General features: G+C 61.0%; 104 protein-coding genes and 1 riboswitch (2 of these 105 running past the window's edge). Of the genes, 48 read left to right on the top strand and 56 right to left on the bottom strand.

The features are described 5' to 3' along the window. A protein-coding gene (locus GLS_RS11140; RefSeq protein ID WP_041112269.1) for an MIP/aquaporin family protein crosses the window boundary here: on the top strand, nt 1–276 show its final stretch. Its footprint begins 621 nt before the window's first position; 276 of the gene's 897 nt are visible here — the last part of the coding sequence; the start codon falls outside the window, past its left edge; it ends in the stop codon at nt 274–276. A gap of 52 nt (nt 277–328) precedes the next feature. Beyond that, nucleotides 329–1867 carry a glycerol kinase GlpK gene (glpK, locus tag GLS_RS11145; RefSeq protein ID WP_041112270.1) on the top strand — a complete coding sequence of 513 codons (1539 nt, stop codon included), beginning with the start codon at nt 329–331 and terminating at the stop codon, nt 1865–1867. Nucleotides 1868–1945: 78 nt separating this feature from the next. Here the strand turns inward: glpK and GLS_RS11150 are convergent, their stop codons facing one another. Then, nucleotides 1946–2983 (bottom strand): Rieske 2Fe-2S domain-containing protein, encoded by a 1038-nt coding sequence (locus tag GLS_RS11150; protein ID WP_041112271.1) that lies wholly within the window; start codon nt 2981–2983, stop codon nt 1946–1948. Nucleotides 2984–3221: 238 nt separating this feature from the next. Between GLS_RS11150 and GLS_RS11155 the strand changes: the two genes are divergently transcribed. After that, the gene (locus tag GLS_RS11155) at nt 3222–3476 is read left to right on the top strand and encodes a hypothetical protein (RefSeq protein ID WP_041112272.1); all 255 of its coding nucleotides are present in this window, start codon (nt 3222–3224) and stop codon (nt 3474–3476) included. Between the two features lie 75 nt (nt 3477–3551). Here the strand turns inward: GLS_RS11155 and GLS_RS11160 are convergent, their stop codons facing one another. The 5 genes from GLS_RS11160 to GLS_RS13300 form a co-directional block, all read right to left on the bottom strand. After that, nucleotides 3552–4868 (bottom strand): c-type cytochrome, encoded by a 1317-nt coding sequence (locus tag GLS_RS11160; protein WP_041112273.1) that lies wholly within the window; start codon nt 4866–4868, stop codon nt 3552–3554. After that, nucleotides 4861–6498 (bottom strand): GMC family oxidoreductase, encoded by a 1638-nt coding sequence (locus GLS_RS11165; RefSeq protein ID WP_041112274.1) that lies wholly within the window; start codon nt 6496–6498, stop codon nt 4861–4863. The genes GLS_RS11160 and GLS_RS11165 overlap by 8 nt, the downstream gene beginning before the upstream one ends. A 20-nt stretch (nt 6499–6518) precedes the next feature. Continuing rightward, complete coding sequence (locus GLS_RS11170) at nt 6519–7136, bottom strand: sorbitol dehydrogenase family protein (protein WP_041112275.1); 618 nt, start codon at nt 7134–7136, stop codon at nt 6519–6521. A 424-nt stretch (nt 7137–7560) separates the two neighbouring features. Then, complete coding sequence (locus GLS_RS11175; RefSeq protein ID WP_041112276.1) at nt 7561–9207, bottom strand: lactate permease LctP family transporter; 1647 nt, start codon at nt 9205–9207, stop codon at nt 7561–7563. A 158-nt stretch (nt 9208–9365) separates the two neighbouring features. Further along, entirely contained in the window at nt 9366–9692 is a 327-nt protein-coding gene (locus tag GLS_RS13300; protein ID WP_148295929.1) for a hypothetical protein, read from the bottom strand. A 96-nt stretch (nt 9693–9788) separates the two neighbouring features. Here GLS_RS13300 and GLS_RS11180 point away from each other — a divergent pair, with 96 nt between their 5' ends. Next, on the top strand, nt 9789–10691 hold the full coding sequence (locus GLS_RS11180) for a S1/P1 nuclease (protein WP_193363819.1): 903 nt from the start codon (nt 9789–9791) through the stop codon (nt 10689–10691). Nucleotides 10692–10715: 24 nt separating this feature from the next. Here the strand turns inward: GLS_RS11180 and GLS_RS11185 are convergent, their stop codons facing one another. From GLS_RS11185 to GLS_RS11195, 3 genes are read right to left on the bottom strand one after another with little or no spacing between them, the layout of a single operon-like run. Beyond that, complete coding sequence (locus GLS_RS11185) at nt 10716–12227, bottom strand: efflux transporter outer membrane subunit (RefSeq protein WP_052327566.1); 1512 nt, start codon at nt 12225–12227, stop codon at nt 10716–10718. Beyond that, entirely contained in the window at nt 12224–13300 is a 1077-nt protein-coding gene (locus GLS_RS11190; protein ID WP_041112277.1) for an HlyD family secretion protein, read from the bottom strand. Before GLS_RS11190 ends, GLS_RS11185 begins: the two co-directional genes overlap by 4 nt. A gap of 16 nt (nt 13301–13316) precedes the next feature. Then, a complete protein-coding gene (locus GLS_RS11195) occupies nt 13317–14993 on the bottom strand; it encodes an MFS transporter (RefSeq protein WP_052327567.1) in 1677 nt (558 codons plus the stop codon). 166 nt (nt 14994–15159) lie between these two features. Here GLS_RS11195 and GLS_RS11200 point away from each other — a divergent pair, with 166 nt between their 5' ends. Next, nucleotides 15160–16131, top strand: a complete 972-nt coding sequence (locus GLS_RS11200) for a LysR family transcriptional regulator (protein WP_041112278.1) — start codon at nt 15160–15162, stop codon at nt 16129–16131. A 21-nt stretch (nt 16132–16152) separates the two neighbouring features. Here GLS_RS11200 and GLS_RS11205 read toward each other — a convergent pair whose 3' ends face one another. Continuing rightward, nucleotides 16153–17070, bottom strand: a complete 918-nt coding sequence (locus GLS_RS11205; protein ID WP_041112279.1) for a LysR family transcriptional regulator — start codon at nt 17068–17070, stop codon at nt 16153–16155. Nucleotides 17071–17201: 131 nt separating this feature from the next. Here GLS_RS11205 and GLS_RS11210 point away from each other — a divergent pair, with 131 nt between their 5' ends. Continuing rightward, on the top strand, nt 17202–17792 hold the full coding sequence (locus GLS_RS11210) for an NAD(P)H-dependent oxidoreductase (protein ID WP_041112280.1): 591 nt from the start codon (nt 17202–17204) through the stop codon (nt 17790–17792). Between the two features lie 37 nt (nt 17793–17829). Here the strand turns inward: GLS_RS11210 and GLS_RS11215 are convergent, their stop codons facing one another. Next, on the bottom strand, nt 17830–18987 hold the full coding sequence (locus GLS_RS11215; protein WP_041112281.1) for an iron-containing alcohol dehydrogenase: 1158 nt from the start codon (nt 18985–18987) through the stop codon (nt 17830–17832). A gap of 287 nt (nt 18988–19274) precedes the next feature. Between GLS_RS11215 and GLS_RS11220 the strand changes: the two genes are divergently transcribed. Both GLS_RS11220 and amaB read left to right on the top strand, forming a co-directional pair. After that, nucleotides 19275–19589, top strand: a complete 315-nt coding sequence (locus GLS_RS11220) for an antibiotic biosynthesis monooxygenase family protein (protein ID WP_041112282.1) — start codon at nt 19275–19277, stop codon at nt 19587–19589. A gap of 179 nt (nt 19590–19768) precedes the next feature. Further along, on the top strand, nt 19769–21307 hold the full coding sequence (amaB, locus tag GLS_RS11225) for an L-piperidine-6-carboxylate dehydrogenase (protein WP_041112283.1): 1539 nt from the start codon (nt 19769–19771) through the stop codon (nt 21305–21307). Here the strand turns inward: amaB and GLS_RS11230 are convergent, their stop codons facing one another. From GLS_RS11230 to GLS_RS11245, 4 genes are all read right to left on the bottom strand, one after another. Continuing rightward, nucleotides 21308–22372: a retroviral-like aspartic protease family protein gene (locus GLS_RS11230; protein ID WP_041112284.1), complete on the bottom strand. Its 1065-nt coding sequence runs from the start codon at nt 22370–22372 to the stop codon at nt 21308–21310. A gap of 96 nt (nt 22373–22468) precedes the next feature. After that, on the bottom strand, nt 22469–24025 hold the full coding sequence (locus tag GLS_RS11235; protein WP_052327568.1) for an efflux transporter outer membrane subunit: 1557 nt from the start codon (nt 24023–24025) through the stop codon (nt 22469–22471). 1 nt (nt 24026) lies between these two features. Next, a complete protein-coding gene (locus GLS_RS11240; protein WP_011253626.1) occupies nt 24027–24938 on the bottom strand; it encodes a biotin/lipoyl-binding protein in 912 nt (303 codons plus the stop codon). 12 nt (nt 24939–24950) lie between these two features. Continuing rightward, nucleotides 24951–25145 carry a DUF1656 domain-containing protein gene (locus tag GLS_RS11245; protein ID WP_041111784.1) on the bottom strand — a complete coding sequence of 65 codons (195 nt, stop codon included), beginning with the start codon at nt 25143–25145 and terminating at the stop codon, nt 24951–24953. 232 nt (nt 25146–25377) lie between these two features. Here GLS_RS11245 and GLS_RS11250 point away from each other — a divergent pair, with 232 nt between their 5' ends. Both GLS_RS11250 and GLS_RS11255 read left to right on the top strand, forming a co-directional pair. Continuing rightward, entirely contained in the window at nt 25378–25860 is a 483-nt protein-coding gene (locus GLS_RS11250) for a MarR family winged helix-turn-helix transcriptional regulator (protein ID WP_062368189.1), read from the top strand. Nucleotides 25861–25875: 15 nt separating this feature from the next. Further along, entirely contained in the window at nt 25876–28047 is a 2172-nt protein-coding gene (locus GLS_RS11255; protein WP_041112285.1) for an FUSC family protein, read from the top strand. A 3-nt stretch (nt 28048–28050) separates the two neighbouring features. On the opposite strand, the gene GLS_RS11260 is transcribed toward GLS_RS11255, so the two are convergent. From GLS_RS11260 to GLS_RS11315, 12 genes are all read right to left on the bottom strand, one after another. After that, nucleotides 28051–28743, bottom strand: a complete 693-nt coding sequence (locus GLS_RS11260) for a GntR family transcriptional regulator (RefSeq protein ID WP_041112286.1) — start codon at nt 28741–28743, stop codon at nt 28051–28053. A 71-nt stretch (nt 28744–28814) separates the two neighbouring features. Beyond that, nucleotides 28815–32423 carry a bifunctional proline dehydrogenase/L-glutamate gamma-semialdehyde dehydrogenase PutA gene (gene putA / locus GLS_RS11265; protein ID WP_148295930.1) on the bottom strand — a complete coding sequence of 1203 codons (3609 nt, stop codon included), beginning with the start codon at nt 32421–32423 and terminating at the stop codon, nt 28815–28817. A gap of 83 nt (nt 32424–32506) precedes the next feature. Then, nucleotides 32507–33526 (bottom strand): P1 family peptidase, encoded by a 1020-nt coding sequence (locus GLS_RS11270; protein ID WP_041112288.1) that lies wholly within the window; start codon nt 33524–33526, stop codon nt 32507–32509. A gap of 13 nt (nt 33527–33539) precedes the next feature. After that, the gene (locus GLS_RS11275; RefSeq protein ID WP_041112289.1) at nt 33540–34304 is read right to left on the bottom strand and encodes an ABC transporter ATP-binding protein; all 765 of its coding nucleotides are present in this window, start codon (nt 34302–34304) and stop codon (nt 33540–33542) included. Next, nucleotides 34301–35119, bottom strand: a complete 819-nt coding sequence (locus GLS_RS11280; RefSeq protein WP_041112290.1) for an ATP-binding cassette domain-containing protein — start codon at nt 35117–35119, stop codon at nt 34301–34303. The genes GLS_RS11275 and GLS_RS11280 overlap by 4 nt, the downstream gene beginning before the upstream one ends. Then, a complete protein-coding gene (locus GLS_RS11285) occupies nt 35116–35931 on the bottom strand; it encodes an ABC transporter permease (RefSeq protein ID WP_041112291.1) in 816 nt (271 codons plus the stop codon). The genes GLS_RS11280 and GLS_RS11285 overlap by 4 nt, the downstream gene beginning before the upstream one ends. Next, nucleotides 35928–36881 (bottom strand): ABC transporter permease, encoded by a 954-nt coding sequence (locus GLS_RS11290; protein ID WP_041112292.1) that lies wholly within the window; start codon nt 36879–36881, stop codon nt 35928–35930. Before GLS_RS11290 ends, GLS_RS11285 begins: the two co-directional genes overlap by 4 nt. Next, a complete protein-coding gene (locus GLS_RS11295; RefSeq protein WP_226986678.1) occupies nt 36878–38365 on the bottom strand; it encodes an ABC transporter substrate-binding protein in 1488 nt (495 codons plus the stop codon). Before GLS_RS11295 ends, GLS_RS11290 begins: the two co-directional genes overlap by 4 nt. A gap of 93 nt (nt 38366–38458) precedes the next feature. Beyond that, on the bottom strand, nt 38459–39037 hold the full coding sequence (locus GLS_RS11300) for a PqiC family protein (RefSeq protein WP_226986579.1): 579 nt from the start codon (nt 39035–39037) through the stop codon (nt 38459–38461). Between the two features lie 44 nt (nt 39038–39081). Next, nucleotides 39082–40041, bottom strand: coding sequence for an MlaD family protein (locus GLS_RS11305; protein WP_041112294.1), 960 nt, complete (start codon nt 40039–40041; stop codon nt 39082–39084). Continuing rightward, entirely contained in the window at nt 40041–40808 is a 768-nt protein-coding gene (locus GLS_RS11310) for an ABC transporter ATP-binding protein (protein WP_011253639.1), read from the bottom strand. Before GLS_RS11310 ends, GLS_RS11305 begins: the two co-directional genes overlap by 1 nt. A 3-nt stretch (nt 40809–40811) precedes the next feature. Continuing rightward, nucleotides 40812–41975 carry an MlaE family ABC transporter permease gene (locus tag GLS_RS11315; protein ID WP_041112295.1) on the bottom strand — a complete coding sequence of 388 codons (1164 nt, stop codon included), beginning with the start codon at nt 41973–41975 and terminating at the stop codon, nt 40812–40814. 301 nt (nt 41976–42276) lie between these two features. Here GLS_RS11315 and GLS_RS11320 point away from each other — a divergent pair, with 301 nt between their 5' ends. Further along, a complete protein-coding gene (locus GLS_RS11320) occupies nt 42277–43203 on the top strand; it encodes a glycosyltransferase family 2 protein (RefSeq protein ID WP_041112296.1) in 927 nt (308 codons plus the stop codon). A 92-nt stretch (nt 43204–43295) separates the two neighbouring features. Continuing rightward, nucleotides 43296–44480 (top strand): serine hydrolase domain-containing protein, encoded by a 1185-nt coding sequence (locus tag GLS_RS11325; protein WP_052327570.1) that lies wholly within the window; start codon nt 43296–43298, stop codon nt 44478–44480. 20 nt (nt 44481–44500) lie between these two features. On the opposite strand, the gene GLS_RS11330 is transcribed toward GLS_RS11325, so the two are convergent. The 4 genes from GLS_RS11330 to GLS_RS11345 form a co-directional block, all read right to left on the bottom strand. After that, nucleotides 44501–45130 (bottom strand): hypothetical protein, encoded by a 630-nt coding sequence (locus tag GLS_RS11330; protein ID WP_041112297.1) that lies wholly within the window; start codon nt 45128–45130, stop codon nt 44501–44503. Then, nucleotides 45127–45876 carry a C1 family peptidase gene (locus tag GLS_RS11335; protein ID WP_041112889.1) on the bottom strand — a complete coding sequence of 250 codons (750 nt, stop codon included), beginning with the start codon at nt 45874–45876 and terminating at the stop codon, nt 45127–45129. The genes GLS_RS11330 and GLS_RS11335 overlap by 4 nt, the downstream gene beginning before the upstream one ends. Before the next feature lie 81 nt (nt 45877–45957). Beyond that, a complete protein-coding gene (locus tag GLS_RS11340; RefSeq protein ID WP_041112298.1) occupies nt 45958–46458 on the bottom strand; it encodes a hypothetical protein in 501 nt (166 codons plus the stop codon). A 114-nt stretch (nt 46459–46572) separates the two neighbouring features. Then, nucleotides 46573–46908 (bottom strand): hypothetical protein, encoded by a 336-nt coding sequence (locus tag GLS_RS11345; RefSeq protein WP_011253646.1) that lies wholly within the window; start codon nt 46906–46908, stop codon nt 46573–46575. A 214-nt stretch (nt 46909–47122) separates the two neighbouring features. Between GLS_RS11345 and GLS_RS11350 the strand changes: the two genes are divergently transcribed. The 3 genes from GLS_RS11350 (at nt 47123) to GLS_RS11370 (ending at nt 52585) form a co-directional block, all read left to right on the top strand. Then, entirely contained in the window at nt 47123–49249 is a 2127-nt protein-coding gene (locus GLS_RS11350; protein ID WP_041112299.1) for a M3 family metallopeptidase, read from the top strand. A 117-nt stretch (nt 49250–49366) separates the two neighbouring features. After that, nucleotides 49367–50881 carry a hypothetical protein gene (locus GLS_RS13540; RefSeq protein WP_226986580.1) on the top strand — a complete coding sequence of 505 codons (1515 nt, stop codon included), beginning with the start codon at nt 49367–49369 and terminating at the stop codon, nt 50879–50881. A gap of 15 nt (nt 50882–50896) precedes the next feature. Then, nucleotides 50897–52585, top strand: a complete 1689-nt coding sequence (locus GLS_RS11370) for a M28 family metallopeptidase (protein WP_041112300.1) — start codon at nt 50897–50899, stop codon at nt 52583–52585. Between the two features lie 20 nt (nt 52586–52605). On the opposite strand, the gene GLS_RS11375 is transcribed toward GLS_RS11370, so the two are convergent. Next, a complete protein-coding gene (locus GLS_RS11375) occupies nt 52606–53517 on the bottom strand; it encodes a LysR family transcriptional regulator (protein WP_041112301.1) in 912 nt (303 codons plus the stop codon). 105 nt (nt 53518–53622) lie between these two features. Between GLS_RS11375 and GLS_RS11380 the strand changes: the two genes are divergently transcribed. Together GLS_RS11380 and GLS_RS11385 are read left to right on the top strand one after the other, a co-directional pair. Further along, nucleotides 53623–54438 carry a DODA-type extradiol aromatic ring-opening family dioxygenase gene (locus GLS_RS11380; RefSeq protein ID WP_041112302.1) on the top strand — a complete coding sequence of 272 codons (816 nt, stop codon included), beginning with the start codon at nt 53623–53625 and terminating at the stop codon, nt 54436–54438. Between the two features lie 38 nt (nt 54439–54476). Then, the gene (locus GLS_RS11385; RefSeq protein ID WP_041112303.1) at nt 54477–55088 is read left to right on the top strand and encodes a YceI family protein; all 612 of its coding nucleotides are present in this window, start codon (nt 54477–54479) and stop codon (nt 55086–55088) included. A 61-nt stretch (nt 55089–55149) separates the two neighbouring features. On the opposite strand, the gene GLS_RS11390 is transcribed toward GLS_RS11385, so the two are convergent. From GLS_RS11390 to GLS_RS11405, 4 genes are all read right to left on the bottom strand, one after another. Continuing rightward, nucleotides 55150–56442 (bottom strand): MFS transporter, encoded by a 1293-nt coding sequence (locus tag GLS_RS11390; RefSeq protein WP_052327571.1) that lies wholly within the window; start codon nt 56440–56442, stop codon nt 55150–55152. A 130-nt stretch (nt 56443–56572) separates the two neighbouring features. Continuing rightward, complete coding sequence (locus GLS_RS11395) at nt 56573–58501, bottom strand: hypothetical protein (protein WP_041112304.1); 1929 nt, start codon at nt 58499–58501, stop codon at nt 56573–56575. A 303-nt stretch (nt 58502–58804) separates the two neighbouring features. Continuing rightward, nucleotides 58805–60445 carry an ABC-F family ATP-binding cassette domain-containing protein gene (locus GLS_RS11400; RefSeq protein ID WP_041112305.1) on the bottom strand — a complete coding sequence of 547 codons (1641 nt, stop codon included), beginning with the start codon at nt 60443–60445 and terminating at the stop codon, nt 58805–58807. 108 nt (nt 60446–60553) lie between these two features. Continuing rightward, nucleotides 60554–63190, bottom strand: coding sequence for a M1 family metallopeptidase (locus GLS_RS11405; RefSeq protein WP_041112306.1), 2637 nt, complete (start codon nt 63188–63190; stop codon nt 60554–60556). A gap of 156 nt (nt 63191–63346) precedes the next feature. Next, nucleotides 63347–63425: riboswitch (Fluoride riboswitch) on the top strand. Nucleotides 63426–63461: 36 nt separating this feature from the next. Between GLS_RS11405 and GLS_RS11410 the strand changes: the two genes are divergently transcribed. After that, nucleotides 63462–64802 (top strand): voltage-gated chloride channel family protein, encoded by a 1341-nt coding sequence (locus GLS_RS11410; protein ID WP_041112307.1) that lies wholly within the window; start codon nt 63462–63464, stop codon nt 64800–64802. A gap of 6 nt (nt 64803–64808) precedes the next feature. Here the strand turns inward: GLS_RS11410 and GLS_RS11420 are convergent, their stop codons facing one another. Then, complete coding sequence (locus GLS_RS11420) at nt 64809–66212, bottom strand: superinfection immunity protein (RefSeq protein ID WP_052327572.1); 1404 nt, start codon at nt 66210–66212, stop codon at nt 64809–64811. A 268-nt stretch (nt 66213–66480) separates the two neighbouring features. Between GLS_RS11420 and GLS_RS11425 the strand changes: the two genes are divergently transcribed. Together GLS_RS11425 and GLS_RS11430 are read left to right on the top strand one after the other, a co-directional pair. After that, nucleotides 66481–67272 carry a DNA/RNA non-specific endonuclease gene (locus GLS_RS11425; RefSeq protein WP_226986581.1) on the top strand — a complete coding sequence of 264 codons (792 nt, stop codon included), beginning with the start codon at nt 66481–66483 and terminating at the stop codon, nt 67270–67272. 156 nt (nt 67273–67428) lie between these two features. Then, nucleotides 67429–68781, top strand: coding sequence for an inorganic phosphate transporter (locus tag GLS_RS11430; protein ID WP_041112309.1), 1353 nt, complete (start codon nt 67429–67431; stop codon nt 68779–68781). An 86-nt stretch (nt 68782–68867) separates the two neighbouring features. On the opposite strand, the gene GLS_RS11435 is transcribed toward GLS_RS11430, so the two are convergent. From GLS_RS11435 to GLS_RS11445, 3 genes are all read right to left on the bottom strand, one after another. Next, nucleotides 68868–69878, bottom strand: a complete 1011-nt coding sequence (locus tag GLS_RS11435; protein ID WP_041112310.1) for an MYG1 family protein — start codon at nt 69876–69878, stop codon at nt 68868–68870. A gap of 104 nt (nt 69879–69982) precedes the next feature. Further along, nucleotides 69983–70363: a VOC family protein gene (locus tag GLS_RS11440; protein ID WP_041112311.1), complete on the bottom strand. Its 381-nt coding sequence runs from the start codon at nt 70361–70363 to the stop codon at nt 69983–69985. 53 nt (nt 70364–70416) lie between these two features. After that, nucleotides 70417–70749: a hypothetical protein gene (locus GLS_RS11445; protein WP_148295931.1), complete on the bottom strand. Its 333-nt coding sequence runs from the start codon at nt 70747–70749 to the stop codon at nt 70417–70419. Between the two features lie 173 nt (nt 70750–70922). Between GLS_RS11445 and hpxZ the strand changes: the two genes are divergently transcribed. Beyond that, nucleotides 70923–71324 carry an oxalurate catabolism protein HpxZ gene (gene hpxZ / locus GLS_RS11450; RefSeq protein WP_041112313.1) on the top strand — a complete coding sequence of 134 codons (402 nt, stop codon included), beginning with the start codon at nt 70923–70925 and terminating at the stop codon, nt 71322–71324. Nucleotides 71325–71334: 10 nt separating this feature from the next. On the opposite strand, the gene GLS_RS11455 is transcribed toward hpxZ, so the two are convergent. The 4 genes from GLS_RS11455 to GLS_RS11470 all read right to left on the bottom strand — a co-directional run bounded on the left by GLS_RS11455 (nt 71335) and on the right by GLS_RS11470 (nt 74497). Continuing rightward, complete coding sequence (locus GLS_RS11455) at nt 71335–72159, bottom strand: ABC transporter permease (protein ID WP_052327573.1); 825 nt, start codon at nt 72157–72159, stop codon at nt 71335–71337. A gap of 1 nt (nt 72160) precedes the next feature. Then, nucleotides 72161–72985, bottom strand: coding sequence for an ABC transporter permease (locus GLS_RS11460; protein ID WP_041112314.1), 825 nt, complete (start codon nt 72983–72985; stop codon nt 72161–72163). Continuing rightward, the gene (locus GLS_RS11465; RefSeq protein ID WP_041112315.1) at nt 72982–73962 is read right to left on the bottom strand and encodes an ABC transporter ATP-binding protein; all 981 of its coding nucleotides are present in this window, start codon (nt 73960–73962) and stop codon (nt 72982–72984) included. The genes GLS_RS11460 and GLS_RS11465 overlap by 4 nt, the downstream gene beginning before the upstream one ends. Before the next feature lie 106 nt (nt 73963–74068). Next, nucleotides 74069–74497, bottom strand: a complete 429-nt coding sequence (locus GLS_RS11470) for an Lrp/AsnC family transcriptional regulator (RefSeq protein ID WP_041112316.1) — start codon at nt 74495–74497, stop codon at nt 74069–74071. 121 nt (nt 74498–74618) lie between these two features. Here GLS_RS11470 and GLS_RS11475 point away from each other — a divergent pair, with 121 nt between their 5' ends. Beyond that, nucleotides 74619–75695, top strand: a complete 1077-nt coding sequence (locus GLS_RS11475; protein WP_041112897.1) for a saccharopine dehydrogenase C-terminal domain-containing protein — start codon at nt 74619–74621, stop codon at nt 75693–75695. Between the two features lie 6 nt (nt 75696–75701). Here the strand turns inward: GLS_RS11475 and GLS_RS11480 are convergent, their stop codons facing one another. Continuing rightward, complete coding sequence (locus tag GLS_RS11480) at nt 75702–76724, bottom strand: YeiH family protein (protein WP_226986582.1); 1023 nt, start codon at nt 76722–76724, stop codon at nt 75702–75704. 141 nt (nt 76725–76865) lie between these two features. Here GLS_RS11480 and GLS_RS11485 point away from each other — a divergent pair, with 141 nt between their 5' ends. Beyond that, entirely contained in the window at nt 76866–77780 is a 915-nt protein-coding gene (locus GLS_RS11485) for a LysR family transcriptional regulator (RefSeq protein ID WP_041112317.1), read from the top strand. 54 nt (nt 77781–77834) lie between these two features. Here GLS_RS11485 and GLS_RS11490 read toward each other — a convergent pair whose 3' ends face one another. Together GLS_RS11490 and GLS_RS11495 are read right to left on the bottom strand one after the other, a co-directional pair. Continuing rightward, entirely contained in the window at nt 77835–78041 is a 207-nt protein-coding gene (locus tag GLS_RS11490; RefSeq protein ID WP_024717199.1) for a cold-shock protein, read from the bottom strand. Between the two features lie 272 nt (nt 78042–78313). Next, the gene (locus GLS_RS11495) at nt 78314–78973 is read right to left on the bottom strand and encodes a TetR/AcrR family transcriptional regulator (RefSeq protein WP_041112318.1); all 660 of its coding nucleotides are present in this window, start codon (nt 78971–78973) and stop codon (nt 78314–78316) included. A 335-nt stretch (nt 78974–79308) separates the two neighbouring features. Here GLS_RS11495 and GLS_RS11500 point away from each other — a divergent pair, with 335 nt between their 5' ends. The 14 genes from GLS_RS11500 (at nt 79309) to GLS_RS11565 (ending at nt 96239) form a co-directional block, all read left to right on the top strand. Then, a complete protein-coding gene (locus GLS_RS11500; RefSeq protein ID WP_052327574.1) occupies nt 79309–80805 on the top strand; it encodes an aldehyde dehydrogenase family protein in 1497 nt (498 codons plus the stop codon). Beyond that, nucleotides 80805–82400, top strand: a complete 1596-nt coding sequence (locus tag GLS_RS11505; protein WP_041112320.1) for a GMC family oxidoreductase — start codon at nt 80805–80807, stop codon at nt 82398–82400. Before GLS_RS11500 ends, GLS_RS11505 begins: the two co-directional genes overlap by 1 nt. A 118-nt stretch (nt 82401–82518) precedes the next feature. Further along, nucleotides 82519–84090 carry an acyl CoA:acetate/3-ketoacid CoA transferase gene (locus tag GLS_RS11510; protein ID WP_041112321.1) on the top strand — a complete coding sequence of 524 codons (1572 nt, stop codon included), beginning with the start codon at nt 82519–82521 and terminating at the stop codon, nt 84088–84090. Nucleotides 84091–84130: 40 nt separating this feature from the next. Further along, entirely contained in the window at nt 84131–85393 is a 1263-nt protein-coding gene (locus GLS_RS11515) for a glycerate kinase type-2 family protein (RefSeq protein WP_041112322.1), read from the top strand. 110 nt (nt 85394–85503) lie between these two features. Beyond that, nucleotides 85504–86646 (top strand): acyl-CoA dehydrogenase family protein, encoded by a 1143-nt coding sequence (locus tag GLS_RS11520; RefSeq protein ID WP_041112323.1) that lies wholly within the window; start codon nt 85504–85506, stop codon nt 86644–86646. Next, on the top strand, nt 86643–87410 hold the full coding sequence (locus GLS_RS11525) for a 3-ketoacyl-ACP reductase (RefSeq protein WP_041112324.1): 768 nt from the start codon (nt 86643–86645) through the stop codon (nt 87408–87410). Before GLS_RS11520 ends, GLS_RS11525 begins: the two co-directional genes overlap by 4 nt. 8 nt (nt 87411–87418) lie before the next feature. Further along, nucleotides 87419–88570: a dihydrodipicolinate synthase family protein gene (locus tag GLS_RS11530; protein WP_041112325.1), complete on the top strand. Its 1152-nt coding sequence runs from the start codon at nt 87419–87421 to the stop codon at nt 88568–88570. Further along, entirely contained in the window at nt 88570–89427 is an 858-nt protein-coding gene (locus tag GLS_RS11535) for a sugar phosphate isomerase/epimerase family protein (protein WP_041112326.1), read from the top strand. The genes GLS_RS11530 and GLS_RS11535 overlap by 1 nt, the downstream gene beginning before the upstream one ends. Before the next feature lie 14 nt (nt 89428–89441). Further along, complete coding sequence (locus GLS_RS11540) at nt 89442–90203, top strand: electron transfer flavoprotein subunit beta/FixA family protein (protein ID WP_041112327.1); 762 nt, start codon at nt 89442–89444, stop codon at nt 90201–90203. Further along, nucleotides 90203–91129, top strand: coding sequence for an electron transfer flavoprotein subunit alpha/FixB family protein (locus GLS_RS11545; protein ID WP_041112328.1), 927 nt, complete (start codon nt 90203–90205; stop codon nt 91127–91129). Before GLS_RS11540 ends, GLS_RS11545 begins: the two co-directional genes overlap by 1 nt. Before the next feature lie 43 nt (nt 91130–91172). Further along, nucleotides 91173–92822, top strand: a complete 1650-nt coding sequence (locus tag GLS_RS11550; RefSeq protein ID WP_041112329.1) for an electron transfer flavoprotein-ubiquinone oxidoreductase — start codon at nt 91173–91175, stop codon at nt 92820–92822. Between the two features lie 108 nt (nt 92823–92930). Next, entirely contained in the window at nt 92931–94331 is a 1401-nt protein-coding gene (locus tag GLS_RS11555; protein WP_041112330.1) for a sugar porter family MFS transporter, read from the top strand. A 68-nt stretch (nt 94332–94399) separates the two neighbouring features. Then, entirely contained in the window at nt 94400–95419 is a 1020-nt protein-coding gene (gene gap / locus GLS_RS11560) for a type I glyceraldehyde-3-phosphate dehydrogenase (RefSeq protein WP_041112331.1), read from the top strand. Nucleotides 95420–95519: 100 nt separating this feature from the next. Further along, entirely contained in the window at nt 95520–96239 is a 720-nt protein-coding gene (locus tag GLS_RS11565; RefSeq protein WP_052327575.1) for an NUDIX domain-containing protein, read from the top strand. On the opposite strand, the gene GLS_RS11570 is transcribed toward GLS_RS11565, so the two are convergent. Further along, a complete protein-coding gene (locus GLS_RS11570; protein WP_041112332.1) occupies nt 96240–97865 on the bottom strand; it encodes an inorganic phosphate transporter in 1626 nt (541 codons plus the stop codon). 309 nt (nt 97866–98174) lie between these two features. On the opposite strand from GLS_RS11570, the gene atpD reads away from it, so the two are divergent. From atpD to GLS_RS11620, 11 genes are all read left to right on the top strand, one after another. After that, entirely contained in the window at nt 98175–99635 is a 1461-nt protein-coding gene (gene atpD / locus GLS_RS11575) for a F0F1 ATP synthase subunit beta (protein WP_041112333.1), read from the top strand. Further along, nucleotides 99632–100048: a F0F1 ATP synthase subunit epsilon gene (locus tag GLS_RS11580; protein WP_041112334.1), complete on the top strand. Its 417-nt coding sequence runs from the start codon at nt 99632–99634 to the stop codon at nt 100046–100048. The genes atpD and GLS_RS11580 overlap by 4 nt, the downstream gene beginning before the upstream one ends. Next, complete coding sequence (locus tag GLS_RS11585; protein ID WP_226986583.1) at nt 100045–100335, top strand: AtpZ/AtpI family protein; 291 nt, start codon at nt 100045–100047, stop codon at nt 100333–100335. Before GLS_RS11580 ends, GLS_RS11585 begins: the two co-directional genes overlap by 4 nt. Then, entirely contained in the window at nt 100328–100642 is a 315-nt protein-coding gene (locus GLS_RS11590; protein ID WP_041112335.1) for an N-ATPase subunit AtpR, read from the top strand. Before GLS_RS11585 ends, GLS_RS11590 begins: the two co-directional genes overlap by 8 nt. Further along, nucleotides 100639–101340, top strand: coding sequence for a F0F1 ATP synthase subunit A (locus tag GLS_RS11595; RefSeq protein WP_041112336.1), 702 nt, complete (start codon nt 100639–100641; stop codon nt 101338–101340). The genes GLS_RS11590 and GLS_RS11595 overlap by 4 nt, the downstream gene beginning before the upstream one ends. Then, entirely contained in the window at nt 101337–101582 is a 246-nt protein-coding gene (locus GLS_RS11600) for a F0F1 ATP synthase subunit C (RefSeq protein WP_011253684.1), read from the top strand. Before GLS_RS11595 ends, GLS_RS11600 begins: the two co-directional genes overlap by 4 nt. Nucleotides 101583–101586: 4 nt before the next feature. Beyond that, complete coding sequence (locus GLS_RS11605) at nt 101587–102321, top strand: ATP synthase F0 subunit B (RefSeq protein WP_041112337.1); 735 nt, start codon at nt 101587–101589, stop codon at nt 102319–102321. Beyond that, on the top strand, nt 102308–103831 hold the full coding sequence (locus tag GLS_RS11610) for a F0F1 ATP synthase subunit alpha (RefSeq protein ID WP_041112338.1): 1524 nt from the start codon (nt 102308–102310) through the stop codon (nt 103829–103831). Before GLS_RS11605 ends, GLS_RS11610 begins: the two co-directional genes overlap by 14 nt. Beyond that, a complete protein-coding gene (locus tag GLS_RS11615) occupies nt 103828–104703 on the top strand; it encodes a F0F1 ATP synthase subunit gamma (protein WP_041112339.1) in 876 nt (291 codons plus the stop codon). The genes GLS_RS11610 and GLS_RS11615 overlap by 4 nt, the downstream gene beginning before the upstream one ends. 71 nt (nt 104704–104774) lie before the next feature. Continuing rightward, a complete protein-coding gene (locus tag GLS_RS13450) occupies nt 104775–104942 on the top strand; it encodes a hypothetical protein (protein ID WP_165919968.1) in 168 nt (55 codons plus the stop codon). A 222-nt stretch (nt 104943–105164) separates the two neighbouring features. Beyond that, complete coding sequence (locus GLS_RS11620; protein WP_041112340.1) at nt 105165–107642, top strand: phosphocholine-specific phospholipase C; 2478 nt, start codon at nt 105165–105167, stop codon at nt 107640–107642. Nucleotides 107643–107654: 12 nt separating this feature from the next. On the opposite strand, the gene GLS_RS11625 is transcribed toward GLS_RS11620, so the two are convergent. The 8 genes from GLS_RS11625 to GLS_RS11660 all read right to left on the bottom strand — a co-directional run. Continuing rightward, nucleotides 107655–107936: a hypothetical protein gene (locus GLS_RS11625; protein WP_041112341.1), complete on the bottom strand. Its 282-nt coding sequence runs from the start codon at nt 107934–107936 to the stop codon at nt 107655–107657. Next, the gene (locus GLS_RS11630; protein ID WP_041112342.1) at nt 107933–109396 is read right to left on the bottom strand and encodes a PepSY-associated TM helix domain-containing protein; all 1464 of its coding nucleotides are present in this window, start codon (nt 109394–109396) and stop codon (nt 107933–107935) included. The genes GLS_RS11625 and GLS_RS11630 overlap by 4 nt, the downstream gene beginning before the upstream one ends. Next, nucleotides 109393–109695, bottom strand: a complete 303-nt coding sequence (locus GLS_RS11635) for a hypothetical protein (RefSeq protein WP_041112343.1) — start codon at nt 109693–109695, stop codon at nt 109393–109395. Before GLS_RS11635 ends, GLS_RS11630 begins: the two co-directional genes overlap by 4 nt. After that, entirely contained in the window at nt 109679–111868 is a 2190-nt protein-coding gene (locus GLS_RS11640; protein ID WP_041112344.1) for a TonB-dependent siderophore receptor, read from the bottom strand. The genes GLS_RS11635 and GLS_RS11640 overlap by 17 nt, the downstream gene beginning before the upstream one ends. Before the next feature lie 185 nt (nt 111869–112053). Next, the gene (locus tag GLS_RS11645; protein ID WP_041112345.1) at nt 112054–112827 is read right to left on the bottom strand and encodes an SDR family NAD(P)-dependent oxidoreductase; all 774 of its coding nucleotides are present in this window, start codon (nt 112825–112827) and stop codon (nt 112054–112056) included. Between the two features lie 18 nt (nt 112828–112845). After that, nucleotides 112846–113949, bottom strand: coding sequence for an ABC transporter ATP-binding protein (locus GLS_RS11650; RefSeq protein WP_011253693.1), 1104 nt, complete (start codon nt 113947–113949; stop codon nt 112846–112848). Between the two features lie 53 nt (nt 113950–114002). Continuing rightward, the gene (locus GLS_RS11655) at nt 114003–114830 is read right to left on the bottom strand and encodes a carbohydrate ABC transporter permease (RefSeq protein ID WP_041112346.1); all 828 of its coding nucleotides are present in this window, start codon (nt 114828–114830) and stop codon (nt 114003–114005) included. A gap of 1 nt (nt 114831) precedes the next feature. Beyond that, nucleotides 114832–115343, bottom strand: partial view of a carbohydrate ABC transporter permease gene (locus tag GLS_RS11660; RefSeq protein ID WP_052327577.1) — the 3' portion only. Its footprint extends 412 nt past the window's final position; the window shows 512 of its 924 coding nt (coding positions 413–924); its start codon lies beyond the right edge, outside the window — the gene reads right to left on this strand; the stop codon is at nt 114832–114834.

Genomic DNA, 115343 nt, shown 5'->3' on the forward strand with positions numbered 1-115343 from the left:
CGTGATTTCGGCCCGCGCCTGTTCTGCTTCTTCGCAGGCTGGGGACAGAGCGCACTGCCGGCTCCGGGCAATTACTTCTGGGTTCCTGTCGTGGCGCCGCTCGTCGGTGGTCCGATCGGGGCGGCCCTGTACCAGTTCGGCCTGCGACCCTTCATGCCGCGTTATCTGGAACAGACCATCACCGTAGCACCGGACGGGATCAATCCCGCCGAGCCGGTTCTGGTCGTGTCCAACCCGGACGACCCTGCGTTTCCCGTCGTCAACCGGGTCTCCTGAAATCCGTCTGAAACCCTTCGAACTTCCAAGACCTTTCGCCGGAGAACACATCATGAGCAAGAAAGACTGCATCCTCGCCATTGATCAGGGCACGACCTCGACCCGCAGCATTGTCTTCGGAAAAGATGCGCAGGCTCTGGCCATTTCCCGCCGCGAGTTCCCGCAGCATTATCCCGAGCTGGGCTGGGTTGAGCACGATGTCGAGGACATCTGGCGTGATGTGCTCGCCACCGCGCGCGAGACGATCGATGAGGTGGGAGGGCCGGAGCGCATTGCGGCTCTGGGCATCACCAACCAGCGCGAAACCATCGTGATCTGGGACCGTGAGACGGGCCGTGCCATCCATCGCGCTCTCGTCTGGCAGGACCGCCGCACGGCGCATGAATGCAACCTCCTGCGCCAGCAGGGCAAGGAAGCCATGGTCCGTGAAAAGACCGGCCTGCTGCTGGACCCGTATTTCTCGGCGAGCAAGATCGCCTGGCTGCTCGATCATGTCCCCGATGCCCGTCGCCGCGCGGAAGCGGGCGAACTGGCGGCTGGTACGATCGACAGCTTCCTGCTGTGGCGTCTGACCGGCGGCAAGCGCCATGCGACGGACATCACCAATGCCTGCCGCACCTCGTTGTTCAACATCCATACGCAGGAATGGGACGAGGAGCTGCTGAAGCTCTTCAATGTGCCGCGCGCCCTTCTGCCGGAAGTCTGCGACAACAGCAGCGATTTCGGTGAGACGGAAGCCAAGCTGTTCGGCGAGAAGATCGCCATCGGCGGCATGGCGGGCGACCAGCACGCCGCTGTCATCGGGCAGGCCTGCTTCCATGAGGGGATGGCCAAGGCGACTTACGGCACGGGCTGCTTCATGCTGCTCAACACCGGCGAGAAGCCGATCATGTCCAACAACCGGCTGCTGACCACAATTGCCTATCGCATCGGTGGCAAGACCTTCTACGCGCTGGAAGGTTCCATCTTCGTGGCGGGTGCCGGCATCAAGTGGCTGCGTGACGGGCTGAAGCTGATCACGCATGCTTCCCAGACCGACGATATGGCGACCCGCATCCCGGACAGCCATGGCGTCTACATGGTGCCGGCTTTCGTTGGTCTTGGCGCCCCTCACTGGGACCCGGATTCACGTGGTCTGATCTGTGGCCTGACGCTTGGTTCCACGCAGGCGCATATCGCGCGTGCCATGCTGGAATCCGTAGCTTACCAGACCTATGACCTGATCCGCGCCATGCGTGAGGACGGGGCCATGCGGACCAGCATCCTGCGCATCGACGGGGGCATGGCCGTCAATGACTGGTTCGCCCAGTTCCTGTCCTCCATGCTCAAGGCCGAGGTCGAGCGTCCGGTCAATATTGAGACCACGGCCCTTGGCGCCGCCTTCCTTGCCGGATTGCAAGTCGGACTGTGGAAGAGCCTAGATGAAGTGGCGGCTACCTGGAAGCAGGAGCGTGTTTTCGCACCGAAGATGGACCCGGCACAGCGCCGGATCATGATCGATGGCTGGCACGATGCCGTCCGCCGCACGCTGACGCCCAGCGCGCCGGTTGCGCATTCCAGCGTGGAAACGACAGCCAGTCAGGCGGCTTGAGCGTTAAACAGAAGCGTTAACTCCATGAAAAAAACCGGCACCAGAACAGGTGCCGGTTTTTTTTATCTGTCCCGCGCCTCAGGCCGTGAAGAACTGGCTGAAACCCATTCCGCGCAGGGCCCGGCGATAGGCGATCGAGCTGCGATCCGCCATGACATGCGCTTCCAGTGTCGGATCGAGCGGCAGGTTTTCAGGCTTCTGCGCCTCGACCAGGGCGCGGTCTTCCTCAAAGACCTTCCGGTTGAAATCATAGACCGCCTGAATCGGGATATGCTTGTCGAAGTTCTTACAGATCGGCGAGAACATGCGCGTCATCCGTGCGGAAACGGGTGAGGCGGCATTCATGATGACCAGTCGCCCGTTATCCGGAAAATGGATTTCCAGCGTGGCTACGAAAGGCACATGGACGCGGAAATGCCGCAGCCATTCAAACCCCGGCTTCTCCCAATCCTCATGCCCGACCGGAAAATTGCTGACCGTGCTGCGATATTCCGCCTCGAACCCGTCTTTCGTCATTCTGGGCATGTAGGAGGGAACGACGGGGTTATCGGGATCGGCGAAGGTCTCGGTATGGACGAAAGCGAAATGCGCCACGTCGATGAAGCCTTCAACCTGCCGTCCCGCAAAACCCGCGATGTCGATCCAGGGGCAGTTGATCTGCTGATACTCCGGCTCGTCCCAGTGGGGCATTGGCGGGATCGTCACGGTCCCGTCGGAATTCAGGCATGTCCAGATCAGCCCGTATCGCTCGACGGCCGGATAGGTGCGCAGGTTCAGCTTTGAGGGAATGGCGCTGTCAGGATGGGCGGGCACACGCACGCATTTTCCGCCATTGCCGAAGCGGAAGCCATGATAGGCGCAGGCAATCGTTTCCCCATTGCCCGTGCCCATGCTGAGCGGGACGCCACGATGCGGGCAAAGATCATCCGCGATCACGATCGTCCCGCCCGCGCGATAAAGCACGAGCGGCACGTCGAGAAGCGTCACGCCCAGCGGCTTTTCTTCCAGTTCGCGCGCCAGCGCCACCGGATGCCAGCAGCGGGAGAGAAGATCCCAGTCCGCCGCTTCGAACGTGCAGTTGCGGGGCAGGGGCGCGGCGGCGGTCTGTGAGATCATGGGAAGCTCCTGAACATGAGAAGCCATCATTCATGATCCGACTGTTCGCGGATATATCAAATTATATGATAAGCCGTTCGCGAAAAGAGATCGCTTGGGTGGAATCAGGCGCTTTTTATGGAGTTCCGGCTTTGATCTTGCGGGAGGTGGCAGTATCCTGCCCGTCAGTCCGGAAAATGAACGAACGCGACTGGCGTGTTTGTCCCATCCTCTGCCGGCAAACAGGAAGTATGTCCGCATGACCGTCCCGCAGCAGTCCAGCCCTTTTTTCCAGCAGCTGCGTCAGATCAACGGCGATCGGGGATTTCTTGCAAATCTGGGCGGTTTCTTCTGCGTCAGCTGCATGATGGGACTGGGCAACCTGTTCAGCCAGTCCCTGTTTCATGAAAACATGGCATGGCTTCTCGGGCCGCTCATGGTCATGATCGCGCTGTATTTCTTCCTGCCGTATTTCATCCTGCTGCTGACGAACAAACGCTCCAGCGAAGGCTGATCCCGGAGAGTTCCACAAAAAAGGGGAGATGGACCAGGTCCGTCTCCCCTTTCTGCTGCGCGGAACGGGCAGGCGTCAGTGCTGCGTATGCTCCTTGCGGACCTGGGCGACCTGATCCGCCGTCACCTGATAGGTGCCGCTGCCGAAGGTCTTGCTGACATAGTTCACGAGGCTCGCGACTTCCTCGTCATCCAGACGCTGCACATCCGACGTGCTGCCGAAAGCCGGCATGCTGGCATGGCCATCCGCCGTCTTGCGGTTCACACCGGTCAGGATCGTCATGATCAGATTGTCCGGACGACCGGCGCCCACGACGGAGTTTTTGTACAGGGACGGCGCATACTGATCGGCCGTACCTGCACCATTCTGCCCGTGACAGGCAGCGCAGTTGGCGTCGAACAGGTTTTCCGGGTTCTTGTGAGACAGGTTATCGATCCGGGTCAGCTCGCCTGAGCGCAGATCAGGGATATCGTTCGCCTTGCCGAAAGCATCACGCGGCTGATGATCGGCCGTGTCGTCAATCGGCTTGACCTGAAGCACGAAGGCCGCAAGCGCGTGCAGATCCGCATCCGTCAGATGGCTCGTGCTGTGTTCGACAGCTTCGCCCATCGGGCCGGCCGCCTGGCTTTTGCCCTTGACCCGTCCGGTGCGTAGATACTGGACGACGTCGTCTTCGTTCCAGTCTCCGATCCCGCCGGTCTTGCTCGGGGTGATGTTCGGAGCATACCAGCCGGCAACCGGACTTCCCGCCAAGAACTCGTCGGATTTCTCCATGAGCATCACGTTGCGGGGTGTGTGGCATGTCCCGCAATGCTCAAGTGCCGTGGCAAGATACTTGCCGCGCCGCAGCTTGTCATAGGTCGCGGAATCGCCGGTTTCCTGCTTCTCGCTGCCCGCCAGCATGTTCCAGCCCGACAGGGTCAGGCGGATATTGCTGGGAAAGCTGAGCTGGGTTGCGGGCGGCGTTTCGGCAACAGGTTTGACCCCGTTCATGAACCAGACATAGAGCGCGTGAATGTCCTGATCCGTCATGCCGGCATAGGAGACATAAGGCATCACGGGATACAGGTTCTCGCCATCGCGCCGCTTGCCGCGACGCAGGGCCTGCTCGAAGTCATGCTCCGAGTATTTCCCGATGCCATGATCGGCGTCAGGCGTGATGTTCGTCGAAATGATGTCGCCCATGGGGGTTGCGATCTTCAGACCGCCTGCGAATGGCGTCCCACCCTGTTTGGTGTGGCAGGCGATGCAGTCTGCTGCCGTGGCGAGATAGGCGCCCCGGTTCATGACATCCTGATCCACATCCGCCGCCCGTGCAGCATGACCGGACAGTCCGCCCAGAACCGTTCCACCAACAAGGAAAGACCAGAAAACGGTTTTGAAATCAGGCATGGAGCAGTTCTTTTTTCAGCGTATCGGCAACACGAAGCGCAAGGGCTGCGACGGTGAGGGTGATGTTCCCGGTTCCGACCGTGGAGAACACGGACGAACTCGCGATGAACAGGTTCTCGTGGTCATGCGTCCGGCAATGGCCGTCCACCACGGAATCCTTCGGGTCCACGCCCATTATGGTGCTGCCCGAGGGATGATCCTGCGGGAAATAGCCCGGTGTCCACTGCTCGTCCGTGCCGTGCATCAGGCCGATGAGGTTCTTGAACAGGCCGCGCGTGTGCTCGCAGCTGCGGACCGTATATTCCGGCAGCTTGTAATAGACATCCGGATGCGGAATCCCGAGCGCATCCTTGTGCGTCGTGCTCAGCGTCAGGCGGTTGTCCGGGTCGGGCAGGGCCTCGTTATGGCTGAACAGACGGACCGTATGGGAGGCCAGATAGCGGATCTGCTCTTCGAGGTCCCTGCCGACATAACCCTTTGAAATTGCAAGCTGCGTTGCGAAATCGACCTGGTTGTCATCGACCATGTGCACGAGATACGCCCCGCGGTCACCACGCCAGTCGCCATCACGGAAATTGTCGATCACGTTCGTCTCAAGCGGGCCACGTCCCGGCCAAAGGGCCTTGTCGCCGCTGATGAACGTCACCTGCACGCCGGTATGGTCCATCATGTTCCGGCCGACATGGCCCGAGCTGTTGGCAATACCATCGGGGCTCTGCTCGTCTGCCGAAACCAGCAGCAGCTTGGCCGTCTCGATGCAGTGGGCGGCGATCACGAAATACTTGCCGGTTACACGGTGCGAACCCTTGTCCGGGTCGTAGTAGTGAACGGCCGTCACCTTCTTGTTCGCGCTGTCCCGCTCGATCTTGTAGACGACCGCGTTTGGCACGAACTTCGCCCCGGCTGCCTCGGCGTGATAGACGGAATATCCGCCGTTATACATCGCTCCGATCGGGCAAATCGGCATGCAGTTGTTGTGCCCTTCGCAGGTCGGACGGCCGTCATAGGGCTTCGTGTTCCGGGCCTGCGGCTCATGCACGACGCGATAGGGCGTCTTTTCGCTGATGAGTTTGCGGAACTGCTGCGCCGCGTAGGAAATCGGCAGCGCTTCCATCGGGTAGGGCTGCTTGCGCGGGGAGCCCAGATCCTCGACCTTCGGGTCCGGACCGCACACGCCCATCATGACTTCGGCCTGATAATAGAACGGCTCGAGATCGTCGTATTTCAGTGCCCAGTCACGGCCCTGACCATAGCGGGTCTTGAGCTCGAAATCGGACGGAAGATAACGCCACGCACACCCGGCCCAGTGCCAGGTCGTGCCACCCATCATCCGCAGATAGACCTGCTGATAGGCTTCGGCGTTCGGACCGCTCGTATGCAGGTACTTGTTGGGAGTGATCTGGTTGGGCGGATGCTCGGCCCAGGGTGTGGACGGGAAAGGCCCCTGATAGGAGGGCTTGTTTTCCAGATTGCGGAAATTGTCCACGAAATGCTGCCGGTCCACGCGGGGGCCGGCTTCGAGGACGATGACGGAAATGCCCGCGCGCGCCAGTTCGTTCGCAATGGAACTGCCCGCAACGCCGGATCCGACGATGACGACATCGGCGGAAAGATTCTGATCTGAAGACATAGGAGATGCTGTTCCCGCTCTCAGGTAGGTTCCACGTCGAACTTCGATGGCGACAGCGCAGGCGCGCCGGTCGGCTTGTCGACTTCAGGCGGCTGCGTCGTCCAGTAGAACGGGCCGCCTGCGGCATAGGTCTTGGGGTAGATGGCGTCCTTGGTGATGTCGAACATCAGCGCCGAGCGATAGACCACGACCTTGCCGTCCGCGACGCCGCGATACCAGCCGGTCATGAGGTCGTGAATGACATCCTTGAACGCCGGGTCGGCCTGTTCGGCAGCTTTGGCGAAGGCGGAGGCGCTTTCGTAGGTTCCACCGTCCAGCAGGTCCGCCAGTTTTGAGAGCTGGGCCTTGCGCTCGGGTCCCGACTGGAGAATGCGCTCGTAAAGCGCCTTTCCGATCCGCGGGTCGAGAGAGGGGCGGTCCGTCAGGCGTGTCGAGACCTTCATGAAGCGTTCAAGTTCAGGATCGGCGCCGGTTGCAGGCTCTGCGGCCACGACATTTCCAGCCGCCAGAACACCCATGCCGGCCATGCCCGTCATCAACGTATCACGACGTGACATCCGCATCAGCCGGTTCAGGCGCATGGCATTGGGAGAGGAAACATGGAGGTCAACAAGAGGGCAGTGACGATCTTTCGTCATGTAAAATCACTCTTCGCATACACTCGAGACTGATGACAGGACCGTGATCCGCGTCACCTTCAGAGGTCCGCAGCCTACAGCGACAGCGTGATCATGCAACCGTGAACGGCCAATTATCCGGAAATAATCCCGCAAAAAGGCAAGTCAGAAAGAGATATCGGGGAAGGATAACTAACGGAAACGCCCGTTGTCTTATTGTGGTTTCCAAGGATTTCCGAAGATCTGCGGGAGGATTTATTACCTCTGTCCTTCGTGAATTAGGCAGAGTCGGCACTGGCTTCTCATCTGGGGCTTTTTCTACGTTGCGAATGTTTCGCAACTCGGCGCCTTGATGAAGAAATAGGGTACTTTTAAGGTCCTGTAAAAGAAAAGGGGCGCAGATGTGACCCTGCGCCCCTTCGATACTGCTGTCAGAAGGAGCGGGCTATGTGCCCACCCCCATGAAGACCAGCGCCGTTGTCATCAGCCCGACCAGAATGGCCAGAACGATGCTGCATTTGAGCGTGAACTGGAGCAGGGCGCCTTCCTGTCCCACCAGTCCCACTGCGGCCGAAGCCACGGCGATGGATTGCGGAGAGATCATCTTGCCCACGGCCCCTCCAACCGTATTGGCCGCGACCAGCAACTCGCCGCTGACCCCGATCTGACGGCCGGTTGCCGCCTGAAGGCCGCCAAACAGCGCATTGGAGGACGTATCGGAGCCTGTCAGGAAAACACCCAGCCAGCCGAGCAGGGGCGCGAAGAAGGTGAACGCGCCCTTGGTCATTGCCAGAACCAGGGCCAGTGTCGTGGAAAGGCCCGAATAGTTGGCCAAGAACGCGAAGGCCAGCACCATGCCGATGGCATAGATGGGCGTTTTCAGTTCCCGCAGCGTATCCGTGAAGGTCGCGACAGCGTCCTTCGGGCGCATTTTCAGGAACAGGACGGACATGACGCCTGCCAGCAGGATGGCCGTACCCACGGAAGATACGAAATCCACCTTGAAGATCGCGGCATAAGGCGTCGGGCTGGGAACGATCGGCGCCATTTTCAGGACGAGGTTGTGCAGCCCCGGGAAGCGGATGACGAGCACCGTCCAGTCCAGCGGTCCACCGGCTGCGAAGAGGGCCTTGAAGGGTTTGATGCTCCAGACCGCCACGAAAGCCGTCAGGATGATGAAGGGAGACCAGGCCCGCAGGATCTGCGGTGCCGTATAGGTTGCCTTCTCGACGATGGCGTCGGCAGGTGTCTCTCCGGTTTCGAAGCGAAAAATCCGGCTCGGCTTCCAGATCCGAAGGAAGACGGGGATCGCCACCATCGTGACGAGCGGGGCTATGATGTCGGGAAGCTCGGGACCGATCACGAGGGCCGTCAGGGTCTGCGTAATGGCGAAAGTGGCGCCTGTGACGAGAATGACGGGCCATGTCTCACGGATGCCCCGCAGCCCGTCAACCACGCCGACCAGCCAGAACGGGATGACGACGCCGATCACGATCAACTGCATCACGACCAGCCGGCCGACCATGTACGGCTCCGCTCCGATCACCTGGGCCCCCACGATTACGGGGATACCCATCGCGCCGAACGCACCCGGTGCCGCATTGGCGATCAGGCACAGTCCGGCGGCGTAGATTGGCGGAAAGCCGAGGCCGACGAGCAGGGCTGTCGTAATGGCCACTGGTGCGCCGAAACCGGCAGCGCCTTCCAGAAATGCCCCGAACGCGAAGGCGACGAGAAGAAGCTGGATGCGCTGGTCTTCCGATACCGTCGAAATCGAATGACGGATGATGTCGAACTGACCCGTCCGGACGGAGACTTTATAGAGAAAGACCGCTCCGATGATGATCCATGAAATGGGCCATAAGCCGTAGGCAAAACCGTAGAGACACGCTGCCAGGGCCATGAAAACGGGCATGCCGTAGAATGCGACAGCCAGTGCAAAGGTAATTCCGACAGTAATCGTACAGGCAATGTGCCCTTTCATATGCAGGTACAGCAGGGCGAAGAAGAAAAACAGGATCGGGATGAGAGCGACCGCACCGGAAATCCAGATATTTCCTATGGGATCGTAGACTTGTGCCCAGGGTGACATTCAGGAAGTCTCCAAAATAAAAATTAAGTGATAATTGGAAAATTGATCTCTTTTTCTCGTGTTATGTTGGGGAGCGTATTTTTTGAAAACAACAAGTGCAATAAGGACTGAATATAATCACCGGTAAACTTTATGACATACTGTTTTAATTAGTTAGTTTATTGCGTGACTTGCTTTGTAAAAATTTTATCCCTGATGTGCGCCGACTGGTAAAAACGCTTTTCTCTTGGGGTAATCTTTCTGAAAAGTTCAGGCGTTAAGCAGGAAGAAATGACAGGAAATGACGCCTGGACAGGGCCATTCCCTGAATACTTGTCGCGACAGGTGACAGGGGTTTCATGACTATTTGCCGCTGAAATGAAAAACGAAGGCAGACGGGGAAGATTTTCTGGACTGTCGGGCTTATGGGGCAGGTGGTTCTGTTTTTCGTAGCTCTGGCAAGCGGGGCGGGAGTGTTCCCGGAACACGGAAATATGTGCGGTCACGACCCCGTGGTCCGTGCCGCGGAATGCCTTGTGGTGCTCTCGAAACGGTGAGAAACTGGGGCAGCATCACTTTCAGAGTTGGACAGTCAGGTTTCCATGCATTTTCGTCTTCTTTGTGCGTCCCTGATCGGGGCCGGCTCTCTTGTCTTTTCTTCCAGCGCCTTTGCGTGGGGGCCTTACGGTCATGCGATCGTGGCGGATATCGCGCAGGAGCGTCTGACGCCGCAGGCCCAGAAGGCCGCCACGGCCCTGCTGGCCCTTGAGAACCATCAGACCCTCGATCAGGTCGCCTCCTGGCCGGATACGATCGGTCATGTTCTCAAAAAGAAGGGCGGCGCGCCGGAAACCCTGAAATGGCATTACGTCGATATCGACGTGTCCCATCCCGCTTACGATCAGGCGCGCGACTGCCCCGATCATGCCTGCGTCGTCGAGAAGCTGCCGGAGGAGATCAAAATCCTCGCCGACACGCATGCTTCGGCCCAGGACCGGCTGGTCGCCCTGAAATGGGTGGTGCATCTGGTGGGGGACATCCATCAGCCGCTGCATGCTGCCGAACGGAACAAGGATATGGGCGGAAACGCGATCCGCCTGACCTATTTCGGCGACAACGCCAACGGCCACATGAACCTGCATTCCTTGTGGGACGAAGGCGTGATCGACCATGAAGCGGATCTGCATGTCGGCCCGTTCTACAGCATCGACGCCTCCCGCGCGAAGAAGGAAGCCGACCGTCTTGGCGCCCTGATTACGCCGGATGAGACAAAGTACTGGGTGCAGGATCTGGACGGCGGAGATGTTTACAACGCGACCGTTGACTGGGCCGATGAGAGCCATTCGCTGGCTCGCAGCGTGGCCTATGGCGCGCTTCCAGCCAACAAGGGCGCGGATATCGGCAAGGACTACACCGCGCTGACCTGGCCGATCATGGAGCTGCGTCTGGAACAGGCCGGCGTGCGTCTGGCAGCCGTCCTCAACACCGCCCTGAACGGCGGCTGAGAACAGTGTCTGTGTGGATGGACGTCAGGATTTCTGCGTCCATCCACCACCCAGTGCCCGGTACAGATGGGCCACGGAAACAGATACGCCGGCGCTCGATTCAGCCAGCGCGCTCCGGCTCGCCAGAAGGGCGTTCTGCGTCGTCAGGACGTTGAGGAAGTCTCCCGCACCCTGACTGTACTGAAGCTGCGCGATATGCACGGCGGTTTCGTCTTCCGAAACCGTTTCTTCCAGCCGGTTCCGACGCTCCTGCGCGGCACTCAGATCCGCCATGGAATCATCAACTTCTTCCCAGGCTTTCAGAAGCGTGCGCTGCAAGGCAATCGCGGCTTCCTTCTGCTGTGCCCGGCGCAGATGAAGCTGTCCGGTCAGGCGTCCGCCCTCGAACAGGGGCAGCGTCATGGTCGGGCCGAACCCGTATTGCCGAGACGCCCATGAGCCCAAGCCGCTGAACTGCAATGCCTGAATATCCAGACTTCCCGAGAGCGTTACGCGCGGGAAGAAGTCTGCAACCGCCACGCCGATACTGGCTGTCGCAGCATGGAGATGATCTTCGGCAGCCCGTACATCCGGACGGCGCTCGGCTAGTTCGGAGGGCAGACCAACCGGAATGTCGGCAGGGACGGGCGGGATCGTCTGGGACGACTCAAGCCTGTCTTTCAGCGCGCCGGGCTCCCGCGCCGTCAGAAAGCTCAGCGCGTTCACGAGATGCACTTCCTGACTTTTCAGGACCGGGAGACGCGCCTCGAAGCCATGCATCTGCCCGCGGGAATAGGCGACATCGAGCTTCGTTGCCGTACCCTGTGCGAAACGCAGTTCCGTAAGCTTCACACTGTGCCGGGCGATATCGATGCTCTGCTGGGTGATGCCGATCTGCGTCTGGATATTGCGCAGGTTCAGATAATCCTGCGCGGTCTCGGCCATGAGCGAGACCAGCACATCGCGACGCAGTTCGTCCGTTTCATGCATGGCTGCCGTCGCTGCTTCGACCTGTCTGCGGACATGCCCCCAGAAATCAACTTCCCAGGATGCACTCAGCCCGTATTGCGGGAGATTGAACGACGGATTGCCTTTTGCGCCGTCTGCGGCTGCCGGGCCGAAACCCTGTTCACCGCTGGCAATTTCGCCCGGACCGGCCTGCTGCGTTGTTCCCAGAAGGCCAAGAATACCATTCGTGCTGGCGCGCTCTCGGGCATAGGACGCGGCACCTTCCATATGCGGCATCTGCGCGGCGCTTGCGATTTTCCGTTCAGCCTGACTTTCGGTGAAGTGCAGGGCTGCTTCACGCAGATCAAGGTTGTTGCGCGCCACGTCCTCTTCAAGCGCCGTCAGCGTCGGGTCGCGATAGATGCGCCACCACTGCACCTCAATGGCGGAGGTTTCCTGCGGATGGCTCGCAGCAGGGGCGAGGCTCTGGTGCCAGTGGGCCGGTGCATGCGGATCGGGACGATGATAATCCGGCCCCACCGTGCAGGCGGACAGCGCGGTCAGGGCCAGAAGAAGGCAGCGGGAAGGCTGGAACAGGGAAGGTCTCATTTCCAGAGATACCGCTCGTCATGGGAATGGATGCCCTCAGGCGTTGAGGACGTGTCAATCCGCGCTTCGACCGACATGCCGACGCGCACTTTTTCCGCCAGAGGCTGGCCGGGATCGAAGGTCAGCTTGACCGGCACGCGCTGCACGACTTTGGTAAAGTTACCCGTCGCATTGTCCGGCTGAATGGCGGCGAAGGCCACACCCGTCGCCGGAGCCAGACTGTCCACATGAGCCTTGAGCGGGTGGCCCGGGAACGTATCAACCCAGATCATCGCACTCTGGCCAGTTTGGACTTTCGTCAGCTGCGTTTCCTGAAAATTCGCCAGCACATAGGCTTTGCGGACCGGCACGACCGCCAGTAGCCCTGTGCCCGGATGGACATACGCGCCAACACGCACACCACGCTCGCCGACCACACCATCCACGGGGGCGGGGATGGTGCAGTAGGACAGGTTCAGTTCGGCCTGATGCTCCGCACTCTGGGCCTTCAGAAGCGCACCCTGAGCTTTCTCAAGCTGCGCCTTGAGCACAGCAACCTGCTGTTCGGCCGTGCTGGTTTGGGCTTTGTCACGGGCCAGGGCAGCAACGGCTTCAAGCTGCCGGGCTTCCGCACCCTGCTGCTGCTCGATCGTGCTGGCCCCACCGGCCGAGAGATTGCGATATCGCGCCGCGTTCTGCCGGGCAAAGACCAGCGCGGCCTCGTCGGACTGTACGGTATATTTCGCCGCATCGACGATGGAACCCTGACGGTCCAGCAGGGCCTGAAGGTTGTCCACATCGCCCTGCGCTGCAGCGGTATCACCATGGGCGGCACCTAAAGCCGCGCGGTAATCGTCGTCCTCGATATGGGCGAGTTCTTCGCCGGCATGGACGTACTCGTTGTCCTCCGCCAGCACACGGTCGATACGTCCGGAGACCTTTGGTGCCACAGTCGTGAAATCGGCCGTGACATAGGCGTCGTTGGTTTCCTGACGGATGCCGTCACCCACGAAGAAGCGGTCAGCCGTCCAGGCCAGACCCGTCAGGACAATGACCGCACATCCGGCCAGGAGAAGGGGTTTTCCGTAAATCATGTTCGAGGCAGGTCCGTCAGTGCGCGGTGGCGGGAATGGAGGAGGGGGTCGGTTCGGGATCCGGTTCGCGGGCCGCGGCAGGAATGGCGGGAGCAGGTCCCTTGCCGGGCGGATAGACCCGTTTCGGCAGCACGGCGGTCAGCGCGACATAGAAGATGCAGATGCACATCACGACGAAGTAGATGTCCACCAGCGCCAGCGTGATCGACTGCTCGTGCAGATAGGTGTGGAAGATCTGAAGCGTGTTGCGCGCCACATGATCGCTGTCGGGCGAGGTGTTGCTGATCGCCGCATGGATCGGATCGCCCATGCCCGAGAGCGACGTGGCGTTATTGCCCGCCCGGTCCAGAAGCATGGTGGAATGATACTGTTCCCGGCGCCGCAGCAGGATTTCGAAAATGGCGGTTGCGAACGCATTGGCCATGCCCTTGAGCATGTTCACCATGCCCGAAATGAACGGCCCGTCCGCCGGGCCAAGGGACATGGTCGCCAGCATCAGCACTGGGATCACGACCATCGGCTGGCCGAAGATCTGAAGCCCCTGCATGACGTAGAAATTGTCCCGCACCCAGTCCGGCGTCAGCCAGGTTCCGAGGAAGGCCGAGAGCGCCAGGCACGACATGCCGAAGGCCAGCACATAGCGGCAGTCCACCCGTGCGGAATTGCAGAGTGCTGCCGTCAGCGGAAGCATGATGAGCTGGGGCAGGGCCACCGTGAGCGCGACCGGGGCTGCCTGGATCGGCCGGTATCCGCGCACGGCTTCCAGATACGTCATCGGCACTTCGAGCATCAGCCCGCAGATGATGAGCACGGCCACCAGTGTGAGAAGCGCCATCGTGATGTTGCGGTTCTTCCAGTACTGAAGCCGGAAGAACGGGCTGTGATGATGCCACTCATGGAACAGGAACCCCAGGAACAGAGCGCCGCCCCAGAACGTCAGATGGGAAATGACGGGCGAGCGGAACCAGTCCAGCCGGTCCCCCTGATACAGCACCGTCACCACGCAGATGATGGACGGCACGCCAATGAAGAACCCGCGCCAGTTGAACTTTCTGAACCGTTCGAGGTGTACCGGGTCGCGCGGCAGGCCGTAGGCCATCATGGCGATGGCGATGATGCTGAGGGGAATGACTTCCCAGTACAACCAGCGCCAGCCCACATGCTCGAACCACATCGCTTCCAGCGGTCCACCCAGATTGGGTCCGAAGGTCGCGCTCATCGCATAGCCGCCGATGCCGAACACCTTGATGGGTGGCGGCAGGTATTTGAGCATGACCGTCATCAGAACGGGCGGCAGACACCCTGCGCTCAGCCCCTGCGCCGCGCGGAGGAAACACAGTGAGATCATGTCCGGCATGAAGGGCAGGGGGAGCGACAGCATGGCGAGGACAGCCGTCATGAAGATCGAAAAACGGTAGATCGAGAACGTCATGTAGAACCAGGGCGTGAACGCCATGGCCGCGATGTTGAAGGACTCATAAATCGAGGTGAACCAGGTTCCCTCGTCATGCCCGATATGCATTGCACCGCGGATATCGGCGAGGCCGATTTCCGTGATGTGTTCGTTGAAACCGGCCACATGCACGGCCAGCAGCATCCCCAGACAGCCGACAATGGTCCGCATGCCGAAAGGCGGAATATAGGAGGGTTGGGCGGGTGGTGCGGCAGATGGCGACGAGGCTGCTGGTTCCATGGATCTCTTCCGTTACCAGACAGCCCCTATCCGGAGTGTATGAGTCCGAAAACCCACGTTTGCAGCAAGTGACGTTTCCACTTTTCGCAAGGGTTGAAGAAATCCCTTCCATTTTTACACGAAGGCGTGAAAATGCGCGTGAGACCAGCGGAAAACGGAGTGTGCGATGGCGAAGCGGACCGACAGCCACAGACGCTACGATCTCGATCTTCTGCGCTATCTTCAGGTTCTCGTGGAAGAAGAGAGTGTCTCACAGGCTGCCCGACGCCTGAAGGTGAGCGACGCCGCCATGAGCCGCCATCTCGCCACGCTCCGAACCGTGTTCGGAGATCCGATCCTGGTCCTGTCGGGCCGGCGCATGGTGGCCACGACTTTCGCCAACCGGATCCGCGACCGCGTCCAGAGCATCGTACGCGACGCCGATGCGCTGGTGAATGACAGCGAAACGCTGAACCTGCGCCATCTCTCACCCCGCTTCACGATCCGGGCCAATGACCTGATCGTCGGTGCGTTCGGTCACGCGATCCTGATGGCCCTCAAGCAGGACTGCCCGGAATGCAGCATCGTGTTCTCGCCTGAAACGGAAGAACCGGCCAGCGAAGCCCTGCGCAACAGCCGGATTGACCTCTATGTGGGTGCCACAGATGATCTGCGTCCCGAAATCATGCGGCAGACCCTGTTCCTGACGTCATTCCGCGCCATGGTCCGCGAAGGGCACCCCATTTTCGCGCGGGGTATCACGCCCCAGACGCTCGTCGATTACGACCATATCAGCGTCTCCCGCAAAGGCCGGCCCTATGGCCCTATCGATGCCATTCTCAAGGAGCGTTATGGCCTGACCCGCCCTATCGCGATGGTCGTGCCGACGTACCATTCCATGATCGAGACCATGCGTGAGACGGACATGATCCTGCCGCTGCCTGATATCGTCATCGACCGCCTGCCGCTCTCCCAGATCCAGCTTGAGGCTTTCGATTTCCCGTTCGAACTGCCGCCTGTCACATCCTTTCAGGCCTGGCACCCCCGCGTGGATACGGACGGCGTTCACCGCTGGCTGCGCGATACGGTCTTTCAGGTCATCCGACGCGAACTTGTCCGCTTTCGTGGAGAAGGCGGACCCACCCTAAAGAGCCCCTGAGCATGGATCTGGGAATTGTGTTCATAGATTTTCCGCAAGCGGTCTGAGGCTGGCCTGAAGGCGCGGGACGACGAAATCCAGAAAGACCCGGATGCGCTGGGGCACCTGTTTTCCGCCCTGATAAAGCGCGTGGATCTCTTCCTCGTCCCGCGTGCCGCTTTCCGTCAGAACTTCCACCAGGCGTCCGGCTGCCAGATCCTCACGCACGTGATATTCCGCAAGCCGCGCCAGTCCTGCCCCGCGGATCGCGGCCCGGCGGACGGTCTCGCCATTATTGGCCAGCAAGGGCCCCTGGACGATCCGGTCCACGATCCTGCCCCGCTCATGCAGCGGCCAGACCGGAGCTGCCCGGCGGAAATTGAAGCCCAGACACCGATGATGCTCCAGATCGTCCACGGTTTCAGGTCGTCCGAACCGTTCCAGATAATCCGGTGCGCCGACGATCAGCCGCGGTACGCTTCCCAGATGCCGAGCCGTCAGGCTGGAATCCTGAAGTTTTCCGACCCGGAAGGCGATATCCGTTCGGTCCAGATACAGGTCCGTCATTTCATCCGACAGTGACAGATCAACCACGATATCCGGGTAGGCGTCCCAGAATGCGGGGAGCAGCGGCTCCAGCGCCAGCGTCCCGAATGCCACGGACGCATTGATCCGCACTGTCCCTGTGAGCTGGACAGTCTTCTTGGACAGGAACCCTTCCATGTCGTCCAGCTCCGCGATCAGGGCCTGTGCCCGGTCGTAATAGGCCAGACCTTCGGGCGTGACTGACAGTCTGCGGGTCGAGCGTTCCACGAGCCGGACCCCAAGGCGGTTCTCCACCCGCCCGATCAGCTTGCTGACGGTGGACGGCGTGGTCATGGAAAGGCGTGCGGCCTCGGAAAAGCTGCCGCTCTCCACGACGCGGAGAAAGATCTTCATCTCCCCGAAACGGTTATCCATCTGTCTTCCGATCTGTGAAACTGCTTCACAGGTTTTGTGGAGATCGCAACAATTATCAAGAGGGAGTTATCGGTTCATCATGGCCTCCGAACAGTCCCATCCCCGATGCCTGACAGAACGGATACGCGATCATGACGAAAATTCTTCTCCTTAACGGCGGCAAGGTCTTCGCCCATTCCCACGGACGGCTGAACGACACGCTTCAGGCGCTGGCGGCTGATATTCTGTCCAAGAACGGCCATGAGATCCGCCAGACGAAGATCGATGATGGCTATGACGTGGAACAGGAAGTCGAAAGCTTCATCTGGGCCGATCTGATCATCTATCAGTGCCCGGGCTGGTGGATGGGGCTGCCCTGGATCGTCAAGAAATACATCGACGAAGTCATGACGGCCGGTCACGGCAAGCTCTATGCCAATGACGGCCGCAGCCGGGCCCATCCGGAGCGCAAATATGGCTCGGGCGGTCTGGCGCAGGGCAAGCGCTATATGCTGTCAACGACCTGGAATGCGCCGGCAGAGGCCTTCACGGACCCGGCCCAGTTCTTTGAAGGGCGGGGTATCGACGGGGTGTATTTCCCGTTCCACAAGGCCCACGAGTTCCTGGGCATGTCCGCGCTCCCGACCTTCCTTGCGACGGACGTGATGAAGGCGCCGAATGTGGAGGCAACACTCGCAGCCTACCGCCAGCATCTGCAGGACGTCATCGGTACGGCGTCCTGACTGGAACGGGGGGTAGCCTGCGCCGCCCCCGTCTTTTTTAAAGGCTCATCTGCAGAACGCGGCGGCTGACGTCCGGTGTAATGTCGGCATGTTCACCCAGTGCGGTCATGCCGTGGGCCTCAAGCTGCCCGATCAGCGGCTCGATGGCGTCCTCGCCAATGTCGTAGGCTGACAGGCGCGTGGGGATGTCCAGACTTTCGAAAAACTCTTCGGTCCGGACGATGGCCGCTTCGATCCGCTCGTCTTCCGTGCCCTCGTGCAGGTTCCATACGCGGGCTGCGTACTGAAGCAGCTTGCCCCGCTTGGCCTCTTTCCGCGCGCGCAGCATGGAGGGCAGGACGATCGCGAGCGTCCGGGCATGGTCGATGTCATACCGGGCCGTCAGTTCATGGCCGATGCTGTGCGTGGACCAGTCTTCCGGCATGCCAACACCGATGATTCCGTTAAGCGCCAGCGTGGCGATCCACATGAAATTGGCGCGCAGGGAATAGTTTTCCGGCTCGCTCAGCACCTTCGGCCCGATCTCGATCAGGCTGAGCAGAAGCCCCTCGGCAAAGCGGTCCTGCGCCAGTCCGTCTGCGGGATAGGTGAGATACTGCTCTATGATGTGAACGAAGGAGTCCACGACACCATTGGCAACCTGTCGGACGGGCAGGGAATAGGTGCGGGTCGGGTCCAGCACCGAGAAGCGCGGGAAGACATGCGGGCTGCCGAAGGCCAGCTTTTCGTGTGTGGTCTGGCGGCTGATGACGCTGAAGCTGTTCATTTCCGAACCCGTCGCCGGCAGCGTCAGCACGGTACCCAGCGGCATCGCGGCTTTGACGTTTGCGCCGTGCGTCGTGAGGATGCTCCACGGATCGCCTTCGAAATCCACGGCTGCGGCCACGAACTTGGTCCCGTCAATGACGGACCCGCCGCCGACGGCCAGCAGGAAGTCCAGTTTTTCCTCCCGGATGAGTTCGACAGCCTTCATCAGGGTCTCGAATGTCGGGTTGGCTTCGATGCCGCCGAATTCCCGTGTGAAACGGCCTTCAAGCGCCTTGCGGACGGCCGGAAGCGTTCCGTTGCGTTCCGCGCTCGCCCCGCCGAACAGGATCAGGACGCGTGCTTCGGGGGGGATGTGATCGGCCAGTTTCGGGATCGTGTTCTCGCCGAAAATGATGCGTGTGGGATTGTAGAATTCAAAATTCTGCATGGGTCCTGCCTTCAGAGGAATCTTCTGATTGAGCCGCCATCGACGCGGGGTCTGTGCCTCACCAGATGCGGCTGTGTGGTCCTGCTTGCGGATATCCTACCGGTTTTCTGCCGTCCGGCACAGACGGGATGATGGTCTGGTTGCTGGTGGGAGCCTTGTGTGCGCTGCGTCGGGGTTCCATCTCAGGAAGGCGGGTGACCAACCCAGGCGAAACCGCAGGGGTAACCCGCCCGTTAAAATGCCCCGCAGGCCTAGGTCATGCAGGGTGAGAAAATGGGGATGCCGCGATGTATATTGCCATGAACCGCTTCAGGGTCCGGCCGGACAGCGAAGAGGCTTTTCGCAAAAAATGGCTGGATCGTGATGTTCTGCTCAGAACCGTGCCCGGATTTGTCAGCTTCCAGTTTCTTCGCGGGCCGGCGATGGAAGATTACGTCCTTTATGCCTCTCATACCATCTGGGCGTCTTACGATGCCTTCATCGGCTGGACCCGATCGGAAGAATTCCGGGCCGCGCATGCCGGTGCCGGGCACGGACCGGTGCTGACGCTGGGGCCTCCCGTATTCGAGGGCTTTCAGGTCCTGCAGGATATCCAGGCCTGAGCTTCGGTTCGTGAAGCGTTCGGACATGTCTGCTCTGGCTGCGTCATCTTGACGAACCTGTCATAACGGTTTGTGAATAGAACGAACGCGGGATCAGGCCTGAAATGCTTTTCGGTCAGCGTCATGCAGACCCGGCCGTGTCCCGCGTCCGGTATGGAAGACCCAGGACAGGAAGAACAATGACGGCATCTCTCCGTTGCGAAGTGGCAGCGCTCCTCGACAGCCTTGGCGTGTCACCTGATCTGTATACGGGGGGCAGTCTGGCGGTGAAGTCTCCGCTGACGGGAGAGGCGATTGCCGAGGTCGCGGAAGTCAGCGCGGAGCAGGCGAAGGAGACGATCGCCAGTTCGCTCGACGCGTTCAAAGTCTGGCGCAGGGTTCCGGCGCCGCGTCGCGGTGAGCTTGTCCGCCTGCTGGGTGAGGAGCTTCGGGCCAGCAAGGAGGCGCTCGGACGTCTGGTGACGCTGGAAGTGGGCAAGGTGCCGTCCGAAGGTCTCGGCGAAGTGCAGGAAATGATCGATATCTGCGACTTCGCGGTCGGTCTGTCCCGCCAGCTTTATGGCTTAACGATCCAATCCGAACGTCCGGATCATCGCCTGACGGAGCAGTGGCATCCGATCGGACCAGTGGGCATCATCTCGGCGTTCAATTTCCCGGTGGCCGTCTGGTCCTGGAATACCGCGCTGGCGCTGGTCTGCGGTGACAGCGTGATCTGGAAACCTTCGGAAAAGACCCCGCTGACGGCGCTGGCGACGCAGGCCCTGTTCCTGAAAGCCGCTGCTCGTTTCGGCAGTGATGCACCGGTCGCGCTCAGCACGCTTCTGGTCGGTGGCCGCGAGATCGGCGAACTGATGGTGGAAGACCGCCGTGTTCCCGTCATCTCGGCAACGGGTTCGACACGGATGGGTCGTGATGTCGGTGAGCGTGTGGCGCGTCGTTTCGGGCGCTCCATTCTGGAACTTGGCGGCAACAATGCGTCCATCGTCACCCCCTCCGCCGATCTGGATCTGACGCTGCGGGCCGTTGCTTTCGGTGCCATGGGAACCGCTGGCCAGCGCTGCACGACGCTGCGTCGTCTGTTCGTGCATTCCAGCGTCTATGACACGCTCGTGCCGAAGCTGGTCAATGTCTACAAGACGATTTCGGTCGGTAACCCAGTTGAGGGGGACGCGCTCGTTGGTCCGTTGATCGATGCGGCCTCCTTCAGGATGATGCAGGACAGCCTGAAGGCTGCTGCGGACGCAGGTGGCACGGTCCACGGCGGAACGCGCGTCGATGTGAATGGCGAGGCGTCGTTCTATGTTCGTCCGGCAATGGTCGAGATGCCATCGCAGACGGGCCCGGTGCTGGAAGAAACCTTCGCGCCGATCCTTTACGTCATGAAATATGACACGCTCGATGAAGCCATCGCGCTTCAGAACGACGTGGTGCAGGGCCTGTCGTCGTCCATTTTTGCGACCGATATCCGCGAGGTTGAGCAGTTTCTGTCGGTCCAGGGTTCCGACTGCGGCATTGCGAACGTCAATATGGGGCCGTCCGGCGCAGAAATCGGGGGAGCTTTCGGGGGCGAGAAGGAAACTGGCGGCGGGCGGGAGTCCGGTTCCGATGCGTGGAAAGCCTATATGCGCCGGCAGACCAACGCCATCAATTATGGCCGGACCCTGCCGCTTGCGCAGGGTGTGAAGTTTGATGTGGATGGCGGTTCGGCGGACGCTTGATCACGGATTTACGGAGGGGCGAGGCGCAGGCTTCGTCTCCTGATCCTGTGTAGGCGGGGCCTGCTTTTCCTCGCTGGCATGCGTGATGCTGAGTCGGTCATGGGTCGGCGACCAGGGGAGAGCCTTTTCCTCGACATAACCCGGCGGGGGCTTGAAATCCTCAAGCCAGAGCTTGCCCTTCATGGGATTGATCAGGACGTTAAAGTGCTTGAGGACGTCCATTCCCAAGATATTGAACTCCGCATCGGGGACGACATCCAGGGTGATGTCATGCAGCGTATGCGAGCCGAGTTGCAGCGTGCTGAAATGATGCCTGTGTCCGAGCAGGACTTCGCCGGCGCCGACGCGGATCTCGTCATCCTGCGCGAGCATGCGGCGTGAAATGCCCATTTTCCGCGCCACCCATTGCTGGATGATGGAGCGGTTGGCGCTGGTATTGATCTGCATGTCCACCTTGTGTCCGTCCAGCACGGCTGTCATCTGATTGAGCTGGGGGGACTCATCATCGAAGGAAACCAGGGGAATGAAGGGCCCCGGATCTTTCATGAGCGTTCCGATATCGGGGCAGTCCGGTGCCGTGTCGTAGGTAAAGATGGCCATTTTCTGGGAGTAACGGTCGATCAGGACATGATAGTTCCCGAGAATGTCCCACCCGATATCCACCATCAGGAGCAGCCCGTCGGGCGCTTTCGGGGGGCGTTCACCGACCAGCAGGGCGGTCATGTCCTTGAGGACGGCTTGCCCGATCTGAAGGCTGTGGACGGTGGTGGAATAGTTCCCGCCCGTTCCCGTGACGGAAATGGTCCTGATGGGATCTTCGCGGTAAAAATCAAATCCCTTGGCGTCCCAGACACTCGTGCGGGTGGTGAAGGTCGAGAAAAAGGCGCCGACGTCATGGTCATTCACCCGGACATGGATCACGGGCGCGCCGGCGGGGTTCAGGAAAGGCACGACTTCGCTTGTCATGACGCAGTCATGAATGGATCTGGCCTGGGCGGACGGGATGAGGGTGAGCAGAGCGAAAAAGGCAGAGGAAATATTCCGCCTGAAAGACAGTCTGCCCATCACTGATCCTAACTCAAGGGCGAGGTAATCCTGCCAGAACCTTGTCCCGTTTCCCCGCAAAAGCCAAATGCTTTCACGGGGATGCAGCCCCCCGCCTTATCGTGTGAAGGCCCGGGCGAAAGCGTTCTGCTGTTTGACTTCGACGGGGAGTCTTGTGTCGGTGAGGGCTTTGCCCTGCCATCCTGCGCCGAGGGCGATGTACAGCGCGACGGCGTTGCGGACACGGGCGAGGCGGCCGACGACGGCCTGGTCCTCGGCGGACAGGGCGGTCTGTTCGGTCGTCAGCACGTTCAGGTATCCGGTCAGACCGGCCGTGAACAGCTTCTGCGCGCGGTCGCGGGCCAGGCCGGCATCGACGGAGGCCTGGTTCAGCTCCTCGACCAGCTCGGCATTGTGCCGCCAGTCGCCCATCGCGTCCTCGACATCCGCAAACGCCTTGAGCACCGTCTTGCGGTAGGTCAGACGGCTGCCCTCGGCCTCGGCGCGGGCCTGCGCGATCGCGGCGGTATAGCGGCCGCCATGAATGACCGGCAGCGTCGCCATCATCATGAAGCTCCACGCCATGCCACCCGCCTGGAACGCCTGATAGGCGGCAGACGCGTTCGGATTGAACGTCAGCGGGATCATGAATTTCGGATAGAGGTTCGACACCGCAATGCCCACGCGTGCCGTATCGGCGGCATATTCGGCCTCGGCCACGCGGATGTCGGGGCGGTTGGCGAGCACGATCGAGGGCAGGCTGTCGGGGAAGCGCGGCAGATCCGGGATCGGACGGCGCTTTTCCAGCTCTTCCTCGAGCTGGCCCGGCATGTCGCCGACAAGCACGGCGATGGCGTGCATCAGCCGCTCTTCCTGCTCGTGCAGCGGGGCCAGACGGGCGCGTTCGAGATGCTCTTCCGTCTGCGCCTGTGCCACGGCCAGCGTGTTGCCCAGACCATGCGTGTAGAGCTTTTCGGTCAGTTCGCGCGAGCGCACGGCCACGTCGATGGCGCGTTCGGTGACGGTCAGACGCTCCTGCACGGAGCGCAGCGTCACGTAATCCGTGGCCATCTCGGCCAGCAGCGCGAGAAGGACCGCGCGCCGGTTCTCGATCGATTCCTCGACGATCCGCTTGCGCTCTTCCACCTGCCGGGCAATGTGGCCGAACAGATCGACTTCCCAGCTCGCCCGCGCGCCATAGGTCAGGACCGAGGCCTCGGGGCGGTTGGCTGTGTTGCCCGGACGCAGCGGCCAGTTGTCCACGTTAATGGAATAGCGGTCATCGCCACCACCCGCGGCCACATCGAGCTGCGGATACCAGGCCGACTGCGCCTGACGGCGGACGGCGCGCTCGGCGATGATGTGCTGCGAAGCGATCTGCAGGTCGTAATTGCCCTTGATCGCCTGTTCCACCAGCTCGTTGAGCATGGGATCGTGGAACTGCGCCCACCAGTCCTTCATGTCGGCCGCCGACTGCGCCAGCGCATCGGCGGTGGCCGGACGGGGCTGCTCGACGAAAGCGTCGGGCACCTTGATCCGGTCCGGCTTGAAGTTCGGCCCGACCGTGCACGCCGTCAGCGACAGGCAGGTGCTCAGGGCCAGAGCCACGCTGCGGAGGGCTACGGCCCGGGTAAAGGGCCGCGCCAGCGATCGGGAAAGGGGGGGGCGTGACATGTCAGAGGTGGTTCTGCAGCCAGGTGGTCAGACGGCCCCGCGCGCCCGGCGTCTCACGTCCGATCGTCACCGTGGCCGTCATGCCAGCCGCCAGCGTGATTTCCGGCGGGACGTTGTCGAACTCCAGACGCACCGGAATACGCTGTGCCAGACGCACCCAGGTGAAGATCGGGTTGACGTCCGGCAGGCCCAGCTTGTCGGACACGCCGTTCTGGTCGTTGATGCCGCGGCCGATGCTGACGACATGCGCCATGATGATCTGCTTGTAGCCCATCAGCTTGATCCGGGCTTCGTCACCCACATGCACGCCGTGCATCTTGGTTTCTTCGAAATAGCCGTTGATCCAGTAGCTGTGCGCATCGATCACCGCCAGGCCCGACACGCCGGCATGGGCGTAATCACCCACCCGCAGGTTGAGGTTGGTGATGTAGCCGTCCACCGGGGAATAGACCGTCGAGCGCTGCAGGTTCAGCAGGGCGGTGTTCAGCTCGGCCTTGGCCGCGTTGACCTTGGCGCGCTGGGTTTCAACATTGGAGTTGAAGTCTTCCTGCTCTTCCGCCGAGACGATGCCGCCCAGGCCCATGCGGCGCTTGGCGTCGGAGGTGCGGAGCTTGAGGTCTTCCTCGGCCCCGGCCACCCGGGCGCGGGCGGCGTCAATGTCGAGGCGGAAGCGCACCGGATCGAGCACGAAGAGCGGATCGCCCTTGTGGACGAACTGGTTGTCCACGACCGGCACGGCAACCACCGTGCCCGAGACTTCAGGGGCGGCGTCCACGACGTAAACGCGCACGCGGCCGTCACGGGTCCAGGGGGCGAGGACGTAGATGTCCCACATCGTGCGCCCCAGTCCGATGGCCAGGGCCAGGACGATGAGGGTCAGCAGGACACGGATCACGCTGCGGGTCCAGTTCATTGCCGACCCCTCCTATACGTAAAGGATGAGTAGACAGAGAACACAGACATAGAGCGCTATTTCAAAGAGGGCGACGTGCCAGAACCACCCCAGCGCACCGGTGCGCCACAGGATGCTTCGAAGCAGTAACGTCACAAAGACCGCCGCTACGGCATAAATGGAAAGCGGTGCAACGAAAACGCCAAACAGGTCAACTTCAGCCAGCATCAGGGACCGACCCCACCGTCAACCACCAGACTGCCACCCGCCAGACTGTACGCCAATTCGTCCACAACGCTCCTCGCTCAGCCACATCGACTCCCACTCAGTGAAGCAGCAGTCGGTGAGTGATATGGATCAAAAACTGAACCTCCTGACGAAAATGTCAACAGGATCTGTTTTCAATTGTGATGGTGTCATATAATCTATTGCTATGTCAACAGATGAGGTGTCAGCAGAAATGGCTGTCCAGTACGATCCGTCCATTCTTCGGGGCAGCAGTTTTCATGACATGGGGCTGACTTTTCATGTTCTGCGACTGTCGAGCCTGTGGCGGGCGCAGCTGGACCGTCTCCTGCGGCCCGAGGGCATGACGCTCGCGACCATGCGGCCCATGGCGTACCTGATGGTAATGGGAAACGGGATGAAGCAGAGCGATCTGGCGTCCGTCATGGGCGTGGACAGCTCGGCGCTCGTGCGGGTTCTTGATCATCTGGGGCGGGAAGGGCTGATCTCGCGGAAGCCCGATCCGCAGGACCGTCGCTCCAACCTTCTGGTTCTCACGCAAGCCGGGTGCGAGCGGTGCCGTCAGTTCCACCGCATCGCGGCGGATCTGGAAGCTCGTCTGACCGAGGGACTGCCTTCGGATGCCGTGGCGATGATTCGCAGCCAGCTTGGCATGATGGAAGGGAAATTTTCCCTCTCCGGTTTTTCTTCCCCCTGATTTTCCGGACCTTTCATGCGCAATCCTTTTCGCCAGCTTCTTTCTTTCGACCGCAACAGCGTGCGTTGGCGGAATTTCGTCTCCACGGCGGCTTTTACGGCCAGAGTGTTCCTGTCCATCGGCATTGCGCTCTTCCTCGCGTTCATGATCCAGCTGGAATCGCCGATGAGTACGGTGACGACCGTCCTGATCGTCGCGAACCCGACTGTAGGCGCACTGGTCTCCAAAAGCGTGTGGCGCATGACCGGAACGGTGATCGGTGCGGCCCTGAGTACGGCGGTCATGGCGATGTTCGTACAGTCCGCCGTCCTGTATTTCATGGCGCTGTCGGCGTTTGTGGGCCTGGCCTGCATGACGGCAACCTGTCTGCGTTATTTCCGGGCTTATGCGGCGGTTCTCGCTGGCTACACGATCATCATCGTGGCCGTTCCCGCGTTTGCGCATCCCGAGAATATTTTCATGTCCGCCATGATGCGCGTGTCGGACGTCGCACTTGGGATCGTGGTGACGGCGGCGGTGTTCATGGTGACGTCGCCGCGTCGGCGTCAGGGCACGATGGACGCGCTTTCGGGGGCGTTCCGCGAGACGATCCGCCATGCCCTGGTGTTTCATGAAGGACTGATGAACCGCTCCGATGCGCAGGATGCTCCGGGTTCGGAACCTGTGGGGACTGAAGGGGCTTTTCGGAGCCTTCCGCAGACAATCTATGACGGGCGGCAGCGTCTTCTGGGACAGCTGGCGCGGCTCGGGCCTGCCATAGAATACGCCGCGACGGACAACCCAGATATCCATGCCGGGGTGCGGGGATACCGGCTCGCCGTCAGTCGCATGACGGGGCTTGTCGCCTCCTATCACCCATACTGGCGCAATCTGGGAGTGGCAAATCCGCTCTCGGCGCCTGTTCATCGAGAAATCCGTGACACGCTGACTCAACTCCTCGCGCTGACGGAAAGCGCCGGATGGATCGAGTGGCCGCAGGGCGTGCTGGCCTGTCTGGAAGAATCGCTCGGGCGGCTTGAGGTTCTGGAAGGGGCGGCGACATCGCCTGCGGTTCAGGCTTCTGTCGATAATGTCCGCGACATTCTCCTCCAGCTTCGCGAGACGGTCCTGGACCTGTCCAGCCCGCGCGGCCCGCATGTTCGCGTCCGGGTGATGCCTTATCTGGAATGGATGTCGGCGATCTATAACGGGCTGCGCGGGATGCTGATCGCCTTTCTGGCCTGCATGATCTGGTACATCACCTATTTCCCGACCGGGCCGATGATGATCATGTATGTCGTGGCGGCATCGAGCCTGCTGTCCACGGCGCCCTCGGCGGCACGGGCCAGTCTGCCGATGGCGATCGGGACGGCGCTGTCGGTTCCGGCCTGCTGGCTGTGCCATATCGCCGCAATTCCACGCGTGGACGGTTATCCGATGCTCTGGCTGTCGGTCTGTGCCTGCATGCTGCCGGGCGTGTGGCTCCAGTTCCATCCGCGCTACGGCGTGGGGGCATTCGGTTACACGGTCTTTCTGGCGATGCAGCTGATGATAACGAACAGCATGGTTCCCGATGACATCACGCTCATCAACACCTGGCTCGCCATCCTGATGGGCTGCGCGCTGCTGGTTCTGGTGTTCCGGGTGATCATGCCGGCCGATCAGCGGCTTTATGCCTCACGGCTCGTCATTTCCCTTGGCCGCTCGCTTCAGAGCCTTTCGGCCCGGCCTGCGGCAAAAGTGCCGTCCTGGATGGTGTGGGAAGGGACGCAGATCCAGAAGGTTTCCATCCTGCTGATGCGGCTGTCTCTGGTGGCGTCTCCCATCGACCGTCAGGGATATGTCGATGGCGCGTTTGCTGCTCTGTCCTTGGGGCGTCTGCTGATCCGCCTGCGGCAGGCCGTGGAACCGGCGGGATTGAGTGCTCACGAGAGAGAGGCTCTGGATGTGGCGCTGGCGTCCTTCAGAACCCTGCGGCGGGATCCTGTCGGGACGGCTGCGGCTCTCATGTCAGCCGCGGGGTTGATAGGGGCGGGCGAGGCTTCCGGAATGGAGGGGCTGTACCGTATCCGTCTGGTGTCGTGTCTGGAGCAGAGTGCCCATATCATCGACAATATTCCGGGCTTCTTCCATGCGGATGGCCCGTTGCATCTCTGGTATGACGAGCGGGGACCTGCGACGCTGGTTGCGGTCAATCCGGCGCGGTGAGGATCAGGGCGCTGTCCGCTCGCGGATGACGTCCAGCGAGAGGGAAGCGGCTTCAAGAATATGCTGCTTCGTCAGGCGGCCGAGTTCCTCGCCGTCGCGAGCGCGGCAGGCCTGAAGGATCTGGAAATGTTCGGCGTCGGTGGCGGCTTTCCGACCCGGCAGTTCCAGATGGGCGCGGATGTAACGGTCGAGCCGGGAATGCAGGTCGTGGATCATGCCGTACAGCCGAGGGCGCTGCGCTGCGGCATAGATGGCACCGTGAAATTCCCAGTTCAGACGGCCGGACTGCTCCATGCCCTGTGCGCCGCCTGTTCCGCTGACAAAGGCCTCATAGGCGTCCTCGATCCGCGCCAGATCGACACGGGTGAGGGATGTCATGGCCAGTCCGGCCGCCATGCTTTCCAGCGAGGCGCGGATGTCCGAATATTCCAGAATGTCCGCCTCGCTCAGCCCCGTGACCACGGCGCCACGATGGGGCAGAAAAGCGATCAGGCCTTCCGCCTCAAGCTGTTTGAGGGCTTCGCGGACCGGGATGGTGGAGACGCCAAAATTGCGGGCAAGCTCCGACTGTCGCATCGGCTGACCATCGGTCAGGATACCGTCTGTGATGGCACGGCGCAGGGCGTCCGCGATTTCGAGCGAGGCCGAGCCGCTTTTCGTATCAACAGGGGTAAAGTTTGGCTCGGCAGCGCGCATGGGGTCGTCCGTCAGTTGGGGGGCAGTCCTCTTAGCATGGCCGGCGCGAACGGCCATGCCGAACAGGACCGTTATCCGATGGTCATCAGGCTGGCATTACCGCCCGCGGCCGTCGTATTCGTGCTGACGACCTTTTCCTGAAGCACCCATTCAGGCCGGATCGGGCTTTTCGCGTCAAGCATGTAAAGCTGCACGACCATGCCCGAACGCGACAGGGCGGCACGGGCCTGTTCCGCCATCTGTTTTTCTTCCAGAGAGGCAAGGATCGTCCGACATCCCGCAACACGTCCGCCCTGCGTGCGACGGATATGCAGCGCAAGCGCATCGGGAAGGTCGGAGACCCAGTCCGAAGCCACATTCGGTCCCTGAACGAAGACCGTGTTTCCACCGCTGAGGGCAAGGCCCACGGCGCGGAGCATGGTCTCGCGGTCGCTGGCGATGCACAGGACGGCGCCACGCGGCAAAAGCTGGTACAGGTTGGTTTCGCCGACCGGGCCGGGCAGTTCGCGGGTGGTGCCGCACATGCCATGCTGCATGGCGTCCACGATTGTCTGATAGAGCGGGAAGCTTGTCCGCATCAGCCAGGACAGGAACAGTCGTGCGGGCTCTGGCAGTTCCTGGTTTTCCCAGTCCGTATGGGCCGGGGCGGTGCTCATCAGGCGACGCAGGATCAGCGGACCACCGGCTTTCGGTCCCGTGCCCGACAGCTTTTCGCCGCCAAAAGGCTGGCTGCCCACAACCGCGCCGACCATGTTGCGGTTGACGTAGAGGTTCCCGGCCTCGATGCGCGAGGTGACATGCGTCATGCGGCTTTCGATCCTTGTGTGCAGACCGAAAGTCAGGCCGTAGCCGGACTGGTTGATCGCGTTGATCAGGGCTTCGAAGCCGCTGACTTCAAAGCGCAGGACATGCAGGACCGGTCCGAAGACTTCGCCTTTGAGATCCGCCAGACTGTCGATCTCGATGATCGTCGGGGCGATGAATGTGCCGTTCGATGCCGTGTCCGGAAGGGGAAGGGACCAGACGGCACGGTTCTGTGCGCGGGAGGCGTTGATATAGGTCTGGATGCCCGACTGGGCTTCAGCGGAAATGACCGGGCCGACATCCGTGTGCAGTTCGGCCGGATTGCCCACGTGCAGTTCTTCGACTGCACCACGGAGCATGGTCAGAACGCGATCGGCACAGTCTTCCTGCACGCACAGGACGCGCAGGGCGGAGCAGCGCTGGCCGGCACTGTCGAAGGCCGAGACCAGAACATCCGCGACCACCTGTTCGGTCAGGGCCGAGCTGTCCACGAGCATGGCGTTCTGGCCGCCGGTTTCGGCCACGAACGGAACGGGCTGCCCGTCCGCGCCAGTCCGTCCGGCCAGAGTGCTGGCGATCAGGCCGGCGACAGCGGTGGAACCGGTGAACATCACGCCAGCAATCCGCGGATCGGCCACGAGGGCCGCGCCGGTTTCGCCAGCACCCGGCACCAGCCGGAGGGCGTTTTCCGGCACGCCCGCTTCGCGCAGAAGGGCAATGGCGCGCAGGGCAATGAACGGTGTTTCCTCAGCGGGTTTTGCGACGACCGTATTGCCAGCCGCCAGTGCGACCGAAATCTGTCCCAGGAAAATGGCGAGGGGGAAGTTCCACGGGCTGATACAGGCAACAACGCCGAGCGGCGCGCTGCTGCCTGCCTGGGCCGTTTCGCGGGCCTGAACGGCGTAATACCGCAGGAAATCAACGGCCTCGCGAACTTCGGAGAGCGCATTGGCATAGGACTTGCCCGCTTCGCGGACCAGAAGGGCCATCAGTTCGCTCTGATGCTCTTCCAGCAGATCCGCTGCGCGATCGAGTTTTGTGCTGCGTGCGTCGGCGGACAGAGCCGCCCATGCTGCGCCTGCACTTTCGGCGGCATCAATAGCCTTGCGGACATCCTCTTTGGTTCCGAAACGGACACTGCCGATCCTGTCCGAATGGTTGGACGGATTGCGGATCTCCTGCGTCTCACTCGAGCAGGACAGGTCTTCCAGCGTCTGTTTTTCGGAGGCGCAGACGGCTTTGGCCAGGGCCGTGACGGTATGCTCGTCGGTCAGATCCAGACCGCGGGAATTGGTGCGTTCGGGTGCGAACAGGTCTTTCGGCAGGGCAATGGCCGGATGCGAGGCGCCCGGCGGCTGGACGGCTTTTGCGAGCGCGACCGGATCGGCGATCAGGGTCTCAATGGGCAGGCTCTCGTCGCCGATCTGGTTGACGAAGGACGAGTTGGCGCCGTTTTCCAGCAGGCGGCGCACCAGATAGGCCAGCAGCGTCTCATGCGAGCCGACCGGGGCATAGACCCGGCACGGGCGGTTGAGTTTCTGCGGGCCGACGACTTCGTTATAAAGCGTCTCGCCCATACCGTGCAGGCACTGGAACTCGTAGTCGCCGATCTGGAAGTTCAGGCCGGCCAGCGTGTAGATCGTAGCCAGTGTGCGGGCATTATGGGTCGCGAACTGCGGGAAAACCACATCGCGCGCCGCCAGAAGCTTTTTCGCGCAGGCGATATAGCTGACATCCGTGTAGCATTTGCGCGTATAGACCGGGAAATCCGTCTGGCCTTCGACCTGCGCTTTCTTGATTTCGCTGTCCCAGTACGCGCCCTTCACCAGGCGGATCATGAGGCGATGTCCGCTGCGACGGCCGAGGTCGATCAGATAGTCCAGAACCTTGGGCGCGCGGCGGCCATAGGCCTGTACGACAATGCCAATGCCGTTCCAGCCGTCCAGTTCCGGGCAGTGGCACAAATCTTCGATCAGGTCGAGCGAGAGGTCCAGACGTTCGCTTTCTTCGGCGTCGATATTGATGCCGATGTCATAGCGGCGGGCCTGGATGACGAGGTCTTTCAGCGTCTGGCCGAGTTCCTTCAGGACGCGCTCGCGCTGGGCGAAGGCATAGCGTGGGTGCAGGGCCGAGAGCTTGATGGAAATCCCGGCTTTTTCATAGACATTCGCACCGCGTGCGGTCTGGCCGATCACGTCGATCGCGCGCTCATAGTCGCGGCGGTAGCGCAGGGCGTCGGCTTCCGTCATCGCCGCTTCGCCGAGCATGTCGTAGGAATATTTGAAGCCGCGGTCTTCGGGTTCGGTACTGACCTTACGGGCTTCCTCGATGGTTTCGCCGATGACGAACTGTTCGCCCATCATGCGCATGGCGATGTCGAGCGCACGGCGCACCAGCGGCTGCCCGCCACGTCCGACGAGGCGGAACAGCGCGGCGGCGAGACCTTCATCCGTGTCGTTGGTCAGCTTGCCCGTCAGCATCAGCCCCCAGGAGGCCGCATTCACGAAAACGGATTTCTTGCCGCCGACATGGGACAGCCAGTCGCCTGTGCCGATCCGGTCGCGGATCAGGGCGTCGCGGGTTGCAGCATCCGGAATGCGCAGGAGGGCCTCGGCCAGACACATCAGGGAGACGCCCTCCGCGGAGGACAGCGAGAATTCCTGCACGAGTGCTTCGACGCCGCCCGGGCGACGCTGCGTCCGCAGCGTACGGGTCAGATGGCGGGCGACGTCAAACGTGTTCTGCTGTTCCGTTTCGGTCAGCGTGGCCTGTTCGATCAGGGGAAGGATGCATTCCGCTTCAGGCCTGCGCATGTCTGCGGCTATGGCCTGACGAAGGGAGGAGCGGACAGGATAGGACGGCACAAAAGTTGACATGGACTCAGCCTCGGACACGACACTCGGTCTGAGTCCTATAATCATATACGATCCTGAGTAAAATATATGAAATGAGGGTCAGATCATTTTTGTGGCGTATCTTTGGATCCGAAACGTTCATGCCATGTCGGGAGGGCGGCGCCACCGGGAAGAGGGGACGCCTCGTACACGCCGCGGGCGATGGCGCGGGCCGTGACCTGCGTGGCGGCATGGAGGATTTGGGTCCATTCCTGACCAAGGGGAGCTGGCTTCTCGCAGGTCGCGACCCCGATCATGGCGTCCCCGTCCAGCGGCAGGTGGGCTGGAAACACGCCGCGTGCCACGCCGTCCTGCGCCAGAATGGCCAGACGTTTCGCCTGTGTCTTGGTGAGGGTGGCGTCCGTGGCGATAAGGCCGATCGTGGTGCCGGCGACGGAAGCCCATTTGGAGCGCAGACGTAAATCCTCTGCGCTCAGATGCGCCGGCATGCCCAGGCCGCCGAATTCGTCACCCTGCTCGAAAGGCGCGCTCCAGAAATGCGGCCCGTCGCCGATTGTGGCCGTTCCGACGGCATTGACGGCGACCAGTGTGGCCACGCGGTGCCCGGCGGGTGTGATCGCGCTCGCCGAGCCCAGCCCTCCGCGCAGAGTGGCGGTCGTCGCGCCGGTGCCTGCACCAGCAGTGCCCAGTGTGAAAGCTCCGCTTCGGGCGCTGGTTGCGGCCTGATGGCCCATTTCGGCGTAGGGCGAATAGCGGCCCCATGTCGTCTGTCCGCCCGGCGGCAGATCGTAAAGACTGGCTTGCACCACGATGGGCACGCGGATGGTGCCCGGCGGCAGGGGCGCATTGTCGAACTGCTCGCGCAGCCAGGCCTGAACGCCGGTTGTCGCGTCCAGCCCATAGGTCGAGCCGCCTGACAGGACGACCGCATGGATATGCCCAACCATGTTTTCCGGCTCCAGCAGCGCGGTTTCCCGCAGGGCCGGTGCGCCGCCCGGGAAACTGCCGGAAGCAATGACGGGGTGATCGAACAGGACCGCCGTCACGCCCGTGCGAAGGGTCAGGTCCTGACTATGGCCGACGCGGATGCCGGGAATGTCGGTGAGGAGGTTCAGGCTGGTCATGATGCCTCGCGGGTCAGTAGGTGTTTTCAAGAAGCGCCTTCGTGGCGGGCTGGGTGGGCGTGTTCAGAATATCGGACGCCGGGCCGGATTCCACGATCCGACCCTGATCCAGAACGGCGATATGGTGCGACAGATGGCGGATGACAGCCAGATCGTGACTGACGAAAACATACGACAGTCCATGCCGCTTCTGAAGATCGAGCAGCAGGTTCAGGACGATGGCCTGTGTGGAGACATCCAGCGCCGAGACGGCTTCATCGGCGATGATGACGGAAGGGCGTGTAATCAGGGCGCGGGCGATGGCGATCCGCTGCTTCTGGCCGCCGGAAAAGGCTCTCGGGTAGCGGCTGGTGATATCGGCGGAAAGTCCGACGTCCTGGAGAGCTGTGCGGATGCGTGCGTCCCGATCCGGGACGGGACCCAGCGCTTCCCCCACGATATCACCGACCGTCTGACGTGGATCGAGCGCGCCAGCCGGGTCCTGAAAGATCATCTGGATCGCGGGGCGGATTTTCTTCCGCACTGCTTCTGATGCGGTCGCGAAATCCTGCCCCTGATACAGGATCTGCCCTTCATCGGGCGCGATCAGGCCGCTGAGGATACGGCACAGGGTGGATTTTCCGCTTCCCGAGGCCCCGACGATCCCGAGCGTCTGGCCTGCCTGCAGCTCAAGGCTGATATTTTTCAGAATGGGTGGGCGTGCAGATCGCGTGAAGGAGAAACCCTGCCGGCCTGTCCTTCCATACGTCACATTCCGGGCCTGAAGGATCGGGGTCATGATGGTGCTGTAAAGACGGGCAGGGGCGTCAGTGGCGTGCGGGCCGCGCCGTGCAGGGACATGGCAAGGAGCACCTGCGTATAGGGATGGCGTGGGGCGTCAAACACGGATGTGGTTGCGCCCTGTTCCACGCAGGCGCCGTCTTTCATGATCAGAACATGATCGGCATAACGACGCACCAGCCCGAGGTCATGGGAGATCATGAGAACGGCCATGCCCTGCGTCTCGCAACGGCGGGTCACAAGCGCCATCATGGCTGCCTGGGTCCGGGCATCGAGTGCAGTGGTGAATTCATCCGCGATCAGGAGTTCGGGCTGGCAGGCCAGCGCTATTGCCAGAAGGACACGCTGTCTCTGGCCACCGGAAAGCTGATGCGGATAGGCGCGTTCGTTTACGCCAGCTTCAGACAGGCCGACCTGTTCCATAAGTGTGCGTGTTTCCGTGCCGATCTCGCGACGGGAGAGCGTCGTATGAAGGCGGAATGTATCCCCGATCTGGGTCCCGATACGGCGCGTGGGGTTCAAGGCCGTCATGGGTTCCTGAAAGACCATGCCTAGTCTTTTGCCCCTGATCTGGCACCAGTCCTGTTCGGAGAGCGTGGAAAGCTCCGTCTCTTCAAGCCGGATGCTGCCGTGAGCCTGAAAGCCGGGGTGCAGCAGCCCCATCAGGCTCAGTGCGAGCGTGGATTTCCCGGAACCGGATTCCCCGGTGACAGCGAGGATCTGGCCCGGTTCAAGCGTGAAGGATACCTCATGCAGGATCGGCCGGTCCGGGCTCTGGACGCTCCAATTCCGGACATGGAGCAGGGAACTCATGGGGTGTGCTCCTCATGGGCTGCGTCCAGGGCATCCCGCAGGCCGTCCCCGAACATATTAAAGCCCAGCACGAGCAGCATGATCGTTATTCCCGGTATGGCGACCAGCAGGGGATGATCGAAGATATGGATCTGATACGACGCCAGGGCGCGTCCCAGATCGGGATGGGGCGGAGGGGCGCCCAGACCGAGATAGGACAGCCCGGCATCGGACAGGATCGCGAGGGCCAGCGAGGAGGTCGCCTGGACCGTCAGAAGTGGCAAGATGTTGGGCAGGACGTGCCGGCGCGTGATGTAAACCGGACCACGTCCGGCCAGTCGGGATGCGGCGATATAGTCCTGAATGAGGATGGAGCGGGCAGCCTGCCGGGTGATGCGGATCTGGGCCGGGAGGCCGAACAGGGCAATGGCGAGGATTTCACCCGTGGCCGAGGCTCCAAGAGCGGTGACGAGCAGCGCTGCGATCAGGACAGGCGGGAAGGCCAGGCCCAGATCGGCCAGTCCCATGATGGCTCTGGCGGGTCGGGCCGCCGCGATCAGGCCGAGTGCCGTTCCCACAATCGTGGCGAGACAGACGGAGATCGCGGCGATCGTCACGCTGTTGAAGGCTCCGGTCAGGACATGGACCATGAGGTCGCGACCGAAAGGATCGGTTCCTAGCGGATGCAGCAGGGAGGGCGGCGCATAACGGTGCAGGACGTCGATGGGCGGCGCGTGACCGTCATCGAGCAGGGTCATGACGGTCGCGGGGAGGAGGACAATTCCGAGCAGAATGCTCCCTGCCCGAAGCGTCCGGTTGGAACGCGTCTTCATGACGGGTCTGTCCCAATGCGCGGATCAAGCCAGCGTACAAGGACCGCCATCAGGACATTGAGGACCATCACAGACGCGACGATCAGCATGACGAGGTTCTGCACGACGGGAATGTCGCGCTGGTTGACGGCCTCCAGCAGGAGCTTTCCACAGCCTGGCAGGCTGAAGACGCTCTCGACGATGATCGTTCCGGTCACGAGGACCGGAAGCTGGATCCCGGCCAAGGTCAGGACGGGGATCAGTGCGTTGGGCAATGCGATGCGCCACAGAGCGCCGCGTGTGCTGTAGCCCTGTGCCCGGGCCGTGCGGATGAAATCCTGCGACAGGGTCTCGATCAGGGACGAGCGCATGAAACGCGCCGTGATGGCGGCCTGCGGGATGGCCAGAGCGATGGCGGGAAGGGTGAGGGCCCTGAGCGCCGGGAGAGCACCATCATGCCAGCCCGGAAAGCCGCTGGAAGGCAGCCAGTGCAGGGTCAGGGAAAACAGGAACGTCATCATCATCGCCAGCCAGAAATCCGGGATGGATTTGAAAAGCTGGAGGAAGCCCATCAGGCCCGTATCAAGCAGTGTTCCGCGCTTTGCGCCCGCCATCACGCCGAGTGGAATGCCTGCGCCCAGAGACAGTAGCATGGCCAGAAAAATCAGGGGCAGACTGCTTTGCAGGCGCTCGCCGATCAGGCTGCGGACGGGAACGTCATAGATGTAACTCCGGCCCAGATCACCGCGAATGAATGCGCTGATCCAGTGCGCGTATCGCGTGGGCAGGGATGATTCCAGCCCGAGTTTCTGATGCAGGGCCGCAAGACTTTCGGGGCTTGCATCCAGCCCGAGCATGACCGCTGCGGGGTCGCCGGGCAGCAGGTTCATGGCCGCGAAAATAACGAGGCTCGCGACAACAAGAAGAACCAGCCGTTCCAGTGGGATGCGGAAGATATCCATGCCCGTCATGGCGCCCAGGAAACACCGGCAACCGGGCACCCTGCGATGGGCTGGTTGGTCCATAGTCCCTTAAGGCGTCGGTTCATGACGGTTTCGCGGGGGATCGCGAACAGGAAAACATTGGGCTCGTCCTGTGCGAGCTGTTCCTGCATCTGCACGGAAAGCTGGTGCCGCCGGGTCGTATCCGCCGTCGCTTCGTACTGTTCTACGAGCCCGTGAAAGGCCGGGCTGTGATAGTGGAAATAGACGGGCGTGCGGTCATAGATCGTGATGTCATGGGGTTCGGTATGGGCGATGACGGTCATGTCGAACTGGCCCTGTCCGTAAACCTGACCCAGCCATGTCGGCCATTCCACGGGCTGAAGCGTCACGTTCAGCCCGACCTGTTCCAGATAGGCGGCAATGAGCTCGCTGCTGTCGCGTGCATAGCCGATGGGCGGGAAGGTCAGGGTCAGATGCGTGCCGGGTGCCACGCCCGCCTCTTTCAGCAGGGCGCGGGCATGGTCCGGATCATAGGGATAGCGGTCGGGCAGGGCGACGTAATCGGGATCGTCCGGTGCCATGTGAGATTGCAGGAGCGTCCCGTCTCCGTCGGCCACGGCCTGGATCAGGGCTTTGCGGTCAATGGCCTGTGCGATGGCCTGCCGGACACGGAAATCGCTGAACGGGCGGCGGGCGTTGTTGAGGGCGAGAATGGCCTTGAAGGGAAAGCTGCCCCGGATGACCTGCAACTGCGTATTTCCGGCAAAGCGGCTGAGGATTTCCCGGGACGGGAAAGACGGATAGGCATCCAGCTCCCCGGCCAGCAGCGCGTTACTGGCGGACAGCGGATCGGGCATGAAGCGGAACGTCACCGATTTCAGGGCCGGCTGGGCACCCCAGTAATCCGGATTGCGGGTCAGGGTCAGGTGGTCCCCGCGCCGCCATTCACCGAACACGAACGGCCCTGTGCCGACGGGGTGGCTGATGTTCTGCGCTGCGGACGCCGGCGAGAGAATGGCGGCGTCGTTCCAGGCGAGCTGATAGAGGAAACTGCCGTAAGGATGCTGAAGCCGGATGCTGACATGCAGGCTGTCCGGGCATGAGATGTCGGCGATCTGGCTGAAGATGGCCCTGTGCGGGTTGGTGCTGTCCGCTGCACCTGCCCGGAGCAGGGAAAACTTTACGCTGTCGCAGGTCAGGGGCGTACCATCATGGAAGCGCACGCCGTCATGAAGCATGAAATCATAGGCCAGGCCGTCCGGCGAGATATGCCAGTCCTGTGCCAGAAGGGGTTTGAGAGCGCCCTGTTCGTCCAGCCGCATCAGCCCTTCATAGATGTTGCCATACGTCACCATCCCGATGGCTTCGCTGGAGCCGCGCGTCGGGTCCAGACCCGGCGGTTCGATGGCCAGACCGATCGAAAGCGTATCGCGCGTATCGGCTGCCTGCGCCGTCCCGGAGAGGTGAGACGCCGGAAAGCCGACCGCCAGAACGGTCAGGAGAATGGGCACGGTTTTCAATCAGGCGCTCCGCGAACTTGCAGCCTCAGGGCGCAGGATCACGGAAAATAGGGCCTTCGTCGCCTGAGCGAAAGGGGCTGGTGTTCAGGGGCGCGGGGTCGTGCTGGCGATCCGGGCAGCGAGCTGTTCGACGAGGGTCCGGGTTAGGGCGACCTTGCCGCTGTCGGTCGTCACCGTGCCCTGTGCGGTGAAGGAACCACGGCTGCGCTGGACGGGCTGGTGCTCGTCCGAGGGGATCAGCGCCCAGTCGGCAGTCAGGGTGCCCTGACCGCTGCTGTCGAGATCCAGCCGGCTGATATTGACCGCAAGACGCAGGGCAGGAGTTTCGGCCAAAGGCTGCGTGGTTACGACATAACCTTGCCAGTCCTGTCCCAGATGGGCAGCAAGAAGGTCGGTCACGCCCTGGGACAGACGGCTTCCCCATCGCCCGTTGAGGCTGCGGTCAAGCTGGTCGCCGTGGCGTATGAGGATATCCTGACTGTCGAGATAATCCGGGAGTGTGACATGCGACACGTTCAGGACCGGGGCCGATGCGGGCAGGGTTCCGCTGTTCTGTGCAATGGCGGGGGCGCCAAGCGTATAGAACTGCATGGGGGGCGCGGCACAGCCTGACATCAGGGCGAAGGCCAGAAGGGCTGCGGATCGGGTTATGAGCCGTGTCACGGGTTTGGTCTCCGGAAGAAACAAAGGGCGGCGGAACTGTCTGCTCATGGCCGGCGTCCCGTGAGGAGGAGCTGCGGATTACGCTCCACGTCCGTTGCAAAACCGCGCAGGGCAGACGCGGCGGCGGCAATATCCCGCAGGCTTGCTTCGAGATTGGCGCGGTCGGTAGAGCGTGGGGACGTCATGCTCTCCAGATTGGCCAGGCTCTTCGAGGCCTGCTGGACGGCATCGTTGCTGTTCTGCAGGACGGCATGGAGTTCATGTCCGCGCGCATTGAGCTGGGTCGTGCCCTCATTGGCCAGCCTGTCCACACTGAGCAGCGTCCGCGTCAGGACGGGTTCAAGGTCCGTCACCGTCTTGCGGGCGGCATCGACCATGTCCCGGCTGTGATCGGAGGTATCACGGATGCTCTGCACAAGCGCTGGCAGTTCCCTGTCGAGCTGGTCCGAAAGCTGCCGGACTGAGGCCAGGGTCGCATCGGCATTCTCGCCGATCTGCTTCAGGGGCAGATCCTGAAGGCTCTGTGTCATGGCCGCGATGGTGGACTGTTTGGTCGGGATTTCGGTGATGCGGGCGATATCGGGATGCAGCACGGCCGGGGTCGAGGGGGCGAAATCCAGATCGATTTCAGACGTACCGGTGACGAAGCTCTTGAGATTCATCTCGCCGCGCAGACCCTGCTGGACGAGTTCTTCCATGCCGGGGCGGTGATGACTGCTGCTCGTCAGGACGATGTTGTCGGGGCGTATGGTGACGAAGACCGGGATATAGGCGTCCTTCGTGGCCGGATTGTATTCGATGACGACACGGTCCACCGCGCCGACCTGAACACCACGGAACGTGACGGGAGATCCGACAGACAGGCCGGACGAGGCGCCATGAAACACGAGAACGGCTTTTTCCGTCCGGGTGAAGGGATGGAAATTGCCGAACAGGACGAACGCCGCGACAATCAGGCCCGTCCCCCCAAGGACGAAAGCACCGACAAGAGCCTGCCTGTTCATCACGTTTTTCCTTCTTCGTCGCGTTCACGGTGCATGAAGGCATGCACCTGTGGATCGGTACAGTTGTCCCGCAGGTCCCGGGGGGAGCCATGGGCGATCGGGGTTTTTGTCCTGGCGTCCAGGAAGATGCCGTCATCGGCGATATGAAACAGGCTTGGCAGTTCGTGGCTGACGATGACGATCGTCGCGCCAAGCCCGTCCCGCAGGTTCAGGATCAGGTCATCGAGCCGGGCGGAGGTGATCGGATCGAGGCCCGCAGAAGGCTCGTCGAAAAACAGGATGTCCGGATCCAGGGCGAGGGCGCGCGCCAGACCCGCGCGTTTGCACATGCCACCACTGATTTCCGACGGGTAGAGATCAATCGCCTGCAACATGCCGACGAAACCCAGCTTCAGTTCCACAAGCCTGCGGATCACGGAGGGTTTGAGATCCGTGAACATCTGGAGCGGCAGGGCGATGTTCTCGCCGACAGTCATGGAACTCCAGAGCGCGCCGCTCTGGAACAGGACCCCGAAGCGGTGGTTCAGATCCGTGCGATGGGCTTCGTCTCCGGCCCAGTAGTTCTCGTCCCCGACATGATATTCGCCCGCCGAGGGACGCAGCAGGCCGATCATGCTCTTGAGAAGCGTGCTCTTGCCGCAGCCCGAGCCACCCATGACAGCGAAGATGCTTCCCTTGCGCACGTCGAGCGAGATGTTTTTCTGGATGATCTTGGGGCCGAAGGAGAGCGTGATATCGCGTAGGGACAGGACGGTCTGGTCAGGCATGTCTCAGATCCCCAGCACATCGGCGATGACGGCGAAGATCGCGTCGATCGCAATAACGCCCACGATCCCCACGACGACGGCGCGCGTGGCGGCAATGCCGACATCCGCGGCCGAGCGTCCGGCCTTCAGGCCGATCCGGCAGCTCGTCAGGCCGATGAAGGCCCCGAAGACGAGGCTCTTGGTAAAGCCGAAAATGAACTGGCCGATTCCAAACGCCGTGACCGTCTGATGGAAATATCCCGCCGCCGTGATGTCCAGCATCGAGATGGCTACGACGAAGCCGCCCAGCATGCCAATCAGGCACCCATACAGGTAGAGGAACGGCATCGTGATGATGAGGGAGAGGACGGCCGGCAGGATCAGATAGGTTGAGGTCGGGATGCCGAAGACGTTCAGGGCATCGATTTCCTCATTGCCCTGCATGGTGGAAATCCGTGCGGCATACGCGCCACCCGTCCGACCGGCCATGATGATGGCGGTCATGACGGCGGCCATCTCACGCACCATGGCGATGCCGACCAGACTGGCCACATAGATGCCAGCGGCGAATTTCTGAAGCTCGACGGCACCCACGAATGCCAGGATCGCGCCGATCAGGAAGTTGACGATCCCCACGATGAGCAGGGCGTACGGACCGGCATCGGCCGTATTGGCCAGCAGATCGACCATGCGCATCCGGCTGCGGCCGAGGAGCGTGAGGACGGCCCCCTTTGCCGTCAGCGCGCCCAGTTCGGAGACCACGCCGACTTCCGTCATCGATGCGATGGCGTGATTGCCGACTGTTTCCAGAAAAGGGGTGCGGGCCGTCTTGTGATGGACGGGTTCGTCGGGGACTTCGGGCAGCAGTTCGAGAAGCTGGCGCATCGGGCCGGGCAGCGTCTGCATGTCCAGACTGATGCCGGCGTCATGGGCAACGCGTTTGAGATCCCACAGGAACGCCACAAGCCCGGTATCCCAGGCCTGGAGATCGGATGTCTGGAAAGACAGATGAGCGCCGGGCGCTTTTTTCAGTCCGTCTTTCGGGAAAACGGGAATATTGCCGGCCCGCGCCTGCCAGGTACCGCTCAGAACCATGACCGGCGCGGTCTGCTCGCCCTGCAGATGCCACTGCGGCGTTCTGTCTGCCGGCTGTGCGGGTGATGGCCCTGTCGTGGTCTGGTCTGTCATGGACTTTGCATTTCCGGTCCTGACATCCCCTGATGCTGCAAAAGAGCGGAAAGGCTGGCGGGAAGTGACACTTGAAGAAACAACTGGCTGGCGGTTACGGGCGAGACGGGGTGGAAATCCGATCGCCGTCCTGACGTGGCACCTTATCGGCTGCAGGCAAAAGATCAATGCTCATGAAAGGTTCTGACACGGATCGACTGTACCCGAAGAACGCTGTTCTTTTCCTGACGGGAGGGCTGACTGTTACGCGGATATTTCTGTTATGATCATTCTGTCACGATTTGGAACCTGAAAACCCTCTATGGCCAGCCAGCTTTCCCTGATTGTCCCGTTCTGGAACGAAGAAGCCGCCATCAGCCATTTCGTGCGGAGTATCCTGCCTGTCCTTGACGGGATTGCGGATACGGACTGGGAAATCGTCTGCGTCGATGACGGCAGCAGTGACGGCACGTTGCGGGAGCTGATCGGATTTTGCGAAACCGACCGGCGGTTCAGGGTGCTCGAACTGTCGCGCAATTTCGGCAAGGAAGCCGCGCTGACCGCTGGCCTCGATGCGGCGACGGGAGATGCGGTCATCATTATTGACGCCGATCTTCAGGACCCGCCCGAGATCATCCCGAAAATGGTGCAGGCCTGGCGCGATGGGGCAGAGGTCGTGCTGGGCAAACGGATCGACCGGTCCAGCGACAGTCTGCTCAAGCGCAAGACGGCGTCCTGGTTCTATGCGCTGCATAACCGGCTTGCCCATATCCGGATTCCGGAAAATGTGGGGGATTTCCGCCTGATGGACCGATGCGTGGTCGAGGCGCTCAAAAGGCTGCCCGAGCGTCAGCGGTTCATGAAAGGTTTGTTCGCCTGGGTCGGTTTCCGGACGGTCAGCATCGATTACGTCCGTGCTCCCCGGGCGGCGGGCATGACGAAGTTTTCCGGCTATTCCCTGTGGAATTTCGCCCTGGAAGGCTTCACCAGTTTTTCCTCCGCGCCAATCCGGCTGTGGACCTATCTGGGAACAGCGGGCGCGCTGCTTTCCATGTTTTATGCGCTTTTCATCATGTTGCGGACGATCGTCTGGGGCAATCCCGTGCCGGGTTATACATCCCTGTTCGTGGCGATCATTTTTTTCAGCAGTGTGCAGATCATCAGTATCGGCATGCTGGGGGAATATATCGGCCGTATCTACATGGAGACAAAGCAGCGCCCGATTTACGTGTTGCGCCGCACGTACTGACGGATCGAATGCGGTCAGGCATTCTGTTGCGTGATCGTAAAAAACCGCTACTCTTTTCCTTAAAGGATCAGGGCAGAGGAGAGATACGGAACATGGCGGAGAGGCTCGCCACAAAAAGGCACGGTTTTCTGAAGCGGCGCCATGTCCTGCTCGGAGGGGCTGCGGCCTGTGTCAGTCAGATGGCCGCCTGCGCGCGTCCGGGTTCTTCGTTTGGCTCAGTGGACGTTCTCGTCCGGGATGCTATCAGAAGAGGCGAAGCTCCGGGTGCCGTGGTCGCGATCGGTCATGATGAAAAGATCGTGCACCGGTTCGTCTATGGAAAACGGGCGCTTGCTCCGGTGTCCGAACCTCTGGACTGGGAGACGCGCTTTGACATGGCGTCCCTCACCAAGCCGACCATGACGGCGCTGGCGGTCATGCAACTGGTCGAGCAGCAGAAGCTGCATCTGGACGACCGCGTCAGCCAGTATTTTCCGGAATTTGCATCCAATGGAAAGGGCCACATTTCCGTTCGCCTGCTCATGACCCATTATTCCGGCCTGCCGCCGGACATTCCCCTGAACGATCCCTGGACCGGCAAGGCCGAGGGCATCAGGCGGGCCATGATGTCTCCGCTCGCCAATCCACCGGGCGAGAAGTTCGTTTATAGTGACATCAATTACATCATGCTGGGGCTTCTGGTCGAAAAGCTGGGCGGTCTGCCGCTCGACCAGTATGCGCGGATCAATATTCTTGAACCGCTGGGCATGACGGAATCCGGCTATCTTCCGGCGGCCGGTCTGCGTCCCCTCATCGCCCCGACACAGTATGACGAGCAGGGCAACATGCTGCGTGGCGTGGTGCATGATCCGACGGCGCGGAGAATGGGGGGCGTGGCCGGTCATGCCGGGCTGTTTTCGGATGCGCGGGACATGACGCTCTATGCGCAGGCTCTGCTGGATCGTCTGAAAGGACGTCCGAGCCGCTTCCCCCTGCGCCAAGAGACGCTCATCCTCATGACCACGCCGCAGCAGCCGGCAGGAAAAACGGAGCTTCGGGGACTGGGCTGGGATATCGACACCCATTATTCGTCCCCGAGGGGAGACGTGTTTTCCCACCGCTCCTTCGGACATACCGGCTTTACCGGCACATCTCTCTGGATTGACCCGGACAGCGACAGCTATGTGCTGATCCTGACCAACCGCGTCCATCCTTCAGGGGGCCACAGTGTCGTGCGGCTGAGGCATGATATCGCCACGGCAGCGGGAAGGGCGCTCGGCCTTTCCGCGCCGGTCTAGGAGTTTTTCGCAGCTGCGTTTCAGGGAATATGCCGGACACCGACGAAGGGGTGAACCGGATCCTTCGGACAGGATCCGGGATACAGGGCGATCAGCTCCAGAACATGCCGCGTCAGGGCATCGCGGCTGGTTCTGATCCTTTCCCCTTCGGCCTGACGCACGGTATCACTCTGCGACAGGAGATCGCCGGCATAGCCGACTTCCCGAGCCATTTCTGCATCCGGCAGTGCGGAGAGCGGGACGAACTGGACCGGAAGATCAAGTGTTTGGGTTTTCGTACGGTTCGCGTCCGCCTGAAGGCCGAAAACGGGCAGCGTGCCGGAGCTGCTGACCGAAAAGCTGCCTGAGGACGTAAAGCTCCCCGATAGTGACAGCGTAACCGGCCCGGACATCATGGCGACAACCGGGTCGGCACCATGCTGGCTGCATTGCAGGGCGCGGACGTTCCGGTCGAACCCTGCCTTCTGCTCCACTGTCCAGTCCTGCACATGCGAGGTGCTGACCACGCCCGTTTTCGTCAGATCCATCTGGATGCCGGAAATGGCCTCACTGATCGTGACAGGGGACGTAGACCCCGCCGAACAGCCGCCGAGAAGGGCAACTGCCAGCAGCGCCAGAGCAGGACGAGCGAAGGAAATCCTGCTGCTCATACGCCTCTCACTTCCGCCAGAAGGGCTTCGAAGGCTTCCCCGTTGGGCGAGGTGCCGGGAATACCGATCCAGTTCTGGCGTGACAGCAGGCCATAGGCTTCATCGGCAATCTTCGTGAAGGTGTCCCACGGCATGAATGTCCGCGTGCCCCAGGTATTGAAGAAAAGCCCTTCAGGATTATAGCCCACGAGGGCGATGGCATGACCGCCCACCGGTGTGCGGTCGGAAATGGCGTTCCAGTCCCAGATCGCGCCCAGTGGAAGATCCATGAAGCCCTGAGGCACCTGAACCCCTGCGAGAACGCCCCCAAGATAACAGATGCCGCGGCGGATTCCGTCGCAGTCCTGCGGATCGATCGTGCCGTAAGCCGTCAGGTAATCCAGGGTCTGTCCCGGACGGTGCAGACCCTGACGCAGCCAGAAGTTCAGCTCGTCCAGCAGGACCGTTCCGTTGTCCCGGGCCCCCGTCTGCGGATCAAACCCGGTCACGGCCCCGTAATTGTTCAGCACCATGTCCGTAGACAGCACGACCAGCCCCTGCGCGGCATGTGTCCATGTCGCCGTCAGAGCCGCATGGGCCGCAAAGGCGCAGCAGCCATACCGGTCGTTGCCCCACATCTGATAGGGCACCCCTTCGGACCAGTCCTTCTGTACGGGAACGGAAGGAAGGTGTACGGCCAGCATGGGCGCCAGACGGTAGGTTCGCAGATCATGCTTGGGCGCACGTTTGCCAAGGCATCGGGACATGGACAACTCCGGCAGGAACATAAAAAGGGAGCGGTTCAGGCGAACCGCTCCTGTCTTCGGGGTGAGGAAGCGGACGGAGCGTCAGACGCCCTGATAGATCCGGGCACGGATCAGTTCCGGCGACTGCGTCGTGGCTGTGAAAGGGGCGGCCGTAACGCCTGCGAGGGCTTCGACCAGCGGGATCATCGCGGATACCGTGCTCATGTAGGTGGCGGCGGAGGGCGAGTAGACCTTCACGATCGGCGTTGCGATGGCCAGCAGGGTCTGCAGATCGGTGCCGAGGCTCTTGGCCCAGTCCTTGCCGGTCGTAACCGTGATGGAACCGCTGGAGTTGGCCGCAACCTGTGCGGTCACGCTCTTGATCTGGGCGATCAGGTTGTCGAACGTCGCCTTGTCCGTGGCGGACAGATGACTTTCCAGATCCGGAATGCTCTCAATGGCCTGAACCGCATAGGCGATGGCGGCGGCGTCACTGCTCAGGGCCTGGGTGTTGAAAGTGGTTGTGCTGCCGGTCGTGGTGCAGGCGCTCGTGGAGGCGAGAAGAACAGCTCCAAGGCTCAGGGCGATCAGACGGTTACGCATCAGCAAAAGCTCCAGAAATGAAAAAAGCCGCCTCAGGGGGCGGCTATGGATCGGAAAAATGAAAATTGTCCCGGGCAGGCGTTCAGCCCGGCTGTGAAATGACCAATGTTGAAATCAGTTGACGCGACGGGGCGGCTCACCGGCCTTCGGATGTGTCGAGACCATATCCAGCCCCAGCTTTTCGGCGTCTTTCGCACGCGAGGAGCCAACCGGCACCATGATGGCTTTCGCCCCCGGCTGATAGGCGCTGGTATTCCAGCCTTTCGCCTGCGCGATCATGCTCACGATCCGGAACAGCGGCAGCAGCTTCGACGTGCTGGCCGGCGGCTTCCAGAAGCGCAGGGCCAGCGCGGCCGCGGCAATGAGAAATGTGATGATTGAAACAATATCGCCAGCGTATTTGGCGGGCAGATAGGGCAGGATTGTCTGGAACAGCGATGTCCAGTCCATTGTCATCTCCGGCTATGAAAAACCGCCCCGAAAAGGCGGGCGTGTCAACACACACTGCCGGTCTAGGGAGGAGTTTTCGCACGCACCAAGGAGAAAATGCCGTCAAGCGGCAATTGGCCGTTTCCGCACGCTTTCGGTAGCGCGATCAGCCGTTTGACGATCCCTCCTGAACACCATACGGTTCGGCATCATCACGAGTATTACAGGCGATTTCATGGCTTTCAATTTCAGGCTTGCCGCAGTTCTTGCGGTTTCGGCATTTTCCCTTTCCGCTGAAGCGCATGCCGCTTCCACGAACCCGTTCTTTTCGGCGAGCACGCTGCCCTATCAGGCCCCCCGTTTCGATCAGATCACAGACAGCGACTACGCCCCGGCCTTCGAGCGCGGAATGGCTGAGCATCTGCGCGAAATCAAGGCGATCGCCAACAACCGCGCAGCGCCAACCTTCGACAACACCATTGCCGCCATGGAACGCGCGGGCCAGACGCTCAACCGCGTGCAAATGACGTTCTATGGTGTCTACCAGGCCAACACCGACGATACGCTGGACAAGGTGCAGAGCCAGGAAGCGCCCCGCCTGACCGCCCATGAAGATGAGGTCTATCTGAACGCGAAGCTCTTCGCCCGCGTGAAGTCCCTCTATGACCGGCGAGAAAAGCTCAACCTGACACCCGAACAGGCGCAGCTTCTCGACATCTATTACCAGCAGTTCGTCCATGCCGGTGCCCAGCTCTCAGCAGCAGACAAGACGAAGCTGCGCGCGATCAACACGCGCCTTTCCAACCTTGAAACGCAGTACGAGCAGAAGCTGATTGCCAGCGCCAAGAATGGCGCCCTGATCGTGGACAGCAAAAAAGCGCTGGCCGGTCTGGATGACAACACGATCGCCTCGGCCGCCAAGGCCGCGCAGGAGCGGGGCCTGACCGGCAAATGGGTCATCCCCCTTCAGAACACGACGCAGCAGCCGGCCCTGTCTTCCCTGACGGACCGCGAAACCCGTCAGGCCCTGTTCGAGCAGAGCTGGACCCGTGCCGAGAAGGGCGACGAGAACGACACCCGCGCCACGATCGCCGAACTGGCAGAACTCCGTGCGCAGAAAGCCGCACTCTTCGGCTATCCGAATTTCGCCGCCTATACGCTGTACGATCAGATGGCCAAGACGCCGGAAGCTGCGGAAAACTTCATGCAGCAGCTCGTCCCGGCCACGGTTGCCGAACAGAAGCGCGAAGCCGAGGTTCTTCAGAAGGCCATCCGCAAGGACGGCGCTAAGTTTGATCTGAAACCCTGGGACTGGGAGCATTATTCCGATCAGGTGCGCCGCGCGAAGTACAATCTCGATCAGGATGAAATCAAGCCGTATTTCGAGCTCAAAACGGTCCTGACGGATGGCGTATTCTTTGCCGCCAACCAGCTTTACGGGATCACGTTTCAGCAGCGGACGGATATCCCCGTCTATCAGCCTGACGTCATGGTCTTTGAAGTTCATGACAAAGACGGCTCTCCGCTGGGCCTGATGTATTTCGATTACTTCAAGCGGGACAACAAGTCCGGCGGCGCGTGGATGTCCAACTTCGTCGGGCAGTCCAAGCTGCTTGGGACGAAGCCCGTCATCTACAACGTCGCCAACTTTACCAAGGCAGCCCCCGGCCAGCCGCAGCTCATCACGTCCGACGACGTGACGACGATGTTCCACGAATTTGGTCATGCCCTGCATGGTCTGTTCGCGGACCAGACCTATCCGTCGCTGTCTGGCACGAGCGTGGCGCGCGACTTTGTGGAATTCCCGTCGCAGTTCAACGAGAACTGGGCGCTGGATCCGAAGGTCCTGTCGCATTACGCCCGGCACTACAAGACCGGCGCTCCGATGCCCAAGGCCCTGGTCGAGAAGATCCGCAAGGCAGCACATTTCAATCAGGGCTATGCGCTGGGTGAGATCGTGGCTGCAGCCGAGCTGGACATGAAATGGCACAGCCTGCCCGCGACGGCACCGCGTCAGGACGTGGACAAGTTCGAAAGCGACGCGCTGAACAGCACGGGGCTGGACGTCGCAGCCGTTCCGCCGCGTTATCGTTCAAGCTACTTCCTGCATATCTGGTCCAACGGATATTCCGCCGGCTATTACGCCTATCTGTGGACGGAAATGCTGGATCAGGACGTGTTCTCCTGGTTCCAGGATCATGGTGGCCTGACGCGTGAGAATGGTCAGCGCTTTCGCGACATGATCCTCTCGAAGGGGCACACCATGGATTACGGCCCGATGTTCCGCGCCTTCTACGGCCGCGACCCGGATATCACCCCGATGCTGGTGCATCGTGGGCTTGTTTCCGAACAGGGCAAGTAATCACCAGCCGGGAGGAAAGACCTGATCTTTCCTCCCGGTCTTTTCTTTCTGGACAAAAACATGCCGACACCCATGCGCAGAATGAGCTTCCTTCCTTTTTGCGGCCCATTCCTTGCGATGCTTGCCGTGCTGTATTTCGGCCTGAAGACCTTCTTCGGCCTCGGAGCCCCACCTTTTGGCGATGAATCCGGCCATATTCTCGGCGGACTGGCCATCGTCAGGGGCGATATCCTGTATCGCGATTATATCGACGCGCACGGCCCGCTAATTTTTGCCCTGTCCTGGCTCGTCGGCCTGGTGACCGATTTCCGCCACGCCTATCTCATGCGGCTCATCCCGGTTGTCTGCACGATGGCCAGCGCCGTGGCCGTTTTCCTGTCCCCCGCGCTCAGAAAACCGTCTGCTCGGTGCCTTGCGACTGCGGCATGGCTTGTCGCAATGGGCGCGCAGTGGACGATCCAGGCGTTCAACATGGACAGTTACTGGACCATTGGTGGTGATCTGCTTGCTGCCGCCATGGCATTGCTGGTTCTTCCGGTTCTGCTGGGAGACGAGGTCGGTTGCTGGCAGGCGCGATGTGGTGGGGCCTGCATCGCTCTTCTGCCGCTTACGGCGTATTCCTTCGGTCCGACAGCCGTCCTGCTGGGGCTGGTCGTCATTGCCGTAAGACGCCCGGGCTACTGGAGCGGGATTCTGCAGGTTCTGCTCGGCGCTGGTGCGGCACTCGCCCTCAGCGGGCTCTGGATGGCGGTTTACGGCGATCTGGGCGGTATGATCGCCTATCACTTCGTCGCCAACCAGTTCTATTATGCCCCTTATATCGACGTGGGCCTTGGCACCCTGTTCCTCAGCCTTGTTCCATCCTTCCGGCCCGATACCACGATCCAGTCCCTGGCCGTGATCTGCTTCGTGATCGGCAGTCTTCTCGTTCTCGCAACATCCCGGCACAGATTGTCAGCCCTGCTGCTCATCGGCGCGGTTCTGATGATGCAGGTGCGCGGCGCGTTCGGGTTTCAGGACGGAACATTCATCATGGGCGCGCTCACCCTCTGCGTTCTGATGATGATGCGCGTGTTGCAGTCCCATGACCGTGCGGCACCCTGCATCGCGCTCGCCTTCTGTGCCCTCTATGTCATCGGGGTCCGGCACGCCGTTTCCTCACCGCATGGCATGACACGGCAGCAGTTGCGTCAGGCCGGCTTTCATCCGATCCGCGAAAACAGGGATGTCGGTTTCGTCAAAGCCATTCAGGCCCATTCCCGCCCGGACGAACGCATTCTGGTCATTCCCTATAACCCGGATGTCTATATTTACGCGGGCCGCCTCTCCATGAAGAAATATCATGAATACCTGCCATGGGAGGCGGATTACGCGCGTCACCCCTGGGGCGGCTATGAGCGTGACCTGTGCCATGACCTTCCGCAGGATCTTCCGCCCGTCATCTATTTCGATGATTACCATGTGTGGGGCAGGTGGGCGCCTGCGGATTTCATGCCCTGCGTCCTGAAAGTACTCGCACAGGATTATCAGCGCGATCCGGTTGAAAAGAGCGTCTATATCCGCCGTGATCGTGTGGACCCGGCGGCACTGAAAGACGCCGGTCCGATTTCTTCTTCCCAGAACCGTAACTGAAGATATGGTCTTGCCATGACACAGAAGACATTCCCCCGACGCAGCCTGTTTCTCGCCACTGCCCTGACAGCGGTTCTTCTCGCTCCGGTCACCGGTCATGCCGACCCGACTGCCGAGATCAGCCCGTCGCGTATGTCGGAGACGATGAAAATCCTGGCCTCCGACCGGTTCGAGGGCCGTGCTCCCGGAACGGAAGGGGAGAAGGTCACGGTTCCCTGGCTGATCGCGCAATACAAGGCTCTGGGGCTTGAGCCGGCTGGCGAAAATGGCGGATGGACGCAGACTGTTCCCATGATCCGCACCAGAACCGCCGCGAACGGTTCCATCAGTGCCCGGACCGGCGGCAGGACGCTCCCCCTGATCCAGCTTCAGGATATTTATCTCTCGACGTTGCTGCCGGAAGACCGGCTTCAGGTCAAAAATGCTCCGATGGTTTTCGTGGGCTATGGCGTGCACGCGCCGGAGCGTCACTGGGATGATTTCAAGGGCGTTGATCTGAAGGACAAGGTCGCGGTTTTCCTCGTCAACGATCCCGATTTCGATGCGGCTCCCGGTGAACCCGTCGCCGGTCGCTTCGGCGGCAAGACCATGACGTATTACGGCCGCTGGACCTACAAATACGAGGAAGCCGCCCGCCGTGGTGCCGTCGCTGCCCTGATCGTGCACGACACGGCAGGCGCGTCCTATCCTTGGAGCACGGTCGTGGCCCCGGGCGGTGAGGCCTATGACGTGGAACATGCCGACACCGAAAGTCGCCCCGTTCCCGTGCAGGGCTGGCTTGAGGGCAAAGCGGCCGCCGCACTGTTCCAACAGGCCGGGTTGGATCTTGAGGCCCTGCGCATCAAGGCCCGTTCCGAGAGCTTCCGTCCCGTCACGCTGAAGCACACGACATTCTCAGCCGACCTGCCGGTCACGGTCGATCGTCTGCAAAGCCAGAACGTGCTCGCCAAGATCACGGGCGCGAAATATCCGGACGAGACCGTCATGTTCGGTGCCCACTGGGACGCTTACGGCAAGAGCACCGACGCACAGGGGAACACTGTCATCCGTCGTGGCGCGATCGACGACGGCTCGGGAATTGCAGCCCTGTTCGAAATCGCCCGCGCCTTCAAGGCCGGACCGAAGCCCGACCGGACCATACGTTTCGCCGCCTGGACAGGCGAGGAGCGCGGTCTGCTGGGATCAGGCTGGTACGTCGCCCATCCGCTGGCGCCGCTGGACAAGACGGCAGCCAATCTGACGATGGACGTGCTCCAGATGGCAGGACCTGCGCATAACGCCTTTATCATCGGGGCAGGGCAGGACACGCTTCAGGAGCAGTTCGCTGCCGCCGTGGCTCTTCAGGGCCGCACCGCACAGCCGGAAGCCATGCCCGAGCGTGGCGCATTCTATCGCGCGGATCATCTCCCCTTCGCGCGTGCCGGCGTCCCGGTTCTTGCTGTCATGGACATGGCGGGCAAGTTCGATCTTCTGAAGGGCGGAACGGAAGCGGGTGGCAAATGGCTGACGGCCTACATGGCCTGCTACCATCAGGCCTGCGATGCCTGGAGCCCGGACTGGGATGTGCGGGGTGCCGCGCAGGACGTCTGGGCCGTGTGGAAAGTCGGACATGACGTGGCCTTCTCGCATGACTGGCCACAATGGAAGGCTGGTTCGGAATTCGCCGCCATCCGCCAGAAAAACGCTCCGGCTACGGTTCAGTAAGGAACGCCTTTCCGGTTCCGTCAGATCGTCCAGGGCGGAACCGGCCCATAGCGTTCAACTAGAAAATCGATCATCGCCCGGATCTTGAGCGGGACATGAGGCGTCGGAGCATAGACAGCATGCAGTTCCGGCCCCGTCATGACGGGCACATCAAGCGGTAGCGGAACCAGCCGACCTGATTTCAGCTCATCCGAAACGATGAATGTCGGCTGATAGATGATGCCCTGTCCGGCTACGGCAGCCTCGCGCAGGATATCGCCGTTATTGGCATGCATGGGGCCGCTGACCGGAACCGTGCGCTCGCCGTTCGGACCAAAGCTCCAGCGCGCGCTGCTGATTTCGTCACCGAGCGTGTAACCCAGACAGCGGTGGTTAGGCAGGTCGGCAACGCTGCGGGGCGTGCCATACTCTTCCAGATAGGATGGCGCCGCGCAGACCACGAAATCGACCTGCGCCAGCCGACGCGACCGCAACGCGCTCGATGGCATCCGCCCGATGCGCAGCGTCAGATCCCATCCTTCGGTAATCGGATCAATCCTCCGGTCATCCAGCCCCAGTTCGACCGTGACAAGGGGATGGCGTCGGCTGAACTCCGGCAGGATCGGTCCGACATGGCGGATGGCGAACGAGACCGGCGCATTCAGGCGCAGAAGCCCGCGCGGCTCCTGGTTTTCCGCCGAGACTTCCTGTTCCATCTCTTCCAGATCCGTCAGGATTCTCTGACTGCGGATGAAAAAGAGACGCCCCGGTTCCGTCAGCGACAGCCTGCGCGTGCTGCGATGGAACAGCGAAATCCCCAGCCGGCTTTCCAGAGCGGCAATATGTTTCGTGACCATCGTCTGCGACAGACCCAGTGAGCGTGCGGCTCCTGAAAAGCTGCCCTGAGCCACGACCTTTGCAAAAACCTGCATGCCCGTGAAGCGATCAAGCATTCACTTCACACTCCTGGTGTCAGATCCTATCCCGGATCAGGGAATTATTCTTTTCGGGTGAGGGTGGCAAGATCAGTCCCATCGCACGGAACGGAGGCACTCACCATGACCCTGAAAGATCAGGACACTATGCGGCAACCCGTTCTTTTCCTGCCGCATGGAGGTGGCCCGTGCTTCTTCATGGAGTGGGGGACGACATGGGATCGCATGGCAGCCTATCTCCGTTCTGTAGGGCCCTCCCTGGCACGTCGTCCGGACGCCATTGTGGTCATGTCCGGTCATTGGGAAACGTCGGATATGGTCGTCGGATCAGCGGCCCATCCGTCGCTGATCTACGATTATTACGGCTTTCCCCCGCACACCTATCAGCTTGAATATCCCGTACCCGGATCGCCGATCGTGGCAGGGAAAATCCGCGATCTCCTGCGTCACAGGGGTATGGCCTGTACGGAAAATGCCACGCGAGGGCTGGATCACGGGGTGTTCATTCCCTTCATGCTCGCATTTCCCGATGCGGATATCCCGGTTGTAGAGATTTCCCTGCCCGGGTCGCTGGATGCTGCTGACGTCCTGAAACTCGGGAAGATGCTGGCGCCTCTGCGGGACGAAAACATCCTGATCGTGGGCACGGGCATGACTTACCACAACATGCGCCATCTGATGCGCCCCGATGCCGTGTCCGACGCCAGATCCGTCGCATTCGACACCTGGCTTCAGCAGGCGGTCGAGGCTCCGCCCGCTCGTCGCACACAGAGCCTGCTGGACTGGGAGCACGCCCCGTTTGCGCGGGAGTGCCACCCTCAGCCGGAACATCTCCTGCCGTTGATGTTCGCCGCCGGAGCCGCGGGAACCGACGCGGGCCATCGCGATTACAACGATATCGTCATGGGGAAGGCCCTGTCCGGTTTCCGGTTCGGCTGATCTCCTCGATTCACTTCATCAAGAAAGATCATGACATCATGAAAACACGTTTCCTCAAGGGCGCAGGCGCTGCGTTCGCTCTCGTCCTCCTGTCTTCCACGGCTTATGCCGCCAACCCTGCCGATGTGCAGTCCGGCGCCTATACGGTCGAGACCAGCCATACGCAGATCGGCTTCTCCGTGCTGCATTTTGGCTTCACCTATTATTCCGGCCAGCTTTCCGGCGTCACCGGCGCGCTTCAGCTTGATACGGCCCATCCGGAGGCCTCGCATCTGAACGTGACCATCCCGGTTTCGAGCATCTCGACCACCAGCACGGTTCTGACGGGCGAACTCAAGAACAGTGAATGGTTCGATGTCGCAAAATATCCGGATGCGACCTTCGTCTCGACGCAGGTCCGCCGCACGGGCACGGATGAGGCCCTGGTGACCGGCAACCTGACGCTGCACGGCGTCACGCACCCGGAAGTCCTGCACGTCCATTTCGTGGGCGCAGGCGTCAACCCGATGGACAAGGCTTATACGGTCGGCTTTCAGGCTGAAGCGACGATCCATCGTAGCGATTTCGGCGTGAAGAAATATGTCCCCTATGTCGGCGATGACGTGACGCTGACGATTGCCGGGGCGTTTGAGAAGACTGCCACGAAATAACGCGCATAAAAAAACGGCCCACTTTCGTGGGCCGTTTTCTTTTTCAGACTGTCCGGAAAAATCAGGACGTCTTGCGGACTTTCCATCCGGTTTCCTTGAGCAGGAAGCCGAGCACAATGGCAATTCCGATACCGACGACCAGCGGCAGGAAAGCCGTATGGAACTGTTCCATCGTCTCCGGCGCATCCTTGCCCATGAGGGCGGAAACGAGCGGCGACATGATGCCGGTCGTGCCGAACACGAGGAAATTCATGACGCCAGCGGCTGTTCCCTTGACCTCGGGCGGATTGACTTCCTTCATCGAGGAGAACGGGATCATGGCAGCACCGGACGCAATACCCATGATCAGCGCCACGGAGTAGTGCGGCATAACGCCGACCGGCACGTAAAGTGCGCAGAGCGACGCTGCCAGCAGCACCAGTGCGCCGCCGATCATGACAGGCTTGCGACGGCCGATCTTGTCGGAAATCCAGCCCAGAAGCGGGCAGCCGATCACCCAGCCGATGGGGACCATCGACACGTCCGTCGCCGCAAAGCCCATCGTCGTGTGCTCGCCTTTGCTCAGCATCAGTGCACCCCAGCCCAGAGCACCGATCGTGGTCGGCACGAACAGCAGGCCACCGGCAAGACCGGCAATCCAGCTCTGCGGGTTGGAGAAGATGATCTTGAACGGACGCAGCAGGTTGGCCATGGAAAAATCGCCATGGTGCTGGGCGCTGTCACCCGTATCGCGCGGCATGACGAAAAAGACCGCCACAGCCAGCAGGAGCCCGATGACACCAAAGCCCAGCCAGACCGACTGCCAGGGGATGTGGAACGACCCATGCGGATCGATCAGGATGCGCGTCGGCTTGGAGCCGAAGGCGGCCCCCGCCATACCCATGCACTGCGTCAGACCGACGAAAAGCGCCAGCGTCCGGGCCGGAAGATAGCGCGCGGCAACATAGGATGCACCGACGAACGCGCAGATCGCACCAATACCCTGGATGATGTAGCCGCCAATACCCGCAACCAGGCTGCCCTGGCCGAAGATCAGACAGCCCACGCCCGTGATGGCAATGAACATCGGCATGATGGCATGGGCGCCATAGCGGTCCAGCAGCACGCCCACGGCGAGGGCCATCAGCGCGTAGACGATGTAATAGGACGCAATCATCAGGCCGAGATGACTGTTGCCCCAGGCCTGAGTCAGCTCATCCTGCATGATGCCGGGGGCGGAACGGATGGCATACTGATAGAAGTAGAACAGCGCGCACAGGAACCACGACAGCACATAAAGCGGCTGAAGTTTCTGCGGTTGCGTCGGGGACGGATTCAGGGGCTTGGGCGGCGCCTGAGTTGTTGTGCCAGACATGAAATTCTCCAGAGTGTCATGGCTGGCCTGTCAGACCGGAAACCATGACTGTGAGGGCGCGAAAGTCTTGAAAAAAGCGTGTTTGCCGGTTGGAATTATTTGTCAGGTAATGTGAATATTTCACCAGATGTTATTGCTGGAAGGGGTAATAACGGAAGGTCACATACACCGTATGTCCATAAGTCGTGGGATCGACGGCATGATCCGCGCCGTCATTCCCTTTGAAGGCGAACTTCCGGATATAGGTGTACTGAAGCCCGCCCATGACACTGCCGTAATGGCCGTCCAGGAAGTGCCACCAGCCGCCCGTCGTCAGGGAGGCCAGCGTTCTTGTCTGGGCAGAGCACGTTCCGAATTCGTATTCACAGCCGGAGAGGTTCAGGTCCGTCGCGCCATACCCATGCTGGATGCCGTCGGCGCCCAGATAGGTGCGGCGTCCCGCGCTCTCCACACCGCCATAGGTGTAAAGCAGCACGGACCGCGCCGGATGTCCGACCAGCCCGAGCGATCCCATGATTTCCGGGATCGGAGTAGGATTGCCGTTGCTGTCGAAGGTCGTATCGGGAATGAGACTGGGCCCGTAACGTCCGACACCCTGACCGGCGAGCACGTTTCCGGTCAGTTGAAGCTTGTCCGTCCCGAGCGGCACGGTCATGCCAGCGCCCACGCCACCGCCGAACTGCGTGCTTTTGTGGGTATGGTTCTCGCCAGCCGGCTGAACCAGTCCACGGAACCAGCGGGCAAGGCCAAAGACCTCATAATGCCCGAAGGACGTATCAATCGCTGTCTTGAGGACGATGTCAGGTGCCGGATTGTAGCTGTACTGCGTGTTCGGGTTCAGCAGGACGCCACCGCTGTTGGCGTAATAGACCCGCGGCCCGGCCAGACGGCCGTAGCTGGCCGGGAGGGTCCCGCCGGAGCTGAGCGTATCGGAGAAACCGACCGTCGCCTGGGGATCCTCGATCGACAGCGCGATCCAGTATTTCTTGTCCCAGTCCTTGGCGATGCGGATCTGCGGGACACGGGTAAAGGTAATGCCCGGGATCTGGTTGTTATCCGTCACGGCCGGGAGCTGTTCCTGACGGGGAATGACGCCCTTGGCATAGTTGGTCGTCAGGCTCCAGGCCTGGCCCATCAGGACGTGCAGCCCCCAGTCCTTCTGTGTGAACGTGAAATATCCCTGCCGCAGACGGGGGGTATAACCGTTGATCTGCACACTGTTGGTCGTCCCGCCAGACCCGCCGAAATCGCTCTCAACATAAGCCTGAAGACGGACGGACTTGGTCGGATTGGCTTCCAGAAGCGTGGAGAAACGCGAAAGCTGTGCGGAGAACCGTTCCTCGCTCAGCCCGTGATTGGGACTGTTGGCATACGGGAAATTGTTCCACGCCGTCGCAGGTCCACTGGTCATGTTCGAACTTCTCCAGATGTTGGAGAAATCGATGAACCCGCCCAGCCTGACCGTCAGATTGCCAATCTGGAAGACCGGCGGAAGATGATCCACTTCCGTCTGGGTAATGGCGAGCGGACTGGACGATGTCAGGTCGATGGATGTCCGGTGTGCTTCGTTGTGCTGGTTGCCCAGCCACTGGAACAGCGGCGGGGGTGTTTGGTGGGCCGGTGTAACGATCGGGGTTGAGGGGACCGTTGCGGATCCTGCCGTGACGCTGTCCGGAGCGAAACCTGATGTTGAAACCGGCATGATCCCGCTGCTGCGGCGGGGAATGCTGCTGGCCGGAGAGGATGGCGATGTTGCTGCGCGGGCGGTTTCGATTTTTGGGGTCTCGCCCTTTATCGGCACCCTGCGCGCGACGGAGGTCTTCGGGGCATTTGGACGGGCCGCATGGGAAGCCGAGCCTGCATGGCGGCGTTGCTCGATGGCCTGAAGACGGCCTTCGAGCATGCGCATCTCCGCCTTGATTGCGGCCAGTTCCTGGTCATCGGCGCTCTGGGCAAAGGCAGGAAGGGGGGAGCCAATGAAGAAGACAGCACCCAGAAGCAGTCTGTACCGTCTGGGCAGGTAATTTCCCGTGATCTTCAGGCCACCGAGAGGAGACACACTTTTCCCTTCCTAAAATCCGTCCAAGGAATTCCATCAGTTACCCGACCGCCATGTCGGGCATGTCGATGGGCACTACCCGTCAGGAGAGACTTACGCGTTCACGGAAGTTTGAAAATTGATATATCTCAAAAATAACGAAAATTACACATTATTTATGGATCAGAATAACAACTTACCACGCTTCATGGAAGTATATTTACTATCCTGTCGTGGGTATTTAACGATTTTCATATTGGAGACAGGATACCGAGGAGGGGTTATTCAAATACAGCCCTCCTCAATAATGATTCCTGTATTTTCTTATTTGGTCTTCTTTTTCTTGCCCTTGGAGCGCTTTTCCTTTGCCGCGCTCTGGGACGGGGCGGATGTTCCACCCTTTGCCCGCTCGATGACGAACCTGGCGTAATCATCCATGTCGCCATCGAAGGGGACGATCTGGTTGTCTGCCGCGAGCCAGAGCCGGTCCGCGACCAGTTCCATGAGCGAGCGGTCATGGGTGATGAGGATGACCGCGCCTTCGTAACTGTTCAGGGCGTCCAGCAGGGCGCGGCGGCTGTCGATGTCCAGATGGTTGGTCGGTTCATCGAGGATCAGCAGATGCGGGGCGGCCATGGCGACCATGTTCAGGAGCAGGCGCGCACGCTCACCACCGGACAGGGCCTCGACCTTGGTGCCCTGCTTTTCGAAATGAATGCCGAACTGCGCCAGACGGGAGCGATGGGACTGATCGCTGTCCGTTGGTCGAGCCTCCCGCATGATGTCGAGCGGGGTCTGTTCGGGGTCGAGCGCCTCGATCTGGTGCTGATGGAACCAGCCGACCTCGATACGGGGGGAGCGGGAGACTTCTCCGGAGCGGACTTCGAGAGCGCCGGCGATCATTTTCGCAAAAGTGGACTTGCCGGCACCGTTGACACCAAGCAGGCCAATACGGTCATCCACGTCCAGCCTGAGGTTCAGATCCCGCAGGATGGCGGGATCGTCACCATAGCCGACTTCCACATTCTCCAGCCGGATCAAAGGGGGTGCGAGCGGACGGGCGGGCGAGGGCAGCAGGAACGGCGAGACCGAAGCCTCGATTGTGGTTTCGATCGGCGTCAGTTTGGCAAGACGCTTGACGCGGCTCTGGGCCTGGGCGGCTTTGGCGGCCGAGGCCTTGAAGCGGTCCACGAAAGACTGGAGATGGGCGCGCTCTGCTTCCTGCTTGGCGCGGGTGGCGCTTTGCAGGCGAATCTTCTCGGCGCGCTGGCGCTCGAAATCGTCATAGCCGCCGGTATAGAGTTCCAGCTTTCCTTCCGTGACGTGCAGCGTGAAATCGACGGAGTTGTTCAGCAGTTCGCGGTCATGGCTGATGATGAGCGCGGAATGCGGATAGCGGGCCAGGCGCGCTTCCAGCCACAGGGCGCCTTCGAGATCGAGATAGTTCGTTGGTTCATCGAGCAGCAGCAGGTCAGGCTCGGCAAACAGCGCGGCAGCGAGTGCCACACGCATTCGCCAGCCGCCGGAGAACTCGGCCATTGGGCGATCAAGGTCAGCGGTGGAAAAGCCCAGACCGTTGAGAATTTCCGCGGCGCGGGAGGGTGCGCTGTCGGCGTCGATTTCGATCAGGCGCATCCAGATATCGCCCATCCGCTCCGGATCGGCCGTTTCCAGCTCGGCCATGAGGGCCGCGCGTTCCGTGTCGGCCGCGAGGATCGTGTCGATCAGGCTGATGGGGGTGGCGGGGTGTTCCTGATCCACGGTCGCCACGCGGGCGGCGCGGGGGATGACGATTTCACCGGAATCCGGCTGAAGCTCGCCCTTGATCAGTTTGAAAAGTGTGGATTTCCCGACGCCGTTCCGGCCGACCAGAGACACCTTGGACGGGTTGGGCAGGTTGGCGCTTGCACGATTGAAGAACTGTCGTCCCCAGGCGTTGAAGACAAGGTTTTCGATCTGAAGCATGGGGCAGGATGGTCCGGTGGCGGTAAAACGGGAGCGCCATCCCTATAACAGTTTGACCGCCCCGGACAGGGACGAGGCGGATCTTTTCCGCCTCGCCTGGGTGTTGTGTCAGTGGGGGCGAGCGGCAAGCCAGTCGTGGATCTGGCTCTGGGTCGCCTGAACCGCTTCCTGACGGGCGGCAACGGTGTTGAGGGCATGGGCCGTGGCAATCTTGGCTCCGGTCGTCTTGCTGGAAGACGGATCCTTCTGAAGCTCGGCCAGAATGTCAGGATTGTTGGAATGTCCTGCGATGGCGGGCAGGAATCCGTCCTGTGACCAGGGGGCCAGATGCGTGCGGATCTCGGCCTCATGCTGGCGGACCAGCTTCCAGACGAGGTCCGGATTTTCGCTGGCAGAAGCGATGGACGACAGTGCCATGGAAATACGGCCGTTCGGAATGGCGCCGCTATAGGCCAGTTCTACATTGCGACGGATCAGGTCCGGGTCCGTGGCATTGGCGAGGGCCTGGAACAGGCGGAGCTTGAGTTCGGTTGCCTGTGTGTCACGGACCTTCTTTGTCATGATCTCGTAGGTTGCGGCGTCGGTATGCTTCATCGCAAGGGCCGAGACCGTACCGACCAGATCGGGACGCAGGGAGGCCGGGTTCTTCAGCCAGAGTGCGAAACGGCGCTTGGCTTCGGCCAGCACGGCCGGATCATTGAAGGTGCCGAGCGCCGAGATGACGGACGGGCGCAGCATTGTGTCCAGCACGCTTTCATGCGGCTTCTGGTCCCAGCCGAGACGCTTCAGGACTGGTGCAAGGCGGCTGCGGGCATAGGCCTGGAATGCAGGGCGGTCCGGGCTGCCGATTTCATAGAAATCGAGCGTTTCCAGCTTGCCGATGATTTCCTCAAGCGTGGCGATATCGGTCTCATGCGCGGCGGTCAGCCGGTCCACGAGGTCGAAATAGGAGGACAGCGCGCCATGCCCGGCCCGGAACTGCGCGAACTGGTCGCCAAGGATGTTGGCGCGGTCCACGGGAGCAAATTTGGAAATCGATGCGGCGATCGGGGCGAAGGCCACGTCGTCGTAATGCACGCGGTAATACCCGCTCTCGCCCAGATCGAGCTTGAGAGGCGCATTGCAGCGGGGCAGGGTAAAGGTGGCGGGTTCCGCACCAAGCACCAGCTTGCGGGTCTCAAGGCCGGGGCCGCCTGCGACAACCGGAATGTTCCAGGTCAGGGCCTTCGCATTCGGGTCGTGGATCGTGAAGCGGCTTTGCGTCAGGGTGTAGGTTGTCTGGCCGTTCTTGCAGATTGCCGCGACATTGACCTGCGGGATACCGGGCTGTTCGGTGAAGCTGCGGGCGACCTTGCCGACATCCTGTCCCGACGTGCCGGAGAGTGCGTTCCACAGATCCTGACTGGTCGCGTTGCCGAAGGCATGGGCCTTCATATAGGCGCGCATTCCGTCGCGGAAATGATCTTCGCCAAGCCAGCCTTCCATCATGCGGATGACCAGTTCGCCCTTGCCGTAGCTGATGCCGTCAAATGCGGAATTAGCTTCGCTGACGTTGTGGATGACCTGCTGGATCGGATGGGTCGTGGACAGGGCGTCCGTGGCCATCGTGGCTTCGCGGGTTTCGTGCTGGCGCGGCCAGATGTCCCAGTCCGGGTTCATCTTGTCCGTCGCCTTGATTTCCATCCACGAAGCAAAACCTTCGTTAAGCCAGATATTGTCCCACCAGCCCATGGTCACCAGATCGCCGGACCACTGATGCGCCATTTCATGCGCAACGACTTCATAGATCAGCTCGCGGGTGCGCGGCGTGCTGTTCTTCGGATCAAACAGCAGGACGTTGTCGATATAGGTCAGCGCGCCCCAGTTCTCCATCGCGCCGGCCTGATAGTTGCCGGGGATGGCGAGCATGTCCATCTTCGGCAGCGGATACTTGATGCCGAAATAGTCGTTGTAATAGGGCAGGATCTTCTCGGCAGCACCCAGTGCGTAAGTGCCCTGACTTTCAAGGCCGCTCGGCGCGAAGACGCGGATGGGCGTGCCGTCTGCCTTGCCATCCACGGAAGCCATGTCACCGGCCACCAGTGCGAGCAGGTAGCTCGACATGCGGGGCGTCGGGCTGAAGGAGACGCGCTTCGTCTTGGCGTCCTGCTGCGTCGTGCCGATGATCGGCATGTTGCTGACAGCCGCGTATTCGAAGGGCAGCGTGACGTTCAGCTGATAGGTTGCCTTGAAGGCGGGTTCGTCCCAGCCCGGGAACATCCGGCGTGCGTCCGCGACCTCGAACTGCGTGACCAGCATCCGCTTCGGCTTGCCGGCCGGGTCGGTGTAGTCGTCGATATAAATGCCGTTCGGCGTTTTCAGGATCGGGCCGGAATACTTGATCGCCAGCGTGTGGACGCCGGCCGGAACGGGGGCTGGGAAGTGCAGCGTGACGGTCTCGGCGGCATCATCCTGACGGATTTCGGCCTTCTGCGAGTTGTCCAGAAGGGCGCTGGCCAGTTTGAGACCTGCCTGATTGAGCGTGACGTCGGCGGTCGGGCTTTGCACTTCAACCCGGATGATCTCGTCGCCCTGAAGCGTCAGATGCTCCATGTCGGTTGTCAGATCGATGATGTAGTCCGTCGGTACGACGGTCTTGGGAAGCTGACCCGGTGTTGTGGCGAAGGAAAACGTGCCTTCAGCATGGGCGGGGAACGCGAGGGGCAGGCCTGCAAGCAGCGTTGTGAGAACCAGAAGACGGCGCATGAAACGCAGTTCCTTGAAACGGTTGAATGATGGGAAACGGAACGGACCGTTCGTTTTTGTTACGCAGACGGTGGCATAGCGTCGTCATGCCGAAAAGTGTCTCTCCCTAAAAACCTTGTCATCTCTTGACAGGTTGGGGGCTTCACGGCTTTTCATGAGGCAGAAGGCAATGGATTCTGCCTGACCGTTCCCGGTCGAACCGCTTCACCCGGAAGCTGATGATTCCTGTCCCTCGTCCCCCTTCGGACAAGACAGGAGAACTGCGTCCGTTATGAGTGAACTTCAGAATCAGCCCCGTTTTCCTGGTATTTTCAGCCTTGTGCGCCTGAGCGCGGTGCTTGTTGTGCTGTCGGTCTGTATCGGCAGTGCCTGTGCCCTGTTCCTGTGGCTTCTGGAACGCGCCACTTCGCTGCGGATCGAGCATCCGGTTCTGCTGTTTGGCCTTCCGTTGGCGGGTGTGGCGGTCGGTCTGTGTTACTTCTGGTTCGGCCGCGACGTTGAGGCCGGGGCGAACCTGATCGTGGATGAAATCCATGAACCGGGCGCGGGCGTTCAGCTACGGATGGCGCCGTTCGTGCTGATTGCCACGGTAGTGAGCCATCTGTTCGGCGCTTCCGTGGGACGGGAAGGGACCGCGATCCAGGTCGGAGGAAGTCTGGCGAGTGCCACGGCCAGACTGTTCAGGCTGCGGGCGCCGGAAACCTGTGTTCTGCTGACATGCGGCATTGCGGCGGGATTTGGTGCCGTTTTCGGGACACCCATCGCTGGCGCCGTGTTCGCCCTTGAGGTTCTGACGCTTGGGCGGCTGGACTACCGTTTTCTTCTTCCCGCCGCGATGTCATCGATCATTGCGGACTGGGCCTGCCGCGCCTGGGGCATCCATCATGCGTCCTATCCGCTGGAGTTTCAGGGAACGCTGAATTCTGATGGCTCCGTCTCGCATGTGGACATCATGCTTGTGGTGCGCGTTGCCATCGCCGCGCTGGCGTTCGGGCTGCTGAGCCGGGTGTTTGCCGAGAGCGTGCACCGTCTGGCGGCGTTCATGAAAAAGCTCTGCAAGACGCCGTGGCTGCGTCCGGCGATTGGCGGCATTCTGACCATTCTTCTGGTGATGATCGTAGGAAACCGGGATTATCTGGGGCTGGGTGTTCTGCCGGCCGAGCCGGGGGGAGCGTCGATCGTCAGTTTCTTCGGGCCGACGATCTATCCGTGGTCCTGGTTCTGGAAGCTGGTTTTCACAGTCACGGTTCTGGCGACGGGCTTCAAGGGCGGTGAAGTCACGCCGCTGTTCTTTCTGGGGGCCGCGTCGGGGAACATTCTTGCGTTCCTACTGCATGTTCCGGTGGATCTGCTGGCGGCCGTCGGGTTTGTGTCGGTCTTTGCAGGGGCGGCGAACACGCCTCTGGCCTGTACGCTGATGGGTGTGGAACTCTTCGGGGCCGGGGATATCGTCTATTTCGCGACCGGATGTTTCGTGGCCTATGCCTGCTCGGGCCATACGGGGATCTATCTGTCCCAGCGGATCGGGACGCCCAAAAGCGCGGCATGGAACCGGGTCTGCGGCATGACATTGCGCGAGGCGCGGGTGCCGCAGATCCCTGCCAGGGACTGACGAACCTTACCGTGTCCGGGTGGGTTCGTTGAGCGCCATGATCAGCGCCGCAACCCACCCGATGATGGTCCAGCCCAGAAGCACGGTTATCATCGCGATCCGGTGCTGACGGATCGTATTGCGGCGGTAGGCGATCAGGACCGGAACAAGATAGAGCGCCAGTCCCAGCGCGCCGAGAACCGCGAACAGTCCCCTGGACTTCGCGGGAACAGCCGAAGCGGAGAGGGGCTGATCCCTTTCGGGTGGTTGGGCTGCGGCGGATGAGGGCGGGTTCGGGGCCTCGTGCGGCGTGGCCGTGGGGGGAACGGGCGGGGGCACCGAAGCAGGTTCATGATTGTCCGTCACGGAGGCTATCTGCTCTGGCGTGATGTATCCCGCGCGGACGAGGAAAAGGGACAGGGCCTGCGGGAAGGGGAGCAGTTCCTTTTCCTTGGCGGAACAGGCATGGCCGTTCTGCTTTTCAGCGGGCGGTTTGAGATCGCAGGCCGAGAGGCCGAAGCCGGACTCTTTCGTGGACTGTGCATGGGCCAGCATGTCGCGCCAGCCTTCCTCGAACCGGCCCATATTGGCCATGGTCGCGACTTCATAGGCCAGAAAGCCATTGGGCTCGAAATGTCCGGACTTGATCCAGTTGTGCCGTCTGTCCGCCAGATCCTTCGCAAGATAGTCCCGATAGGCCGGATCGCGCGTGACGTTTTCAAGGACGCCATCGTGGTAGCGGGCGATGACGACAGGGGCTTCGGATCCGGCATGCGATGCAAAGGCATAGAGGAATGACTGATCGGATGTCAGGATTTCCTGTTGCCCGTTTCCGGCGATATCCACGACGTCCGGTTCTCCATCGCCGTCCATCGCTCCGAGTTCGAGATGCTGCCAACTTCTGCCGGAGCTTCCATCGGGGCGCAGATCGAATATGGATGTGAGCGAGCAGCAATGGGCACCGCCGGTATAGGCGGAGACCATGACCTGCGGGAAAGGCGATGACGCGTCCAGATGCCGTAACGACATCTTCATCTGCGCCATGCCGTCATCCTCGGTGCCGTAAGGCGTCAGGGGGAATGAGGCAGGGCGGGAGTGTGTGTTGCCGGGCTGACTGAGTGTCAGGAAGGCCATGCTGCACGGAGAGGCCGGGCTGGCATCGGCATCGGCCCAGACGACGGGCACGTTGCAGCGCGTGGTCCGACGGATGTCCAGGGTGGCAACAACACCCTGTGCGGACAGGGCGGCGTGGGTGCTGGTTCCCATTTCCGCCTGGGCAATCGGTGCGAGCGGATGGAGTGTGGCAGACCGGGCCGGAACGCCTGTGGCAAGGAGTGCCGGAAGCATGACGCCGATCAGGGTTTTCATCTTGAGGATGGTCTGTCTCCGCTTTCCTGTCATGCGGGCTCCGTGCTCCGCAGCATCAGGCATATCCCGACTTTCCTATGTAACGCCAATGGAGGATGCGGAGTTTTCATCTTCTGTAAGGAGAAGCATCCCGGAAAGGGGGATGGCTTCTGAAGAAAGAAATTGGAAAATCAGTCGGTTGTGCGGGGTTCCCTGATCCACTAACACCGGGGCAGTCCCGGAATGGATACTGCGGAACCGGGTATGCGAGGTATTATTGAATTTCCTGTCGTATCTTCCGATCTGTGCTCTTCTTGTCGTGCTTCCGGCGCAGGCTGCATCCTGTCCGGATATGTTCGCTGATGGTGCTGCACCCCAGGTGCTGAATGAAACGCTCCGGATCGGGACGATTCAGCTGTGTAATGCGGATTATGCGGTGCTTGCTTCGGAAAGCACGAAGGGACCGCTGTGGTCGGCCGAGGATCTGACGGAAGAAAATCTGGAAATCGCGGACCGCACACGGCGGCAGGGGAGTTTTTACCCTGATGAGCGTCTTCCTGTGAGGATGCGGGCGGCGCTCGAGGATTACAGGTCTTCGGGTTATGACCGCGGGCACATGACACCCAGCGGGGACGAGCCCGGTGTGCAGGCACAGCAGCAGTCCTTCCTGCTGTCGAACATCGTCCCGCAGACTGCGGAGCTGAACCGGGGGCCTTGGGAAGGGGTGGAGAGTGCTGTCCGGGGTTGGGCGCGGCAGGAAGGGGAAATCTTTGTCGTGACCGGGCCGGTTTATGACCCGGATCAGACCCGGACGATCGGGGTGGGGCGTATTCCGGTGCCTGCCGTGACCTGGAAAGCGATCTATGATCCGGCGGCTAACGGGATGGGGGCGTATGTGTGTCTGAACACGCGCCGTCCGACCTGCCGGATTACGAGTGTGGCGCTTCTGACCGAGCTTGTGGGGATTGATCCGTTTCCCGCACTTCCGGCATCGCTGAAGGATCACGTCAGTGCCATGCCGCCGATCCGGGAAACGCCGGAAGCCCTTTCGAGACAGCCGCGCTCGCGGGAACTGCTGCAGGAATGGGGATCGAAAGCGGCCCAGAAGGCTCTCAAGGCCCTTCTGAAAGCGCTCGTGCAGTAGACGCTGTGTGCGGGAGTGCAGACAGGGCGCGGCATGTTCGTATACTTTTGTTTCTCAAGTCACGAGTATGAATGTTTTATGAAAACCGAAAACGTCATAACTAAAAATTCCTGAAATGGACTAAGGCAGGGTTCTAAATAACGGAATCCGGACTTCATGCTTCATTTTGATCCATCCTCGGCGACGTCGCTTGTCGCACTTTGCCTCTGCTTTGTTCTGGTCTGCGTCTTTGAATTTGCCAATGGCTTTCATGACACGGCCAATGCTGTTGCAACTGTCATCTATACCAATTCGCTCAAGCCGACCGTGGCCGTCGTCTGGTCGGGACTGATGAACCTTCTGGGCGTGATCCTGGGCGGCATTTCCGTCGCCTACGCGCTCGTGGAGCTTCTGCCGCCGGATGTTCTCTCGCCGCCAAGCGGAAATCCGGCCGTTCCGATGCTGGTCGCGCTGTTCGGGACCGCCCTGGCCTGGAACCTGATGACCTGGTGGTTCGGAATTCCGAACTCGTCCTCGCACTGTGTCATCGGATCGCTGGTCGGCATTGCGATTGGTGACTCCTTCGTTCACGCCCGCGAACTCGGTCACAGTGTGGACTGGAGCCAGATATGGAAGGTGCTGCGTGCGCTTGCCGTGTCTCCGCTGCTGGGGTTTGTTGGCGCGCTTTTGCTCTATTTCCTCATCAAATCCCTCGTGAAGATGCCGGAAATGTACAAGGCGCCTACGCCGGAGCAGAAGCCGAACCCGATCGTGCGGGCCGTGCTGGTTCTGACCTGCACGCTGGTCAGCTTTTCGCATGGCAGCAATGACGGTCAGAAGAGCATCGGCCTCATCATGCTGACGATCATCGGCATCATGCCCGCTGCCTTCGCGCTCAATCCGGCTTCTCCGGTCAGCATCGAGCAGATCCGCCAGGACGCGCAGCAGGCCCTGCCGCTGGTCACGCAGTATGACCGTTATTCCTTCAAGGGGGATGCCGTCGCGTCGATCAACCGTCTTTCGCAGACGGAAGGTCCTGCTGAAGCGCCGTCCGAACTGCGTGGTGATGTGTATCAGGTTCTGTCCGGCCTGCGGTCGGTTGCGGCCAACCCGGCAGCTTCTGACGCGGACAGGAAGCTCGCATCCCATCTCGCATCCGAACTGCGTCCGACTGTTGAATATGCACCGGGCTGGGTGCGTCTGCTGAGTGCGCTGTGCCTCGGGATCGGGACCATGGTGGGCTACAAGCGGATTGTGCGGACGCTGGGCGAAGGTATCGGTACGACCCATCTGACGCCGGCGCAGGGTGCTGCGTCCGAGGTTGTGGGTGCAGGCTTGATCATGACGGCGGGCTATACCGGTCTGCCGGTTTCCACGACGCATATCATCACGTCTGGCGTTGCCGGAACGATGGTAGCGGCCGGGTCCGGCATTAACAAAAAGATGCTGACGAAGATCGTGATGGCGTGGCTGCTGACACTGCCGGTGACGGTCTGTGTTGCGGCGGCAGTCTTCTACGTTCTGGCCTGATAGGCCGAACGCTTTGACCGGAGCATGACTGCTCCGGTCCTGATCGGGAAAGGGACGCGATATTGCTATCGCGTCCCTTTTTTATTTCAGACCCCGGCGATCTGCAGAGCCAGCTGTGCCATACGGATGGCGCCTTCGCGGCTGCCTGCTCCGCAGATGAATCGGGCCGGATGAGCAAACACGGCGTCGGACACGCCGGAGACAGCAGCCAGCTTTTCACGCTCCAGCCCGCCCCAGGCTTCGGGAAGGGAGACGCGCTGTCCGAAATCCCCGCGCACGGGCGGGACGGCCTTGACGTTCCACTGCTCCGGACCGGCGGGAGAGACCACGTACACGACGGGCAGGTCATGCTCGAAAATGACCTTTTCGGTCGGCATGCCGGTGCCCATGACAAGGATGCGCTTGTCTTCGGCATTTTCATAAGCCGCCAGAACGCGGTCTGTTGCCTTGAGGCTGGCGCGGACGCGGTCCACGACATTTGTCAGGTGGGATGCAACAGCTGTGGCGGCATTGGCAAAACCGAGGGATTCCCGGGCGCGGGCTTCCTGGCGTCCGTAGAGTTCAGCCGTGTCCCAGGGCGGGCTGCAGGCAGAGACGATATCCGCCAGCGACAGCTTGCCCATCTTGACCACACCATTGTCATCCTGATCGATCGGCAGGATCAGGGACTTGTCGAGGCTCTGCCAGATCAGATCCACCGTAGCGTCATCAATCGGGGTCTTGAGGATGTTACGGATGGCGGCGTGGCCGTAATCCTTCCACAGCAGACCGGCGGCGCTGTAAGGCGTGCCGTCTTCGCGAAGAGGCTTGTCCTTCATGTGGTGGTCGTAGCGGCCATGGGGGGGGTCATAGAGGCCGCCGACGTCGAAGACGATATCGGCCGACTTGATGACATCCGGATTGCGGGTGCGGATGAAGGTCAGGCGGTCGGCAGACTTTTCGTTAAGAACGCGTGCGCGCAGATCACCCTGCGGGGCGAGGGCGTAATGCAGGATGACATAGCCCATGGTCTCGTCGACATGGAAATTGCCCGAATGGGTCAGTGCCGTGACGGGCGCTGCGCCATTTTCGAGACCAATGGGAGTATGTTCGGACATCTTGAGAACCTGCGGCAGGGGAAAGGGGATGAAGTGGCCCCTTCATGCCGCAGGGCAGCCCGGCAGACAACCTTGTCGCCGGGATTGGTTGGTCAGGCGCCGTTTCAGGAAACCTTGTACAGGGCGCAGAGCTTGTTGCCGTCCGGATCGCGCAGATAGGCAAGATAAAGGTCGCCCATCGGGGTGTGACGGATGCCGGGCGGGTTTTCGATCGCCTCGCCACCGTTCTCCACGCCCGCTTTATGCCAAGCATCGACCTGCTCGGGGCTGCTCATGGCAAAACCGATCGTCCCGCCATTGGCAGGAGTTGCGGGCTCGCCGTTCAGGGGCTTCGTGATGACCAGGCGACCGCCGGAATGGGCATAGGTCAGGCGGCCCTTGGCATTGGGTTCGGCCGGTTCGCAGCCGATGACGCCCATTGTCGCATCATAGAATGTCTTGGAACGGGCAATGTCGTTGCTGCCGAGCATGATATGGCTGAACATGAAACTCATTCCTCTATAATACTGGGGAAGGACGGGCGTGCCGTCCCGAAAATTCAGTCGATATTGATATTGCGGATACCACCCGGAATGCGGGTTTTGGAATCACGCGCGACGAAGGACTGCCGGTTGGTATTGTAATCCGGATTTTCCGCCATTGCCTGAAGGGTCATGTCATCGCGTACATCCAGCGCCCGGTCATGGCCGCCATTGTCCTTGCGCGCCGTGGCTGCACAGATGCCGGCAGCGGTGGCGAAGGCATGCGGATTGCCGCCGGCGCCGCTCAGCATCTGCTCACGAATACATTTGCTGTCGGTGTGACCGGTAACCCAGGGCGCTGCGGAGCATGAGGCAAGCAAAAGCAGGCTGGGGAGAAGGACGTAACGCATGACAGAAACCTACTCGTGACGGAGAATGGAGTAAAGCGCGGGATCAGGTTGATCCTGACAGTCTATTGGATCGCGACTTCACGAAAGGTCAATGTCTTTGATGGATCTTCAGGGGAAGGGCTTTTGCCAGCGATCTGGTATCCTTCGCATCATTTGAATGATGGAGAGCAGCCATGACGTCATCCGGGTTTCCGCTTCTGAACGATCCTGACATCCTTCGGGAGATCACGGCCCTGTCCGACCGTTACGAACGGGCCCTGGGCGAGAATGAGCTGCAGGAACTGGACAGGCTGTTTTATGACGGGCCGGAGACGGTGCGTTACGGCGTAGGGGAAAATCTCTATGGCTTCGACGAAATCAAGGCGTTCCGCCGCAACAGGACGGGCGGCTCGCCCCCGCGGGAGGTCCTGCGCCGCGTCATTACCGTCATTGGCAGGGATGTGGCGACGGTGGATCTGGAATTCCGGCGGATCGGAGCGGAGCGTATCGGACGTCAGAGCCAGACCTGGTTCCGGACGCCCGAAGGATGGAAGATCATCGCCGCGCATGTCTCGCTGATGGGCACGGGATCCTGAGTGCCGGGCCTCAGCTTCCGCTGGAGACATATCCTGTGACGGCCCGGTTCCAGGCGAGGATCATGATGCCGAGGAAGGCGAACCCCGCCGCGGGCGAGAGTGCGCCGATCCATGTCGGCATGCCAAGCGGGTCCGGGTGGGCGAGGCTGAACAGCGTCGGATAATAGCAGACGGCCGCGAGGGGCAGGACAAAGGTGATGAAGCGCCGGAGCCAGCGTCCGAACATGGTCAGCGGGTACTGTCCGGCCTCCACGCCGCCATAAGTCAGGACGTTGACGACCTCCAGTCCTTCAACGGTGATGAAGCACAGGGCGGCCTGTCCGATCAGGACGCCGAGGAACATGGCTGCACCGCCCGCGATGGCCCAGGGTAGGACCAGAACGGCGCTCCACTGGACATGCGGGGCGAGCCACAGACCCGCCGCGAGCACGAACAGCCCTTGAAGGAAGCGTCCGATCGGGCGCAGGCGCAGTTCGTGCCCCAGAAGCAGCAGCAGCGTCGAACGCGGGCGCAGGAGGAGGCGGTCAAAACTTCCGGTCCGGACATATTCGCCACCAAAGACCTCAAAGCCTCGCCCCAGGGTTTCGGCGACGGCAAAAGCCACGTTCACAAGACCGTACAGGACGGCGACGGTTCCGATATCCCATCCCGCGATACTGCCGAAGCGATGGAACAGGCTCCAGATGCCGAAGAAGCTGAGGAGTGTCGTGACGAAATTGCCAATGGCCTGAATGACAAAGGTGCCGGGATAGCGGAGCTGCGCCACGATCGAAGCCCCCGCCATGCGGCGATACAGGCCCGGACCGCTGAGCGTGCGGGAAGGAGATTGCGTCATGTCAGGCACCCTGCACCTCCAGCCGGTTTACGGTCTGGCGCATCCACAGACGTCCGAGAAGTGTCAGGGCCGTCAGCCAGAAGATCTGAAGCCCCAGCCCCGTTGTAATACCGCCGGGGATGGGCGTTCCGAGATAGATGCGGATGGGGATGTCGGTAATGCCGGCGAATGGCTGTGCGAGCAGGAACGGCCGGATCCAGTCGGGATAGAGCGGTAGAGGCAGCAGCATCCCCGACAGCAGGACGGCGAGCGGCGTTCCGACGGCATAGCTCCCCAGAGGCGAAAGGGTACGGGCCGTGAGGATATTCCACCACATGACGATGGTCGCGGAGAGCAGGGCGCCGAGTGCGATGGAGACAAGGGCCAGAGCCGCGGAGATCAGGCTGGTGGGGCCGGCCAGGCTCCACGCGCCGAGCCCGACAAGCATCGCGAGAGGACCGGCCACGCAGGCCAGCAGGACAGCACGGGGGACGGCATTGCCCAGCAGTCTCGCCAGGCTGGCAGAGAGCCACCAGTTCCACATATCGACCGGCCGCAGGAGGTCATAGACGATGGCGCCTGTCCGGGCGGCGTCGCCGATGGCGGGCAGGCAGCCGAGCGGCAGAAGCGTGAAGAGTGACTGCTGGATCCAGGTATAGGTCATGGCCTGCCGCAGTGAGAGCGGGGCCTGCACATCCGGAGCGGCATGGTACACTGACGCATAGGCCATCAGGGTCACGGCGCCGAACCACATCTGCGCTACCAGTCCGGCGACGACCGCGATGCGGTATCGCAGACCGATCTTCCATTGCAGACCGAAGGCCGTGAGATAGGGGCGCAGATTCATGCGGCGTGATCCGCATAGAAACGCGTGATGATCTCGTCGATTGAAGGACGGCTGATCCGCAGGTCGTCGAGGCCGGGCAAATGGCCGACATGCGCGACGAGGGCCGGGGCCGGGATCTGGCTCGGGTCGAAAGTGATGGTGAGGCTGTGGGGCTCGCGCGCGGTTTCGTGGGCGCCGGCGGGAAGCGTCAGTTCAGGGGGCGTGTCATGGAAATCGAGCTCCAGAATACGCTCGGACAGCGTCGTGGTGCGAAGATCCTCGAACGGGCTGTCCGCGAGGATGCGACCGTGACCGATGACAATCACACGTTCGGCGAGCGCCTCGATGTCATGCATGTCATGGGTCGTCAGCAGCACAGTCGTGCCCCGGTCCCGGCAGAGTTCGTGTACGAAGGCCCGGACGGCAAGCTTGGAGGGAGCGTCCAGACCAATCGTGGGCTCATCGAGAATGAGGATGTCCGGGTCGTGGATGAGAGAGGCCGCGATTTCGGCGCGCATCCTCTGTCCGAGCGAAAGCTGGCGGACGGACTGGTCCATGATCCCGCCCAGATCGAGCGCATCGGCCAGACGGGCGCGGTTGCGGGCAAAACGCTCCGGTTCCACGCCGTAGATGTCGCGCAGCAAGGCGAGGCCTTCGGCGACCGAAAGATCCCACCAGAGCTGGGTCCGCTGCCCGAACACGACGCCGATCCGCGCAACATGGGCGATGCGGTTTGTCCAGGGCACCAGCCCATTGACCTGCACCTCTCCCGACGTGGGGCGCAAGATGCCGGAGAGGATCTTGATCGCCGTCGATTTTCCCGCGCCGTTCGGGCCGATGAAGCCTGCGATCTGACCTTTCGGGACCGAAAAGGAAATCCCGTCCAGTGCGACGATATCACGCGTTTTTCCCCGCCAGCTGCCTCCTTCGCGGATCCGGTAGGTTTTGCGGAGATTGCTGACCGTAATGGCGTCGGAAGGGGAAGGGGGCGTCTGCATCAGGGCTCCGTCATGAGCGGTAAACATCTGTTTTGTGGAGAGTGGACAGCGGTCAATATTGAAAGCAAGCCGTTTCTGAAGGGGGGCGATGTGTCAGTCGGCTGGCTCAGTGCCCTTTGCGAAAGCGCGTCGAGAGGATGATGGCGGAGACGGTCCGCTCCACGCCTTCCATCTGCCCGATATCGTCAATGGCGCGGTTGATGTTTTCGGTCGTGGCGGCTCCCAGCAGGGCAATCAGGTCCGAGGCACCGCTGACCGCATGCAGTTCCCGCAGTTCGGGCAGCGTTTTCAGATCCCGCTCCACTTTCTGCCGGTGGCGGGGTGTGAGCACGATAGAGACATGGGCGCGCACCAGATCCTCGTCCGGATTTTCGAGAAGCGTATAGCCCCGGATCCGTCCCTGCCGCTCCAGACGTTCCATGCGCCCCTGCAGAGTCGTGCGGGAGATCCCCAGCCTGCGGGCCAGCGCGGCTGTGGGGGTGCGCGCATTGCGGCGCAGGATATCGAGAAGAGCCTGATCGATCGGATCCGTCATTCTGACTGTTATAGACGGCAATCTGCCGTTGGGAATGGCTTTTTGCCGTCATGCTGCCGCTTGAGATCCGTCGTCCCAGCCCCCGATCCTGTCCGTAACACTTCCGGAACAGGATATGATCATGAAGCAGGTTACGGTTGCAGGTGCGGGCAAGATCGGTTCAGCCATTGCGGAGCTTCTTCATCACGGCGGCTATGGTGTGACGCTTCTTGACTGTCATGCGGAGTACCTCAACAGCCTCAAACTGCCTGAAGGGATTGCCCGCAAAACAGCCGATATCGCGCACGGGCTTGATCCGGATCTGCTCAAAGGGCAGTTCGCCGTCCTCTCCGCGCTTCCCTTCCATCTGACGCGGGCTGTCGCCCGCGCCGCCGCCGCGGCTGGCGTTCATTATCTGGACCTGACCGAGGATGTGGCATCCACCCGGGATGTAAAGGCGCTGGCCGAGGGCGCATCACATGCGTTCATTCCCCAATGTGGTCTGGCGCCAGGCTTTGTTTCGATAGCCGCGCATGATCTGGCCGGACATTTCGACGAGATCGATACGATCCGGCTGCGTGTCGGGGCACTGCCGCGTTTTCCGTCCAATGCGCTGGGATATAACCTGACCTGGAGCACGGAAGGCCTCATCAACGAATATATCGAACCCTGTGAGGCGATCGTGGATGGCAAGCGCATCCTCGTTCCCGCGCTTGAGGGCATGGAAAGCCTGGGCGTCGATGGCGTTCTTTATGAGGCTTTCAACACGTCCGGCGGTCTTGGCTCGTTGTGTGAAACCTATGACGGCCGGGTCCGGGAACTCAATTATCGCACCATGCGATATCCGGGCCATCGCGATATCATGAAGGTTCTCCTATCCGATCTTCGCTTGTCGGAACGGCGGCATATCCTTCAGGATATTCTGACCCATGCCATTCCCGGCACGGCTCAGGATCTGGTGGTGCTGTCGGTTATCGTGACGGGGCTACGGGATGGTCGGCAGCAGCAGGAAACGCTGGCCCGGACCATTCATGCGCAGGAGTTCATGGGCGGATACCGGACTGCGATTCAGCTCACGACAGCCGGATCCATCTGCGCGGTTCTGGACCTGCTCGCAGAAGGGAAAATTCCGTCGGCAGGCTTTGTCCGTCAGGAGGATATTCCGCTGTCCGCCTATCTGTCTAACCGCTACGGGCAGGTCTATCAGCCGCAGGGCTGAACTGCCTCATGCGCAGGTCAGGATCCGGACCAGCAGGATGCTGGCACCCAGAAGACCAGCCAGGGACATTGCGACCGTCAGGACCAGCGGTCGTCCCGCCCGGAAGACGGAGCGGATATCGATCCCCAGACCCAGTGCGGCCATGGCCAGAATGGTCAGGAATGTGGCGGTCTGGCTGAGGGGAGTGATGCAGGCTTCGGGAATGATGCCAAGGGACCGGACGATGATCATCGCCATGAAGCCCGCAATATACCATGGAACGAGGCGGAACAGCCTTTGAGCTTTGCCCGTTCCGGAAGGTTTCAGCGGCTGCGTCCGGTCGTTTTTGTGATGAACCGTCAGTGACAGAACGGCGCAGACCGGGCCCAGCATGAGAACGCGCATCAGTTTGACGAGCGTTCCGACATGCAGGGCCGCGGGGCCGAACGGTGCGGCCGCCGCCATGACCTGTGGAACCGCATAGACCGTTAGCCCGGCGACGGCACCATTGGCGATCCCGGACATGTTCAGGAAGGGCAGCAGGACAGGCAGCCCCAGAACGACCGCCAGACCACCTGCTGCGGTGAAGGCGATTGTCGCGCCGACATCCTCGTCTGAGGCCTGAATGGCGGGGGCAGCGGCCATGATTGCGGAATTGCCGCAGATGGAATCGCCACAGGCCACGAGCAGGGTCTGGTTGCGCGACAGGCCATTCATCCGTCCGGCCCAGCAGGTGAAGATCATGCTGAAGATTACCATCCCCAGCACGGCGAGCAGGATTTCAGGTCCAGCAGACCAGACGGCCTGAAGGCTGAAAGTCGTGCCCAGAAAGACGATCGCAATGTTGAGGAGTGTTTTCGAGCAGAACCTGATCCCGCAATTGAAGGTGTCTGCGGGTTTGCGGACGGACCGCAGGATGACGCCCAGGATGAGCGCGATATTCAGGGTCTCCAGAAAGGCTTTACCAGCCAGGATCCGTTCCACGTGCTCGAGACCAAAAGCCGCAAGCGCAATACCGATGCACAGGGCCGTTCCCGGAAAGCGGGACACGAGGCCTCCCGCAGGCGCTAGGGTCTTCACGATATGCTCTCCTTGATCGTGAAGATTTAGGGAGAGAACAATCAATTAATCCAACGCATAAATTTCATGATTCCAATTAGAAAAATCGATTGATTGTGTTATCCATCGTGCATGACCCTAGATCAGCTCCGTCTCTTCATCGCTGTTGCCGAACGCGAACACGTCACTGCTGCGAGCCGGGCGATGAACGTCACCCAGTCCGCGGTTTCGGCGGCTATTGCCGCTCTGGAAGAGCGTTACGGGGTCAGGCTTTTTGATCGGGTGGGACGGGGCATCCGTCTGAGCGAGGCGGGACATCTATTTCTGCCGGAGGCCCGTGCGGTCGTCGCTCAGGCGGCTGCGGCTGAAAATGTTCTGGATGAGATCAGCGGGCTGAAGCGGGGAACGCTTCGTGCTGTGGCGAGCCAGACCATCGCCGCGTACTGGATTCCGTCCATTCTGGTCGCGTTCCGCAGAAAATATCCGCAGATCACGGTCGAACTGGCCGTCAGCAATACCGAAGAAGCCGCGAAGAAGGTCCGGGAAGGGGAGGCTGAACTGGGGATCGTGGAAGCGATTGTCGATGATCCAGCGCTCGCGCAGTGGCCGCTGGGGAAAGACCATCTGACCATTGTGCAGGCGGACGCCGGGGTTCCTGAACATGCTGACAGGGAATGGCTGCGCAGACAGGTCTGGGTGATGCGGGAGCCGGGATCGGGGACGCGGGCCACGCTGGAACACTATCTCCTGCGTCTAGGGATCGCGCCGGATGAGTTGAATGTCAGTCTGGTTCTGCCATCGAACGAGAGTGTACGCACCGCTGTCGAGGCAGGGGCGGGGATTGCTGCACTCTCATCGCTGGTGGTTGCCCCGTCGCTGGTGGCGGGGACGCTTCATGCGGCGTCAGAGGTGCCGGAAAGTCGCTTTTTCTATGGACTGAGGCATAAGGAGCGTTACAGAAGCCCTGCCGCCGATGCGTTTGTGGAGATGATCGATCTCGCGAACAGGGGGCACGGGCCGCAGCCGCAAAGCGGACGCCAGACATGAAAAAAGCCGCCCTTGCGGGCGGCTTCCTGCACATCGGAATGTACATCAGGGTAATCAGATTGCCTTGATGCTCACTGCCGACGTTTTGCCGTTGCGGCCAGACTCGAGCTCGTAAGAGACATGCTGACCTTCGTTGAGGGTGTGCATTCCAGCGCGCTCGAGTTCAGAGATGTGAACGAACGCATCCTGGCCACCGTTGTCAGGCTGGATGAAACCAAAGCCCTTGGTGGAGTTAAACCATTTTACGGTGCCTGTTGCCATAACGAGGCTCCTTTTTAACAATAGCAGTCGTGCACAAGATACGCACGAAATCATAACTCTTAAGGGGAACGAATGACGCAACATGCGTCGAAAACCCACTTAGGAGCACCTGCCGACATCAGATAGACGTTAACTCGCCCCCGGATGCAAGAGAAAAATCTCAGGCAGGGCATTATAATTGTAACCGGAATTCAATATTTTCCTGAACCGGACCATAAATTGGCCCTGAATTCAGGGGTGTGAGACTGTATGTTTGTAAGAAAAACTACGCCTTAATTCTTGCAGACCAGGCGGCATATCGTTTCGATATTAAAGGCAATTCTTTCTTCAAGCGCCTCGGGAGCTGTAAAATCCCGCTCGAAGATTACCGATCCCGTGAAGCGGTTTGTGAAATAATAATAATTGATCGAGGCGATCGTGATGTTCAGCTGGGCTGCGTCAATGCCATCGCGGAAGACGTTTTCCCGAACGCCCCGATCCAGAAGGGACTGGATGCGGCGGACGAATTTCTGACTGATCGTCTTCAGTGTGGGCGAGTTCCGGATATGGGCGGCCTGACAGAGGTTCTCGCTATTCACGAGGGTGATGAACTCGGGATTGGCGATATAGTATTCCCATGTGAAACGGACGAGCGTTTCGAGGGCTGTCCTGGGGGGCAGGTTCTCCAGATCCAGTCTGGTCTCTTCCTCCCGGATGTTGAGGTATTCCCGCTCCAGGACGGTGCGGAAGAGGCCGTCCTTACTTTTGAAATAGTGGTAGAGCATCCTCTTGTTGGCCTTGGCATCGAGGGCGATCGTATCGACGCGCGCGCCTTCAAGCCCGTTTCGGGCAAACTCCTTCTTCGCCGCTTCGAGAATGCGTAATTTCGTGGCCTCAGCGTCCCTGACACGCTTTTTCGTAGAGGAGGACGCTCTGCTTTTCTCAAGGGGCATCAGGGGTTTGTTCCGCTCTCAGTAGGGGCGCTCTTTCTGGGGGAAACCGCCCCAAAAGAAAAGCGGATCATAAAATCACACTTAAAGTACGAAAAAATATCAACGTAACGTGATTTCATGCTGGCGTACCCCTGCGATATGTGTAAGTAACTACACGGTGCGTTACGCGTTAGGAAGTTGGAACCCGAGCGTCTGTGGTCAAATGCAGGTGAGGGTCGTCCGTGATTAAGAATTGCATGTTGTAATATCTCTCGGGGTTTCCAGTTCATAAGAGTAAAACCGGGCTGTTCATCGGAAAAGGGATGGCAGCACCATAGTCAGCAGGAATATTTCTCATGAATGTTGTCTCAAAGACTATATCTTTACCGTTAAAGCCGCGTGAGTTCGGATTCTTTATTGATGGAGAATGGCGCGCAGGTAAGGATTTCTTCGATCGTTCCTCGCCGGCTCATGATGTTCCCGTCACCCGTATTCCACGCTGCACCCGTGAAGACCTTGATGAGGCAGTCGCTGCTGCACGTCGTGCTTTCGAGAACGGAAGCTGGGCGGGTCTGGCAGCCGCGGATCGTGCGGCGGTTCTTCTGAAAGCCGCGGGCCTTCTGCGCGAGCGTCGTGATGACATCGCTTACTGGGAAGTTCTCGAAAACGGGAAGCCCATCAGCCAGGCGAAAGGTGAGATCGATCACTGTATCGCCTGTTTCGAGATGGCGGCCGGCGCTGCGCGGATGCTGCATGGTGATACGTTCAACAATCTGGGCGAGGGGCTGTTCGGCATGGTCCTGCGGGAGCCCATCGGGGTCGTCGGTCTGATTACGCCGTGGAACTTCCCGTTCATGATCCTGTGTGAGCGCGCGCCTTTCATTCTCGCATCCGGCTGCACGCTGGTCGTCAAGCCTGCCGAAGTCACGAGTGCCACAACGCTTCTTCTGGCGGAAGTTCTTGCCGATGCCGGGCTGCCGAAGGGTGTCTTCAATGTCGTGACGGGCACGGGGCGCACGGTTGGTCAGGCCATGACCGAGCACCAGGATATCGACATGCTGTCCTTCACGGGCTCCACGGGCGTCGGCAAGTCCTGTATCCACGCGGCGGCTGACAGCAACCTGAAGAAGCTGGGCCTCGAGCTTGGTGGCAAGAACCCGATCGTCGTGTTCGCTGACAGCAACCTTGAGGATGCGGCCGATGCGGTAGCCTTCGGAATCAGCTTTAACACCGGGCAGTGCTGTGTGTCGTCGAGCCGCCTGATCGTAGAGCGGTCCGTGGCCGAGAAGTTCGAACGTCTCGTCGTGGCAAAAATGGAGAAGATCCGCGTTGGTGATCCGTTTGACCCGGAGACGCAGATTGGCGCCATCACGACGGAAGCGCAGAACAAGACCATTCTGGACTACATCGCCAAGGGCAAGGCCGAGGGCGCCAGGCTGCTCTGTGGTGGCGGGATCGTCGATTTCGGCAAGGGGCAGTATATCCAGCCCACGCTTTTCACGGATGTGAAGCCCTCGATGGGCATCGCGCGTGACGAGATTTTTGGGCCGGTTCTGGCGTCCTTCCACTTCGATACCGTCGATGAGGCGATCGCGATTGCCAATGACACGGTTTACGGCCTGGCCGCATCGGTCTGGAGCAAGGATATCGACAAGGCGCTTGCCGTAACCCGTCGTGTTCGCGCCGGCCGCTTCTGGGTGAACACCATCATGAGTGGTGGTCCCGAGACGCCGCTGGGTGGTTTCAAGCAGTCGGGCTGGGGCCGTGAGGCAGGTCTGTACGGCGTTGAGGAATATACGCAGATCAAATCTGTCCATATCGAAACTGGCAAACGTTCGCACTGGATTTCGTAATGACGAGCGGTTTTGATTACATCGTTGTCGGTGGCGGTTCGGCTGGCTGTGTTCTCGCAGCCCGCCTTTCCGAAAATCCTTCCGTCCGTGTCTGCCTCATCGAGGCGGGCCGGCGGGACACGCATCCCCTGATCCACATGCCGGTCGGCTTCGCGAAGATGACCACGGGGCCGCATACCTGGGATCTTCTGACGGAGCCGCAGAAACATGCGAACAACCGCCAGATCCCCTATGTGCAGGGCCGGATTCTGGGCGGCGGATCGTCCATCAACGCGGAAGTCTTCACGCGGGGACACCCTTCCGATTTCGACCGCTGGGCGGCGGAAGGTGCGGATGGCTGGAGCTTCCGGGATGTCCAGAAGTACTTCATCCGTTCCGAAGGCAATGCCGTGTTTTCGGGCACCTGGCATGGCACGAACGGGCCGCTCGGGGTGTCCAACCTTGCAGATCCAAACCCAACCAGCCGTGCGTTCGTGCAGAGCTGTCAGGAAATGGGGCTGCCCTACAACCCGGACTTCAATGGCGCATCGCAGGAAGGCGCTGGCATCTACCAGATGACGATCCGGAACAACCGGCGTTGCTCGACGGCTGTGGGGTATCTGCGTCCGGCCCTGGGGCGGAAGAATCTGACGGTTGTGACGCGGGCGCTGGTCCTGAAGATCGTCTTCAACGGGACGCGGGCGACGGGTGTGCAGTATATTGCCAACGGCACCCTGAATACCGCCGAAGCGAGCCAGGAAATCGTTGTGACGGCCGGAGCAATCGGAACGCCGAAGCTGATGATGTTGTCGGGCGTCGGGCCTGCTGCGCATCTTCGCGAAAATGGTATCCCGGTCGTGCAGGATCTGCCGGGCGTGGGCGAGAACCTGCAGGACCATTTCGGTGTGGATATCGTGGCTGAACTCAAGACGGATGAGAGCTTCGACAAGTACCGGAAACTGCACTGGATGCTGTGGGCAGGTCTTGAATACACCATGTTCAGATCCGGTCCCGTCGCGTCCAACGTGGTTGAGGGCGGCGCGTTCTGGTACTCGGATCCGTCATCGGGTGTTCCTGATCTCCAGTTCCATTTTCTTGCGGGCGCAGGGGCTGAGGCAGGGGTGACGTCCGTTCCCAAGGGAGCGTCCGGGATTACGCTGAACAGCTATGTGCTACGGCCGAAGTCCCGCGGAACCGTCCGGCTGCGTTCGGCGGATCCGAGGGTCAATCCGATGGTCGATCCCAATTTCCTTGGAGACCCGGCCGACCTTGAAACGTCTGCGGAAGGTGTGCGGCTGAGCTACGAGATGTTCTCCCAGCCGTCCTTGCAGAAGCACATCCGGAAAACCTGTTTCTTTAGCGGTAAACAGCCGACGATGCAGATGTATCGGGACTATGCGCGGGAACATGGCCGGACGTCTTATCATCCGACATGCACCTGCAAGATGGGTCGCGATGACATGTCCGTCGTCGATCCGCGTCTGAAGGTTCATGGGCTTGAGGGCATCAGGATCTGTGACAGTTCGGTCATGCCGTCTCTGCTCGGTTCCAACACCAATGCTGCGACGATCATGATCAGTGAGCGGGCAGCGGATTTCATTCAGGGGAACGCCTGATCCGGGATTTCCCCGTACCACCTGAAAACACGCAATAGCGGAAAAGTCTTGCTGCCATGCCGGGCTTTTTCATTCGGAATTACAGTAACTAACCAGTTATATACAAAGGCATTGGAAGATGACGAAAGTCAGGACAGCGACCGAGGCTGTGAGCCTCATCAGGGACGGAGCCATGGTTGCCGTCAATTCGTCCTCGGGGCTTCTGTGTCCCGACGCGGTTCTTGAGGCACTGGGGCAGCGTTTCGAGGCTACGAAATCTCCGTCTAAACTGACGACCATCCATCCGATTGCCGCCGGTGACATGTTCGGGACCAAAGGCGTGGACCATCTCGCCCGTCCTGGCATGATCACGAAGATCATCGGCGGGTCCTATCCCTCAGGGCCCAGCAATGCCGAGCCGCCGCTGATCTGGCAGCGCATCCAGGCAGAAGATCTGGCCGCCTATAACGTTCCGTCCGGCGTAATTTTCGACATGCTGCGGGAAGGGGCTGCAAAGCGTCCCGGCGTTCTGACCAAGGTCGGGCTTGATACATTCGTAGACCCGAAGCGTGACGGCTGCGCGATGAATGAGACGGCACGGCTGAACCCGCTCGTCCGTCACATGGATTTCGAGGGCGAGGACTGGCTGTACTTCCCGGCGCTGCGTCCGGATGTGGCCATCATCCGTGGCTCAACGGCGGATGAGAACGGTAACCTGACCTTTGAGCAGGAAGGGGCAACGCTCGGTGCCATGGAAATGGCTCTGGCGGCCCATAACAATGGTGGTCTGGTGATTGCGCAGGTTCGTCGTGTCGCGGCGCAGGGCACCCTCAAGCCGCATGACGTCAAGGTGCCGGGTATTCTGGTGGATGTGATCGTCGAAGCGCCGGAGCAACTCCAGACAACCGCAACGGCTTACGATCCCGCCATTTCCGGTGAGATTTTCCGCCCGCTCTCCACGTTCGACATTCCGGACTTTGGCCCGTCCAAAGTCATGGCCCGTCGCGTGGCGCAGGAGTTGAAAGAGGGCTGGGCGGTGAATATCGGCTTCGGTATTTCCGCAAACGTCCCACGCATCCTGCTGGAGGAAGGGCGCCACGGCGCTGTGACCTGGGTGATCGAACAGGGGGCCGTGGGTGGCATCCCGCTGCTGGACTTCAAGTTCGGCTGCGCCAGTAACGCCGAGGCCTTTGTCGCATCGCCACATCAGTTTTCCTATTTCCAAGCAGGTGGCTTCGACTGCTCCCTGCTGTCCTTCCTTGAGATCGGACAGAACGGTTCGGTAAATGTCAGCCGTCTGGCCGCCACACCGCATCGCACGGCGGGGGCCGGTGGGTTCGTCGATATTACAGCGCGGGCCAGGCGCATCATCTTCTCGGGCAATTTCAATGCCGGGGCGAAGATGCATATCGAGGACGGCCGCCTCGTGATCGACAGGGAAGGCAAGATTGCGAAGATCGTGCCTGAAGTGTCTCAGGTCAGCTTTTCCGGCGCCCGTGCTACCGAAACCGGACAGGAGATCACTTATGTGACGGAGCGTTGCGTTCTGAGGCTGCTGGATGGCAAGTTGACGGTCACTGAAATCGCGCCGGGGATCGACTTGCAGCGTGACATTCTGGATCAGGCGACGGCTCATCTCGAGGTGTCGCCCGATCTGAAGGAAATGGACGCGGCCCTGTTCCGTGATGAACCCATGGGACTGACCCTGTGATTTTCGACCCTTGCGCCAGACGGACAGACAGGAACTGACCATGATGCTTCAGGACCGCATGTTTCTGACAGGACTCTTCGACGCTGCCGTTGGTGCGGCGGAACCGGAGCAGATCCTGGCGGCGCATCTGCCCGAGCCCCCGAAGGGTCGGACGGTTGTGGTTGGTGCCGGCAAAGGAGTGGCGCAACTGGCCGCGGCTTTCGAGCGGGTCTGGAGAGGGCCGCTCAGCGGTGTGGTGGTCACGCGTTACGGAAATGTCTGTCCGACGCAGTTCATCCGTGTGATGGAGGCTTCGCATCCGGTGCCGGATGAAGCGGGTCTGAAGGCTACGGAGGCGCTTTTCGAGACGGTAAAAGGGCTGGGACCGGACGATCTTGTTGTGGCGCTCATCTGTGGAGGCGGGTCGGCTCTGCTGCCATCTCCGCCGCCGGGTATGACGCTTGAGGATGAGGCCGAACTGAACCGCGTCCTGCTCGCGTCCGGCGCGCCGATTTCCGTCATGAACAGCATCCGCAAGCAGGTGTCGGGCATCAAGGGTGGGCGTCTGGCGGCCGCGGCGGCTCCGGCGAAGGTCGTGTCTCTGGTGGTTTCGGATGTTCCTTTTGACGATCCTGCGCAGGTGGCCTCCGGGCCCACGGTGCCGGATCTGGGAACGCGCGAGGATGCCCGTCGTCTGGCGAAGACGTGGAAACTGCGCCTGCCCGAAAAGGTCCAGTCATGGCTGGATGGGGAAGAGGGACGTGCACCGCTGGCGACCGATCCGGTCTTCAGCAGGAACGAAGTGCGGGTGATCGCCTCGGCGCATCTTTCGCTGGAAGCGGCGGCCGAGAAGGTTCGGCAGGCGGGGATCTATCCCGTGATCCTGTCGGATGCGATCGAAGGGGAGTCCCGGGACGTCGCGAAGGTTCATGCCGCTCTGGTGCGGGAAGTCATCCTGCGGGGTCGGCCTTTCCGACGCCCGGTCGTCATCCTGTCAGGGGGCGAGACTACTGTAACCATACGCGGGCAGGGCGGCCGGGGTGGACGCAATACCGAGTTCCTTCTGGCTTTTGCGCTGGCGGCGGAAGGTCTGCCGTTTTCGGCTCTGGCGGCAGATACCGACGGGATTGACGGCTCGGAAGACAATGCCGGGGCCTTTGCCGACGGTGTCAGCATGGAGCGCCTGAGGGAGAAGGGATTCAATCCCACAGATCTTCTGATGGAGAACGACGCCTATACCGCGTTCGAGGCGCTGGGAGACCTGTTTGTTCCGGGCCCAACCGGGACAAATGTCAATGATTTCAGAGCCGTACTGGTTCGCTAGGAGCGGCTCGGAAAGCTTCAATAATGATTGATCGGTGAGTGTGGCGAAAGCCGTAGTTTTTAACAGATTTTTCAGTAACCATCTAGTTAGTTACTTATGTGGAGTCGGCTATGTTTCTGAACGAAATGCAGGAAGAAGTCCGCGAAACGACACGGTCTTTCGTGGATAATGTCATCCGTCCCGCCGCAGAAGCGCTGGACCGCGAAGAGCGTTTCCCGGCAGAAATCTACGAGGAAATGGGCAAGCTGGGCCTGTTCGGCATTGCTGTGCCCGAAGAACTGGGCGGCCCGGGCTTCGATACGCTGACCTATGCGGTCGTGATGGAAGAACTGTCCCGCGGCTATGCCAGCGTGGCCGACCAGTGCGGTCTGGTGGAGCTGATCTCCACGCTTCTGGTGCGTCACGGAACGTCGGAACAGCAGAAGATGCTGCCCGACATTCTCTCCATGAAGCGCAAGGTCGCCTACTGTATCACGGAGCCCGAGGCTGGCACCGACGTCTCCGGCATTCGCACGACCGCCGTGCGTGACGGGGACGGCTGGGTCCTCAACGGCGGCAAGATCTGGATCCATAACGCGCCGGTCGCGGATACGGGTTTTGTCTTGGCGCGTACCGACAAGGAAGCGGGCAATCGCGGCATGTCCATCTTCATCGTGGATCTGCATGCCAAGGGCGTCGAACGTGGCCCCAAGGAACACAAGATGGGCCAGCGGGCGAGCCAGGTCGGCGCGCTTGATTTCTCGGATGTCCGCCTGGGGAGCGATGCGCTGCTGGGCGAGATGAACCGTGGCTTCCACATGATGATGAGCGTGCTCGACAAGGGCCGCGTCGGCATTGCGGCACTGGCCGTCGGGATCGCTCAGGCCGGGCTTGAAGCGGCCGTGGATTACGCTGGAACACGCAAGCAGTTCGGCAAGCACATCTCCGAGTTCCAGGGCGTGCAGTGGCTTCTGGCTGACATGGCAAAGGACATCGAGGCTGCACGGCTTCTGGTCCATTCGGCCGCCACGAAGATCGACCGCGGACAGGACGCTACGCGCTCATGCTCCATGGCCAAGTGCTTTGCCGGTGACATGGCGGTGGCCCGGACCGCTGATGCCGTGCAGGTCTTTGGTGGTTCGGGCTATATCCGCGGCTTCGAGGTCGAGCGTCTGTACCGCGATGCCAAGATCACCCAGATCTACGAGGGCACGAACCAGATCCAGCGTATGATCATCGCGCGTGAGCTGCTCCGTAAAGGCGCACGGGCATGAGACAGGTCGCTCTCGTCACTGGTTCCTCTCGAGGCATCGGTTTCGCGACGGCGCAGACTCTGGCGAAACGGGGCTTCGCTTTAGCGGTCAACGGACCGTTTGATGACGAAGAACTGCGCTCGGCCGTCAGCCGTCTGTCCGAGACTGGAGCGTCCGTCATGGCGCTCCCGTTCGACATCACGGATCTGTCCGTTCATGCGGAGCGACTAGCACAGGTCGAGGCCAAGCTCGGGCCGCTGACGACGCTCGTGAACAATGCCGGCGTTGGCGTCCTTCAGCGCGGCGATCTGCTGGATGTGAGCGAAGCAAGCTGGGACCGCTGCCTGACAGTGAACACCAAGGCGCTGTTTTTCCTCTCGCAGGCTTTCGCAAAGCTGCTCCTGTCCCGTCCGCGGCCCGAGGGCGTGTTTCATTCCATCGTGAATGTGACGTCGTCCAACGCCACGGCTGTGGCGGTTCAGCGCTCTGAATACTGCGCCTCCAAGGCGGCTGCGGCGATGGTCTCCAAGGCCTTGGCCGTACGGCTCGGGCCGGAAAACATCGCGGTCTATGACGTCCAGCCCGGTCTGATCGCCACCGATATGACGGCGGCCGTGATCGAGCAGTATCGCCAGCGCGCCGTGGACGGTCTGACCCTGCTGCCACGCGTCGGTGAGCCTGAGGATATGGGCGGCATTATCGCAACCCTCGCTTCGGGCGGACTTCCCTATACCACAGGCCAGGTGATTTCGGCGGATGCCGGAATGCTTGTGCCGCGTTTCTGAGAACGGTCATGAAAATCATTCTTCCCGATGAAACCGGCCGGAAGACGGACTATCACCTGATCGGAACACCAACACCGACAGGGACACTGGGCCGCAATCCGGCGCGGATCGTCTATTCCGCTGCCCATGTCGTCGCCAATCCCTATACGGCGAATGCCCCGTCCGGACCCGGCGCCATCGACTGGGACCGGACGATGGAATTCCGCCGTTATCTCGCGGGTCTGGGGCTGGGCATTGCCGAAGCCATGGACACGGCCCAGCGCGGTATGGGGCTGGACTGGCCGATGGCGCTGGAACTGATCCGCCGCACGAAAGCCGAACTGCCGGATGCCGATGTCGTCAACGGCTGCGGAACCGACCATCTGGACCCGGCAAGCGCGCGAGACGTGGACACAGTCATACGCGCCTATCTGGAACAGGTCGAAGCCATTCAGGCCGTCGGTGGCCGTATCATCCTGATGGCAAGTCGGGCTCTAGTCCGGGTTGCGAAAGGCCCGGCGGATTATCTGCGCGTCTACCGTGAAGTTCTCTCGGCCTGCGACGAACCGGTCGTCCTGCACTGGCTGGGTGAGTCGTTTGATCCTGCGCTTGCCGGGTACTGGGGTACCAACAGCTTCGATCAGGCGCTGGAAACCGTGCTGGAAATGATCGGGCAGAACGTCTCCAAGGTCGACGGCATCAAGATTTCCCTTCTGGACAAGGACAAGGAAATCCGGATGCGCCGTCTGCTTCCGGCTGGCGTGAAGATGTATACCGGGGATGACTTCAACTACCCGGAACTGATCGAAGGCGACGCGCAGGGCTTCAGCCACGCGCTTCTGGGCGTTTTCGATCCGCTGGCGCCGCTGGCCGCCTATGCGGTGAGCAAACTCGGAGAAGGCGACAAGGCTGCCTTCCGCGCGGCGCTGGACCCCACGGTTCCGCTGGCCCGGGTGATCTTCAAGGCGCCGACCCAGTATTACAAAACGGGTGTCGTGTTTCTGGCCTGGCTGAATGGTTTTCAGGATCACTTCATCATGCTGGGTGGTGCGCAGTCCATGCGACCTCTCCCGTATTTTACGGAGATCTTCCGGCTGGCGGATGGCTGCGGCCTGCTCCGGAACCCGGAACTGGCCGTGCGGCGCATGAAGTCGCTTCTGTCGGTCTATGGAGCCGATTGATGCGCGACTTCACCCACGATCATTCCGCGTTGGCGCTGAATACCGCGACCCTCGGCCACAATATGCCGGGGGCAGGAGCCGGATGGTCCGCTGAACGGACGATTGACGCCTGCGCCGAGCGTGGCATCGGCGGCATCGTCTTCTGGCGTCCGGAACTTCAGGGCCGGGCTTCTGCCATCGGGCAGTACGCCCGGCAGGCCGGAGTGGACGTCGTGGGGCTGTGCCGATCGCCGTTTCTTGTGGGGCCTCTGGCGCCACACGGACGGCAGGCGGTCGTGGATGATTTCCGTCGTTCCATCGACGAGACCGCCGATCTGGGAAGCAAGATCCTGACCATCGTGGTGGGGGGCGTCGAGCCCGGCACCAAGGGGGTGAGGGAGAGCCTCGATATTGTCACGGACCGTCTGTCGGCAGTGCTGGACTACGCATCCGAACGGGGCGTCAAGCTGGCTCTGGAGCCGCTGCATCCGATGTATGGCGGGGACCGCTCCTGCCTGCCGACACTGCGTGATGCCCTGGATATCTGCGACGTCCTCAATTCCGACACGCTGGGTGTGGCGGTCGATGTCTATCACGTGTGGTGGGACACCGATCTTCCGCGCCAGCTTGAACGGGCAGGGATGCGCATCATGGGGTTCCATCTGTGTGACTGGCTGGTTCCCACGACGGATTTTCTTCTGGATCGCGGGATGATGGGGGACGGCGTGGCAGACCTGAGGGGCCTGCGCGCGGGGGTAGAGCGCGCGGGATATGACGGGTTCTGCGAAGTCGAGATTTTTTCTGCAAACAACTGGTGGAAGCGCGATCCGGCCGAAGTGCTGGATGTGATGATACAGCGCTTCCGCGATATCTGCTGAGAACGGAGAGTATCATGAAGATCCTCGTCCCTGTGAAACGGGTCGTCGACTACAACGTCCGCATCCGCGTCCGTCCGGACGGGTCGGGCGTCGATCTGGCGAACGTCAAGATGTCCATGAACCCCTTTGACGAAATCGCGGTCGAAGAGGCCATTCGTCTCAAGGAAAAGGGTGTGGCAACCGAGGTGGTTGTCGTCTCCATTGGCGTCGCGCAGGCGAAGGATACACTGCGGACTGCTCTTGCGATGGGCGCGGACAGGGCCATTCTCGTAACAGCAACCGACGATGTGAATGTCGATCTGGAGCCACTTTCGGTGGCGCAGATCCTGAGCAAGGTCGTCGCGAACGAACAGCCCGGCCTCGTGATCGCGGGCAAGCAGGCGATCGACAACGACATGAACGCGACCGGCCAGATGCTCGCTGCCCTGTTGGGCTGGGGGCAGGGCACGTTCGCCTCTTCTGTTACGGTCGAGGACGGGTCGGCACTGGTCACACGTGAAGTCGATGGTGGTCTTCAGACCATCAAACTAAAGCTTCCAGCGGTGGTGACGACAGACCTGCGCCTCAACGAGCCCCGCTATGTGGCGCTACCCAACATTATGAAGGCCAAGAAGAAGCCGCTTGAAGAAGTGGCGCTTGCGCAGCTTGGCATCGATGTCCGCCCGCGTCTCACGGTTCTCAAGACGGTCGAGCCCCCGCAGCGCCATGCCGGCGTGAAGGTTGGGTCCGTCGATGAACTGGTCTCGAAACTGAAGAATGAAGCAGGAGTCCTCTGATGTCTGTTCTGCTACTTGCCGAAGTCAATGACGGTCGTCTCGGGACGGATACTGTCGCCAAGGCCCTGACAGCGGTTGCCACGCTTGGTGACGTGCATGTTCTCATTACAGGTGAGAACTGCGCGGCTGCGGCCGACGAGGCGGCAAAGCTGGCGGGCGTGTCGAAGGTTCTTCTGGCGGATGATGCATCTCTGGCACACGGGCTTGCCGAGCCTGTCAGCGCACTGATCGTCTCGATGGCCAGGGACTATAGCCACATCGCCGCTGGTGCGACCGCGTTTTCCAAGAACGTTCTGCCGCGCGTTGCTGCGCTGCTGGATGTGATGGTCCTGTCCGAGGTCACGGCCGTTCAGGACGCGGATACGTTCGAACGACCGATTTACGCGGGCAATGCGATCCAGACGATCCGCTCTTCCGATCCGGTGAAGGTCTTCACGGTCCGCACGGCAGCCTTCACGGCAGCACAGGCTGGCGGAAGTGCCGCTATCGAAGCCGTCACTGTCCCGGCCGATCCTGGTCTGTCGCAGTGGGTCGAGGACAAGACGGTCGCCTCCGAGCGTCCGGACCTGACATCGGCAAAGATCATCGTCTCCGGTGGCCGCGGTATCGGATCGAAAGAGAACTTCGATACCATCACGACCCTTGCGGACAAGCTCGGCGGGGCGGTTGGTGCCAGCCGCGCGGCTGTTGATGCCGGATATGCGCCTAATGACTGGCAGGTCGGGCAGACCGGCAAAGTCGTGGCTCCGGATCTTTACCTTGCGGTCGGCATCTCGGGCGCCATCCAGCATCTCGCGGGCATGAAAGACTCCCGCATCATCGTGGCGATCAACAAGGACGAGGATGCTCCGATCTTCCAGGTCGCCGATTACGGTCTGGTCGGGGATCTGTTCACCATCCTGCCCGAACTGACAGCAAAGATCTGACCATGCGCAGCCTCGGGATCACGTTCGGACAAGGAGAAAAGTCATGACGGCCATTGAACGCGAAAGCATGAACTATGACGTCGTCATCGTCGGTGCCGGGCCGGCAGGCCTGTCCGCTGCCATCCGTCTCAAACAGCTTGACCCGGACCTATCCGTCGTCGTGCTGGACAAGGGATCCGAGGTGGGCGCGCACATCCTTTCTGGCGCGATCATTGATCCCTGCGCGCTCAATGTCCTGCTGCCGAATTGGCGGGAGATGAACGCGCCGATCACCGTGCCGGTGGAGACGGACAGTTTCTATGTCCTGGGTGAGAAGGGACAGACACGTCTGCCCAACTGGCTCATGCCGCCCTTCATGAACAATCACGGCAATTACATCGTCTCGCTGGGGAATGTCTGCCGCTGGCTGGCCGAGACGGCAGAAGGGCTGGGCGTCGAGATCTTCCCCGGCATGGCGGCCAGTGAGCTTGTCTATGGCGAAAAGGGTGAGATCCGGGGCGTGGTTGCCGGTGAGTTCGGACGGAATGCAGATGGCACGCCGGGTGAGAATTACGAACCGGGTATGATCCTGGCAGGAAAGTACGTGCTGATCGCCGAGGGGGCACGGGGATCTTTAGCGCTCCAGATCATGCGGCATTATGGTCTTTCGGATGGCAGGGACCCGCAGAAATTCGGGATTGGCCTGAAGGAAATCTGGGAAGTGAATCCGGCCCGGCACAAACCCGGCACGGTCGTTCACACGATGGGATGGCCTTTGGGGCGCAATGCGGGTGGTGGTGCGTTCATCTATCATCTCGACAACAATCAGGTCTGTGTCGGGTTCGTCGTGCATCTGAGCTACGAAAATCCCTATCTCGACCCGTATCGGGAGTTCCAGCGTTTTAAGCATCATCCGCTGATGGCGGGTCTGCTGGAAGGCGGAAAGCGGATCGCCTATGGCGCCCGTGCCATTTCGGAAGGGGGGTGGCAGTCCATTCCGAAAGCCGTTTTCCCCGGTGGTGCGCTGCTCGGCTGTTCTGCGGGGCTGGTGAATGTTCCGCGCATCAAGGGCAGCCATAACGCTATCTATTCGGGGATGCATGCGGCAGAGGCCGCTCATGCAGCGATCCGGGATGGTCGGAGCGGTGATGAACTCACGGCCTATGACACCGCACTGAGAGACGGGCCTGTGGGCCGGGATCTCAAGCTTGTCCGCAACGTCAAACCGCTCTGGGAAAAATACGGCCTCGCGGGCGGGATCGTGCTGGGTGGTCTTGATATGTGGACAGCGTCGCTGACTGGGGCGCCTTTGTTCGGGACAATGCATCATCACAAGACGGATGCGGCAGCGACGGGGAAGGCGGCGGATTTTTCGCCGATTGCCTATCCCAAGCCGGACGGAAAGCTGAGTTTCGACCGGACGACCAATGTGGCGTTTTCATTCACCAATCATCACGAGAGCCAGCCCTGCCATCTGAAGCTCAGGAACGCTGAGATTCCGATCACGGTAAATTTGCCGGTCTACGCCGAGCCCGCGCAGCGTTACTGCCCGGCCGGGGTTTACGAGATTGTCGAGGATGCGGGGAAGCCACGCTTTCAGATCAATTTCCAGAACTGCGTGCACTGCAAGACCTGCGACATCAAGGACCCGTCCCAGAACATCGTCTGGACGCCGCCGCAGGGCGGGGACGGACCGAATTACCCGAATATGTGAGTTCTAAAGGTCAGATCAAAGTAACGGCATCCATGCAGAACTCGGAATCCATGGCTGCCGAAGTGTTTCTTCCGATCACAGAAGAAGACCAAGAAAAGGAACACGGTTATGAGTGACGTTGGCGTCGTAGAGAGCGTTCCGCGCGTTTCACTCAACGGCAGAAGTGCCCTGGTAGCCACACTGGCTGCGGTGGCAGGTCTGATGTTCGGGCTGGATCTGGGTGTCATATCCGGAGCGCTGGAATTCATCGGTATCGAGTTTCAGGTCAATGATTTCGGCAAGGAGTGCATTGTCTCCGGCATGATGGTCGGAGCAGCGCTCGGGGCCCTGTTTGGTGGACGGCTGTCATACATTCTGGGCCGCAAAAAGCTGCTGATCATCTCGGCACTGCTCTTCATTTCCGGGTCGGCACTCTGCGCGCTGGCGCCTTCCGTTCCGGTCCTGATCGCGGGGCGCGTGGTCCTTGGATTGGCGATCGGCGTCGCGAGCTTTACCGCTCCACTCTATATTTCGGAAATTGCGCACCAGCAGCACCGCGGGGCCCTGATTTCCGTCTATCAGCTCATGATCACGGTGGGCATTCTGGTCGCGTTCATCTCCGATGCGCTTCTGGCCTATTCGGGGTCCTGGCGCTGGATGCTCGGGATCGTGGGCGTCCCGGGCGTGCTGTTCCTGATCGGTGTCCTGTTCCTGCCGGACAGCCCGCGCTGGCTGGTTCTGCGCGGGCGGCATGATGAGGCGTTCGATGTCCTGCATGGTCTGCGCGGCAATGACGCGCATGCGCGGGATGAGATCGTCGAAATCCGCGATCAGCTTGCACAGGCCGATGGCGGATATACGCTTTTCAAGAAAAACCCGAATTTCCGCCGCGCGGTCTATCTGGGCGTGGCGCTTCAGGCGATCCAGCAGTTCACCGGCATCAACGTGGTCATGTACTACGCGCCGCACATCTTCGAGATGGCCGGTTTCGGCACCAGTGCCGCCCTGTGGGGCACGGTGATCGTGGGGCTGGTCAATGTGCTCTCCACGTTCATTGCCATCGGATATGTTGATCGCTGGGGCCGCCGGCCCATGCTGATCGCGGGCTTCATCATGATGGCGCTCGGCATGTTTACGGTCGGCATGCTGCTGTATTTCGGGACGGGCAACAGCGATCTGGCGCGTTACGCGGCAGTTGCGATGCTGCTGTGCTTCATCGTCGGGTTTGCATTTTCCGCCGGGCCGCTGGTGTGGATCCTGTGCTCCGAAGTGCAGCCCATGAAGGGGCGCGACTTCGGCATCGGATGCTCCACCTTCACCAACTGGGGCACCAACATGATTGTTGGTCTGACCTTCCTCTCGCTTCTGACGACACTGGGAAGTGCCCAGACCTTCTGGCTCTACGCCCTGCTCAATCTCATCTTCATTTTCGTGACGATGAAGTTCGTGCCGGAAACCCGTGGCGTGTCGCTTGAGCAGATCGAGCGGAATCTCATGGCCGGCAAACCCCTCAATCGTATCGGCCTGTAAGCGCAGGCCTTCCCCTCATTCACAAAAGGACAGGCCCTGACATCGGGGCATCAAACGGAGACGGTATCGTGGCAGTCAAGATCGGGATCAATGGATTTGGACGTATCGGGCGTCTGACCTTGAGAAGTATTATCGAGAGCGGACGGACTGACATTGTTCCCGTTGTCATCAATGGTCCAGGGAGCATCGAGGACAAGGTTCACATGCTGGTCTATGACAGCATTCACGGACGGTTTTCAGGGAAGGTCCATCTTGAAGGCGATCAGCTGACGATCGAAGCGCATGGCCGGAGTTACGGACCGATCCGCATTTCCTCGGAGCGTGAGCCGGGGGCGGTCGCGCTCGATGGCGTGGATGTCGTCATGGAGTGCTCCGGGCTCTTTACGTCAAAGCAGGCTGTGCAGCCGCTGCTGCAGGCGGGAGCGCGAAAGGTGCTCGTCTCTGCTCCGGCAAGTGATGCGGACGCTACGATCGTATATGGCGTCAATAATGATGCGCTCAAACCGGATATGACGGTTGTCTCGAATGGGTCGTGCACGACCAACTGTCTCGCGCCGCTGGTCAAGGTTGCGGACGAGGCGTTCGGCGTCGAATGCGGTTACATGCTGACGGTTCATTCCTATACGGGCGATCAGCAGATCGTGGATCGCCGGCATCGCGACCTGAGGCGTGCACGGGCGGCCGGTCAGAACATGGTCCCGACGTCCACGGGTGCCGCCAAGGCGATCGGTCTTGTCCTGCCGCATCTCAAGGGACGGCTGGCCGGATCGTCGCTTCGGGTGCCGACACCGAATGTTTCGATGGTGTCGCTCGATTTCGTGCCGTCACGTGCTCCGTCATCGGTGGATGAGATCAACGCGGCCTTCCATGAGGCGTCCGTGGGCGCTCTTGCAGGCGTTCTGGACTACAGCGATGGCATGCTCGTCAGCAGCGATTTCAATCACAGCGCGGCATCTTCCAGTTTCGATGCGACGCAGACGGCGCTCATCCGGGATGGCGAGATGATCCATATCTGCAGCTGGTATGACAATGAATGGGGCTTCTCGAACAGGATGATCGATACTGCGGTTCTCATGGGGAGCCTGTAAGGGCGGCATGGTGGTCGATCTCGTCGTCTGAGTTGCTTTGACGGGCATTATGGAAGACGGTTCTTCCGGTGCCTGAGAGGCAGGGATGAGAGGTCGGACCATGACGCAGCAGGATGTTCCAGTCCATTTTGCGACTGCCATATCGTCGGAGCTTCAGGAGAAAGTCCTGAACGCTCCGCAGTTTTCAGGCTGGATCGCAAAGACCCGGTCCAGTTTTGATCTCCGCTCGGTTCTTGTCCGTGATGTGCTAATGTTTGGCTCGCGCGTCGGTTTCGTTGTTGTTGAGGCCGATGCGTGGAACGACGGGGCGAAAATGCCCTGCTTTGCCGTGCTTCGGGACCCGACGGTTTGCATCATGCCGGTCGTGACCGTGAAGGAGGCTCCGGACGAGCGTTATGTTGTCCTGGTGCGTGAGGCGCGGCTTCCGGTCGGGCAGATGGTGACGGCTTTGCCGGCCGGCGTGATTGACGGGGAGGCTGCTGACGTGGCCGCTCTGCGCGAACTGCGGGAGGAGACGGGGCTGAACCTCACAGCAGGCAGGCCTTACAGACTGTGTGAGACGCCGGTGTTTCTGTCGCCCGGTGGGAGCAGCGAAGAGATGATGCTCTATGCCGTGGACATTGTTCTTACACGGGCGGAAATGGACGGGCTGCTTGACCGGAAGGGTGGGTTGGCTAACGAGCATGAGCACACGACAGTCTGTGTCGTCCCGCTGAAGGACATGCCCCGGCATACGCCGAATGCCCATTGTCTGCTGAGCTGGCATCTGTACCAGCAGCATTGTGCGGATCTGAAATCCGCACAATGCTCCAGTGGCTGATCAGAAAATCTGACGGAACAGGACGTACAGGATCCCTGCAATCGCCATGGCGGCGGGCAGGGTCGTGACCCAGGCCAGCGCCATGGAGCGCAGGGTCCCGAGCTGAACCCCCGAGCCGTTGGCGGCCATGGTTCCGGCAACACCGCTGGACAGGATATGCGTGGTGGAGACGGGCAGGCCATAGCCTTCGGCAAGGCCAATGGTCGTCATGGCCACGATTTCGGCCGATGCGCCCTCGGCGTAGGTCATGTGGGTCTTGCCGATCTTTTCACCGACCGTCACGACGATGCGTTTCCATCCGACCATCGTGCCAAGACCTAGGGCAATGGCGACGGAGACCTTGACCCAGAGCGGGATGAAGCGGGTGCCGTCATACAATTCGGACTGGAAGGATTTGAGGGACTTCTTTTCCGCAGGCGTAAAGTCCTGAGCTTCTCCCATGACGCGGATGGCGTCAGCGACCAGATACATGTCCGTACGGACGTTCGGGACAGCGGCGGCAGGGACGGCCTTCATGGAGCCGTAGGTCTTGACTGACGTGGAAATGTCGTCGCTGAGGACGGCCAGGGCGTCATAGGTTTCGGGAGACGCGATGGATTTGGCGCGCAGACCTGCACCGACGATCTCGCGGGCATTTTCGGCCGTCAGCTCCACGGAGTGGTTCGGGACGTGGGTGAGGAAGATCTTTTCGGCTTCGGCGGAAGACTGGATGAAGGCCGGCATGGCGCTTTCGGGCATTGCCCGGTTCAGGGCGTAGGCCGTGGGAGCCGCACCGATCAGGATCAGCATGATGAGGCCCATGCCTTTCTGTCCGTCATTGCCGCCATGCGAGAACGAAACGCCCGTGCAGGTGAAGATCAGCAGCGCGCGGATCCACAGCGGCGGCGGAGTGTCGCCTTCAGGAGCCTGATAGAGCGCCTTGTTACGGACCAGAAGCTTCATGACAAGGAGCAGCAGCCCGGCCATGACGAAGCCGCAGATGGGGCTGAACAGCAGGGAGGAGAAGACTTTCTCGACCTGGCCCCAGTCCACGCCCTGCGTTGCGGCCCCGGCGGGGGACATCAGTTGGTTGGCCAGACCGACGCCCATGATCGAGCCCACGAGAGCGTGGGATGAGCTGTTGGGGATGCCGAAGGCCCAGGTGACGAGGTTCCAGACGATGGCCGCGATCAGCAGGGCGAAGATCATGGCATAACCTGCGCTGCTTCCGGCCTGTAGGATCAGTTCCACTGGCAGGAGCGTCACGATGCTGTAGGCCACGGCGCCGGTGGAGAGTGCGACGCCAAGGAAGTTCCAGAAACCGGACCAGATGACGGCCACGAGCGGTGGCAGGCTGCGGGTATAGATGACGGTTGCGACCGCGTTGGCCGTGTCGTGGAAGCCGTTAACGAACTCAAAGGCCAGCGCGATGATCAGGGCAATGCCGAGCATCACGAATGTCCCCGTCGCCAGTGCGCCTTCACCGACCGAATGCATGTCCTGAAGGATGCTGAAGGCGGCAAATCCCAGTGCGCCGATCAGCACGATAAAGAAAAGTGCGACATGAAGGGGCTTGTTGCCTCCATTCATATCGGGGCGCGACGGGGCCGGGATCTCCGCGCGGGAGCCTATGGTCGTTTCAGACATCACTGATCCATGGTTTGTTTACCTTTCCTTGATTTATTGGAGCGGCCAGGCGGATGCGACTGCTGAAACATGATCGTTTTGCGACAGACGATTTGATTTCAGCCTCGTGCGGGCGTGGTCTTGCCTGACCGGCGCAGGGCGTTCAGTATATACGGACATGAATGGCGGTACTGTGGATGGGGGGATCTATTATCATTTTATGAATCCGCTCACTTTCCCGGCGCAAATATCGACGGCTCGGGGACGCGGGTTTATTAAGGCGTGGCAAGAGAGTTGCCCTCCGATACGGTGCGCTCAAAAGGAGACTAAATGAACCTGCCAGCGGTTACTCCGGCGAAATCCGACACGCTTTCTCCTCTGGGAGAGATCATTGCCGTGCGCGAAGCTGTGGTGGATGTGCGGTTCGCGGCGGGTCATCTTCCTGAAATCAATTCGGCGCTCGAAGTCGCATGGGACGGTGGGGCTCCGCTGATCCTTGAGGTTCACAGCCATCTCGATCCCCGGACGGTCAGGGCTGTTGCCCTCATGTCCACGTCCGGACTGGCGCGGCATGTAATGGTTCGCGCGACGGGAGAGGCGCTTCGTGTGCCTGTTGGCGAGGCTGTTGTCGGCCGGATGCTGGATGTTACGGGTATCCCACGTGATAACGGTCCGGCTTTGCCGGCGGATGTTCCGCGGCGCGCGATCCACAGTGACCCTCCTGCCATGCAGACCGAGAATGCCAGTACGGACATCTTCGAGACCGGGGTGAAGGTTCTGGACCTGCTGACACCGCTTGCGCATGGCGGCAAGGCGGCGATGTTTGGCGGGGCGGGCGTTGGCAAGACGGTTCTGACCATGGAACTGATCCACGCCATGGCCGCGAAATACCAGGGGCTGTCGATCTTTACGGGGGTTGGCGAACGCAGCCGCGAAGGGCATGAAATGCTCTCCGACATGAACGGATCGGGCGTAATCAGGCATGCCGTTCTCGTCTACGGGCAGATGAACGAGCCGCCGGGCGCGCGCTGGCGGGTTCCGCTCACGGCTCTGGCGATTGCTGAATATTTCCGGGACGAGCAGCACAAAAACGTCCTGCTGCTCATGGACAACATCTACCGTTTTGTTCAGGCCGGAAGCGAACTCTCCAGCCTGCTGGGCCGTCTGCCGTCGCGGGTGGGCTATCAGTCCACGCTTGCGACGGAAGTCGGGGCGGTGGAAGAGCGCATTACCTCCGTGGCCGGTGCCGCCGTCACTGCCATTCAGACCGTTTACGTCCCCGCCGATGACTTCACGGATCCGGCCGTGACAGCCATCGCAACGCACATGGACAGCCAGATTGTGCTTTCCCGGGATCTCGCGGCACAGGGGTTCTATCCCGCGGTCGATCCGCTGGCGTCTTCTTCGGTGCTCCTCGATCCGCTGGTTGTGGGGGAGGCGCATTGTGAGATCGCCGAACAGGTCCGTGAGGCTCTGGCCAGACTGAAATCCCTTCAGGATGTGATTGCGCTGCTGGGTGTTGAGGAACTGGGTTCCGACGATCGTCGTACTGTCACACGGGCCCGGCGGCTTCAACGCTTTCTCAGCCAGCCTTTCACAGTGACCGAGAAGTTTACCGGGCAGCCGGGGCGCAGTGTGAGCCTGGGCGACACGCTGGCGGGCTGCCGGGCCATTCTGGATGGCGAGACGGATGACTGGGCCGAGAGCTCGCTCTACATGGTCGGCACACTGGACGAGGCACGGCAGAAAGAGCAGGCGGCGCGGAAGGCTGCAGCCGGGGCAACCGTATGAAGCTGCGGATCATCACGCCCCTGACTGTGGTTCTGGATGAGCCGGATGTCATGTCGGTCCGGGCCGAGGACGAAAGCGGGAGTTTCGGCATTTTGCAGGGACATGCAGATCTGGTGTCCAGCGTTCTTCCGTCCGTCGTGATCTGGAAGCGTCGCGATGGGACGCCGCATTACTGTGCCGTGCGGCAGGGTGTCCTGACCGTGACGGAGAAGGGGAGCATGGTTGAAATTGCCACCCGTGAAGCCGTCTGCGGAGACGATCTCGAAACGCTGAAAACCCTCGTGCGTCAGCATTATGCGGCCCTCGATGATGCGCGCAGGAACGCAAATGTCGCGTCCGTCCGTCTTCAGTTGGACGCGGTGCGGCGGATCGGAGAAGGCCTGTGGTCTGAAGCGGGGAGCCTCTTGCAGTGAAAGATGACAGTCCCCAGGCTGACGAGATGGAAGCCGCCATCCGCCAGCGCATGAACCGCCAGCGCACCGGCGAGACGGATGGAGACGTCAACGTCACGCAGCATCTCGCCCGGATTGGTGTCCTTGGCTGGACGATCATCATGCCGCCGCTTGGCGGGCTCCTGCTGGGACGATGGCTGGATCATCGCTGGGGAACGGGAGTTGCCTTCTCGGCCGGCCTGCTCATGGCCGGATTTGCGGCGGGTGGCTGGAGTGCTTGGAAATGGATGAGTCATCCCCATGCCTGAAAAAGAAATCCTGACGTCCCTTGGCTGGCTTCTGGTCGGGCTGCTCGCCGGGAGTGTTCATGTGGCCGCCCTGTGGGTCAATGTGCAGTTCCTGATGACGCCCTCAAGGCGCCCTGTGGCCATAGCGATGCTGCTGGGGCGCTTTCTGCTGCTGGGTGGGCTGCTTTATCTTGCCGCGCGGAGTGGAACCGCCGCGTTCCTCTGGGCGACCTGCGGTGTGCTTGTCGCGCGGCCGCTCGTTCTGCGGATCATGAAGGCCCGCATCGGTCCCGGCGTCAGGATTGGTGAAGAGGGACCGCTGCGATGATGTCGCCGCTTTCAAGCCATGTCCTGTTCCATATCGGCCCGGTCCCGGTGACGCAGCCTGTGGTGACGACATGGGGGATCATGGCCGTCCTTACGCTCGGGGGCGCCTGGATTTCCCGCACTCTGACCTCCGGCCGGCCCGGTCGGCTTCAGACGCTGCTCGAACTGGGTGTCACGGCGCTTGACCAGCAGATCCGTGAGACCATGCGGACCGAGCCTGCGCCGTACCGGTCTTTCGTGGGCACGCTTTTCCTTTTCATCCTTGTGGCAAACTGGTCCTCGCTCGTGCCTGGTGTTGAGCCGCCTACCGCCATTCTGGCAACGGATGCGGCACTGGCGATCATTGTCTTTCTGGCCATCATCATTTTCGGCGTCCGCTCCGGTGGCGTCACGGGCTATCTGCGGAGCTTCCTGTGGCCCAGTGTCGTCATGGTTCCTCTCAACCTGATCGGGACGGTCACGCGTACCTTTTCGCTCATGGTCCGGCTGTTCGGGAATGTCATGGCCGGTGTTTTCATCATCGGGATCGTCCTCTCCCTTGCCGGACTGCTCGTTCCCATCCCTCTCATGGCGCTCGATCTCCTGACGGGGGCCGTGCAGGCGTATATTTTCGCCATTCTCGCCATGGTCTTTATCGCGGGCGCGCTGACCAGGCCCGCTGCGCCCCAATCCATTAAAAATACAGGATCCCGCTCATGAACTGGCTCGCTCTGGCAAGTATCGTCTCCGCCGCGATGGCGGTGTCATTCGGCTCCATAGGACCGGCGCTCGCCGAAGGGCGGGCTGTCGCCGCCGCCATGGATGCCATTGCGCGCCAGCCTGAATCCGCAGGCACCATTTCCCGGACGCTGTTTGTGGGGCTCGCCATGATCGAGACCATGGCCATTTACTGCCTGGTCATTGCCCTGCTTCTGCTCTTTGCCAACCCTTTGCTGAAGTAGTCCGGTGACAGTCGACTGGTGGACAATCGGGCTGCAGGTCATCAACGTCAGCGTTCTGATCTGGCTGCTTTCCAGGTTTTTCTGGCGCCCGATCTGCGCCGTTATTTCCCGCCGTCAGCAGGAGATCGCAGCCCAGCTTGCGCAGGTCACGGACGGGCAGAAGCAGCTCGAAGCGGACCGTGCCACCGTCAAAGAGGCACGTAGCGGCTTCGAGCAGGAAAGGGCCCGTATCGTGCAGCAGACCCAGCAGGAAGCGCAGGGCGAAAGACAGGCCATTCTGGCAAAGGCCCAGCAGGATGCAGCGGCTCTGGAGGCCGGGGCAAGGCAGAGCATCGCCCAGGAAGAGGCGGAAAATCAGGCCCGCTGGCGGTCGGATGCGGCTTCCCTGTCGTGCGATATTGCAGGGCAGCTTCTGGCGCAGACAGGCTGCTGTCGTCCGGCGCGCGAAACGCTCTTCGACAGACTTCTCAAGGCGATTGCGACACTTCCCGACCGGGAGCGGCTCAGTCTGCGCGACGGCTTCACCTTTGCCACGGCAACAGCACCCAGCCCTGATGAGCGTCAGGCCTATGAGAGTGCCCTCATGACTGCGGTGGGTGAGCATCCCGTTATTACATGGGCCGTCGATCCTGCTCTCGTGGAAGGGTTTGCCGTGAAAACGCCTTATCTGACCGTGGCGTCGAACTGGCAAGCTGATCTGGTTCGTATCAGGGAGGGGCTGTCTCATGCCGGACACTGATCAGGCCGCCAGCTGGCTGGCCTCGGCCCGGTCCAGCCTGACGGATATTTCGGTTGGGCCTCAGACGGATCGGACGGGGCGGGTCGAAGATATTGGTGACGGGATCGCCCTGATTTCCGGTCTTCCCGATGCGAAGCTGGACGAACTGCTGTCTTTTGGCAACGGCCGCTACGGCTTTGTGCACGGTCTGGAAGAAGACAGCATTGGCTGTATCCTGCTCAATAATGAGGGCATGATCGAAGCCGGCGATGCCGTTCAGGGGACGTCCGGTGTTGTGAGTGTGCCGGTCGGGCCGGGGCTTCTGGGACGGGTGGTGGATCCGCTGGGACGGCCACTCGATGGCAAAGGGCCGGTTGAGGCGGAGACCTGGTTTCCGGTCGAGCGGCCCGCTCCGGCCATTATCGACCGTGAACTCGTGACGGAGCCCGTTCAGACGGGGACGCTGGCGATCGACACGCTTTTCCCCATTGGGCGCGGACAGCGGGAACTCATCGTCGGCGACAGGGCGACCGGCAAGACCACCATCGCGGTCGATGCCATTCTGGCCCAGAAATCCAACGACATGATCTGCGTCTATGTCGCCATCGGGCAGAAGACCTCCAGCGTCCAGCGTGTGATTGAGACGATCCGGACGCGGGGCAATCCGGATCGGTGCATCATCGTGGTGGCACGTCCGGCGGAAGCACCCGGCCTGTGCTGGATCGCGCCTTTCGCGGCCATGAGCATGGCGGAATATTTCCGGGACCGGGGACAGCATGCTCTCCTCGTCATCGACGATCTGTCCAAACATGCCGCAACCCATCGCGAGGTTTCCCTGCTTACCGGAAGGCCCCCCGGTCGCGAGGCTTATCCGGGGGATATCTTTTACGTTCACGCGCGTCTGCTGGAACGTGCTGCGAAGCTTTCGGCGGCGAAAGGGGGCGGCTCCCTGACGGCGCTGCCGGTGGCGGAGACGGAAGCGGGGAACCTCAGCGCCTATATTCCGACCAATCTCATTTCCATAACCGATGGTCAGATCGTCCTGAACCGTACGTTGTTCGATCAGGGCCAGAAACCGGCCGTTGATGTGGGGGTGAGCGTCAGCCGTGTGGGCGGAGCCGCGCAGTCGCCTATCCTGCGGTCATCGGTCGGGACGCTGCGTCTGGACTATGCGCAGTTCATTGAACTCGAAGCATTCACGCGTTTCGGGGGGCTGCCGGATACGCATGTCCGGCAGCAACTGGCGCGGGGTGCGTGTATCCGTGCGATCCTGCGTCAGGGGCCGCATGCGCCACTGGATCTTCTGCAGGAAGTGGCGCTCGTCACGGCTTCGCAGAATGGTCTTCTGGATGGCGTGACAGCAAAAAATATCCGCACCATCCAGAGCGGTCTGGGCGATTATCTGCGGAGCAACGCATCTGAGATATCGACGGCGATAGAAAGTGGTGGCGTTCTCTCCGCGGAGCAGAAAGAGCGTTTTGTGGCCTGTCTGCGGCAGTATGTTGAGCCCCGGGCTTCAGCCGCCTCATGACGGAGCGGCTGCAGGAGGTCACGGCCCGGATTGGTAACGTCAAGGAACTGGGCAGTATTGTGGACTCAATGCGCAGCCTCGCAGCCGTGCGGGTGCAGCAGGCCCATCGGGCTGCCCTTGCGGTCGAGACGTATGCGGGGACCATTCAGGATGCTCTGGTCTGTATCGCTCCGCTGCTGCCCGTGGATCGGAACGGGCAGTCATCACAGGAGCCGGGAAAGACAGGCGTGATTGCCTTCTGTGCCGAGCAGGGGTTCGCGGGCCTGTTCAGCGAGCATGTCCTCGATGCCCTGCAGGAGGACGAGAAGGAGCATCTCTTCCTGATCGGCACTCGCGGCAATGCCATTGCCCGCTCCAGGGGGATCAAAGCGGAATGGACGGCGCCTGCAGTTCAGAACCCGGGGGCGGTTCCTGCACTGGCTGACAGCATCACGAAGGAAATCGGACGGCAGGTTGTCGCCGGGGCGCTGACGCATGTCAGCCTCATTGTCTGCCAGTCTTCGGAGCAGGAAAAGGCGAGCGTGATCCGGCAGTCGCTTTTCCCGCTGGACCCGGCTCTGCTGCGTAAAACAGTGATGCCAGGGCCGCTCCCCCTGCTGAATGTTGCGCCGCAAAAGCTCATGACCGATCTGGTGGCGGACTATATCTTCTCCCAGCTTTGTCTTGCGGCACTGAAATCCTTCGGGGCGGAAAACCAGGCCCGGAGCGAGCGGATGACGGCCGCGCATCATGAAATCGCGCGCCAGCTCAGATCCCTGGAGCAGCTTCAGAGAACCGTCCGTCAGGAAGAAATCACGTCCGAGATCATAGAACTCGTCTCCGGCCCGACGCTGGCGAAACTCAAACGGTTCAACCGCCATTCCCGGACCTGAAATCATAAGAAGGAACTGAATGCGGGGAGTGCCGTTCTATGGAGCCTGACATTCTTCCAAGGACAGTCCGTATGCGTAAATCAATCCTGCTTCTGCTGGCTCTTTCGGTCTCCTGCGTGACCCTGACCGCGTGTGAGCATCACCGGACATTCGGGGAAAAGGTCCGTGATACCGTCGATCCGCCGAAGGGCCCGGTTGAACGCGCCGGCCGCTCTGTCGATCGCTCACTGGGCAACTAAGGACTTCCGCGCACCGGTTTCCGTGCGTTTTGAGAAAATGATTAACGAACGGGCGTATGGTCGGCAAAGCGACCTGCGCCCGTTCGCCGTTTCAGGCCAGGTGACGTTTTCATGAAGTTTCGGGATCGCGGGATGAATTAGGGACGGGAGACGACTATTCATCCGGGGCTATTTCTCTAGTCTGTCGCAATACGCGGCTTCAGGTCCCAGGCAACGGTTGATATGTCCACTCGCAGAACCTTCCTCAAATATGCCCTGTTCGGTGGTGCCGCAGCCGCAACGGAAGGGCTTCCGGCCGCCATCCGTCGCGCTTATGCCATCGCGCCCGAGCCGGGTACGACATATCTGAATGCCGAGCATGTCGTTATCCTCATGCAGGAAAACCGCTCTTTCGATCACATGTTCGGAACGCTCGCCGGCGTTCGCGGCTTTAACGACAGGCGCGCGATCCGTCAGAAGAACGGCAGCTCCGTTTTCGTGCAGTCCGGCGAGAGCGGGGAGACTTATGCACCGTGGCGTCTGAACATTCACGATACGAAGGTCACGTGGATGGGCTCGATCCCGCATTCCCGCGACAGTCAGGTCGACGCCTGGAACGGGGGGCATCACGACCGGTGGATTGACGTCAAGCGCCCTCACAAGAAGGAATACAGGCAGTATCCGCTGACGATGGGATATTATACCCGTGAGGATCTGCCGTTCTATTACGCTCTGGCCGATGCGTTTACGGTCTGTGACCAGAACTACTGCGGTGTCATGTCCAGCACGACACCCAACCGTCTCGTTTTCTGGACCGGAACCGTGCGGGACCAGCAGAATACCGCGTCAAACGTCTACATGCGGAACCCGGAAATCCTTGAAGGCGGCATGACGTGGACGACCTTTCCGGAGCGGCTGGAGAAGGTCGGGGTGTCGTGGAAGTTCTATCAGAACGAACTGAGCCAGACGGGCGGTATGTCTCCGGCGGAGCGTTCCTGGCTGTCCAATTTCGGCTGTAACGTGCTGGAGTGTTTCGACAGCTTCAATGTCAGCTCCAATCTGGGCTTCGGGGAATGGATCGAAGAGCGGATCCGGGAATGTTCGGAACATATCAATCGGCTTGAAAACCTTGAAATGCTGGTCTCCGGGGAGAGGAGCGAGCAGCTTGTCGAGGCGAAGGCCCTGATGGAGGTTCTGAAGAAGCGTCAGAAATCCGCGAAGGGATTTGAGAAGCTGACGCCCGAGGAGCGCGCGCTTTTCACGAAGGCCTTCGTGATCAACAGCGGCGATCCCGATTATCGCAGCCTTGAGGAACTGGCCTTCGTGGACGATCCGGATGCGAAGGGGATGAAGGCGCCGAAGGGAGACGTGCTGTACCAGTTTCGCAAGGATGTACGGACAGGCCAGCTTCCGGCAGTTTCCTGGATGGCGGCGCCGGAGCATTTCTCGGATCATCCGACATCGGCCTGGTACGGGGCCTGGTATGTGTCGGAAGTCATGAACATCCTGACCGAAAATCCCGAGGTCTGGAAGAAGACCATTTTCATTCTGACCTATGATGAAAATGACGGGTATTTCGATCACGGCTGTTCCTATGCGGCTCCCGATCCGCAGCGCCCGGAAACGGGCCGTTCTTCCGCTTCGATCGGGGCGGACGGGCTGGAATACACGACTGCCGAGGACGAGGTTCGCCGGGGCGTTCCCGAGCGGCTCGCACGCAGTGGCCCGATCGGGCTCGGCTTCCGGGTGCCGATGGTTGTGGCCTCTCCGTGGAGCCGGGGAGGGCTGGTCAATTCGCAGCTTTTCGATCACAGCTCGACACTGCGGTTCCTGGAGCACTTTGTTGAGAAGAAGTTCGGCACGCCTGTCCGGGAAACCAATATTTCCCCTTGGCGCCGGGCCATCTGCGGCGATCTGACATCCTGTTTCCATCCTCATGACGAGGTTGCGCCGTCCCTGAACTATCTGGATCGCAACACGCATCTGAAGGCTATCGAGGATGCGCGGAACCGTCCCATGCCGGGTGGCTTCCGCTCGCTGTCTGCGGATGAGATCGCCGCATTGAAAGATCAGCCGGATCTACTGCGGCAAACCGTGCGACAGGAAAGCGGAACACGTCCGGCCTGTGCGCTGCCTTATGAGCTTTACTGTGACGGCGGTATTAATGTGGAGCACGGGCAGGTCAGCCTGACGCTGGGAGCCGGGCAGAGCGTTCATGGAGAGCGGGCGGCCGGCGCGCCATTCAATGTCTACGATTACCGCAATGGCGGTCGCGATATGCAGGCGGGAACCTATGCCGTGGCGGCGGGAGACCGGATGGATGTGACGCTGCCGGCTGCGGATGGTCTGTATGATGTCGCAGTGCATGCGCCCAACGGGTTTTACCGGGCTTACCGGGGGCATGCTGATCGGGTCGCGCTTCGCTCGGCCTGTCATTATGAGGTTGGCGGCAAGGGGAAAGCGCCGGGGATTGTCCTTTCCCTGACCAATGCTGGCAAGACACCGCTGACGGTTCAGTACCGTATCGGAGAGGCTGGACCCCTGCGGACGGTGGTTCTCAAAGCCCGGGGGCATCAGGAAATCCGGCTGGATCTGTCAGCCAGCCATCAGTGGTATGACGTGACGCTGACGTCCCCGGAAGATCCGGATTTCAGGCATGTTCTGGGCGGACGGATGGAAACGGGGAAGATCACTCTTACCGATCCGGCGATGGCCGGGTAAGCGTCTTCCGGCTCATGGTCGGGCGAGGCGTTCCCGGAGGGAGCAAGCGAGTGTCGCGACCATGATTTCGGGGCCGGCAAGCAGGATCCATTCAATCATGTTCAGGATGACGGTCCCGTCGCTGAGAGTCTGAAGGGCGAGGCTGAAGAGCAGAACCACGGCGGCGCATGATTTCAGGACGCGCTGCCGTGCTGCTGTCAGGCGTCCATGCCAGAAGACCCGGTTTCCGCGATGAGAGGCCGCGACGAACATCAACATGGCGGACTGTCCGCACAGAACGGAAATCCAGTTCATGCCAAGAGCCCGGTTTTTCGTATCCTGTGATACGTCGCAAAAGCGAAAGATGCTGAGAGGATAAGCGCTGTCAGCCCGACACCCGTGATGGTGCTGCCGTGCCAGGGCAGACTGAGCGCTGCGATCAGAAAGCATGCTGCGGCATTGCCGCCCAGCAGTTCTGCCCATGTCCGCTCCGGGTTACGGAATAGCGTGTAGGCCAGCGTGATCCCCCAGACGATGAAGACGGTTGTCACTTCCCATCCGGCTCGGTGGGGCATCGTGACGGGGAGAAGGCGGTTGGCGATGAAAAAGGAGGCGAAGGCGAGGGGCGTACCCATCAGAACGCCCACATTGAGACGGGCGACGATCCTGTGTCCCAGATGATGCGGGCGGCGCAGGCGCTTGAGCGTCCACAGATGCATGCCGCTGCCGATCAGCGCCGCGAGCGCCAGTCCGGACAGGAAATAGAGCCAGCGCGTGAGCCAGGGCGCAAAACGCGCGACATGCAGTCCGTACAGGAACGTATAGGCCCGGATGACAGGGCGTTTTTCGATATGTTCCTGGAGGATGTGACCTGATGGACCATCGAAGGTGATGATCTGCGACGAGGTGCTGACGGTACGGCTGTTACCCGCGATTACCGTGACGAGGGACGCCTGATCGGACGGATTGAAAACATAGATCTGTTCCAGACCCGTGCCACCGAAACGCCTGTCAGCCTCCTGCAGCATGGGCAGGATTGGGGCGAGATGACCCGCATGGCCGCTGGCAGGGCGGGAATAGAGCGCAGGATTGAGCTCCATGTAGGAGGCGGTGACATCGTTCCGGTAGAGGGCCTGCGTGCTCCAGGGAAGGAGCAGTGTTCCAAGGGTGACGGCGCCCGTGAGGGAAATCATCAGATGGAAAGGCAGCGCCGCGACACCGAGGAGGTTGTGCATGTCCAGCCAGCTTCTCTGTCCGCGTGAGGGACGGAAGGTGAAGAAGTCCGCGAAAATGCGGCGATGGATGATAATCCCGGTGACCAGTCCGACGACGAGGGCGAGGGCTGAGAGGGCCGCGATCAGGCGCCCCCAGGGATAGGGAAGCTGCAGCTCGAAATGGAAGCGGTAGAAGAACTCGCCGCCCAGCGTGTCCCGGATGCCATCGGGGCTGCCTGTTGTGGGGTCAAGGGCGCGCTGGATGTAGCTGCCTTTTGTGTCCGGCCATAGGGCTGTTGCAAAGGAGCACAGATCGGTGGCGCTTCCGACATACCAGGCGCTGGCGTTGGATGCGTTGCGGCTCAGCCAGTCCAGGGCATGGGCATCTGTCAGGAGAGGATCGGAGACAGAGCCGGAAAGTTCGGGTCTGGCCCAGAGGCTGATTTCCTGCCGGAAGACACTCAGAGCGCCGGACAGGGCTATGGCGAACAACACCCAGCCCGTGACGAGACCCAGCGTCGTGTGCACCACGGCCATTGAGGCGCGGAACGTGCCTTTCATGGGCGCCAGCCGCCGAGAAGGGCTAGAGCGCTCAGGAGGCAGGTCGCAGGGAGCAGAAGGGCCAGCAGCCGCCCGATACGGGCGATTGCGAAGGATGCCATGAAAATGACGGGCCAGAGGATCAGGCCGAGAAGGATCCCGGCCATGGCGTTGTCCGCTCTGGACAGGGGAAGCCAGAACGCAAGGCAGACACCGCCCAGCGCGGAGAGGGCGTAACCGAACGGCAACGCCACGACGAGGCGCAGGGCGATGTCGTAGCGCCGGGGTCTTGTGGGTTGTGGTTTACCAGCTGAAGCCAATATTGGCCTGCGCGTTGCGGCGCTCTCCGTAATAGCAGAATTCCTGACCGTAAGAGGCATAGCTCAGGCAGTTGGCGATGAAGTTCTTGTCAAAGAGGTTGCGGACGCTCGCGCCCACATTCCAGCCATGCAGACTGCGGGAAAGGTTGGACAGGTCGTAGCGGACCGACGCATCGAACACGGCATATTGTGGCACCCAGACACTCCCGTAAGACGCTTCACCACCATAGGATTTATTGGAATAGCGCATGCCGCCGCCGAAGCCGAGGCCCTTCGCGGGACCGGACGGCATCGTATAGAACGCAAACAGCGAGGCATTGCCTTTGCCGGACTGGATGAGCGGCTTTCCGGTTGAGTCGTCATGCACCTTCTGGATGCTGACGGCGGCTGTCAGGACGAGGTTGTGGAACGGCTCGGCATGGGCTTCGAACTCGAAGCCGTCCGAATGGACCAGTCCGCTTTCGGCGCTGTAGCCGGTGTTGCCGACAGCAACGAGAACGTTGGTCTGCTCGATATGGAAGCCTGCAGCCGTCAGGAGCAGTGAAGTGCCCGGAAGCTGGTATTTCAGGCCGCCCTCAAGCTGCTTGCCGAGCGACGGATTGGCCTGACGCACGGTCTTTCCGCCATCCATCGAGACGCTGCCGGACTGCGGCTGGAAGGAGGTCGAGTAGCTGATATACGGCGCAAGACCGAAATCGAAATGGTACAGGCCCGAGGCACGCCAGGTAATCTGGCTCGGGCTCTGGTTGGTCGTCGTGTTGTACATGTTGTCGGTCTGATGGGACCGGTACCAGTCGTTACGGATGCTGCCTGTCAGGATCAGGTGACGCCAGTGGATTTCGTCCTGTCCGTAGATGCCGGCCTGATGGGAATCTGTGTTGTAGTTCACCCACGGCGACGGAGTGGGAATGGCCATCTGGGAGTTCGGATGAAAGACGTTCAGGTCAGGTGCTGAACCGTAGTAGCCGACTTCCGAGGCGCTCTGCTGCATGTAGTCGAAGCCGAACATCATGGTGTGACGTAGCGGTCCGGTCCGGACATGACCCTTGAACTGGCTGTCGAAGGTCAGGTTGTGCGTATGTTCGTTGGTGGCGATGGCCGAACGGGCGAGCGTATCGTCCGAGACGTAATAGCCGCTGTCATAGACGCTGCGGTACTGGGTCTTGATGTCGTCGTAGCGCCCGCGCGTGCTGAAGCTCCAGTCGCTGTTGAAGCGATGGTTGAGGATGTAGGTGACGGAGCCGTGACGACGGTTGTATTTTTCGAACGATGAATCGCCGTCGTAGAAATTGCGTGGCAGATAGCCGAATGAGGCCGGTTTGAGCGATCCGACGAGCGGGACGCCACCATAAGTGCCGTTTTCCGGATCGTACTGGTAGTTGCCGAGGATCGTCAGCGTCGTGGGGCCGTCGCCACCGAAGGTGAAGGACGGGCTGATGGAAAAGCGGCGGCTTCCGGTGCGGGCGAGCTGGCTGTGCTGGCCGTTGATGGTGCCATTGACGCGGTAGCGGACGAAGCCGTTATCCGTCACGTAGCCGCCGACATCGGCATCCACACGGTACAGGTCGAACATGCCGCCGGTCGCGTTGACGCTGCCATAGGAGCGCTGATCCGTGGCGATCTTGCTGGACAGCGCGACGAGGCCGCCAGGGCTGGACTGGCCGTAAAGGGCAGACGCCGGGCCCTTGAGAATTTCGATACGATCCAGACGCGAGGTGTCGGTCTGCGCAACGGCATAGCCGGTCGGGCTGTCCTGAAGCTTCAGGCCGTCGAGGAATGTGGGAACGGTAAATCCGCGCAGGGCGAACTGGTCATAACGTGTTCCCACACCGCCGCCACGGAGATCGGCAGTAATGCCCGCGGTATAGCGCACGGCCTGATTGAGGTTCAGGACGTTGCGGATGTCCATTTCGTTACGCGTGATGACCGTGACCGACTGGGCGGTTTCGATCAGGGGCGTGTCGGACTTGGTTGCGGAAGAGGCGAGGGTCGAGGCCCTGCGTGCGTGGACTTCAAGCTTTTCGACCGTTTTGGCCTGTGTCCCGGCTGTGCTGGTTTTTTTCGTCCCCGAGCGCGGCGGCTGTTCGGGAGGAACGTTCTGGTCGGCTGCGAAGACTTCTCCACTCATGACGAGGGAGAGGGGTATCGCGTAAAGAATCCTGCTGCGGTGCATACCCGACCTCAATGACTGTGCGTGCTGGCGCGTGATCAGAGGCTGGTATCGATATTGCGAGTTAGTTGCAAGTAGCGTCAGAAGAAAATGAAACTTTGAAAGATTTCCTCAATAAGTGACTGATTGTTACGGTCTTTTGCTGAAAAGGCATCCGGGCGCTGTGATGGCGCCCGGATCGTCCTTGCTCACCAGACGGTGAAGCCCGCATCCACATTCACGATGGCGCCGGTCATCAGGCTGGCTGCGTCGGACGCCAGGAACTGCACGACGGAAGCGACTTCATCGGGCTGGCCCACGCGGCCCATCGGGGTTCCGGCGATCCAGGCGTCGTAGAGTTCCGGCTTTTCCATGCCGAAGCGGGTGAGCGTCGTTTCGATATAGGTGGGGGCAACGGCGTTGGCACGAATGCCATGGGGAGCCCATTCTGCGGCGAGCGAGCGGATATACTGGTGAACGCCGGCTTTCGACGCATTATAGGCCGCCTGCTGCTGCGGGCGGTTGACGATCAGGCCGGACATGGAGCCGATTGCGACAATGACGCCCTGTTTCTGTTCGAGCATGATGCGCCCGACGGCCTGACAGGAGCGGAACATGCCGTTCAGGTTGATATCGACCTGCTTGAGCCACTGGCCATCCGTCATGTCCTCGGCCTTGACTTCGGAAATGCAGATGCCGGCGCAGGCGACCAGGATATCCACGCGGCCTTCCTGCTCGTGAACGCTGCGGACAGCGTTCTGCACACTTTCCGTGTTCGTGACGTCCATGACGACGCTGCTGACATCATGGCCTTCCATGCGCAGATCTTCCACGGCTTTTGCGGCCATGGCTTCATCGAGATCGGCGATGATGACGCGGGCGCCAGCCTCGGCCAGTGCGGTGACGCAGGCCAGGCCGATGTTCTGTGCGCCGCCGGTGACGATGGCGACGCGGTTATCGAGGCGGAGTTTTTCCATGTACATGGGATGTGGTTCCTAAGATCAGGCAGCGAGCGGGTGGCGGTGGCAGGCTTCGAACGCCAGGCCGTCAGGGGCAAAAAGGTGGCAGTTCTTTGGGGGAAGGGTCAGGCTGACGCGGGTTTCGACTTCCGTCAGGACTGCGCCATCCGTCTGGACGACGATTATTTCCCCGTCCGGCATGCGGACATGGACGAGCGTGATGGCACCGAGGCGTTCGATGACTTCCACGACGCCGCTGTTGGGGCCGGAAGAGGCCAGTTCGACATGTTCGGGACGGATGCCGACCGTCACCTTTGTTCCGGGCAGAAGGCCAGGGGATGTGACGGGCACGTAAAGGGTCGAGCCGTCGCGGAGCTGCACGCTGGAGCCTGCGGAATCTCCGCCCTGGAAAATGGCCGGGAAGAAGTTCATGGGCGGCGAGCCGATGAAGCGGGCCACGAACAGGTTGCGGGGGTGGTGGTACAGTTCGAGTGGGGAGCCGATCTGTTCGACCACGCCTTTCTGCAGGACGACGATCTTGTCCGCCATGGTCATGGCCTCGACCTGATCATGCGTCACATAGATCGTGGTGGCACCGAGCTTGCGGTGCAGGGCGGAGAGTTCCACGCGCATCTGGCCGCGCAGGGCGGCATCGAGGTTCGAGAGCGGCTCGTCGAACAGAAAGACTTTCGGGTTGCGGACGATGGCGCGACCGATGGCGACACGCTGGCGCTGGCCGCCGGAGAGCTGTCCGGGCTTGTGGTGCAGATAGGGCTCGAGCTGAAGCGTGCGGGCGACGTGCTCGATCTTCTCGCGGCGCTCGGCTTCCGGCATTCCGGCCAGTTTGAGGCCGAACTCCATGTTTTTGTAGACGTCCATGTGCGGGTAGAGCGCGTAGGACTGAAAGACCATCGCCAGACCGCGCTTGCCGGGTTCCACGTCGTTCACGCGCTGCCCGTCGATCAGGAGATCGCCGGATGTGATGTCCTCAAGGCCCGCGATCATGCGCAGGAGCGTGGATTTTCCGCAGCCTGACGGGCCGACGAAGACCACAAATTCGCGCTCTTCGATCGAGAGGGAAATCCCCTTGATGATTTCTTCCGTAAGGTAGGTCTTGCGGAGGTTCTTGAGTTCGACAGTCGCCATGGGTCAGGCCCCGTTTATGCAGGAATGTTGAATGGAGTGAGCCGGGATCCGCATCACTTGACGGCTCCGAAAGTCAGGCCGCGAACCAGCTGCTTCTGGCTGATCCAGCCAAAAACGAGGATCGGTGCGACGGCAAGGGTGGATGCCGCAGAGAGCTTGCCGAAAAACAGTCCTTCAGGAGAGGAGAAGGAGGCGATGAAGGCTGTCAAGGGGGCTGCGTGCGAGGATGTCAGGTTCAGGGACCAGAAGGCCTCGTTCCAGCACAGGATGAGCGACAGCAGGGCCGTGGACGCGATGCCGGGCAGGGCGAGCGGCAGCAGGACCATCGTCATTTCCTGCCAGCGCGTGGCGCCGTCCATCCGGCCTGCTTCGAGAATGGGGGCAGGGACTTCTCGGAAGAACGTGTAGAGCATCCAGACGATGATCGGCAGGTTCGTCAGCATGTCCACGACGGCCAGGCCGGTGCAGGTGTCGAGCAGATGCGTATTGCGCGCCAGCAGGTAGATCGGGACCAGCACACCGACGGGAGGCAGCATGCGGGTCGAGAGCATCCACAGCAGGGTGCCGCGTGTGCGCTTCGAGGGCAGGAACGCCATCGAATAGGCCGCCGGGACGGCCAGGGCGACGGCAATTGCTGTCGCGCCGACCGAGACGATCACCGTATTGAGCGCGAAATGCCAGTAACTGGCCCGCTCGAACACTTCGCCGTAACTGCTCAGCGTTGGCATGAAGAACAGCTTCGGCGGGGTGGAAATGGCCTGAACCTCGCTCTTGAAGCTCGTCAGGATCATCCAGAAGATCGGGAAAAACAGCCAGAGCGCGATGCCCCAGCCGAGAATGGTGACGCCGATCCGGGTGCTGGTTTTGGTCTTGAGCGCCATGTCAGGCCTCCAGATTGCGGGCTACGGCGCGCACCAGAAAGATCGCGACGATATTGGCGATGATGATTGCAATCACACCACCAGCCGAGGCGCCACCCACGTCGAACTGGAGCAGGGCGCGTGAATAGATCAGATAGGCCAGATTGGTGGAGGCTACGCCGGGACCGCCGGCAGTCGTGACGGAGATTTCGGCGAAAATCGTCAGCAGGTAGATCGTCTCGATCATGACGACGACGCTGATGGCGCGGCCCAGATGCGGCAGAATGATGTAGCGGAAACGGGCGATCGGGCCTGCGCCGTCCATCCGGGCGGCTTCGCGCTGTTCACCGTCGAGCGACTGTACGGCCGTCAGCAGGATGAGGACTGCGAAAGGCAGCCATTCCCAGGCGACGATCATCATGACGGTCAGAAGCGGAAACCGCGCCAGCCAGTCGATCGGCGTGAGACCCACAGCCCGCATCATGGCGGAATAGACGCCATAGATCGGGTGCAGCATCAGGTTCTTCCACAGCA

Source organism: Gluconobacter oxydans DSM 3504 (assembly GCF_000583855.1).
Taxonomy (GTDB): domain Bacteria; phylum Pseudomonadota; class Alphaproteobacteria; order Acetobacterales; family Acetobacteraceae; genus Gluconobacter; species Gluconobacter oxydans.

Bases quoted from the DNA above. Each gene is read 5' to 3' on its own strand.
- GLS_RS11230 (WP_041112284.1), bottom strand. From the start codon at position 22,372: ATGGGCAGACTGTCTTTCAGGCGGAATATTTCCTCTGCCTTTTTCGCT.
- GLS_RS11280 (WP_041112290.1), bottom strand. From the start codon at position 35,119: ATGAGTTCCCTGCTCCATGTCCGGAATTGGAGCGTCCAGAGCCCGGAC.
- GLS_RS11550 (WP_041112329.1), top strand. From the start codon at position 91,173: ATGACGGCCATTGAACGCGAAAGCATGAACTATGACGTCGTCATCGTC.
- GLS_RS11515 (WP_041112322.1), top strand. From the start codon at position 84,131: ATGATGCTTCAGGACCGCATGTTTCTGACAGGACTCTTCGACGCTGCC.
- GLS_RS11175 (WP_041112276.1), bottom strand. From the start codon at position 9,207: ATGTCACCCTGGGCACAAGTCTACGATCCCATAGGAAATATCTGGATT.
- putA (WP_148295930.1), bottom strand. From the start codon at position 32,423: ATGTCAACTTTTGTGCCGTCCTATCCTGTCCGCTCCTCCCTTCGTCAG.
- GLS_RS11375 (WP_041112301.1), bottom strand. From the start codon at position 53,517: ATGCTTGATCGCTTCACGGGCATGCAGGTTTTTGCAAAGGTCGTGGCT.
- GLS_RS11250 (WP_062368189.1), top strand. From the start codon at position 25,378: ATGGCTGTCCAGTACGATCCGTCCATTCTTCGGGGCAGCAGTTTTCAT.
- GLS_RS11215 (WP_041112281.1), bottom strand. From the start codon at position 18,987: ATGCAGAATTTTGAATTCTACAATCCCACACGCATCATTTTCGGCGAG.
- GLS_RS11510 (WP_041112321.1), top strand. From the start codon at position 82,519: ATGACGAAAGTCAGGACAGCGACCGAGGCTGTGAGCCTCATCAGGGAC.
- GLS_RS11475 (WP_041112897.1), top strand. From the start codon at position 74,619: ATGAAGCAGGTTACGGTTGCAGGTGCGGGCAAGATCGGTTCAGCCATT.
- GLS_RS11275 (WP_041112289.1), bottom strand. From the start codon at position 34,304: ATGACCCCGATCCTTCAGGCCCGGAATGTGACGTATGGAAGGACAGGC.
- GLS_RS11580 (WP_041112334.1), top strand. From the start codon at position 99,632: ATGAAGCTGCGGATCATCACGCCCCTGACTGTGGTTCTGGATGAGCCG.
- GLS_RS11185 (WP_052327566.1), bottom strand. From the start codon at position 12,227: ATGAGACCTTCCCTGTTCCAGCCTTCCCGCTGCCTTCTTCTGGCCCTG.
- GLS_RS11520 (WP_041112323.1), top strand. From the start codon at position 85,504: ATGTTTCTGAACGAAATGCAGGAAGAAGTCCGCGAAACGACACGGTCT.
- amaB (WP_041112283.1), top strand. From the start codon at position 19,769: ATGACGGCATCTCTCCGTTGCGAAGTGGCAGCGCTCCTCGACAGCCTT.
- GLS_RS11150 (WP_041112271.1), bottom strand. From the start codon at position 2,983: ATGATCTCACAGACCGCCGCCGCGCCCCTGCCCCGCAACTGCACGTTC.
- GLS_RS11500 (WP_052327574.1), top strand. From the start codon at position 79,309: ATGAATGTTGTCTCAAAGACTATATCTTTACCGTTAAAGCCGCGTGAG.
- GLS_RS11195 (WP_052327567.1), bottom strand. From the start codon at position 14,993: ATGGAACCAGCAGCCTCGTCGCCATCTGCCGCACCACCCGCCCAACCC.
- GLS_RS11610 (WP_041112338.1), top strand. From the start codon at position 102,308: ATGCCGGACACTGATCAGGCCGCCAGCTGGCTGGCCTCGGCCCGGTCC.
- GLS_RS11645 (WP_041112345.1), bottom strand. From the start codon at position 112,827: ATGTACATGGAAAAACTCCGCCTCGATAACCGCGTCGCCATCGTCACC.
- GLS_RS11240 (WP_011253626.1), bottom strand. From the start codon at position 24,938: ATGAACTGGACCCGCAGCGTGATCCGTGTCCTGCTGACCCTCATCGTC.
- GLS_RS11255 (WP_041112285.1), top strand. From the start codon at position 25,876: ATGCGCAATCCTTTTCGCCAGCTTCTTTCTTTCGACCGCAACAGCGTG.
- GLS_RS11325 (WP_052327570.1), top strand. From the start codon at position 43,296: ATGGCGGAGAGGCTCGCCACAAAAAGGCACGGTTTTCTGAAGCGGCGC.
- GLS_RS13450 (WP_165919968.1), top strand. From the start codon at position 104,775: ATGCGTAAATCAATCCTGCTTCTGCTGGCTCTTTCGGTCTCCTGCGTG.
- GLS_RS11505 (WP_041112320.1), top strand. From the start codon at position 80,805: ATGACGAGCGGTTTTGATTACATCGTTGTCGGTGGCGGTTCGGCTGGC.
- GLS_RS11210 (WP_041112280.1), top strand. From the start codon at position 17,202: ATGACGAAAATTCTTCTCCTTAACGGCGGCAAGGTCTTCGCCCATTCC.
- hpxZ (WP_041112313.1), top strand. From the start codon at position 70,923: ATGACGTCATCCGGGTTTCCGCTTCTGAACGATCCTGACATCCTTCGG.
- GLS_RS11400 (WP_041112305.1), bottom strand. From the start codon at position 60,445: ATGCTTCAGATCGAAAACCTTGTCTTCAACGCCTGGGGACGACAGTTC.
- GLS_RS11220 (WP_041112282.1), top strand. From the start codon at position 19,275: ATGTATATTGCCATGAACCGCTTCAGGGTCCGGCCGGACAGCGAAGAG.
- GLS_RS11535 (WP_041112326.1), top strand. From the start codon at position 88,570: ATGCGCGACTTCACCCACGATCATTCCGCGTTGGCGCTGAATACCGCG.
- GLS_RS11345 (WP_011253646.1), bottom strand. From the start codon at position 46,908: ATGGACTGGACATCGCTGTTCCAGACAATCCTGCCCTATCTGCCCGCC.
- GLS_RS11235 (WP_052327568.1), bottom strand. From the start codon at position 24,025: ATGTCACGCCCCCCCCTTTCCCGATCGCTGGCGCGGCCCTTTACCCGG.
- GLS_RS11370 (WP_041112300.1), top strand. From the start codon at position 50,897: ATGACACAGAAGACATTCCCCCGACGCAGCCTGTTTCTCGCCACTGCC.
- GLS_RS11380 (WP_041112302.1), top strand. From the start codon at position 53,623: ATGACCCTGAAAGATCAGGACACTATGCGGCAACCCGTTCTTTTCCTG.
- GLS_RS11385 (WP_041112303.1), top strand. From the start codon at position 54,477: ATGAAAACACGTTTCCTCAAGGGCGCAGGCGCTGCGTTCGCTCTCGTC.
- GLS_RS11465 (WP_041112315.1), bottom strand. From the start codon at position 73,962: ATGCAGACGCCCCCTTCCCCTTCCGACGCCATTACGGTCAGCAATCTC.
- GLS_RS11165 (WP_041112274.1), bottom strand. From the start codon at position 6,498: ATGTCTTCAGATCAGAATCTTTCCGCCGATGTCGTCATCGTCGGATCC.
- GLS_RS11425 (WP_226986581.1), top strand. From the start codon at position 66,481: ATGTTCGCTGATGGTGCTGCACCCCAGGTGCTGAATGAAACGCTCCGG.
- GLS_RS11615 (WP_041112339.1), top strand. From the start codon at position 103,828: ATGACGGAGCGGCTGCAGGAGGTCACGGCCCGGATTGGTAACGTCAAG.
- GLS_RS11160 (WP_041112273.1), bottom strand. From the start codon at position 4,868: ATGCCTGATTTCAAAACCGTTTTCTGGTCTTTCCTTGTTGGTGGAACG.
- GLS_RS11590 (WP_041112335.1), top strand. From the start codon at position 100,328: ATGCCTGAAAAAGAAATCCTGACGTCCCTTGGCTGGCTTCTGGTCGGG.
- GLS_RS11565 (WP_052327575.1), top strand. From the start codon at position 95,520: ATGACGCAGCAGGATGTTCCAGTCCATTTTGCGACTGCCATATCGTCG.
- GLS_RS11320 (WP_041112296.1), top strand. From the start codon at position 42,277: ATGGCCAGCCAGCTTTCCCTGATTGTCCCGTTCTGGAACGAAGAAGCC.
- GLS_RS11390 (WP_052327571.1), bottom strand. From the start codon at position 56,442: ATGTCTGGCACAACAACTCAGGCGCCGCCCAAGCCCCTGAATCCGTCC.
- GLS_RS11405 (WP_041112306.1), bottom strand. From the start codon at position 63,190: ATGCGCCGTCTTCTGGTTCTCACAACGCTGCTTGCAGGCCTGCCCCTC.
- GLS_RS11410 (WP_041112307.1), top strand. From the start codon at position 63,462: ATGAGTGAACTTCAGAATCAGCCCCGTTTTCCTGGTATTTTCAGCCTT.
- GLS_RS11285 (WP_041112291.1), bottom strand. From the start codon at position 35,931: ATGAAGACGCGTTCCAACCGGACGCTTCGGGCAGGGAGCATTCTGCTC.
- GLS_RS11245 (WP_041111784.1), bottom strand. From the start codon at position 25,145: ATGCTGGCTGAAGTTGACCTGTTTGGCGTTTTCGTTGCACCGCTTTCC.
- GLS_RS11620 (WP_041112340.1), top strand. From the start codon at position 105,165: ATGTCCACTCGCAGAACCTTCCTCAAATATGCCCTGTTCGGTGGTGCC.
- GLS_RS11540 (WP_041112327.1), top strand. From the start codon at position 89,442: ATGAAGATCCTCGTCCCTGTGAAACGGGTCGTCGACTACAACGTCCGC.
- GLS_RS11305 (WP_041112294.1), bottom strand. From the start codon at position 40,041: ATGAACAGGCAGGCTCTTGTCGGTGCTTTCGTCCTTGGGGGGACGGGC.
- GLS_RS11470 (WP_041112316.1), bottom strand. From the start codon at position 74,497: ATGACGGATCCGATCGATCAGGCTCTTCTCGATATCCTGCGCCGCAAT.
- GLS_RS11260 (WP_041112286.1), bottom strand. From the start codon at position 28,743: ATGCGCGCTGCCGAGCCAAACTTTACCCCTGTTGATACGAAAAGCGGC.
- GLS_RS11630 (WP_041112342.1), bottom strand. From the start codon at position 109,396: ATGAAAGGCACGTTCCGCGCCTCAATGGCCGTGGTGCACACGACGCTG.
- GLS_RS11435 (WP_041112310.1), bottom strand. From the start codon at position 69,878: ATGTCCGAACATACTCCCATTGGTCTCGAAAATGGCGCAGCGCCCGTC.
- GLS_RS11460 (WP_041112314.1), bottom strand. From the start codon at position 72,985: ATGAATCTGCGCCCCTATCTCACGGCCTTCGGTCTGCAATGGAAGATC.
- GLS_RS11600 (WP_011253684.1), top strand. From the start codon at position 101,337: ATGAACTGGCTCGCTCTGGCAAGTATCGTCTCCGCCGCGATGGCGGTG.
- GLS_RS11200 (WP_041112278.1), top strand. From the start codon at position 15,160: ATGGCGAAGCGGACCGACAGCCACAGACGCTACGATCTCGATCTTCTG.
- GLS_RS11545 (WP_041112328.1), top strand. From the start codon at position 90,203: ATGTCTGTTCTGCTACTTGCCGAAGTCAATGACGGTCGTCTCGGGACG.
- GLS_RS11155 (WP_041112272.1), top strand. From the start codon at position 3,222: ATGACCGTCCCGCAGCAGTCCAGCCCTTTTTTCCAGCAGCTGCGTCAG.
- GLS_RS11330 (WP_041112297.1), bottom strand. From the start codon at position 45,130: ATGAGCAGCAGGATTTCCTTCGCTCGTCCTGCTCTGGCGCTGCTGGCA.
- GLS_RS11570 (WP_041112332.1), bottom strand. From the start codon at position 97,865: ATGTCTGAAACGACCATAGGCTCCCGCGCGGAGATCCCGGCCCCGTCG.
- GLS_RS11430 (WP_041112309.1), top strand. From the start codon at position 67,429: ATGCTTCATTTTGATCCATCCTCGGCGACGTCGCTTGTCGCACTTTGC.
- GLS_RS11315 (WP_041112295.1), bottom strand. From the start codon at position 41,975: ATGACAGACCAGACCACGACAGGGCCATCACCCGCACAGCCGGCAGAC.
- GLS_RS11190 (WP_041112277.1), bottom strand. From the start codon at position 13,300: ATGATTTACGGAAAACCCCTTCTCCTGGCCGGATGTGCGGTCATTGTC.
- GLS_RS11180 (WP_193363819.1), top strand. From the start codon at position 9,789: ATGCATTTTCGTCTTCTTTGTGCGTCCCTGATCGGGGCCGGCTCTCTT.
- GLS_RS11205 (WP_041112279.1), bottom strand. From the start codon at position 17,070: ATGGATAACCGTTTCGGGGAGATGAAGATCTTTCTCCGCGTCGTGGAG.
- GLS_RS11420 (WP_052327572.1), bottom strand. From the start codon at position 66,212: ATGCCTGATGCTGCGGAGCACGGAGCCCGCATGACAGGAAAGCGGAGA.
- GLS_RS11335 (WP_041112889.1), bottom strand. From the start codon at position 45,876: ATGTCCCGATGCCTTGGCAAACGTGCGCCCAAGCATGATCTGCGAACC.
- GLS_RS11655 (WP_041112346.1), bottom strand. From the start codon at position 114,830: ATGGCGCTCAAGACCAAAACCAGCACCCGGATCGGCGTCACCATTCTC.
- GLS_RS11290 (WP_041112292.1), bottom strand. From the start codon at position 36,881: ATGACGGGCATGGATATCTTCCGCATCCCACTGGAACGGCTGGTTCTT.
- GLS_RS11625 (WP_041112341.1), bottom strand. From the start codon at position 107,936: ATGAACTGGATTTCCGTTCTGTGCGGACAGTCCGCCATGTTGATGTTC.
- GLS_RS11490 (WP_024717199.1), bottom strand. From the start codon at position 78,041: ATGGCAACAGGCACCGTAAAATGGTTTAACTCCACCAAGGGCTTTGGT.
- GLS_RS13540 (WP_226986580.1), top strand. From the start codon at position 49,367: ATGCTTGCCGTGCTGTATTTCGGCCTGAAGACCTTCTTCGGCCTCGGA.
- GLS_RS11530 (WP_041112325.1), top strand. From the start codon at position 87,419: ATGAAAATCATTCTTCCCGATGAAACCGGCCGGAAGACGGACTATCAC.
- GLS_RS11270 (WP_041112288.1), bottom strand. From the start codon at position 33,526: ATGACCAGCCTGAACCTCCTCACCGACATTCCCGGCATCCGCGTCGGC.
- GLS_RS11525 (WP_041112324.1), top strand. From the start codon at position 86,643: ATGAGACAGGTCGCTCTCGTCACTGGTTCCTCTCGAGGCATCGGTTTC.
- atpD (WP_041112333.1), top strand. From the start codon at position 98,175: ATGAACCTGCCAGCGGTTACTCCGGCGAAATCCGACACGCTTTCTCCT.
- GLS_RS11440 (WP_041112311.1), bottom strand. From the start codon at position 70,363: ATGTTCAGCCATATCATGCTCGGCAGCAACGACATTGCCCGTTCCAAG.
- GLS_RS11170 (WP_041112275.1), bottom strand. From the start codon at position 7,136: ATGACGAAAGATCGTCACTGCCCTCTTGTTGACCTCCATGTTTCCTCT.
- GLS_RS11555 (WP_041112330.1), top strand. From the start codon at position 92,931: ATGAGTGACGTTGGCGTCGTAGAGAGCGTTCCGCGCGTTTCACTCAAC.
- GLS_RS11650 (WP_011253693.1), bottom strand. From the start codon at position 113,949: ATGGCGACTGTCGAACTCAAGAACCTCCGCAAGACCTACCTTACGGAA.
- GLS_RS11640 (WP_041112344.1), bottom strand. From the start codon at position 111,868: ATGCACCGCAGCAGGATTCTTTACGCGATACCCCTCTCCCTCGTCATG.
- GLS_RS11495 (WP_041112318.1), bottom strand. From the start codon at position 78,973: ATGCCCCTTGAGAAAAGCAGAGCGTCCTCCTCTACGAAAAAGCGTGTC.
- GLS_RS11340 (WP_041112298.1), bottom strand. From the start codon at position 46,458: ATGCGTAACCGTCTGATCGCCCTGAGCCTTGGAGCTGTTCTTCTCGCC.
- GLS_RS11445 (WP_148295931.1), bottom strand. From the start codon at position 70,749: ATGCGTTACGTCCTTCTCCCCAGCCTGCTTTTGCTTGCCTCATGCTCC.
- GLS_RS11595 (WP_041112336.1), top strand. From the start codon at position 100,639: ATGATGTCGCCGCTTTCAAGCCATGTCCTGTTCCATATCGGCCCGGTC.
- glpK (WP_041112270.1), top strand. From the start codon at position 329: ATGAGCAAGAAAGACTGCATCCTCGCCATTGATCAGGGCACGACCTCG.
- GLS_RS11455 (WP_052327573.1), bottom strand. From the start codon at position 72,159: ATGACGCAATCTCCTTCCCGCACGCTCAGCGGTCCGGGCCTGTATCGC.
- GLS_RS11310 (WP_011253639.1), bottom strand. From the start codon at position 40,808: ATGCCTGACCAGACCGTCCTGTCCCTACGCGATATCACGCTCTCCTTC.
- GLS_RS11485 (WP_041112317.1), top strand. From the start codon at position 76,866: ATGACCCTAGATCAGCTCCGTCTCTTCATCGCTGTTGCCGAACGCGAA.
- GLS_RS11350 (WP_041112299.1), top strand. From the start codon at position 47,123: ATGGCTTTCAATTTCAGGCTTGCCGCAGTTCTTGCGGTTTCGGCATTT.